Origin of the sequence: Lelliottia sp. JS-SCA-14 (assembly GCF_035593345.1) — a bacterium.
GTDB lineage: Bacteria > Pseudomonadota > Gammaproteobacteria > Enterobacterales > Enterobacteriaceae > Enterobacter > Enterobacter wanjuensis.
The window spans coordinates 861,817-977,159 of record NZ_CP141606.1; the positions used below are offsets into that span (position 1 = coordinate 861,817).

The window sequence follows — 115,343 nt, forward strand, 5'->3', positions numbered from 1 at the left end:
AGTGACTCCCGCCTTTATGATCGTTACGACAGGGCAGGGATTAACCGGCCATCTGTTTTTCGCGGATTTCAGCCAGCGTTTTGCAGTCGATGCACAGATCGGCAGTCGGACGCGCTTCCAGGCGACGAATGCCAATTTCCACACCGCAGGACTCGCAGTAACCGAAATCTTCGTCCTCGACCTTCTTCAGCGTTTTCTCAATCTTTTTGATGAGTTTACGTTCGCGGTCACGGTTACGCAGTTCGAGGCTGAACTCTTCTTCCTGAGCGGCACGGTCTACCGGATCCGGGAAGTTTGCTGCTTCGTCTTGCATATGTGTAACAGTGCGATCGACTTCATCCCTAAGTTGATTACGCCATGCTTCAAGAATACGCTTGAAGTGAGACAGCTGGGCTTCGTTCATATACTCTTCGCCCGGTTTCTCTTGGTACGGCTCCACCCCAGCGATGGCGAGAATACTCAGGGACGATGTTTTACGGTTTTGCCCTTCTTGCATGTTGCTTCTCCTTAACACGCACTATCGATCCCCGTGTGGGGGAAAAATCAGGTCGCTATAAATAGCAGATGCTTTTCCGTAAGGCAATTATCTAAACGTAACACTTGACAAGCCTGTGAGGAAAAGCGTATTTGCGCACGCGGCCAGAACACCAAATCGTCATCTTCTAACCCCTTATAACACAACGGGGAGCGTCGACTTCAGAGTCATATTATCGGCAGAAAGTTCCGCTTTATAAGCGAAAACTTCTACCCCCTGCTTTTGTGCCTCATTCAACAATTGTGCGTACTTCGGGTCAATGTGGCGGGCGGGTGAGAATCGTTCAATGGCTGAATGCAACACGGCAAACAGCAATACGGCGCGCTTGCCCGCCGCCGCAACACTCATTAGCTCTCGCAGATGCTTTTGGCCGCGTAGCGTCACCGCATCCGGAAAGTAGCCATTATCCTTGTCTGCTAACGTCACTGATTTGACTTCAATATAGCACTCAGGGCGGTCATCCGCCTGTAGCATAAAGTCAATTCTGCTGCCTTCCTCGCCATATTTCACTTCGCCTTTTATGACGCTGTATCCGGTGAGCTCCGGAATCAGCCCGGCGTCGATGGCCTCTTTCACCAGCGGGTTGGCGCGCTGGGTATTAACGCAGATAAACGCCCCTTGCTGAGTTTCTGTGATTTCCCAGGTGTGGGCATATTTGCGTTTAGGATTCAACGACGTGGAGTACCAAACCCTGTCGCCCGGCGTGGCGCAGCCGGTCATCGCGCCGGTGTTTGGGCAGTGCAGCGTCAGGTGCTCACCTTCGGGCGTCACGACGTCGGCGAGAAAACGCTTATAGCGTTGAATCAGAGTGGCGTGCTGTAGGGCAGGGGTAAACTTCATCGTGGATCCTTGATTAGTCGCTCAACGTCCAGCGTGAGAGCGGCGTATAGCGGGTGCGTCCCTGGTGGAATACCGATTCGTAAAGCGCAAACTCCGTCACCGGAAAGCTCCAGCTAAAACCGGGTGAGGGAATGGCAACGGCGTGACTGGTGTTGCGCAGCAGGGTGAGATGCGGGTGAAATGGTTGCGGGCTTTGATAGCAGCCGCTGCGCGCAGCCTGAGCGCGCAGTAAATTTGCCAGCTGCAACAAACCGCGCGGCGGCTGACGCGTGCCCAGCCATACCACGCGCGAGCGCAGCCACTGCCCGGCATCATCCAGATTGAGGGTAAAGCCCGGCTGGCAGATGCGCCCGGCCATCGCCGACAGCGCCTGCTGCTTCTCCGCGCTCACCTCACCGAGAAACGCCAGCGTCAGATGTAAATTAGCGGCCGCCACCGGGCGGCCCGCTTCTGCCGGGAAATTCGCGGCGCGCCAGCGGACGATCTGTCGCTGAATTTTTGCAGGTGGCTCAATGGCGAAAAACAGGCGTTTCGGCTCAGACATAAGGGGGGCTCGGTAATGATATGCGCCGATGCTACAATGTCTGCCGTCTAATGTTAACCCTCTGGAGCTGTTCGTGTCCTCATTGCCGGTCGCCGCCGTCCTTCCTGAGCTTCTTGCTGCCCTACGACATGCCCCGCAGATCCTGCTCAATGCCCCCACGGGCGCGGGGAAATCGACGTGGCTGCCGCTGCAGATCCTCAAAGAGGGCAACATTCCCGGAAAAATTATTCTGCTCGAGCCGCGCAGGCTGGCGGCGCGCAACGTGGCGCAACGGCTTGCCGAACTGCTGGGCGAAAAGCCGGGTGAAACGATCGGGTATCGTATGCGCGCCGAAACCTGCGTCGGCCCCGCGACGCGCCTCGAAGTGGTGACGGAGGGCATTCTCACCCGGATGCTGCAAAACGATCCGGAGCTAAGCGGAGTAGGCCTGGTGATCCTCGATGAATTCCACGAGCGCAGCCTGCAGGCCGATCTGGCGCTGGCGCTGCTGCTCGACGTGCAGCAAGGGCTGCGCGACGATCTCAAACTGTTAATCATGTCCGCGACGCTGGATAACGCACGTTTGCAGCAGAGGCTGCCGGATGCCCCGACGATCGCCTCCGAAGGGCGGGCGTTCCCCGTCGAGCGCCGCTATCAGTCTCTGTCGGCGAATCAGCGCTTTGATGAGGCGGTGGCTATCGCAACAGCGGAACTGCTGCGTCAGGAACCCGGCTCGCTGCTGCTGTTTTTACCTGGCGTCGGCGAAATTCAGCGCGTGCAGGAGAAACTCGCGTCCCGCGTCGGGAGCGATGTGCTGCTCTGTCCTCTGTACGGCGCGCTGTCCCTCAATGAACAGCGTAAAGCCATTCTTCCGCCACCCGCCGGGCAGCGCAAAGTGGTGCTGGCGACCAACATCGCCGAAACCAGTTTAACCATCGAAGGCATCCGTCTGGTGGTCGATACTGCGCAGGAGCGGGTGGCGAGTTTCGATCCGCGCACCGGCCTGACGCGCCTGCTGACCCAGCGCATCAGCCAGGCGTCGATGACCCAGCGCGCGGGCCGCGCCGGGCGTCTGGAGCCGGGTATCTGTCTGCATCTCACCAGCGCGGAGCAGGCGGAACGGGCGGCGGCCCAAAGTACGCCGGAAATCCTGCAAAGCGATCTCTCCGGGCTGCTGCTGGAGCTGCTGCAGTGGGGCTGTCCGGACCCGAGCCAACTGATCTGGCTGGATCAGCCGCCAGCGGTGAATCTGGCGGCGGCGCGTCGGCTGCTCACTCAGCTCGGCGCGCTGGAGAACGATCGCCTGTCGTCACGCGGTCAAAAGATGGCGACGCTCGGCAACGAACCGCGTCTGGCGGCGATGCTGGTGGCGGCCAAAAACGATGACGAAATCGCGACTGCCGCAAAGCTCGCGGCGATCCTCGAAGAGCCTCCGCGCGGCGGGAGCAGCGATCTGGCGTCGGCATTTTCGCGCAATCAGCCCAACTGGCAGCAGCGCGCCCAGCGGCTTTGTCAGCGCCTGAACAGTCGCGGCGGGGCGCTGGACAGCGATCTGATCGCCCGTCTGCTGGCGCAGGCTTTCCCGGATCGCATCGCACGCCGTCGCGGTCTGGACGGTCGCTATCAGCTGGCGAACGGCATGGGGGCGATGCTCGACAGCGACGATGCGCTCACCCGCCACGAATGGCTGATCGCGCCGCTGCTGTTGCAGGGGAGTTCGTCCCCGGATGCGCGGATATTGCAGGCGATTGCCGTGGATATTGAGGCGCTGACGCGTGCTTGCCCGCAGCTGTTGCAGCAGTCGGACACCATCGAATGGGACGACGCGCAGGGGACGCTGAAAGCCTTTCGTCGCAGCCAGATTGGCAAGCTCACCGTGAGCGTTAAACCGCTGGCGAAACCCTCGGAAGAGGAGCTGCATCAGGCGATGCTCAACGGCATTCGCGATAAAGGGCTGAGCGTACTGAACTGGACGCCGGAGGCGGAACAGTATCGTCTGCGGTTGCACTGCGCCGCGCGCTGGCTGCCGGAAATCGGCTGGCCTGCGGTGGACGACGAGTCGCTTTTGGCCTCGCTCGAAACCTGGCTGCTGCCCGAAATGAGCGGTGTTCACTCCCTGAAGGCCCTGAAATCGCTGGATGTGAAGGCCGCGCTTGAGAATTTACTCGACTGGTCATTACGTCAACGGCTGGTGAGTTCGCTCCCCTCGCATTACACTGTGCCCACCGGAAGTCGGATTGCCATTCGATATCATGAAGATAATCCTCCGGCGCTGGCGGTGCGGATGCAGGAGATGTTTGGCGAGGCCACCACGCCGTCGATCGCCGACGGGCGCGTGCCGCTGGTGCTGGAGCTGCTGTCGCCGGCCCATCGTCCGCTGCAAATCACCCGCGATCTGGGCGCGTTCTGGGCCGGAAGCTATCGTGAAGTGCAGAAAGAGATGAAAGGGCGCTACCCGAAACACGTCTGGCCGGACGATCCGGCGAATACCGCGCCGACGCGGCGGACGAAGAAGTATTCGTGATCCCCTCTCCCTTGAGGGAGAGGGTTAGGGTGAGGGGGAAATGTGCGCGCTGATGCCCTCACCCCAGCCCTCTCCCACAGGGAGAGGGAGTTAATGTTTTTGAGAGATTTCTTCTTTCACCGTTGGGTGGAAGAAAAGAGAATCGGGCCATTGCGCCTGAATGTTGCGGAGAAAAAGCATGGCGGGGAATGACCGCGAGCCAATAGGACGTAAAGGGAAACCTTCGCGTCCGGCGAAGGAAAAAATCAGCCGTCGTCGCCTCAGAGATGAGGATTATGACGATGACTATGAAGACGATGATGAGGATGAACCGATGCCGCGTAAAGGGAAGGGCAAAGGGGGTAAACCTCGCGGCAGACGCGGCTGGTTCTGGCTGCTGCTGAAGCTGTTTATTGTATTTGTCGCGCTGATGGCGATCTACGGCGTCTATCTGGATCAGAAGATCCGCAGCCGTATCGACGGGAAAGTCTGGCAGTTGCCTGCGGCGGTCTATGGCCGCATGGTGAACCTTGAGCCGGACATGTCCATCAGCAAGAACGAAATGGTCAAACTGCTGGAAGCCACGCAGTACCGTCAGGTGTCGAAAATGACCCGTCCTGGCGAGTTTACCGTGCAGGCGAGCAGCATCGAGATGATCCGTCGTCCGTTTGATTTCCCGGACAGCAAAGAGGGCCAGGTGCGCGCGCGTCTGACCTTTGACGGCGATCATCTGGAAACCATCGAGAACCTGGACAGTAACCGTCAGTTTGGTTTCTTCCGTCTCGACCCGCGCCTGATCACCATGCTCTCCTCGCCAAACGGCGAGCAGCGCCTGTTTGTGGCGCGTAATGGCTTCCCGGATCTGCTGGTGGATACCCTGCTGGCGACCGAAGACCGTCACTTCTACGAGCACGACGGCGTGAGCCTCTACTCCATCGGGCGTGCGGTGCTGGCGAACCTGACGGCCGGTCGTACGGTGCAGGGGGCGAGTACCCTGACCCAGCAGCTGGTGAAAAACCTGTTCCTATCCAGCGAACGCTCCTACTGGCGTAAGGCCAACGAAGCGTACATGGCCGTGCTGATGGACGCCCGCTACAGCAAAGATCGCATTCTTGAGCTGTACATGAACGAGGTGTATCTCGGTCAGAGCGGCGATAACGAGATCCGCGGCTTCCCGCTGGCGAGCCTGTACTACTTCGGTCGTCCGGTGGAAGAGCTGAGCCTCGACCAGCAGGCTCTGCTGGTCGGCATGGTGAAAGGGGCGTCAATCTACAACCCGTGGCGTAACCCGAAACTGGCGCTGGAGCGTCGTAACCTGGTTCTGCGCTTGCTGCAACAGCAGCAGGTGATCGATCAGGAGCTGTACGACATGCTGAGCGCGCGTCCTCTGGGCGTCCAGCCGCGCGGCGGTGTGATTTCGCCACAGCCTGCGTTTATGCAGATGGTGCGTCAGGAGCTGCAGACTAAGCTCGGCGACAAAGTGAAAGATCTATCCGGCGTGAAGATCTTTACCACCTTTGACTCCGTTGCCCAGGACGCCGCCGAGAAAGCCGCCGTTGACGGCATTCCGGCGCTGAAAAAGCAGCGTAAGCTGAGCGATCTGGAAACCGCGATGGTGGTGGTCGATCGCTACAGCGGCGAAGTGCGTGCGATGGTCGGTGGGGCAGAGCCGCAGTTTGCGGGCTACAACCGTGCGATGCAGGCGCGTCGTTCGATTGGTTCTCTGGCTAAACCGGCGACCTATCTCACCGCGCTGAGCCAGCCGAATCAGTACCGACTCAACACCTGGATTGCCGATGCGCCGATTGCACTGCGTCAGCCGAACGGCCAGGTGTGGTCTCCGCAGAACGACGATAAACAGTTCAGCGGCCAGGTGATGCTGGTGGATGCGTTAACGCGTTCCATGAACGTTCCGACGGTGAATCTCGGTATGGCGCTGGGTCTGCCAGCCATTACCGACACCTGGGAAAAACTGGGTGTGCCGAAAGATCAGCTCCACCCGGTTCCGGCCATGATTCTGGGGGCACTGAACCTGACGCCAATCGAAGTGGCGCAGGCGTTCCAGACCATCGCCAGCGGCGGTAACCGCGCGCAGCTCTCTGCGGTGCGCTCGGTGATTGCCGAAGACGGCACGGTGCTGTATCAGAGCTTCCCGCAGGCGGAACGCGTGGTTCCGGCACAGGCGGCCTACATGACTCTGTGGACCATGCAGCAGGTGGTGCAACGCGGTACGGGTCGCCAGCTGGGCGCGAAATATCCGGGCCTGCATCTGGCGGGTAAAACCGGGACCACCAACAACAACGTCGATACCTGGTTCGCTGGTATTGACGGGCGTGAAGTGGTGATCACCTGGGTAGGACGCGACAACAACCAGCCGACCAAGCTGTACGGCGCGAGCGGTGCGATGTCGATCTACCAGCGTTACCTGACCAACCAGTCGCCGGTGCCGCTAAACCTGACGCCGCCGGAAGATATCGTCGATATGGGCGTGGATGAGTCCGGTAACTTTGTTTGCGGCGGTGGGATGCGAACGCTTCCGGTGTGGACCGACAAGCCGGAATCCCTGTGCCAGCAAAGCCAGCCTGAACAGCCAACGGGCAACCCGTTTGAGCAGTCTCAACCTCAACAGCAGCCGCAGCAACAACAGCAGCAGCCGCAGAATGAGAAGAAAGACAGCGACGGCGTGGCGGGCTGGATTAAGGATATGTTCGGCAGTAACTAAGCTAGTGAATTCCCTCTCCTGCGGGAGAGGGAATTTATTCACGCATAAAGAACATATTCCTAACCCTTATTTAATCCTGTTTTAACTCCTCATTTTCCCTCTGGTTATTTCTTAAACCCTCAATTCTTGTAGGGCCGCATATCGCTTGCTATGCCGCCAGCGTTTCGCATATTATTCTGCGGTCATAATAATAATTCTCGTTTACGTTATCATTCACTCTTTCATCAGAGATATACCAATGGCGCTCAAAACTGCTCAGCCAATGAGTCCTTCGCTGCGTAAAATCGCAGTCGTCGTAGCCACAGCGGTAAGCGGCATGTCTGCTTTAGCACATGCGGCTGAAACCCCTAAAAAAGAAGAAACCATCACCGTTACCGCGGCGCCTGCTGCGACGGAAAGTGCATGGGGACCGGCGGCGACCATCGCGGCGCGTCAATCTGCGACCGGGACCAAAACCGATACGCCTATCCAGAAGGTGCCGCAGTCTATTTCTGTGGTGACTGCCGAAGAGATGGCGCTGCACCAGCCACGCTCGGTGAAAGAGGCGTTGAGCTACACCCCAGGCGTTGCCGTTGGCACGCGTGGCGCATCGAACACCTATGACTATCTGGTGATCCGCGGTTTTGCGGCCGATGGTCAGAGCCAGAACAACTACCTCGATGGTATGAAGATGCAGGGCAACTTCTATAACGACGCGGTAATTGACCCTTACATGCTGGAGCGCGCCGAAATCATGCGTGGTCCGGTTTCCGTCCTGTACGGAAAAAGCAGCCCAGGCGGTTTGCTGAACATGGTCAGCAAGCGCCCGATGACGGAGCCGCTGAAAGAGATCCAGTTTAAAGTCGGCACCGACAGCCTGTTCCAGACCGGGTTTGACTTCAGCGATGCTATCGACGATGACGGCGTGTACTCCTACCGTCTGACCGGCGTGGCGCGTTCCAATAACGCCCAGCAGGAGCGTGCGGAAGAGCAGCGTTATGCCATCGCGCCGTCGTTCTCCTGGCGTCCGGATGACAAAACGAACTTCACCTTCCTCTCTTACTTCCAGAACGAGCCAGAAACTGGCTACTACGGCTGGTTGCCAAAAGAGGGGACGGTTGATCCGCTGCCAAACGGTAGCCGTCTGCCAACCGACTTCAACGAAGGCGCGAAGAACAACACCTATTCCCGTAACCAGAAAATGGTGGGTTACAGCTTCGACCACGAGTTCAACGACACCTTTACCGTGCGTCAGAACCTGCGCTTTGCTGAGAACAAAACCTCGCAAAACAGCGTCTACGGTTATGGCGTCTGTTCCGATCCAGCGAACAGCTTCAATAAGCAGTGCGCGGCGTTAGCGCCAGCGGACAAAGGCCATTATCTGGCACGTAAATACGTGGTGGATGATGAGAAGCTGCAAAACTTCACCGTCGATACCCAGCTGCAGAGCAAATTTGCTACCGGCGCGTGGGACCACACCCTGCTGACCGGCGTTGACTTTATGCGTATGCGTAACGACATCAACTCCTGGTTCGGCTACGACGACTCCGTACCGCTGCTGGATCTCTACAACCCGGTGTACACCGATTTCGATTTCAATTCGAAAGATCCGGCGAACTCCGGTCCGTATCAGGTTCTGAACAAGCAGAAGCAAACGGGCCTGTACGTTCAGGATCAGGCGCAGTGGGATAAAGTGCTGGTCACCTTAGGCGGTCGTTACGACTGGGCCGATCAGGAGTCCTACAATCGCGTGGCGGGTACCACTGCCAGCCGCGATGATACTCAGTTCACCTGGCGTGGCGGCGTTAACTACCTGTTTGATAACGGCGTAACCCCGTACTTCAGCTACAGCGAATCCTTCGAACCGTCATCACAGACTGACGCGCAGGGTAAACCGTTCGCACCTTCTAAAGGTAAGCAGTACGAAGCGGGTGTGAAATATGTGCCAGGCGATCGTCCTATCGTGTTGACCGGTGCGGTCTACCAGCTGACCAAAACCAACAACCTGATGGCTGACCCAGCGGGCTCCTTCTTCTCCGTTGAAGGCGGTGAAATTCGTTCCCGCGGCGTGGAAATCGAAGCCAAAGCGGCGCTGTCTGCGAGTGTTAACGTGGTCGGGTCTTACACCTACACCGATGCGGAATACACCACCGACACCAACTACAAAGGCAACACCCCAGCGCAGGTGCCAAAACACATGGCTTCCCTGTGGGGCGACTACACCTTCTTTGATGGCGCGCTGTCTGGCCTGACACTGGGTACCGGCGGACGTCTGACCGGCTCCAGCTACGGCGACCCGGCGAACTCCTTCAAAGTGGGCAGTTACACCGTTGTCGATGCCCTGGTACGTTACGATCTGGCGCGCTTTGGTATGGCGGGCTCGAACGTCGCGGTTCACGTCAACAACCTGTTGGATCGTGAATACGTCGCGAGCTGCTTCAACACCTACGGCTGCTTCTGGGGTGCTGAACGCCAGGTTGTCGCCACGGCGACCTTCCGCTTCTAATCTCTTTTCGGGCACGGTTCGCCGTGCCCTTTAACAAGTTGGCCACTATGCAGGAAAATAAAACGCACTCCGATACCACGTTTGCGCTTGATAACACTTCCTTTCGCGTCCCTGGACGCACGCTGCTGCATCCGCTCTCTTTGACATTCCCTGTCGGTAAAGTCACGGGCCTTATCGGTCACAACGGTTCTGGTAAATCCACACTGCTCAAAATGTTGGGTCGCCATCAGCCGCCGTCCGAAGGGGAGATCCTGCTCGACGGGCAGCCGCTCGACAGCTGGAAAAGCAAAGCCTTTGCCCGCAAGGTCGCCTATCTGCCGCAGCAACTGCCGCAGGCCGAAGGGATGACCGTGCGCGAGCTGGTAGCGATTGGACGTTATCCGTGGCACGGCGCGCTCGGGCGTTTTGGGGTGGCCGACAGAGAGAAAGTGGAAGAGGCGATCGCACTGGTGGGACTAAAACCGCTGGCGCATCGTCTGGTGGATAGCCTTTCGGGCGGCGAGCGTCAGCGCGCGTGGATTGCGATGCTGGTGGCGCAGGACAGTAACTGCCTGCTGCTCGACGAACCGACCTCGGCGCTGGACATCGCCCATCAGGTGGATGTCCTGGCGCTAATCCATCGCCTCAGCCAGCAAAAAGGGCTGACGGTGATTGCCGTTCTGCATGATATCAACATGGCCGCACGCTACTGCGATTATCTGGTGGCCCTGCGCGGCGGTGAGATGATTGCTCAGGGCACGCCGTCTGAGCTGATGCGCGGCGAAACGCTGGAACTGATCTACGGTATTCCAATGGGTATCCTGCCTCATCCTGCAGGGGCTGCACCGGTGAGCTTTGTGTATTGATGCTGGATCCAACTTTGATAAGTCGTCGTCGGTTACTGACGGCGCTGGCGATTTCGCCACTGCTGCTAAAAATGAATACCGCGCGCGCGGCCGCTATCGATCCACACCGCATCGTGGCGCTGGAGTGGCTTCCGGTTGAGCTGATGCTGGCCCTGGGTATCGCGCCCTACGGCGTGGCGGATATTCCCAACTACAACATGTGGGTCAACGAGCCGAAAATCCCGGCTTCGACTATCGACATCGGCCTGCGCACCGAGCCGAATCTCGAACTGCTGACCCAGATGAAACCTTCCTATCTGGTCTGGTCTGCGGGCTACGGCCCTTCGCCGGAGACGCTGGCGCGCATCGCGCCGGGGCGGGGCTTCACCTTCAGTGACGGGAAAAAACCGCTGACCATGGCGCGTCACTCGATAAACGAAATGGCCCAGCTTCTGGACCGCGAGGCGGCGGCAAAAGAGCACCTCGACCATTTCGACCATTTTATCGACTCCCTGAAACCGCGCTTTGCCGCGCGCGGCGACCGTCCGTTGCTGATGGTCACGCTGCTGGATGCGCGTCACGTGCTGGTGTTTGGCAAAAACTGCCTGTTCCAGGAAGTGCTCGATCGTTTCAATATTCCGAATGCCTGGGAAGGGGAGATGACCTTCTGGGGCAGCACCACCGTCGGCATCGACCGTCTGGCGCAATTCCGCGATGTGGATGTGCTCTGTTTCGATCATGGCAATGACCGCGAAATGCAAAAGCTGATGGCGACGCCGCTCTGGCAGGCGATGCCGTTCGTGCGCGAGCAGCGATTCCAGCGCGTGCCTGCGGTGTGGTTCTACGGGGCGACGCTGTCGGCGATGCACTTTGCCCGCGTGCTTGACGGTGCGCTGGGAGGCAAAGTATGAAGTCACGGATCGCACTTTTCCCGGCGCTGTTACTGAGCGTCGTTTTCGTTGTCGCACTGATCTTAACCTGGTCAAATCTGTCAATTGCGCTGCCGCGCGGGCAGTGGGGCCAGGCGTTCTCCGTTCCTGATATCGATAACATCCAGCAGATGCTGTTCCACTACAGCCTGTTGCCACGCCTGGCGATTTCCCTGCTGGTGGGCGCAGGGCTGGGACTGGTCGGCGTGCTGTTCCAGCAGGTGCTGCGTAACCCGCTGGCGGAACCGACAACGCTCGGCGTCGCCACCGGCGCACAGCTCGGGATCACCATTACTACGCTCTGGGCGCTGCCCGGCGCTCTCACCAGCCAGTTCGCGGCGCTGGCGGGCGCCTGCGTGGTCGGCGCGCTGGTGTTCGGCGTGGCCTGGGGAAAACGCCTTTCTCCGGTGACGCTGATTCTGGCCGGTCTGGTGGTGAGCCTCTACTGCGGAGCGATCAATCAGCTGCTGGTGCTGTTCCATCATGATCAGCTGCAAAGCATGTTCCTGTGGAGCACCGGAACGCTGACCCAGACCGACTGGAGCATCGTGCAACGCCTGTGGCCGCAGCTGATCGGCGGCGTCTTACTGACCTTGCTGCTGCTGCGCCCGCTGACCCTGATGGGGCTGGACGACGGCGTGGCGCGCAATCTCGGGCTGGCCCTTTCCCTGGCGCGCCTCGCGGCGCTGACGCTGGCGATTGTGCTCAGTGCCGTGCTGGTGAATGCCGTCGGGATCATCGGGTTTATCGGGCTGTTTGCGCCGCTGCTGGCGAAGATGCTCGGCGCGCGCCGACTGCTGTCGCGCCTGATGCTGGCCCCGCTGATTGGAGCGCTGATCCTCTGGCTATCCGATCAAATCATTCTCTGGCTGGCGCGGGTGTGGATGGAAGTCTCCACCGGCTCCGTCACCGCCCTGATTGGTGCGCCGCTCCTGCTCTGGCTGCTGCCGCGTCTGCGCAGCATGAGCGCCCCGGCGATGGACGCCGGGGATAAAGTCTATGCGGAACGGCAGCACATTCAGTGGTTTGTTCTGACGGGCCTGATCGTGCTGTTGATCGTCGCCTGGATTGCGCTGTCGCTGGGACGTGACGCCAGCGGCTGGCACTGGGCGACCGGCCCGATGCTGGATGAACTGATGCAGTGGCGCTGGCCGCGCATCTTCTCCGCGCTCATTGCAGGCGTGATGCTGGCGGTGGCGGGGTGCATTATTCAGCGTCTGACCGGCAACCCGATGGCGAGCCCGGAAGTGTTAGGCATCAGCTCCGGCGCGGCGTTTGGTGTGGTGATGATGTTGTTCTTCGTGCCGGGCGACGCCTTTGGCTGGCTGATGCCTGCGGGGAGTATCGGTGCCGCCGCGACGCTGATGATCATTATGATCGCCGCCGGACGCGGGGGCTTTTCGCCGCACCGGATGTTGCTTGCCGGGATGGCGTTGAGTACCGCGTTTACCATGCTGCTGATGATGCTGCAGGCCAGCGGCGATCCGCGTATGGCGCAGATCCTGACCTGGATTTCCGGTTCGACCTACAAAGCGACAGGCGCGCAGGTGTTCCATTCCGGGATTGCCATGGTATTGCTGCTGGCGATCACCCCGCTGTGCCGCCGCTGGATGACCATTCTTCCGCTGGGCGCTGAAACCGCGCGGGCGGTTGGGGTTGCGCTGACGCCGTCGCGGGTGGGATTGTTGCTACTGGCCGCCTGTCTGACCGCCGTCGCGACCATGACCATCGGGCCGCTGAGCTTTGTTGGCCTGATGGCGCCGCACATCGCGCGCATGATGGGGTTCCGTCGCACGATGCCGCATATCGTGATGTCGGCGCTGGTCGGTGGGATGATGCTAGTGATTGCCGACTGGCTGGGCAGGATGGTGCTGTTCCCGTATCAGATCCCGGCAGGGCTGCTGTCGACCTTTATCGGGGCGCCGTACTTTATTTATTTGCTGAGGAAGCAGAGTCGGTAAAAAAAGCCGGGTGGCGGCTTCGCCTTACCCGGCCTACAAAATCGTGACGTTCACGTAGGCCGGGTAAGCGTTAGCGCCACCCGGCAAAGACAAACTCAAAGCTTCGCAAACACCTTGCGCGCCGCGTCGATGGTGTTGTTGATATCCTCTTCGCTGTGCGCCACCGACATAAAGCCCGCTTCAAACGCCGACGGTGCCAGATACACACCTTCTTCCAGCATCAGATGGAAGAAGCGCTTAAAGCGCTCAACGTCGCACTTCACCACGTCCTGATAGCAGGTCACGGTTTTCGCATCGGTGAAGAAGATACCGAACATACCGCCGACGTGGTTCACCACCAGCGGAATACCCTTCTCTTCTGCGGCTTCCAGCAGGCCGTTTGCCAGCTGCGTGGTCAGATCGGTCAGGGTTTCATGAATTCCCGGCTGCGCCACTTCAGTCAGACAGGCGAAACCGGCGGCCATCGCAATCGGGTTACCGGACAGCGTACCCGCCTGATAAACCGGACCGGTTGGGGCCAGGGCTTCCATTACGTCTTTACGTCCGCCGAAGGCGCCCACCGGCATACCGCCGCCGATGATTTTGCCCAGACAGGTCAGGTCCGGCACCACGTCGTAGTAAGACTGGGCACCCGCCAGCGCGACGCGGAAGCCGGTCATCACTTCGTCGATGATCAGCAGCGCGCCGAACTCGTCGCACAGGGCGCGCAGGCCCGGCAGGAATTCCGGCTGCGGTGGAATGCAGTTCATGTTACCCGCGACTGGTTCCACGATGATGCAGGCGATCTCCTGCGGATACTGCTCGAAGGCGGCGCGAACGGTGTCCAGATCGTTATAGGTGCAGGTCAGGGTGTGCTTGGCGAAATCCGCCGGGACGCCCGGAGAGTTCGGCTGGCCGAGGGTCAGCGCACCGGAACCGGCTTTCACCAGCAGGCAGTCGGCGTGGCCGTGGTAGCAGCCTTCGAATTTGATGATTTTGTCGCGGCCGGTAAAGCCACGCGCCAGACGAATCGCGCTCATGGTCGCTTCCGTACCGGAGTTCACCATGCGCACCATGTCCATGGTCGGGACCAGTTCGGTCACCAGCTCCGCCATTTTCACTTCCATCTCGGTCGGTGCGCCGAAGCTCAGACCGCGCTGTGCCGCTTCAATTACCGCGTTGCGGATGGTCGGGTGGTTATGACCCAGCACCATTGGACCCCAGGAGCCGACATAATCGATATAGGCTTTGCCATCCACATCGTACAGATACGCGCCGTCCGCACGTTCGATGAACAGCGGCGTGCCGCCGACGCCGGTAAAGGCGCGAACAGGGGAGTTCACCCCGCCTGGGATGAGTTCGCGTGCAGCACTGTAGAGGTTTTCAGACTTACTCATAGCGTCGTTCCTGGTTCGTAGAAAAGGGTTAAGCCAGCTATTCTAAGGGATTCGCCAGACGTTATAAAATTTTTGCCCGCATGATCCTAAACAATTGTTAAGGATTTTTCAGGCGACGGGCGGCGTCAGGGGCTTTAAAATCCCCTGCGTTATTTGTATGACCAATATAAGAATCCCAGATGACAGCAGAAAACTCCTCTTTTGAAGAACAGCAATTTGCGCGCCGTCGCCGTCGGGACAGCGTCCGACGCTTACTGAATCGCGATAAAACCCCGCTGATGATCCTGGTGGCGGCAGCGGTGGTCGGGACCCTCGCCGGGCTGGTGGGCGTGGCGTTTGAGAAAGCCGTGAATGGCGTTCAGAACTGGCGCATCGGCACCCTCGGTGGCGTGGCGGATAACCCGTGGCTGCTGTGGTCGCTGGCGTTTGGCCTGTCGGCTGTGCTGGCGATGGTCGGCTATTTCCTGGTGCGTAAATTCGCCCCGGAGGCGGGCGGGTCCGGCATTCCTGAAATCGAAGGGGCGCTGGAAGAGTTACGTCCGGTGCGCTGGTGGCGCGTCATTCCGGTCAAATTTATCGGCGGGATGGGCACGCTCGGGGCGGGGATGGTGCTGGGGCGCGAAGGGCCAACGGTGCAGCTCGGCGGGAATATCGGACGCATGGTGGGGGATATTTTCCGCATGCGCAGCGGCGAAGCGCGTCATACGCTGCTGGCAACCGGGGCGGCGGCAGGGCTGTCGGCGGCCTTCAACGCGCCGCTGGCCGGGATCCTGTTTATCATCGAAGAGATGCGCCCGCAGTTTCGCTACAACCTTATCTCGATCAAGGCGGTTTTCACCGGCGTGATCATGTCGAGCATCGTGTTCCGCATTTTTAACGGCGAATCGGCGGTGATTGAGGTGGGTAAACTCACCAATGCGCCGGTGAATACACTTTGGCTGTATCTGATCCTGGGGATGATTTTCGGGGTGCTGGGGCCGCTGTTTAACTTCCTGGTACTCAAAACCCAGGATATGTTCCAGCGCATTCATGGCGGGAATATTACGAAGTGGGTGCTGATCGGCGGTGTGCTCGGTGGCCTGTGCGGCGTGCTGGGTGTGATCCAGCCGGGTTCGGCGGGCGGGGGGTTTAGCCTGATCCCTATCGCCATGGCGGGGAATTTTAGCCTCGGCATGCTGCTGTTTCTGTTTATTTTCCGCGTAGTGACAACGCTACTCTGTTTCTCATCCGGCGCGCCGGGCGGCATTTTCGCCCCGATGCTGGCGCTGGGGATGTTGCTCGGCACCGCGTTTGGCATGGTCGCTGCCGCTGGATTCCCGGCGTATCAACTGCAGGCCGGAACCTTTGCGATCGCCGGAATGGGCGCGCTGCTGGCGGCCTCTTTGCGCGCGCCGCTGACCGCCATCGTGCTGGTTCTCGAGATGACGGACAATTATCAGCTCATTTTGCCAATGATCATTACCTGTCTCGGCGCGACACTATTAGCCCAATTCCTGGGCGGAAAGCCGTTATACTCCACTATTCTTGCTCGTACTCTGGCGAAGCAGGAGGCGGCACTGGCTGAGAAGCAGAATACTTGAATGAATTACCAGGGTATTAGATAATGAAAAAAAGAATTGGATGTTTTTTAATCCGATTCAGTAGCAGTATTCATGGGAGCAAAAAATGAGTGATGACGTAGCGCTGCCGTTGCAGTTTACCGAAGCAGCAGCCATTAAAGTGAAAAGCCTGATTGCGGATGAAAATAATCCGGAGCTGAAACTGCGCGTATATATTACCGGCGGCGGTTGCAGCGGCTTCCAGTATGGTTTTACCTTCGACGATCAGATCAACGACGGAGATATGACGATTGAGAAGCAGGGCGTCGCGCTGGTCGTTGACCCGATGAGCCTGCAGTATCTGGTTGGCGGCGCGGTGGATTACACCGAAGGCCTGGAAGGCTCGCGCTTTGTGGTGACTAACCCGAACGCGAAAAGCACCTGCGGGTGTGGTTCTTCGTTCAGCATTTAATGCCGGATGCGCTGCGCTTATCCGGCCTACGGGTAAGTGCAGTTTGTAGGCCCGGTAAGCAACGCGCCACCGGGCAAATCAGCCTCTCTCAACGCCCATTCTCATCAAGGGCAAACGTCGGCAATTTCAGGTGCCAGCGAATGGCCGCCAGACGAATCACCAGCGTGACCACCATGCCGATCATCGCCGCGGTTTCCAGCTCAACGCCAAAGGTGTAGAACGCTGTCGCGTGGACAATGCCGCCGATGATACAGGCGGTGGCGTAGATTTCGGTGCGCAGAATCATCGGGATTTCGCGGGCCAGAATATCGCGGATGATCCCGCCGCCGACGCCGGTCAGGACGCCCATGCAAATCGCCACCAGCGGGCCAGTACCTGCCATAAAGGCTTTATTGACGCCGATGCCGACAAACACTGCCAGGCCGACGGCATCCAGCACCGGCAGGATCCATTTCGGTAAACGGCGCGGCTGGCGCACCAGCACGATCGTCAACAGACAGGTCACCATCGCCACCACCAGATCCGTGGGATCTCTGACCCAAAACACCGGGCCATGATCGAGGGCCATGTCGCGGATCGTTCCCCCGCCGACGGCCGTCACTACGCCGAGCACTAACACGCCAAACGGATCCATGCGCAGCTTGCCCGCAAGCAGAACGCCGGAGATAGCAAAAACGGCTGTGCCAAGGATATCCAGCCAATAAACGAGCATTTTTCAATCCTCAGACGATGAGGGTTAATTACTGGCCCTGCGCGAGGGCAGAGCAGAGTTGTTTTGCGGCGAGGATAATACGCGGGCTTGCGCGTTCAAACCAGTCACTGTGCAGGGCTATAACCGGAATTTTTAGCTGGCTTTGCCAGAATTGTTCAATTTTCGGAATCTCACTCGCATTCCCAATCACCACAATGGCCTGTGGCTGACGCGCCAGCACCTGTTCGCGGCTGACCTGCGGCCAGGGAACGCGGCTGGCGGCAAAGATATTTTCACCGCCGCACACCTCCAGAACCTGGTTCTGGATCGAACCTTTTCCGGTGGTAAACAGCGGCTGGCTGCCAAACTGCAGGAACACGCGCTTTTTATTTGGGGTGTCGTACTTCGCCTTGAGGGCAGCATAGTCGTTCAGCAGCTGCTGTGCGGCCTGTTCGGCCTTTTTCGGCGTTGGGCTCCAGGGGGCTAACTCGCGTAACGCCTGCGCGACTTGCTCAATGCTGATGGCATCGACCCACAGCACTTTGATGCCCAGTGAGGAGAGTTGATTGACCTGTCGCTCGGCATTCCCGCCGCGCCAGGCCAGCACCAGATCAGGCTTGAGCGCCACGATCCGCTCAAGGTTCATCCCCTGCCAGGTCGAGACCTCTTCAATCTTTTTCGCTTCGGGTGGGTAGTCGGAAAAGCTGCTGACGCCCACAGGGGTGATCCCGGCAGCAAAAGCCAGTTCCGTATTGGCGGGGGAGAGGGTAATGACTCGCGGTGCAGCGAAAAGCCACGCCGGGGCCAGCAAAAAGAGGGCGACCAGCGCCCTTGAAAACTTAGCCACGCGCCAGTTTCTGCACCAGGGTTTCAACCATGATGGTGGACTGTTTGGCGGCAACCGCCAGGAACTCGTCGAAGCTCAGGTGGGATTGCTGATCGGCTACGTCGGAGATGGCGCGAACCACCACAAACGGCACGCTGAAGTTATGGCACACGTGTGCAATCGCGGTCGCTTCCATTTCTACGGCAATCGCCTGCGGGAAGTTGTGGCGGATTTTCGCCAGGCCCACGGAGCCGTTGATAAAGGCGTCGCCGCTGACAATCAGGCCGCGTACGGCGTTCAGGTTCAGCTCGGCGATGCAGCTTTCTGCCGCAGCAATCAGCTTATCGTCGGCTTTAAAGCCTGCCGGACAGCCAGGCAGCTGGCCATACTCGTAACCGAATGCCGTCACATCGGCATCGTGATAGCGCGCTTCATCGGAGACCACGATATCGCCCACTTTCAGCGTAGGAGCCAGACCGCCAGCGGAACCGGTGTTGATGATCACATCCGGTTTACAGCGCTCAAGCAGCAGGGTCGCGCCCAGTGCTGCCGCCACTTTACCGATGCCTGATTTCAGCAGAGCGACGTCAGTCCCGTTCAGCTGGCCGGTGTAGATTTCACACCCACCCAGAGAGAGGGTCTGACAGTTCTCAATTTTGTCACGCAGGAGCGTAACTTCTTCTTCCATTGCACCAATAATGCCGATTTTCATAGATTTACTCGCGATGTGCCTTGTTAAGATGCATAGTCTATCATGCGCATCAGGGGAAACGCATTCTCAGGCGGGGGAGCTCATGGCACCAATCGATTTTCGCAATAAAATTAACTGGCATCGTCGTTTCCGTTCTCCGCAGGGAGAAAAGAGCGAGCACGAGATCCTGCGTATCTTCGAAAGCGATCGCGGGCGCATTGTGAACTCGCCGGCGATCCGCCGCCTGCAGCAAAAAACCCAGGTCTTCCCGCTGGAGCGCAATGCCGCCGTCCGCACGCGTCTGACCCATTCCATGGAAGTACAGCAGGTCGGGCGCTACATTGCCAAAGAGATTTTAAGCCGTCTGAAAGAGCAGCGTTTGCTGGAAACCTACGGTCTGGATGAACTCACCGGGCCGTTCGAAAGCATCGTCGAGATGGCCTGCCTGATGCACGACATCGGCAACCCGCCGTTCGGCCATTTCGGCGAGGCGGCGATCAACGACTGGTTCAAACAGAAACTTTTCCCGTCCGATGCGGCAAGTCAGCCCCTGAGCGAAGACCGCTGCATCTTCAGAGCCCTAAAACTGCGCGAAGGCGAAGAGGCCTTAAACGACCTGCGGCGCAAGGTGCGTCAGGATCTCTGCCAGTTCGAAGGCAATGCCCAGGGGATTCGTCTGGTGCACTCCCTGATGCGCATGAACCTGACGTGGGCGCAGGTGGGCTGCATTCTCAAATATACCCGCCCGGCGTGGTGGATGGGTGAACCGCCCGCGTCGCACAGCTATTTGATGAAAAAGCCCGGCTATTATTTGTCGGAAGAACGCTATATTGAAAGGCTGCGTAAAGAACTTTCACTGACCCCGCACGGGCGCTTTCCATTGACGTGGATTATGGAAGCCGCTGACGATATTTCCTATTGCGTGGCCGATCTGGAAGACGCCGTTGAGAAAAGAATATTTAGCGTCGAGGAGCTTTATCAGCATCTTTACGACGCCTGGGGCAAACATGAAAAAGGCTCGCTCTTTTCTCAGGTGGTCGAAAACGCGTGGGAAAAATCCCGTTCCAATTCATTGAGTCGCAGTACGGAAGATCAGTTCTTTATGTATTTGCGGGTCAATACCTTAAATAAACTGGTGCCCTACGCGGCGTCGCGTTTTATCGACAATTTACCGGCGATTTTTAGCGGTGAGTTTAATCATGCGCTGCTGGAAGATGACAGCGGGTTTAGCCAACTTCTTGAGTTGTATAAAGATGTCGCCATGCGCCACGTCTTCAGTCATCCGGATGTTGAACAGCTGGAATTACAGGGCTATCGGGTGATCAGCGGCCTGCTGGAAATCTATCGACCGCTGCTGCAATTATCTGTCGACGACTTTACCGAGCTGGTGGAAAAAGATCGCATCAAACGTTTGCCGATTGAAACGCGGTTGCTGCATAAACTCTCGACTCGTCATCGACTTGCCTACGTTGAAACGGTCAGTAAAATCGATCGCGAATCCGTGCAGTGGCCGGTTCTGGAATATTATTATCGCTGCCGTCTTATTCAGGACTATATCAGCGGCATGACCGATTTGTATGCCTGGGATGAATACCGCCGCCTGATGGCAGTGGAATAATGAATGAGTTTTGTAAAGACAAACAATAAATTTTTACTTTTTCCAAAAACTTAATCCCGGAACTTCGGGCTATAAAACGAATCTGACGTACACAGCAATTTTGCGTTATCTGTAAATCGAGATTGAGAACATGAAAAAAACCACATTAGCAATGAGTGCACTGGCTCTGAGTTTAGGTTTAGCGTTATCCCCTCTGACTGCAACCGCAGCGGAGACCGCATCGTCGGCCGCTACGGCGCAGCCGATGCCAAGCCTTGCCCCGATGCTCGAAAAAGTGATGCCATCGGTGGTGAGTATTAACGTTGAGGGGAGCACGACCGTTAATACACCGCGCATGCCGCGCAACTTCCAGCAGTTCTTCGGTGATAACTCACCGTTCTGCCAGGACGGTTCTCCGTTCCAGAGCTCCCCATTCTGTCAGGGTGGCGGCGCTGGTGATGACGCCCCAGGCGGCGGTAACGGCGGCGGCCAGCAGCAGAAATTCATGGCCCTGGGTTCAGGCGTGATCATTGATGCGGCGAAAGGCTATGTCGTGACTAACAACCACGTGGTCGACAACGCCAGCACCATCAAAGTGCAGCTGAGCGATGGCCGTAAATTTGATGCCAAAGTGGTGGGTAAAGATCCGCGCTCTGACATCGCCCTGATCCAGATTCAGGATCCGAAAAACCTGACGGCGATTAAACTGGCTGACTCCGATGCCCTGCGCGTTGGTGATTACACCGTCGCTATCGGTAACCCGTTTGGTCTGGGTGAAACCGTGACCTCCGGTATCGTTTCTGCGCTGGGTCGTAGCGGCCTGAACGCGGAAAACTACGAGAACTTTATCCAGACCGATGCGGCGATTAACCGCGGTAACTCCGGCGGCGCGCTGGTGAACCTGAACGGTGAACTGATCGGGATTAACACCGCGATCCTGGCACCGGACGGCGGCAACATCGGTATCGGCTTTGCGATCCCGAGTAACATGGTGAAAAACCTGACCGGTCAGATGGTTGAATTTGGCCAGGTGAAACGCGGCGAGCTGGGCATTCTGGGTACCGAACTGAACTCCGAGCTGGCAAAAGCGATGAAAGTGGACGCTCAGCGTGGCGCATTCGTCAGCCAGGTGATGCCGAACTCCTCTGCGGCGAAAGCCGGTATCAAGGCGGGTGACGTGATCACCACCCTGAACGGCAAGCCAATCAGCAGCTTTGCGGCGCTGCGTGCTGAAGTCGGCTCTATGCCGGTCGGCAGCAAAGTGTCCCTCGGCCTGCTGCGTGACGGCAAACCGGTGAACGTGAGCCTGGAGCTGCAGCAGAGCAGCCAGAATCAGGTCGACTCCAGCACCATCTTTAGCGGCATCGAAGGTGCGGATATGAGCAACAAAGGCGCAGATAAAGGCGTGGTGGTGAATGATGTTAAAGCCAGCTCCCCGGCAGCGCGTATCGGCCTGAAAAAAGGCGATGTGATTATCGGCGCGAACCAGCAGCCGGTGAAAAACATTGCTGAACTGCGCAAAATTCTCGACAGCAAACCAACGGTGCTGGCGCTGAATATCCAGCGTGGTGACACCAGCCTGTACCTGTTAATGCAGTAATCTCTCCAACCCCTGCCTGAGTGCAGGCAGGGGTTTCTTCGTTTCTGTGACCCTTTCCACAAGTCCATACTTCTCTCCCTGACTTTGTGCATCCGCACAATGCCACACCCTTTGAACTCCCCTATGCTTGAGCTCTGCTCACAGGAGGGGTACATGGCTGGCTGGCATCTCGATACCAAAATGGCGCAGGAAATCGTGGCACGAACCATGCGCATCATTGATACCAATATCAACGTGATGGATGCCCGTGGGCGAATCATCGGCAGCGGCGATCGTGAGCGCATTGGGGAATTGCACGAAGGCGCGCTTCTGGTGCTCTCCCAGGGGCGGGTGGTGGATATCGACGACGCAGTGGCACGGCACCTGCACGGCGTGCGTCAGGGGATCAACCTGCCGCTGCGCCTCGAAGGGGAGATCGTCGGCGTCATCGGTTTGACCGGTGAACCGGAATCCCTGCGCAAATACGGTGAACTGGTCTGTATGACCGCCGAGATGATGCTCGAGCAGTCGCGTCTGATGCACCTCCTGGCGCAGGACAGCCGTCTGCGCGAAGAGCTGGTGATGAACCTGATCCAGGCCGAAGAGCATACGCCTGCGCTGACGGAGTGGGCGCAGCGTCTGGGCATCGATCTCAATCAGCCGCGCGTGGTGGCGGTGATTGAAGTGGACAGCGGCCAGCTCGGCGTGGACAGCGCGATGGCGGAGCTGCAGCAGCTGCAAAATGCGCTGGCGACGCCGGAGCGCAATAACCTGGTGGCGATTGTGTCCCTGACCGAGATGGTGGTCCTGAAACCGGCGCTGAATCAGTTTGGCCGCTGGGATGCGGAAGATCATCGTCGTCGCGTTGAGCAGCTTATCGCGCGGATGAAAGAGAACGGCCAACTGCGTTTTCGCGTCGCCCTCGGCAACTATTTCACCGGGCCGGGCAGCATCGCCCGTTCCTGGCGCACGGCGCGCACCACCATGATGGTGGGGAAACAGCGGATGCCCGAAAGTAGGGGTTATTTCTATCAGGATCTAATGCTGCCCGTGCTGCTCGACAGTCTTCGCGGCGGCTGGCAGGCAAATGAGCTGGCGCGGCCATTGGTGCGTCTCAAGGCGATGGATAACAACGGGCTGCTGCGCCGGACGCTGCAGGCCTGGTTTCGCCATAACGTGCAGCCGCTGGCGACCTCGAAAGCGCTGTTTATTCATCGCAATACGCTGGAGTACCGGTTGAACCGGATTTCGGAGCTGACGGGGTTAGATCTGGGCAATTTCGATGACAGGCTGTTGCTGTATGTGGCGTTGCAGCTGGATGAGCAAAGGTGAGTCATTCATGCCTGGTGGCGTTGCGCTTACCGGGCCAACAAGGTCACCGCACCAGTGGCGGGATCGTAGGCCCGGTAAGCGCAGCGCCACCGGGCGTTTAACTGTACGAACCTCACCTTTGTGCCGGGTGGCGGCTTCGCCTTACCCGGCCTACAGGGAGGTCGCACCAGAGCATTTACTTTCCGCGCGTTAACTTCTCAAGATCCGATTCGATTTCGCTGATCTTGTTGGTCACAACACTTTCCAGATGACGCAGGTCATCCAGGATCTTACGTTTAAGATCGACTTCAGTGCGATCGCGCTGGCAGATCTGATCGAGTTCATCAATGACATAGCGGAGATTCGGGCTGATTTCCTGAACCTCTTTATACCCCTGGCCGACGCCATCGGCGACGACGGTTTTACGTTGACGCGGGTATTTGAACTTCACGCTCTTCGCGAAAAACTCTCCTTTGTCCTTGTGAAAATAGATTTTCAGAATATCGTTGTTCGCTTCCTGGCGGAGGCTGTAACGATCAATTTCATCAGGATTGGTAATGCCCAGACTTTTCAGATTATCGTACATAGCGGTACCCTTGAGCTCAACATAACCTATGAATAATTAACGAAAAAATCTATCTTCGCCACCATCAGATGTAAAAAAAGCGGGGTGGCCCCCGCTTTTTGTTATACCCGATTAATCGATGGTACGCAGCAGTTCGTTGATGCCGACTTTGCCGCGCGTTTTCGCATCGACTTTTTTCACGATAACCGCACAGTACAGGCTGTATTTGCCATCTTTCGACGGCAGGTTGCCGGAGACAACAACAGAACCCGCCGGTACGCGGCCATAATGCACTTCACCCGTTTCACGATCGTAAATGCGGGTGCTCTGACCGATGTAAACGCCCATGGAGATCACCGAGCCTTCTTCTACGATCACGCCTTCAACTACTTCTGAACGCGCACCGATGAAGCAGTTATCTTCGATGATGGTTGGGTTGGCCTGCAGTGGCTCAAGCACGCCACCGATGCCGACGCCGCCGGACAGGTGAACGTTTTTACCGATCTGCGCGCAAGAACCGACGGTTGCCCAGGTATCCACCATGGTGCCTTCGTCAACGTAGGCACCGATGTTCACGTATGAAGGCATCAGTACAGTGTTGCGTGCGATGTATGCACCCTGGCGAACGGCCGCAGGTGGAACCACGCGGAAACCTTCTTTCTGGAAACGCGCTTCGTCGTAATCAGCGAATTTCATCGGCACTTTATCGAAGTAGCGGCTTTCAGCTCCGTCGATAACCTGGTTATCGTTAATGCGGAAAGAGAGCAGCACGGCTTTCTTAAGCCACTGATGAGTTACCCACTGGCCGTCAATTTTTTCCGCGACACGCAGCGCGCCGGAATCAAGCAGAGAAATCACCTGATTCACCGCTTCGCGGGTGACGGTATCCACATTTGCCGGGGTAATTTCGGCGCGACGCTCAAAGGCGGACTCAATAACGTTCTGTAACTGCTGCATTGTTTTTACTCTTTCCATTTCACTAAAAAACACGTCACCCTTTATCGTTTGGATTGAGGGCTGCTGTCAACCGTTGTTGCACTTCAAGTTGCAGCTCATTATTAAGGGCACGCCGGTCGGCGGTGGCGATTATGAATAAATCTTCTACTCGCTCGCCAATGGTTGTAATTCTGGCCCCGTGCAGCGAAATTCCCAGATCCGCAAAAACCTGGCCGACCCGCGCCAGCAGGCCCGGCTGGTCCAAAGCAATCAGCTCGAGGAACGATTTGCGGTCCGTGTGCGTCGGCAGGAAATTGACCTCCGTATCGACGGTAAAGTGGCGCAATTTCGCCGGCTGGCGACGCGGCTGCGGCGGCTGCCAGCTGTGCTGGGTAATCGCCTGTTCCAGACCAAAACGAATGCCTTCGTGACGATCGGACGAGAGCGGGCTGCCGTCCGGCTCAAGCACGATAAAGGTATCCATCGCCATGCCGTCGCGGGTGGTAAAGATCTGCGCGTCGTGAACGCTCAGGTTGCGCCGGTCGAGTTCGGCGCAGACGGCGGCAAACAGATAGGCCCGATCCGGGCTCCAGATAAAGATTTCCGTGCCGCCGCGCGTGGCCTGCGGGCTCAGCAGGATCAGCGGTTTTTTCAGATCGTGCTTCAGCAGGTGCCGTGCGTGCCAGGCGAGCTGATTTGGGCTGTGACGCACGAAATAGTTGGCCCGACAGCGCGTCCAGATCTGGTGCAGCGCTTCCTCATCAATGTTATCCATCCGCAGCAGCGCCAGCGCCTGAAGCTGGTGGTGGCGCACGCGCTCGCGCATATCCGGCGTGTTTTGCATCCCGCGGCGCAGCTGTTTTTCGGTGGCGAAATAGAGCTCGCGCAACAGGCTCTGCTTCCAGCTGTTCCACAGGGTTTCGTTGGTGGCGCAGATATCCGCCACCGTCAGGCAGACCAGAAAACGCAGACGGTTTTCGGTTTGTACGATTTCGGCGAATTGCTTGATCACTTCCGGGTCCTGAATATCGCGACGCTGTGCGGTGACGGACATCAGCAGATGATGGCGCACCAGCCAGGCGACGAGTTGGGTTTCGCGGGAGTTCAGGCCGTGGAGTTCGGCGAATTTCAGCACGTCCTGGGCACCGAGCACCGAATGGTCGCCCCCGCGCCCTTTTGCGATATCGTGGAACAGCGCGGCGATCAGAATCAGTTCCGGGTGGCTCAGGCGCGGCCAGAGCTCAACGCACAGCGGGTGCTTTGAACGCGTCTCTTCTTTGGCAAAACTTTCCAGCTTCAGCATCACGCGAATGGTGTGTTCATCCACCGTGTAGGCGTGGAACAGGTCAAACTGCATCTGGCCGACGATGTGCGACCACTGGGGCATGTAGGCCCAGAGCACGCTGTGACGGTGCATCGGCAGCAGACCGCGGCTGACCGCGCCGGGGTGGCGCAACATGCTCAGGAATAGCGAGCGCGCTTCCGGTATATAGCACAGGGGCTGCGTCAGATGGCGACGCGCGTGGCGCAGATGGCGCAACGTGGTGGAGTAGATCCCGGTGATCGTGCTGTTGCGCACCATGGTGTAGAACATCCGCAGGATCGCTTCCGGCTCGCGGATAAACAGCGTTTCGTCGCGCAGATCGATCAGGGTGCCGCGCAGCTGGAATTCGTCATCGATCGGGCGCGGTTTTTCATCAGTGGTCAGCGCCAGGATCGCTTCGTCGAACAGCTGCAACAACATCTGGTTAAGCTCTGAGACACGGCGGGTGACGCGGAAGAAATCCTTCATCATCTGCTCGACCGGCTCGTTGCCTTCGCCGCTGTAGTTCAGGCGCTGGGCGACGCTGAGCTGACGGTCGAACAGCAGGCGGTTGTCGTAGCGGGTCACTTCCAGATGCAGGGCGAAGCGGATGCGCCACAGCAGATGCAGGCATTCGTTGAGCTCGTTGCGCTCGGCCTCGGTCAAAAAGCCAAAACCGACCATCTCATCCAGCGAGGTGGCGCCAAAATGGCGGCGCGCGACCCACTGCAACGTGTGAATATCCCGCAGGCCGCCGGGGCTGCTTTTGATATCGGGTTCGAGGTTGTAGCTGGTGCCGTGATAGCGCTGGTGGCGGATGTTTTGCTCTTCAACCTTGGCGGCGAAGAAACGCTCCGAAGGCCAGAAGCCGTCGCTGAAAATGTGTTTTTGCAGCTCGAGGAACAGGGCGACGTCGCCGATCAGCAGGCGTGTTTCGATCAGGTTGGTGGCGACGGTGAGATCCGACAGCCCTTCCAGCAGGCACTCTTCGAGAGTGCGCACGCTGTGGCCGACTTCAAGCTTCACATCCCACAGAAGCGTCAGCAGCTCACCAATTTTTTGTGCGTGCTCGTCGGGCAGTTTTTTGCGGCTCAGTACCAGCAGATCGATATCGGAGAGCGGGTGCAGTTCGCCGCGTCCGTATCCGCCGACGGCGACCAGCGCGACGTCGCTGATCTGGCCGAAACCGTAATCGATCCACAGACGTTGCAGCAGCTGATCGATAAATTCGGTGCGCGCTTCGATGAGCTCTTCCGCCGAAATGCCTTCGTCAAAGGCTTTCCCCAGCCAGCGCTGAAAAACGTCGATATGCGCTTTGATATCCGCCACCGTGAGATCGCGCTGCGGCCAGACGCCGGGGTTGTCCGGCTGGTCGGGCAGGGTGGGCAGAGCTGTGTTCGGATACTGTTCAGGTAAAAGGTTACTCATCTCGTGCGCCACCCATAAGTAAAAGCTATAGCCATTAAAAAAGCCGGCATTTGCCGGCTTCTTATTATTCGTTGTGCGAGAGTATCGCCGGGATGGTGTCATCCTTTCGCAACGTCATAATTTCGCAGCCGTTGTCTGTTACCACAATAGTATGCTCGTACTGCGCAGACAAGCTTCTGTCTTTGGTTTTTACCGTCCAGCCATCTTTCATGGTGCGGATGCGGTAGTCGCCGGAGTTCACCATCGGTTCGATGGTGAAGGTCATACCTTTCTGCAGCACCACGCCGCCGTCATCCGCATCGTAGTGCAGAACCTGCGGCTCTTCGTGGAAGACGCGACCAATGCCGTGCCCACAGTATTCGCGCACCACGGAGAAACCTTCCGCTTCGACGAATTTCTGGATCGCGGCACCAATGGTACGCAGACGGATGCCCGGCTTCACCATTTTCAGCGCCAGGTAGAGGCTCTCCTGGGTGATGCGGCACAGGCGCTCGCCGAGGATGGTCGGTTTGCCGACGATAAACATTTTGGAGGTATCGCCGTGATACTCGTCTTTGATGACGGTCACGTCGATGTTGACGATATCGCCATCTTTCAGCAGTTTCTCGTCGTCCGGAATACCGTGACACACCACTTCATTAATAGAGATGCAGACGGATTTCGGGAAACCGTGGTAGCCGAGGCAGGCGGAGACCGCGTGCTGCTCGTTGACAATATAGTCGTTACAAATGCGATCCAGCTCGCCGGTGCTGACGCCCGGTTTGATGTACGGCTCGATCATTTCCAGCACTTCAGCGGCCAGACGACCGGCGACGCGCATCTTTTCAATTTCTTCAGGGGTCTTAATAGAGATAGCCATGTAATCTGTCCATCGGTGTCGATTTTTTCGACAATACTAGTCTAAGTGTTGTCAATGGTACCAGTCTGGAGCGTTGCCTGCCAAATTGAGAATCATTAACAGCACACACCGCCAACAACTGTTGGTTTATGGTGGCGTTTTGTGGTATAAAGCGCGCCGGACTTCCGATCCATTTGTCATACACAAGATGGACCAGAAGCGACAACTCTCACATTGTGTAAATAACACACACGTATCGGCACATATTCCGGGGTGCCCTTCGGGGTCGGTAATATGGGATACGTGGAGGCATAACCCCAACATTTAAATAGAGGTTTTAAACATGGCAACTGTTTCCATGCGCGACATGCTCAAGGCTGGTGTTCACTTCGGTCACCAGACCCGTTACTGGAACCCGAAAATGAAGCCTTTCATCTTCGGCGCGCGTAACAAAGTTCACATCATCAACCTTGAGAAAACTGTACCAATGTTCAACGAAGCCCTGGCTGAGCTGAGCAAGATCTCTTCCCGTAAAGGTAAGATTCTGTTTGTTGGTACTAAACGCGCTGCAAGCGAAGCTGTGAAAGAAGCTGCAAACAGCTGCGATCAGTTCTTCGTGAACCATCGCTGGTTGGGCGGCATGCTGACCAACTGGAAAACTGTTCGTCAGTCCATCAAGCGCCTGAAAGATCTGGAAACCCAGTCTCAGGACGGTACTTTCGATAAGCTGACCAAGAAAGAAGCGCTGATGCGTACTCGTGAGCTGGACAAGCTGGAAAACAGCCTGGGCGGCATCAAAGACATGGGCGGTCTGCCAGACGCTCTGTTCGTTATCGACGCTGATCACGAGCACATCGCTATCAAAGAAGCGAACAACCTGGGTATCCCGGTATTCTCTATCGTTGATACCAACTCCGATCCGGACGGTGTTGACTTCGTTATCCCGGGTAACGACGATGCAATCCGTGCAGTTACACTGTACCTGAGCGCTGTTGCAGCTACCGTTCGTGAAGGCCGTTCCCAGGATCTGGCTTCTCAGGCGGAAGAAAGCTTCGTAGAAGCTGAATAATAAGGTCCTCCCTTATTTAGTACCGTGTATAAATAGGGGCCTCTATCTGGCCCCTTTTTCACTTTTAAGACTGTCTGGTTTCTTAAGCCGGGCAGGACATCTCTCCCGAGGATTAAAGAATGGCTGAAATTACCGCATCCCTGGTAAAAGAGCTGCGCGAGCGTACTGGCGCAGGCATGATGGATTGCAAAAAAGCGCTGACTGAAGCGAACGGCGACATCGAGCTGGCAATCGAAAACATGCGTAAATCCGGCGCAATCAAAGCGGCGAAAAAAGCAGGTAACGTTGCAGCTGACGGCGTGATCATCACCAAAATCGACGGCACCTACGGCATCATTCTGGAAGTTAACTGCCAGACTGACTTCGTGGCTAAAGACGGCGGTTTCCAGGCTTTCGCTAACAAAGTACTGGACGCAGCTGTTGCTGGCAAAATCACTGACGTTGACGTTCTGAAAGCACAGTTCGAAGAAGAACGTGTTGCTCTGGTTGCTAAAATCGGTGAGAACATCAACATCCGTCGTGTTGCTGCACTGGAAGGCGAAGTTCTGGGTTCATACCAGCACGGCGCTCGTATCGGTGTACTGGTTGCTGCTAAAGGCGCTGACGAAGAGCTGGTTAAACAGCTGGCTATGCACATCGCTGCAAGCAAACCAGAATTCGTTAAACCAGAAGACGTGTCTGCTGAAGTGGTAGAAAAAGAGTACCAGGTTCAGCTGGACATCGCTATGCAGTCTGGCAAGCCGAAAGAAATCGCAGAGAAAATGGTTGAAGGCCGCATGAAGAAATTCACCGGCGAAGTTTCTCTGACTGGCCAGCCTTTCGTTATGGATCCAAGCAAGTCTGTTGCTCAGCTGCTGAAAGAGCACAACGCTGACGTGACTGGCTTCATCCGCTTCGAAGTGGGCGAAGGCATCGAGAAAGTTGAAACTGACTTCGCAGCAGAAGTTGCTGCAATGTCCAAGCAGTCTTAATGATTGCGAAGGAGCCGCCTGAGGGCGGCTTCTTTTTGCCCCTCGTGTGTAAATCAGACAGACTCCGCTAGTTTCTGTGCTGATATGCGACATACAATGTCGCCAGAATTAACCCCCATCTTAATCGTTGACAGTCTCAGGAAAGAAACATGGCTACCAATGCAAAACCCGTGTACAAACGCATTCTGCTTAAGCTGAGTGGCGAAGCACTGCAGGGAACGGAAGGCTTCGGTATTGACGCAAGCATTCTCGACCGCATGGCACAGGAAATCAAAGAACTGGTTGAACTGGGTATCCAGGTTGGCGTAGTTATTGGCGGCGGCAACCTTTTCCGTGGCGCTGGTCTGGCGAAAGCGGGTATGAACCGCGTTGTGGGCGACCACATGGGTATGCTGGCAACCGTGATGAATGGCCTGGCGATGCGTGATGCGCTTCACCGTGCCTATGTGAACGCCCGCCTGATGTCCGCTATTCCCCTGAATGGCGTGTGTGATAACTACAGCTGGGCAGAGGCGATCAGCCTGCTGCGCAATAACCGCGTGGTGATCCTCTCCGCCGGTACCGGTAACCCGTTCTTTACCACCGACTCCGCTGCCTGCCTGCGCGGGATCGAAATCGAAGCTGACGTGGTGCTGAAAGCGACCAAAGTTGACGGCGTGTTTACTGCCGATCCGGCATCCGATCCTACCGCCACGATGTACGATCAGCTGAGCTACAACGAAGTGCTGGATAAAGAGCTGAAAGTGATGGATCTTGCCGCCTTCACGCTGGCTCGTGACCACAAATTACCGATTCGTGTTTTCAACATGAATAAGCCTGGTGCACTGCGTCGCGTAGTGATGGGCGAAAAAGAAGGCACTTTAATCACGGAATAATTTCCGTTGACGACAAATACAGGTAAGATTCCGCATTACTTTTGTAGTGGGTTTGTTACCTGGACGCGCCTTTGGCGTTGTCATGAATTAAACGCGACTATACTTAGCACACCCATAGCGGCTGTGCTGGCGGATAGTCTGCCTGAGACTAGTGTTCAAGGATTCGTAACGTGATTAACGACATCAGAAAAGATGCTGAAACACGCATGGAAAAATGCGTAGAAGCGTTCAAAAACCAAATCAGCAAAGTGCGTACTGGTCGTGCTTCCCCAAGCCTGCTGGATGGCATTGTAGTGGAATACTACGGTACGCCAACTCCGCTGCGTCAGCTGGCGAGCGTAACGGTAGAAGACACCCGTACCCTGAAAATCAACGTTTTCGATCGTTCATTGGGCCCGGCTGTAGAAAAAGCGATCATGGCTTCTGACCTGGGTCTGAACCCAAGCTCTGCGGGCACTGACATCCGCGTTCCACTGCCTCCGCTGACGGAAGAGCGTCGTAAAGAGCTGATCAAAGTGGTGCGTGGTGAAGCTGAAGGCGCTCGCGTTGCTGTGCGTAACGTGCGTCGTGATGCGAACGACAAAGTGAAAGCGCTGCTGAAAGAGAAAGAAATCAGCGAAGACGACGATCGTCGCTCCCAGGACGACGTGCAGAAAATGACTGACGCAGCGATCAAGAAAGTTGACGCGGCGCTGGCAGATAAAGAAGCGGAACTGATGCAGTTCTGATTTCTGACGTCATCTGATAAAACGCCGTTCAGAAAGTCCTGTGACTTTGCTGGCGGCGTTTTGCTTTTATATGGTCTAACTTTCTTCCGGGCATCTCATGAAGCATTTAACTCTCCTCGGCTCGACCGGCTCTATCGGTTGCAGCACTCTCGACGTTGTTCGTCATAACCCTGAACAGTACACGGTTACTGCCCTTGTGGCCGGAAAGAACGTGCAGCGCATGGTTGAGCAATGTCTCGAGTTTACTCCCCGCTATGCGGTGATGGATGACGAGGAAAGTGCTCGCCAGGTCAAAACATTGCTGGCAGAGAATGGCAGCCGTACGAAAGTTCTGAGCGGACAGCAGGCCGCCTGTGACATGGCCGCGTTAAGCGAAGTGGACCTGGTGATGGCGGCTATCGTTGGTGCTGCCGGTCTACTGCCAACCCTTGCGGCCATTGATGCCGGTAAGACCGTACTGCTGGCCAACAAAGAGTCGCTGGTGACCTGCGGACGTCTGTTTATGGACGCGGTGAAAGCGCGAGGTGCGCGCCTTTTGCCGGTAGATAGCGAACATAACGCGATTTTTCAGAGTTTACCGCAACCTTTTCAACAGGACCTGGGGTACGCTTCCCTTGAGCAGAATGGCGTAGTATCGATTCTGCTTACGGGGTCTGGTGGCCCATTCCGTGAAACGCCGCTGTCTGAACTGGCCTCGATGACGCCCGATCAGGCCTGTCGGCATCCGAACTGGTCGATGGGACGTAAAATCTCCGTCGATTCCGCCACTATGATGAACAAAGGTCTGGAATACATTGAAGCTCGCTGGTTATTTAATGCGTCAGCGAAACAGATGGAAGTGCTGATCCACCCGCAGTCGGTGATTCATTCCATGGTGCGATATCAGGACGGCAGCGTGCTGGCGCAACTGGGCGAACCGGATATGCGCACGCCAATCGCCCATTCGATGGCGTGGCCTAACCGTGTGATCTCCGGGGCAAAGCCGCTCGATTTTTGCAAAATCAGCTCACTGACTTTCAGCGAACCTGACTATGATCGTTACCCTTGTCTGAAACTGGCGATGAACGCCTTCGATCAGGGGCAAGCCGCAACGACGGCGCTCAATGCCGCAAACGAAATTACCGTTGAGGCATTTTTGAATCAGCACATCCGCTTTACGGATATCGCGGCACTTAATCTGTCGGTACTTGAAGCGATGGATCTGCGTGAACCGCAGAGCGTGGAAGAAGTGCTGGCAGTTGATGCTGCAGCGCGCATCGTTGCACGCGAACAAGTGACGCGCCTCGCAAGCAGGTGATAATCCACCTGCTACAGGTCGTGCTATTTGTTAGCGTTGGGCTTCAGTGATATAGTCTGCGCCACCTGATTGCGGGTATTAGACGTTGAGCGGTCAGGTAAGCCGTGGTTTACACGGCTTTTTTGTGGAAAGGCTTCAGTATTCCTGAGTACCGTTAAATCCTTTCAGGGACTAAAAACGCGTTATGTTGTCTGCGAATCAACCAATAAGCGAAAACTTGCCAGCTCATGGCTGTCGCCATGTAGCAATCATCATGGATGGCAACGGCCGCTGGGCGAAAAGACAAGGGAAGATACGAGCCTTTGGGCATAAAGCTGGGGCGAAGTCTGTTCGCCGCGCCGTTTCTTTTGCCGCCAATAACGGCATTGATGCGTTAACGCTCTATGCTTTCAGCAGTGAAAACTGGAATCGGCCGCCGCAGGAAGTGACGGCGTTGATGGAATTGTTTGTGTGGGCGCTCGACAGCGAAGTAAAAAGCCTGCACCGCCACAACGTTCGCCTGCGCATTATCGGCGATACCAGTCGTTTCAACTCACGTCTGCAGGAACGCATTCGTAAAGCGGAAGCGGTGACCGAAAATAATACCGGTCTGACGCTCAATATCGCGGCGAATTACGGCGGACGTTGGGACATTATACAGGGTGTTCGGCATTTGGCCGAACAGGTTCAGGAAGGGCTGTTAACACCCGACCAAATTGATGAAGAGGCGCTGGGTCAGCAAATCTGCATGAACGAACTGGCACCTGTGGATTTGGTTATTAGGACAGGGGGAGAACATCGAATCAGTAACTTTTTGCTTTGGCAAATTGCCTATGCCGAACTTTACTTTACGGATGTTCTTTGGCCCGATTTTGATGAACAAGACTTTGAAGGTGCGCTGAATGCCTTTGCCAATCGTGAGCGTCGCTTCGGCGGCACGGAGCCGGGCACCGAAAAAGTCTGATGGGGGTAGCTTTTGCTGAAGTATCGCCTGATTTCCGCTTTTGTATTAATACCCATCGTTATCGCGGCGCTGTTTTTACTGCCGCCGGTGGGATTTGCCATTGTCACGCTGGTGGTGTGTATGCTCGCCGCGTGGGAGTGGGGGCAGCTTAGCGGCTTTACTTCGCGCACTCAGCGGGTATGGCTGGCGGTACTCTGTGGCCTGTTACTGGCGCTGATGCTGTTTATGTTGCCTGAATATCATCACGATATTCATCAACCGCTGATCGAGGGTTCCCTGTGGGCTTCCCTGGGCTGGTGGGTTGCCGCGCTGCTGCTGGTGCTTTTCTATCCCGGTTCGGCAGCGTTCTGGCGCAACTCTAAAACGTGGCGTCTGATTTTCGGCCTGCTCACAATTGTTCCTTTTTTCTGGGGTATGATCGTGCTGCGCGTCTGGCACTACGACGACAACCACTACAGCGGCTCTCTGTGGCTGCTGTATGTGATGATTCTCGTCTGGGGTGCTGACTCCGGGGCCTATATGTTTGGTAAACTGTTTGGCAAACATAAACTGGCGCCGAAAGTGTCGCCTGGCAAAACCTGGCAGGGGTTCATCGGCGGTCTGTTTACAGCTGCAATTATCTCCTGGGGATATGGCGTATGGGCGAATCTTGACGTCGCACCGTCTACGCTGCTGATCTGCTCTATCTTTGCTGCGCTGGCGTCGGTTCTTGGCGATTTGACCGAGAGTATGTTCAAGCGTGAAGCAGGGATCAAAGACAGCGGCCACCTTATCCCAGGACATGGTGGAATACTGGATCGCATCGATAGCCTGACGGCTGCGGTACCGGTCTTTGCATGCCTGCTGCTGCTGGTATTTGGCACGATTTAACGGAAGGTTTTATGCTGAGCATCCTATGGAATCTGGCGGCGTTCATTGTTGCACTTGGTGTGCTTATCACTGTGCACGAATTTGGCCATTTCTGGGTTGCCCGGCGCTGCGGAGTGCGGGTCGAACGTTTCTCGATTGGCTTCGGTAAATCCCTTTGGCGTCGCACTGACCGCCACGGTACCGAGTTTGTCATTGCGCTGATCCCGCTCGGCGGCTACGTCAAAATGCTCGATGAGCGCGTAGAGCCTGTCGCACCCGAAATGCGACACTACGCGTTCAACAACAAAACTGTCGGCCAGCGTGCCGCCATCATAGCTGCCGGTCCGGTGGCGAATTTCATCTTTGCCGTTTTCGCTTACTGGCTGGTGTTTATCATCGGTGTCCCTGGTGTTCGTCCGGTTGTTGGTGAAATAACCGCCAACTCCGTCGCCGCATCTGCGCAAATTGCGCCGGGCATGGAACTTAAAGCGATCGATGGTATCGAAACCCCTGATTGGGATGCCGTTAGGCTGCAACTGGTGTCGAAAATTGGCGATGACCAGACCACCATCACGGTTTCTCCGTTTGGTGCCAGTCAGAGTCAACGTCAGGACAAAGTGCTCGATTTGCGTCACTGGACCTTTGAACCTGACAAAGAAGATCCGGTTGCGGCATTAGGCATTCGCCCACGCGGTGCGCAGATTGAACCGGTGTTAGCGGAAGTCCAGGCAGATTCGGCAGCCAGTAAAGCAGGTTTGCAAGCGGGCGACAGGATCGTTAAAGTCGATGGTCAGCCGTTAACACAATGGATGACCTTTGTTATTCTGGTGCGCGATAATCCGGGCACACCGCTGGCAGTAGAAATCGAACGACAGGGGAGTCCGCTCTCTCTGACGCTCATCCCGGATACTAAACCGGGTGGTGGTAAGGCAGAAGGATTTGCGGGCGTCGTGCCAAAAGTGATCCCGCTGCCAGATGAGTACAAGACAATACGCCAGTATGGGCCGTTCAGCGCCATCCTTGAAGCCACGGATAAAACATGGCAACTGATGAAGCTGACGGTCAACATGTTGGGGAAATTGATAACCGGTGACGTAAAACTGAACAACCTCAGTGGGCCGATTTCTATCGCTCAAGGGGCTGGGATGTCAGCGGAATTCGGGGTGATTTACTATCTCATGTTTCTCGCGCTCATTAGCGTGAACCTCGGGATAATCAACCTGTTCCCGCTTCCCGTTTTAGACGGGGGGCATCTGCTGTTTTTAGCGATTGAAAAGCTAAAAGGTGGACCGGTATCCGAGCGAGTTCAAGACTTTAGTTATCGCATTGGCTCGATACTGCTAGTGCTGTTAATGGGGCTTGCGCTTTTCAATGATTTCTCTCGGTTGTAAGAGAGATAGTTAGGAAGAATGCATAATAACGATGGCGATGAAAAAGTTGCTCATAGCGTCGCTGCTGTTTAGCAGCGCAACCGTATACGGTGCTGAAGGTTTCGTAGTGAAGGATATTCATTTCGAAGGTCTTCAGCGTGTCGCCGTCGGTGCGGCCCTCCTCAGTATGCCAGTTCGCCAGGGCGACACGGTTAATGATGAAGATATCAGTAATACCATTCGTGCACTGTTTGCCACTGGCAACTTTGAGGACGTTCGCGTCCTGCGCGATGGTGATACGCTGCTGGTTCAGGTGAAAGAACGCCCGACGATCGCCAGTATCACTTTCTCCGGAAACAAATCGGTGAAAGACGATATGCTCAAGCAAAACCTTGAAGCATCTGGTGTTCGTGTCGGTGAATCTCTGGACCGCACCACCCTGTCCGACATCGAAAAAGGACTGGAAGATTTCTACTACAGCGTCGGTAAATACAGCGCGAGCGTCAAAGCCGTTGTCACCCCGCTGCCGCGTAACCGCGTCGACCTGAAGCTCGTCTTCCAGGAAGGCGTCTCTGCGAAGATCCAGCAGATCAACATCGTGGGCAACCACGCGTTCAGTACGGACGAGCTGATCTCTACCTTCCAGCTGCGCGATGAAGTGCCATGGTGGAACGTGGTCGGCGATCGTAAATACCAGAAACAGAAACTGGCGGGCGATCTCGAAACCCTGCGTAGCTACTACCTGGATCGCGGTTACGCCCGTTTCAACATTGATTCGACTCAGGTCAGTCTGACTCCGGACAAGAAAGGGATCTACATTACGGTTAACATCACTGAAGGCGATCAGTACAAGCTTTCTGGTGTTGAAGTCAGTGGAAACCTGGCGGGTCACTCCGCTGAGATCGAGAGCCTGACTAAGCTCCAGCCGGGCGAACTGTATAGCGGCGCGAAAGTGACCAAAATGGAAGACGGCATTAAAAAGCTGCTCGGCCGTTATGGTTATGCTTACCCGCGCGTACAGACTCAGCCTGAAATCAATGACACGGATAAAACCGTGAAACTCCACGTGAACGTCGATGCGGGCAACCGTTTCTACGTGCGTAAGATTCGCTTTGAAGGTAACGATACCTCCAAAGATTCCGTACTGCGTCGCGAAATGCGCCAGATGGAAGGCGCATGGCTGGGCAGCGATCTCGTTGACCAGGGTAAAGAGCGTCTGAACCGTCTGGGTTACTTCGAAACGGTTGATACGGATACACAGCGTGTATCAGGCAGTCCGGACCAGGTAGACGTCGTTTACAAGGTGAAAGAACGTAACACCGGTAGCTTTAACTTCGGTGTGGGCTACGGCACAGAAAGTGGCGTGAGCTTCCAGGTCGGCGTTCAGCAGGATAACTGGTTGGGTACGGGTTATTCTGTGGGTATCAACGGTACCAAGAACGACTACCAGACCTATTCCGAGTTCTCTGTTACCAACCCATACTTCACCGTTGACGGTGTGAGTCTGGGCGGTCGTATTTTCTATAACGACTTTAAAGCAGACGATGCGGACCTGTCCTCATACACCAACAAAAGTTATGGTGTTGATGGCACGCTGGGCTTCCCGATTAACGAATACAACACCCTGCGTGCTGGCTTAGGTTACGTGCATAACGACCTGTCCAATATGCAACCGCAGGTGGCGATGTGGCGTTATCTGGACTCCATCGGGCAGAAGGCAAGCACCTCCAGCGATAACAACGGTTTCGCTGCAGATGACTTCACCTTTAACTATGGCTGGACGTATAACCGTCTTGACCGTGGTTTCTTCCCGACAGAAGGTTCTCGCGTCAACCTGAACGGTAAAGTGACCGTTCCGGGTTCTGATAACGAGTTCTATAAGCTGACGCTGGATACCGCGTCTTACTTCCCAATTGATGACGATCACAAGTGGGTCGTTCTGGGTCGTACACGTTGGGGTTACGGCGATGGCTTAGGTGGCAAAGAGCTGCCATTCTATGAGAACTTCTATGCCGGTGGTTCCAGCACCGTCCGTGGCTTCCAGTCCAATAACATTGGTCCGAAAGCGGTGTACTACGGCGGTAACGATACAGATAACTGTGATAAAAAATCCTCGTCAGAAGTGTGTAGTTCTAATGACGCGGTAGGTGGTAACGCCATGGGTGTCGCCAGCCTGGAATTCATCACGCCTACGCCATTCATCAGCGACAAGTATGCGAACTCCGTGCGTACTTCGTTCTTCTGGGATGCGGGTACCGTGTGGGATACCAACTGGGAGAACACCGCTCAGATGAAAGCCGCTGGTGTGCCGGATTATAGCGATCCGAGCAACATTCGCATGTCTGCGGGTATCGCATTACAATGGATGTCACCGTTGGGGCCGTTGGTCTTCTCCTACGCCCAGCCGTTTAAGAAATACGATGGAGACAAAGCGGAGCAGTTCCAGTTTAACATTGGTAAAACCTGGTAATAATCCGCTGCAATGGAATGCGTTGGCAGTGTAGCGCTGACAACCGGCGATCGCACAGACGATCGCCTTGCCACGCAAAGAACGGTACCTTCGGGTACCAATGGGATGGTAAGGAGTTTATTGTGAAAAAGTGGTTATTAGCTGCAGGTCTGGGTTTGGCAATGGTGACTTCTGCTCAGGCAGCGGACAAAATTGCAATCGTCAACATGGGTAATCTTTTCCAGCAGGTAGCCCAGAAAACGGGTGTTTCCGCGACTCTGGAAAACGAATTCAAAGGCCGTGCTGGCGAACTGCAGGGTATGGAAAACGACCTTCAGTCCAAAATGCAGCGTCTGCAGCGTGATGGTTCTACCATGAAAGCTGCCGATCGTAGCAAGCTGGAAAAAGACGTAATGGCACAGCGTCAGACTTTCTCTCAGAAAGCACAGGCTTTCGAGCAGGATCGTCAGCGTCGTTCTAACGAAGAACGTGGCAAACTGGTTACCCGTATCCAGTCTGCTGTGAAAGCAGTTGCAGCCGATCAGAACATCGATCTGGTTGTTGATGCAAATGCCGTTGCTTTCAACAGTGGCGATGTGAAAGACATCACTGCTGATGTACTGAAACAGGTTAAATAAGTAATGCCTTCAATTCGACTGGCTGATCTCGCTCAGCAGTTGGATGCAGAATTACACGGTGATGGCGATATCGTCATCACCGCTGTTGCGTCCATGCAATCTGCTAAAGCAGGCACAATTACGTTCATGGTAAGCCCGAAGTACCGTGAGCACCTGGCTCAATGCCAGGCGTCTGCTGTCGTTCTGACGCAGGACGACCTTCCGTTTGCCACCTCTAGCGCGCTGGTAGTGAAAAATCCCTACCTGACTTACGCGCGTATGGCTCAAATTCTTGATACCACGCCGCAGCCGGCGCAGAACATTGCTGCCAGTGCAGTGATTGATCCTTCGGCTAAGCTGGGTAACAACGTTTCAATCGGCGCGAATGCCGTTATCGAATCCGATGTGGTTCTCGGTGATAACGTGGTGATTGGCGCGGGCTGTTTCGTTGGTAAACACACGAAAATTGGTGCTGGCTCCCGTTTGTGGGCCAATGTCACCGTTTACCATGAGATCGAAATTGGCGAAAACTGCCTGATTCAGTCCAGTACCGTGATCGGTTCGGACGGGTTCGGCTATGCTAACGATCGGGGTAACTGGATTAAGATCCCTCAGCTCGGCCGCGTGATTATCGGCGATCGCGTTGAGATCGGTGCATGCACAACCATTGACCGCGGTGCGCTCGACGACACCATTATTGGCAATGGTGTTATCATTGATAACCAATGTCAGATTGCGCATAACGTTGTGATTGGCGACAATACGGCAGTTGCAGGTGGCGTAATCATGGCAGGCAGCCTGAAAATTGGTCGTTACTGCATGATCGGTGGTGCCAGCGTAATCAACGGGCATATGGAAATATGCGACAAGGTTACGGTGACAGGCATGGGTATGGTGATGCGTCCTATCACTGAACCGGGTGTCTACTCCTCCGGCATTCCGCTGCAACCGAATAAGATGTGGCGTAAAACCGCAGCTCTGGTGATGAATATTGATGATATGAGCAAGCGCCTCAAAGCTATTGAGCGCAAAATCGATCAACAAGACTAAAGGTTCATCCCTATAACGCTAAATTTCCCGGCCTGTCGGCTTTCTTCTAAACCGGCAGGCCGTGTTATTATTGCTATTCAGTAAATTTTGACAGGAAGAGTATTTTGACTACCGACACTCATACTCTGCATATTGAAGAGATTTTAGAGCTTCTGCCGCACCGCTACCCGTTTTTGCTGGTAGATCGTGTGCTGGATTTTGAAGAAGGTCGTTTTCTGCGCGCAGTGAAAAATGTCTCTGTAAATGAGCCATTCTTCCAGGGACACTTCCCTGGCAAACCTATCTTCCCGGGTGTGTTGATCCTGGAAGCGATGGCTCAGGCTACCGGTATTCTGGCGTTTAAAAGCGTCGGTAAACTGGAGCCAGGTGAGCTGTATTACTTCGCAGGTATCGACGAAGCGCGCTTTAAGCGTCCCGTCGTGCCTGGTGATCAGATGATCATGGAAGTGACTTTTGAGAAAACGCGCCGTGGCCTGACGCGCTTCAAAGGCGTTGCGCTGGTTGACGGCAAAGTTGTTTGCGAAGCGACCATGATGTGTGCGCGTAGCCGGGAGGCCTGATACGTGATTGATAAATCCGCCTTTATTCATCCATCTGCCATTGTGGAAGAGGGTGCCGTTATCGGTGCTAACGCCCACATTGGTCCTTTTTGTATTGTTGGCCCCCACGTCACTATTGGCGAGGGTACCGTACTGAAGTCTCACGTCGTCGTGAATGGTCATACGACCATTGGCCGCGACAACGAGATCTATCAGTTTGCCTCCATTGGCGAAGTGAACCAGGATCTGAAATATGCTGGCGAACCAACCCGTGTGGAAATCGGCGATCGTAATCGCATTCGCGAAAGCGTCACCATTCATCGTGGCACAGTACAGGGTGGTGGATTGACGAAGGTGGGCAGCGACAACCTCTTTATGGTGAATGCGCACATCGCGCACGACTGTACCGTAGGCAGCCGCTGTATCCTCGCTAACAACGCAACGCTGGCGGGACACGTATCGGTTGATGATTTCGCGATCATTGGCGGCATGACCGCAGTCCATCAGTTCTGCATCATTGGTGCACACGTGATGGTCGGCGGCTGCTCCGGTGTGGCACAGGATGTCCCACCGTATGTGATTGCGCAGGGCAACCATGCGACGCCGTTTGGCGTCAACATTGAAGGTCTCAAGCGTCGTGGCTTTAGCCGCGAAGCGATCACCGCGATCCGCAACGCGTACAAACTTCTTTACCGTAGCGGCAAAACGCTGGAAGAGGCCAAGCCAGAAGTTGCAGAGCTGGCAGAACAGCACCCTGAAGTGAAAGCGTTCACCGAGTTCTTTGAACGCTCAACTCGCGGTCTGATTCGTTAATGGTCGACAATCGTCCATTAACGATAGCCCTGGTCGCCGGAGAAACCTCCGGCGATATTCTTGGTGCAGGTCTTATCCGCGCACTCAAGGCTCGCGTACCTAACGCCCGCTTTGTCGGCGTCGCCGGTCCGCTGATGCAGGCCGAAGGCTGCGAAGCCTGGTACGAAATGGAAGAGCTGGCGGTGATGGGCATTGTGGAAGTGCTGGGCCGTTTGCGCCGTCTGCTGCACATTCGCGCCGATCTCACCCGTCGTTTTACCGATCTCAAACCCGATGTCTTTGTCGGTATCGATGCTCCTGATTTCAATATTACCCTCGAAGGGAACCTGAAAAAGCAGGGTATCAAAACGATCCACTACGTCAGTCCGTCCGTCTGGGCGTGGCGACAGAAACGTGTTTTCAAAATAGGCAGATCGACCGATCTGGTGCTTGCTTTTCTGCCTTTCGAAAAAGCGTTTTACGATAGATTCAACGTTCCGTGCCGCTTTATCGGTCATACCATGGCAGACGCCATGCCGCTTGATCCGGATAAAAACGCGGCGCGCGATATTCTCGGCATCCCTCACGACGCCCACTGTCTGGCCCTATTGCCAGGTAGTCGCGGTGCGGAAGTGGAAATGCTCAGCGCCGATTTCCTGAAAACGGCGCAAATCCTGCGTCAGACCTACCCGGATCTGGAAGTGGTCGTCCCGCTGGTGAATGCGAAACGCCGCGAGCAGTTCGAGCGCATCAAGGCCGAAGTGGCCCCGGACCTGCACATCCACTTGCTGGATGGTAAAGGTCGTGAGGCGATGGTCGCCAGCGATGCTGCGCTGCTTGCTTCGGGCACGGCGGCGCTGGAGTGCATGCTCGCCAAGTGTCCGATGGTGGTGGGCTATCGCATGAAGCCGTTCACCTTCTGGCTGGCGAAACGCCTGGTGAAAACGGATTATGTGTCGCTGCCGAACCTGCTGGCCGGTCGTGAACTGGTGAAAGAGTTATTGCAGGAAGAGTGTCAGCCGCAGGCGTTAGCCGATGCGTTGCTGCCGCTGCTGGCCGACGGTAAAACCAGCCACCAGATGCATGACACATTCCGGGAGTTGCATCAGCAGATCCGCTGTAATGCCGATGAGCAGGCGGCGGATGCGGTGCTGGAGTTAGCAAAATGATGGAATTTGTTTACCCTCACACGCACCTTGTTGCGGGTGTGGACGAAGTCGGACGCGGTCCGCTGGTCGGTGCGGTGGTGACTGCCGCCGTCATCCTCGACCCTAATCGCCCGATTGTTGGGCTGAACGACTCAAAAAAGCTTTCCGAAAAGCGCCGTCTGGCGTTGTTCGATGAGATCAAAGAAAAAGCGCTGGCGTGGAGCTTAGGCCGCGCCGAGCCTGAAGAGATCGACCGGCTTAATATTCTGCATGCCACCATGCTGGCGATGCAGCGCGCCGTTGCCGGGCTGAACATCGTCCCGGAATATGTGCTGATCGACGGCAACCGCTGCCCGGCACTGCCGATGCCGTCGCTGGCAGTAGTGAAGGGCGACAGCCGCGTGCCTGAAATCAGCGCGGCATCCATTATTGCTAAAGTCACACGCGATGCTGAAATGGCCGCGCTGGACGTCACTTTTCCCCAGTATGGCTTTGCCCAGCACAAGGGGTATCCGACCGCTTTCCATCTGGAAAGACTGGCTGAACACGGCGCAACTGAACATCATCGACGCAGTTTTGGTCCGGTGAAACGCGCACTGGGACTGGTGTCCTGAATCAATACGCAAGCAATTAAGTAACGCGGAATCTGAAGATGGCTGAACCACGTTTCGTACACCTGCGGGTGCATAGCGACTACTCCATGATTGATGGGCTGGCGAAGACCGGGCCGCTGGTAAAAAAGGCGGCCTCTCTTGGTATGCCTGCGCTGGCGATCACCGATTTCACTAACCTTTGCGGTCTGGTGAAGTTCTACGGAACGGCGCATGGCTCGGGGCTTAAGCCCATTGTCGGCGCAGATTTTCACGTCCAGAGCGATCTGATCGGCGATGAGCTGACGCAAATTTCCGTGCTCGCGATGAATAACACGGGCTACCAAAACCTGACGCTGCTGATCTCCCGCGCCTACCAGCGCGGCTACGGCGCGGCAGGCCCATGGATCGACCGCGAGTGGCTGGCAGAGCTGAATGAGGGTTTACTGCTCATCTCTGGCGGCCGCATGGGTGATGTCGGTAAAAGCCTGATCCGTGGCAACAGCGTGCTCGTCGACCAGTGCGTCGCATTTTATGAAGAACACTTCCCGGATCGCTTCTATCTGGAGTTGATCCGTACCGGTCGTCCTGATGAGGAGAGCTATCTGCATGCGGCGGTAGCCCTTGCGGAAGAGCGCGGTCTGCCTGTCGTGGCTACCAATGACGTCCGTTTCCTTGAACCGGGTGATTTTGATGCGCACGAGATCCGTGTCGCCATCCACGATGGTTTTACCCTCGACGATCCGAAACGACCGCGTAACTACTCTTCGCAGCAGTACATGCGTAACGAAGACGAGATGTGCGAGCTGTTCGCCGACATCCCGGAAGCGCTGGAAAACAGCGTCGAAATCGCCCGTCGCTGCAACGTCACCGTTCGCCTGGGCGAATACTTCCTGCCGCAGTTCCCGACCGGCGATATGACCACCGAAGATTTCCTCGTGGTGAAATCGAAAGAGGGTCTGGAAGAGCGTCTGGAATTCCTGTTCCCGGATCCGGCCGTACGCGCCGAAAAACGCCCACCGTATGATGAACGTCTGGATATCGAACTCCAGGTGATCAACCAGATGGGGTTCCCGGGTTACTTCCTGATCGTAATGGAATTTATCCAGTGGTCGAAGGACAACGGCGTGCCGGTAGGGCCTGGCCGTGGTTCCGGTGCGGGTTCGCTTGTGGCCTATGCGCTAAAAATTACCGACCTCGATCCGCTGGAGTTCGACCTGCTGTTCGAACGTTTCCTTAACCCGGAACGTGTCTCGATGCCCGACTTCGACGTTGACTTCTGCATGGAGAAACGCGACCAGGTAATTGAGCACGTCGCGGACATGTACGGTCGTGACGCGGTATCGCAGATTATTACCTTCGGTACGATGGCGGCGAAAGCGGTTATCCGCGACGTGGGCCGCGTGCTGGGCCACCCGTACGGTTTTGTCGATCGCATCTCCAAACTGGTGCCGCCCGATCCGGGCATGACCCTGGCGAAAGCCTTCGAAGCCGAGCCGCAGCTGCCGGAAATCTACGAAGCGGACGAAGAGGTCAAAGCGCTGATCGACATGGCGCGCAAGCTGGAAGGTGTGACGCGTAACGCCGGTAAACACGCCGGTGGTGTGGTGATCGCCCCGACCAAAATTACCGATTTTGCGCCGCTGTATTGCGACGAATCGGGCCAGCATCCGGTCACACAGTTCGACAAGAACGACGTGGAGTACGCGGGCCTGGTGAAGTTCGACTTCCTCGGTTTGCGAACGCTCACTATCATCGACTGGGCGCTGAAGATGATCAACCCGCGCCGGGCCAAACAGGGCCTGGAGCCGATTGATATCGCCGCCATTCCGCTCGATGACAAGAAAAGCTTCGACATGCTGCAGCGCTCGGAAACCACGGCGGTGTTCCAGCTTGAATCCCGCGGCATGAAAGACCTGATTAAGCGTCTGCAGCCCGACTGCTTCGAAGATATGATCGCGCTGGTGGCCCTGTTCCGTCCGGGCCCGTTGCAGTCCGGGATGGTAGATAACTTTATTGACCGTAAGCACGGTCGCGAAGAGATTTCCTACCCTGACGTTCAGTGGCAGCATGAGTGTCTGAAGCCGGTTCTGGAGCCGACCTACGGCATTATCCTGTACCAGGAACAGGTGATGCAGATTGCGCAGGAGCTTTCCGGCTATACCCTGGGCGGCGCGGATATGCTGCGTCGTGCGATGGGTAAGAAAAAGCCGGAAGAGATGGCGAAGCAGCGCGGCACCTTTGAAGAGGGCGCGAAAAGCCGGGGCGTAGACGGCGAGCTGGCGATGAAAATCTTCGACCTGGTGGAGAAATTCGCCGGTTACGGGTTTAACAAATCGCACTCCGCAGCCTACGCGCTGGTCTCGTATCAAACCCTGTGGCTGAAAGCGCACTATCCGGCAGAATTTATGGCGGCCGTGATGACCGCCGATATGGATAACACCGAAAAAGTGGTTGGCCTGGTGGATGAGTGCTGGCGCATGGGGCTGAAAATCCTGCCGCCGGACATCAACGCCGGGATGTACCATTTCCACGTCAATGACGACGGTGAAATTGTTTACGGGATCGGCGCCATCAAAGGCGTGGGCGAAGGCCCGATCGAAGCGATTATCGAAGCGCGTAACAACGGCGGTTACTTCCGCGAGCTGTTCGATCTTTGCGCTCGTACCGACACCAAAAAGCTGAACCGTCGGGTGCTGGAAAAACTGATTATGTCCGGGGCGTTTGACCGCCTCGGCCCGCACCGCGCGGCGCTGATGAATTCCCTCGGCGACGCGCTGAAAGCGGCTGACCAGCACGCGAAAGCGGAAGCGATTGGTCAGGCAGATATGTTTGGCGTGCTGGCGGAAGAGCCTGAGCAGATTGAGCAGTCTTATGCCAACTGCCAGCCGTGGCCAGAACATACGGTACTGGAAGGGGAGCGTGAAACGTTGGGGTTGTACCTGACGGGTCACCCGATCAACCAGTATCTGAAAGAAATTGAGCGCTATGTCGGAGGCTACAGGCTAAAAGACATGCATCCGACTGAACGTGGTAAAATGACCACGGCGGCGGGGCTCGTCATTGCTGCGCGGGTTATGGTCACCAAGCGCGGTAATCGCATCGGCATCTGTACGCTGGATGACCGCTCCGGGCGGCTGGAGGTGATGTTATTCACCGAAGCGCTGGAAAAATACCAGCATTTGCTGGAAAACGACCGCATACTTATCGTCAGCGGACAGGTCAGCTTTGATGACTTCAGCGGCGGGCTTAAAATGATGGCCCGTGAAGTGATGGATATTGACGAAGCCCGGGAAAAATATGCTCGCGGGCTTGCTATCTCGCTGACGGACAGGCAAATTGATGACCAGCTTTTAAACCGACTCCGTCAGTCTCTGGAACCCCATCGTTCGGGGACCATTCCAGTACATCTCTACTATCAGAGGGCGGATGCACGTGCGCGATTGCGCTTTGGTGCAACGTGGCGTGTCTCTCCGAGCGATCGTTTACTCAACGATCTCCGTGGCCTCATTGGTTCGGAGCAGGTGGAACTGGAGTTTGACTAATACAGGAATACTATGAGTCTGAATTTCCTTGATTTCGAACAGCCGATTGCAGAGCTGGAAGCGAAAATCGATTCTTTGACAGCGGTAAGCCGTCAGGATGAAAAACTGGATATTAACATCGACGAAGAAGTGCATCGTCTGCGTGAAAAAAGCGTAGAACTGACGCGCAAAATCTTTGCCGATCTCGGCGCATGGCAGATTGCCCAGCTGGCTCGTCATCCACAGCGCCCGTACACCCTGGATTATGTCCGCCTGGCGTTTGATGAATTTGACGAACTGGCAGGCGATCGCGCTTATGCTGACGACAAAGCCATTGTCGGCGGTATCGCACGTCTGGATGGTCGCCCGGTGATGATCATTGGTCATCAGAAAGGCCGTGAAACCAAAGAGAAGATCCGTCGTAACTTTGGTATGCCAGCGCCGGAAGGTTACCGCAAGGCCCTGCGCCTGATGGAAATGGCCGAGCGCTTTAACATGCCGATCGTGACCTTTATCGACACCCCAGGTGCCTACCCGGGCGTCGGTGCTGAAGAGCGCGGTCAGTCTGAAGCTATCGCACGCAACCTGCGCGAAATGTCTCGTCTGTCCGTTCCGGTGATTTGTACCGTGATCGGTGAAGGCGGTTCCGGTGGCGCACTGGCTATCGGCGTGGGCGATAAAGTGAATATGCTGCAGTACAGCACCTATTCCGTTATCTCTCCGGAAGGCTGTGCGTCCATTCTGTGGAAGAGCGCAGACAAAGCGCCGCTGGCGGCGGAAGCGATGGGTATCATCGCGCCACGTCTGAAAGAGCTGAAGCTGATCGATACCGTGATCCCAGAACCACTGGGTGGCGCGCATCGTAAGCCGGAAGTGATGGCCGCTTCTCTCAAGGCACAGCTGCTGGCTGACCTGGCCGATCTCGATGTGTTGAGCAAAGAAGACCTGCTCAATCGTCGCTATCAGCGCCTGATGAACTACGGTTACGCCTAAGCGACACACATAAATCTTAAAAGCCGCACACAGTTGCGGCTTTTTTTATACCTGCCGTTTACCTCGGCTATGCTTATCTAATGTTTTTCAAGGAGGTAGACCATGAACATCATTGCCATCATGGGTCCACATGGCGTCTTTTATAAAGACGAGCCCATCAAGGAGCTGGAACAATCACTAAAGGATCGCGGATTTCAGCTGATCTGGCCGCACAACAGCGCTGACCTGCTGAAGGTTATCGAGCACAACCCGCGCATTTGCGGCGTCGTTTTTGACTGGGATGAGTACGACCTGGAATTGTGCAGCGATATCAATCAGCTCAACGAATATCTGCCGCTGTATGCATTTATCAACACCCATTCGACGATGGACGTCAGCGCCCACGACATGCGTATGGCGCTCTGGTTCTTTGAATATGCGCTCGGGGCCGCCGATGATATTGCGACGCGCATCGGGCAATACACCAATGAATATCTCGACAACATCACGCCGCCCTTTACCCGCGCGCTGTTCAACTATGTAAAAGAGGGCAAATACACCTTCTGTACGCCGGGGCACATGGCGGGCACGGCGTACCAGAAAAGCCCGGTCGGCTGCCTGTTCTACGATTTCTTCGGGGGCAACACGCTGAAAGCGGATGTCTCGATCTCGGTGACGGAACTCGGCTCGCTGCTGGATCACACCGGTCCGCATCTGGAGGCGGAAGAGTATATCGCCCGCACCTTTGGGGCCGAGCAGAGCTATATGGTGACCAACGGCACCTCTACCTCCAATAAGATTGTCGGGATGTATGCCGCGCCTGCCGGAAGCACGCTGCTGATCGACCGTAACTGCCACAAATCATTGGCGCACTTATTAATGATGAGCGACGTCGTCCCGCTCTGGCTGTCGCCGACACGTAATGCGCTGGGGATTCTGGGCGGCATTCCGCGCCGTGAATTCTCCCATGCGGCAATCGAACAGAAAGTCGCAACGGTTGCGGGCGCGAGCTGGCCGATTCATGCGGTGATCACCAACTCGACCTACGACGGCCTGCTCTACAACACCAACTGGATCAAGCAAACGCTGGACGTGCCGTCGATTCACTTTGATTCCGCCTGGGTGCCCTACACCAACTTCCACCCGATTTATGCGGGCAAAAGTGGCATGAGCGGCGAGCGGGTGCCGGGCAAAGTGTTCTTCGAAACTCAGTCGACGCACAAAATGCTGGCGGCGTTCTCCCAGGCCTCGCTGATCCACATTAAGGGCGAATACGACGAAGAGACCTTCAACGAAGCCTTTATGATGCACACCACGACATCGCCGAGCTATCCGCTGGTGGCCTCGATTGAAACGGCAGCGGCGATGCTCCGCGGGAATCCGGGCAAACGCCTGATCAATCGTTCGGTTGAGCGCGCGCTGCATTTCCGGAAAGAGGTCCAGCGGCTTAAAGATGAGGCCGACGGCTGGTTCTTTGATATCTGGCAGCCGGAAGAGATTGATGAAGCCGAGTGCTGGTCCGTCGCGCCGGGCGAGAGCTGGCACGGGTTTCGCGACGCTGATGCGGATCATATGTTCCTCGATCCGGTGAAAGTCACCATTCTGACGCCGGGGATGGACGAACAGGGAACGATGAGCGACGAAGGGATCCCCGCTGCGCTGGTGGCGAAATTCCTCGATGAACGCGGCGTGGTGGTGGAGAAAACCGGACCGTACAATCTGCTCTTCCTGTTCAGTATCGGGATCGATAAAACCCGTGCGATGGGGCTGCTGCGGGGACTGATGGAGTTCAAACGCGCCTACGATCTCAATCTGCGAGTAAAAAACATGCTGCCGGATCTGTACGCCGAAGATCCCGATTTCTATCGCAACATGCGGATCCAGGATCTGGCTCAGGGGATCCACAAGCTGATCCGTCAGCACGATCTGCCGCGGCTGATGCTGCAGGCATTCGACGTTTTGCCGGAGATGAAACTGACGCCGCACAAGGCCTGGCAACGTCAGGTGAAAGGCGAGGTGGAAACCATCGAACTCGAAAATCTGGTGGGACGCATCTCGGCGAACATGATCCTGCCATATCCGCCGGGCGTGCCGCTGTTGATGCCGGGAGAGATGATCACCGAACAAAGCCGGGCGGTGCTCGACTTCCTGCTGATGCTCTGTTCGATAGGGCGTCACTATCCCGGTTTTGAAACCGATATCCACGGCGCGAAGCGTGATGAGAACGGCGGTTACTGGGTGCGAGTCTTAAAAAAGGGGTGAGCGCTTGCGTGCTCAGGGTTTTCGGTTGTAACGTTGACTCCTCATAAAAAGGAGAGGCTATGCTGGGTTTAAAACAGGTTCACCATATTGCGATCATTGCGACTGATTACGCCAAAAGTAAGGCGTTTTATTGCGACATTCTCGGGTTCACGCTGATGAGCGAAGCTTATCGCGCCGAGAGAGATTCGTGGAAAGGTGACCTGGCGTTGAACGGGCAATATGTGATTGAGCTGTTCTCCTTTCCTTTCCCGCCAGCGCGCCCGTCGCGACCGGAAGCCTGCGGGCTTCGCCATCTCGCTTTCAGCGTGGACGATATCGAACAGGCGGTGAAGCATCTCGAAGGGCATGGCGTGAAGTGCGAAGCGATTCGCATCGATCCGTTTACCGACAAGCGCTTTACCTTCTTCAACGATCCCGATGGTTTACCGCTGGAGCTTTATCAGCAGTAAAGCTTGCCATCCATGACAATGCTCGGTAATTTTCCGGGCATTGTCTTTCTGTGAAATCCCCTATGACGCAACCTGCGATCGCTCAGTCTGTTTACCCGTACCGCCAGCTGCTGGTGGGCTTTAGCGGTGGCCTGGATTCCACCGTCCTGCTGCACCGGCTGATGCTGTGGCGCGAACACCAGCCTGAGGTGCAGATCCGCGCCATTCATATTCACCACGGGCTTAGCGCGCACGCCGACGAGTGGGTCGCCCACTGCGAAGCGCTTTGCCTGGCATGGAAAATCCCTTTAATCGTTGAACGAGTAACGCTTAAAGATGAAGGCCTCGGGACGGAAGCTCAGGCGCGGAAAGCGCGCTACGGCGCATTTGAAAAAACGCTTCTGCCCGGTGAAGCGATGGTGACGGCGCAGCATCTCGACGATCAGTGTGAAACCTTTTTATTAGCACTTAAGCGCGGCAGCGGCCCGGCGGGTCTATCCGCAATGGCTGAGCGCAGTGAGTTTGCCGGAACACACCTGCTGCGTCCTTTACTGAGTGAAACCCGCGCGTCGCTGGAACACTGGGCGCAGGAACACAACTTGCGCTGGATAGAAGACGAAAGTAATCAGGACGACGGCTACGATCGTAACTTCCTGCGCCTGCGTATTTTGCCTGCGCTCTCGCAGCGCTGGCCGCACTTTGCCGAGGCGACGGCAAGAAGTGCGAGACTCTGCGCAGAGCAGGAGAGCCTGCTGGATGAATTGCTGAGTGAAGAGCTGACAAGCCTCGTCACGGAAGAGGGGGCTCTGAGGATGGCGCCGCTGCAAGCGATGAGCCCGATGCGTCGCGGTGCGCTGTTCCGGCGCTGGCTGGCGGGTCATCACGCGCAAATGCCCTCGCGCGATATGCTCAACCGAATCTGGGATGAAGTGGTTCAGGCGCGCGAAGATGCCAATCCGTGTCTGCATCTCAATGGCTTTGAGATTCGACGCTTCAAAGAGCAGCTCTGGTGGGTGAAGCATCAGCCGTCGCTGGCAGATAACATCATCCCCTGGCCTGATGTCCACGAGCCGCTGAATCTCCCGCAAGGGGCGGGTTGGGTTTCTCTTGCGGCACCCGGAAATGTGCGTCTGCCAGAATTGGGTGAAGAGGTGACGATCCGCTTTAAGGCCAGCGGGAATTTACACATTGTGGGCCGAAACGGAGGACGTAAGCTGAAAAAAATCTGGCAGGAGTGCAACGTTCCGCCGTGGCGGCGCGATACCACGCCTCTGCTTTTTTATGGTGAAAACTTGATGGCGGCGGCGGGGATCTTTGTCACGCAGGAAGGCTGGGCGGAAGAGGGGGTAAGCTTTGAATGGAAGGCGTAACGGGCAGCGCACTGCCCGTTACAGAGAATTACTCTTCGCTCACCACGACGGTGCCGATATCCGGATGACTGAAGCTGGCAATTTTATCGAGGCGAAGTTCACGCGTTGCTCCAGCGTCTTCGACGACCAGATATTCAACGTTCTTGCGTGAGACCAGATCGCTCGCTTTGGCCTTCAATTCCTCGCCGTCTTTTAACGCCAGCGACAGAACCAGGTGGTTCTGACAGGCGAGCTCGAGGTTGTCGTAGTCATCGCAGTTGATGGGTTGATAGGTATCATTCATTGACATAATCGCTCACCAGTAAATTCGCAGCAGCATACGCCGCTTTTTCCCTGACCGATTCTGAAAGGCTGGCGTCCAACGCCACTTCATTCAGCACTTTCAATACACAGCCCAACGCATCGGGGATATACCCCAGATCTCCGCTGGCAATTTCCGCATACCTTTTGCGAATTAACTCACAATAATTTTCCACATCCCCTCCTGCCAGCGCACTGACGTTACTGTGAGATACACTTAAGCCTACGAAGATAAACTCGGTTTAGCAAGGTGACTATACCATACTCATTCAAGCAATATCAGCGCCTTGATATTGCTGCCATTCACCGCGTGGTAACAGCCTTTTGGCCGGAATTTCGCTACAATGAGCGCCTGATTCGATTGGAGTTCTCTCATGGCGCTGAAAGCGACAATTTATAAAGCGGTAGTCAACGTAGCTGACCTTGACCGCAACCAGTTTCTCGATGCGTCGTTAACGCTGGCCCGTCACCCGTCCGAAACGCAGGAACGTATGATGCTGCGCCTGCTGGCGTGGATCAAATACGCCAATGAACGCCTGCAATTTACCCGCGGATTAAGCGCGGAAGAGGAGCCGGAAGCCTGGCTGCGCAACGATCATATGGGTATCGATCTGTGGATCGAACTCGGCTTGCCGGATGAACGTCGTATCAAAAAGGCCTGCACCCAGTCCGCAGAAGTCGCGATTTTTGCCTATAATCAACGTGCTGCGGAAATCTGGTGGCAGCAAAATCAGCGCAAATGCGCGCAGTATTCGCATCTTTCAGTGTGGTATCTGGATGACGAACAGCTGGCGCAGTTGACCGAGTTTGCCACGCGGACCATGGCGCTGCAGGCGACGATTCAGGACGGTGCGATCTGGCTGTCTGATGCTCAGAATAATCTGGAAATTCATCTTACTGCGTGGCAGTCACCGTCATGATTGTGGTGTCCCGAACCGTTACGATTCCCGACAATGAGTTTGAGATCACCGCGATCCGGGCTCAGGGCGCGGGTGGGCAGCATGTGAATAAAGCCTCAACGGCGATTCATTTGCGCTTTGACATTCGGGCCTCCAGCCTGCCAGAGTCCTATAAAGAAGCCCTGTTGGCGGCCAGTCATCACCTCATCACCAGCGACGGGGTGATCATTATTAAAGCGCAAGAGTACCGCAGCCAGGATTTGAATCGCGAAGCCGCACTTTCCCGGCTGGTGGCGGTCATACAGGAGCTTACTGCGGTGCAAAAAAGCCGCCGGGCCACGCGACCGACGCGGGCCTCGAAAGAGCGCCGGTTGTCATCAAAAGCGCAGAAATCCACCGTAAAATCACTGCGTGGAAAAGTACGTCGGCCGCAGGAATAACGTACCAGGATTACATTGTTATAAGGAATTCATCGTGAATAAAACGATATTGTCAGTGCTGGCGGCGTCCACACTGTTCGCATTAATAGGGTGTAACAACCGCGCCGAGATGCAGACGCTGCAGCCGACGCACGCCGCAGAGTTAAAGCCGATGCAGCAGAGCTGGCGCGGTGTGCTGCCGTGCGCTGACTGCGAAGGCATTGAAACCACGCTGTTCCTGGAAAAGGACGGTACATGGGTGATGAACCAGCGCTATCAGGGCGCGAAAGAGCCTTCCTCCTTTGCGACCTACGGCAAATGGGCGCGTACGGCTGAGAAGCTGGTGCTGACGGACGCCGAAGGCGAGAAAACCTATTTCCGTGCCAAAGGTGAAGGCATGGAGATGCTGGATCGGGAAGGTAATCCGATCGAATCCCAGTTCAACTACACCTTAGCGCCGGTCAAAGCGGCTCTGCCATCTACGCCAATGGCGATGCGCGGCATGTATTTCTACATGGCCGATGCGGCAGTTTTCACCGACTGTGCAACGGGCAAGAAAGTAAGCGTGGCGAACAACGCACAGCTGGAACGTGATTATGCCGTGGCGCGCGGAAATGACAGCAAGCCGGTACTGCTGACGGTAGACGGTCACTTTACGCTGGAGCCGAACCCGGACAGCGGTGAGATGGTCAAAACGCTGGTGGCGGATAAGAGCGCGAAGTTTGTGGCGGGTAAAGACTGCGACAGCAAGTAAGACGGAATCAGATGTGAAAAGAAAAACCCCGCCGAAGCGGGGTTTTTTATGTCTTAACCTTTGATGGCTTTCACCAGGTAATCAAGGATGTCGCCCGTCTTGATCATCTGCTTCTCGCCGCTGCGACGGTATTTGTACTCAATCTCGTCGCTGTCGAGGTTACGGTCGCCGATGACGACAGTGTGCGGGATACCGATCAGTTCCATATCCGCAAACATCACGCCTGGACGCTCTTTACGGTCGTCCATCAGCACTTCAATGCCCTGCGCGCGCAGTTCGCTGTACAGCTTCTCAGCCAGCTCCTGAACACGGTAGGACTTGTGCATGTTCATCGGCAGAATCGCAACCTGGAATGGAGCGATATTGTCTGGCCAGACGATGCCGCGCTCGTCATGATTCTGCTCAATGGCAGCAGCCACCACGCGAGTCACGCCGATACCGTAGCAACCCATGGTCAGGATCTGGTTACGACCGTCTTCACCCTGAACGGCTGCGTTCAGCGCCTGGGAGTACTTGGTCCCGAGCTGGAAGATATGGCCCACTTCGATACCGCGTTTAATCATCAGCGTACCCTGGCCGTCCGGGCTTGGATCACCCGCCACCACGTTACGGATATCGGCCACTTCTGGCGTCGCGGTGTCGCGATCCCAGTTGATGCCGAAGTAGTGCTTACCGTCGATGTTCGCGCCAGCAGAGAAATCGCTCATGGCGGCAACGGTGCGGTCAATCACAACCGGAATTGGCAGATTAACCGGACCCAGAGAGCCTGGGCCTGCATTGATGACGGCACGGATTTCCGCTTCGGTAGCGAAAGTCAGCGGGCTTGCGACCTGCGGCAGTTTTTCTGCTTTAACTTCGTTCAGCTCGTGATCGCCACGCACCAGCAGGGCAACCAGCGGATACGCGCTCCCTTCAACGGATTTCACCAGCAGGGTTTTCACCGTTTTCTCGACCGGCAGATTGAACTGCTCAACCAGCTCGGCGATGGTTTTGGCGTTCGGGGTGTCGACCAGCTTCATCTCTTCCGTCGCCGCCGCGCGTGGGGTGGCAGGGGCCAGCGCTTCTGCGAATTCAATATTCGCCGCGTAGTCAGAGGTGTCGGAGAAGATCACGTCGTCTTCGCCGCTCTGCGCCAGCACCTGGAATTCGTGGGAGGCGCTGCCGCCGATAGAACCGGTGTCAGCCTGTACCGCGCGGAAATCCAGACCCATACGGGAGAAGATCTTGCTGTAGGCGCCGTACATCACGTCGTAAGTTTCCTGCAGGGATTCCTGAGAAGTATGGAAGGAGTAGGCATCTTTCATCAGGAATTCGCGGGAACGCATCACGCCGAAACGTGGGCGAACTTCGTCGCGGAATTTGGTCTGGATCTGGAAGAAGTTCAGCGGCAGCTGTTTGTACGAGTTCAGCTCGTTGCGGATCAGGTCGGTGATCACTTCTTCATGCGTTGGGCCGAGCACAAACGGGCGCTCGCCACGATCAACAAAGCGCAGCAGCTCCGGGCCGTACTGCTCCCAGCGACCACTTTCCATCCACAGGTCAGCAGGCTGAACCACAGGCATGGACACCTCGATAGCACCGGCGTTGTTCATCTCTTCACGCACGATGTTTTCGACTTTTTTCAGGACGCGCAGGCCGGTCGGCAACCAGGTGTACAACCCGGAGGCCAGCTTGCGGATCATCCCGGCGCGGAGCATCAGCTGATGGCTGATGACTTCGGCGTCGGCAGGTGTCTCCTTCAGTGTGGAGAGCAGATATTGGCTAGTACGCATGTTGTTACGGTTCCATTTCGACGATTGGACCAGGCTGAAACGTCAGACTGACACAAAAAAAGTGGTTTAGTTTACCAGTGTGGCAAAGATGCCAAAAGAGAGGAAAATAAAATTAGCGCACTTCCAGCGCAAAGACTTCAAAACCTGCCGGGGTGACGCGCCAGCGAACGTTAAAATCAAGCAACAGAACGGCGTAGGTTTTGCCTGCCTCTTCCTCTTTTCGGTATGCGGGTCGAGGGTCTTGCGCCAGGACTTCGACGATAAAATCCTTCATGCGAGGATAGCGCTTTTCCAGGTGCAGAAGCTGCGCGTCGACATCAGACGTAAAACCGACGGTCATATCAGCGACAGGCGCCTGCTGGGCATAGCTCGCGCGAGCGTCAGGCAGCGCTTCGGCAAAGGGCAGGTAAGGTTTGATATCCACCACCGGCGTGCCGTCGACCAGGTCCAGGCTACCTAGCTGCAGAATCACCTGATCTTTCTGGCAGCGAATGTCTTTGAGCTCAACAAGCGACATCCCGACAGGATTAGGACGGAAGGTCGAGCGGGTGGCAAACACTCCCATTCTGGCATTTCCGCCGAGACGCGGAGGGCGCACCGTCGGACGCCAGCCACCTTCCATCGTTTGATGAAAGATAAACAGCACCCACAGATGGCTGAATGCCTCAAGCCCACGCACGGCGTCGGCCTGATTATAAGGAGGAATTAAGTGAAGTTCGCCGCCACAGCTTTTGACCAGACCAGGCTGGCGCGGTACGGCAAACTTCTCTTTATAAGGCGAGCGGATAACACCTATCTGCTCAAACTGAAATGCACTCATTTCGCCGTGACGTTAAGGGCGTTGCCCATACACACAGCCTGGCGATAGCAGCCTGGCGTGCCGCTGGTCACTTCGCAGCTGTGCAGCAGGACAGCGTTAGCTTTCATTTTGGCGGCGTTGATCTGCAGACGTTTACGCGCGGTTGGGATGTTTGGCGGAGAGTCCTGGTTGCTGGCCTGGCAGGATTCGCCGGTGACTTCACCCAGATCGCGGAACGGTTTGCCAATCAGATCTTCAGCTTTGGTATAGATTCTTACCGGCGCAGGGCGAGGTGCTTTCGGTTTGGCTGGCTCCACCTTCGGTGGGGTTGCAGTGCTTTTAACAGGTTCAACAGGAGATCTGCTTAGCATTGAACAGCCGCTCAGCATGAGTGCTAAAAGACAGATCGGTAAAGCACGCATAATATTTCCTCAATGAATAATCAAATCGTCAGTTATTGAATCAGTTGCCCGCATAAATGACAAGACGGGCTTTCGCCCGTCATGAATGATATTACAGAAAGGTCAGATTACCAGCCTTTAACAGCGCCGCCGTTAAACACTTTGTTGGCTTCCTGGTAAACTTCGTCAGACTGGTATGCCTGTACGAATTTTTTCACGTTTTCCGCGTCTTTGTTGTCTTCGCGGCTCACGATCAGGTTCACGTACGGGGAGTCTTTGTCTTCAACGAAGATGCCATCTTTCGCTGGCGTCAGGCCAATCTGGCTGGCGTAAGTGGTGTTGATCACGGCCAGTGCAATCTGCGCATCGTCAAGAGAACGTGGCAGCTGCGGTGCTTCCAGCTCAACCAGCTTCAGGTTTTTCGGATTTTCAGTCACGTCCAGTACGGTTGGCAGCAAGCCCACGCCGTCTTTCAGTTTGATCAGACCCACTTTCTGCAGCAGCAGCAGGGAGCGGCCCAGGTTGGTTGGATCGTTAGGAATAGCGACCTGAGAACCCGGCTGCAGCTCTTCCAGGGATTTGATTTTTTTGGAGTAGCCCGCGATTGGGTAAACGAAGGTATTCGCCACGGCAACCAGCTTGTAGCCACGATCTTTGATCTGCTGATCCAGATACGGTTTGTGCTGGAAGGCGTTAGCGTCGATGTCGCCTTTGCTCAGCGCTTCGTTCGGCAGAACGTAGTCGTTAAAGGTGACCAGCTCAACGTCCAGGCCATATTTCTCTTTTGCCACTTTCTGGGCAACTTCAGCAACCTGCTGCTCAGCGCCAACAATGACGCCCACTTTGATGTGGTTAGGATCTTTTTCGTCCTGACCGCAACCCACCAGAGCCAGAGAGCCAATCAGCGCGCCTACCGCGGCAAAGGTCTTCAATTTAAACGTCATGTCATATCCTTAATTCGTCGAGTTTGCGTTGTGTAATGTTATTTGTGAGTAACAGCCCGGACGATGCGATCGCCAGAGAATTGAATGAGATAAACCAGCACAACCAGCAATACCAGAACCGTGTTCATTACGGTAGCGTTATAACCAATATAACCGTATTGATAGCCGATCTGGCCCAGACCGCCAGCCCCAACAGCACCGCCCATCGCGGAATAACCTACCAGGGTGATCAGCGTAATGGTGGCCGCATTGACCAGGCCCGGCAGCGCTTCAGGTAACAGGACTTTGCGCACGATCTGCATCGGCGTCGCGCCCATGGCACGAGAGGCTTCAATCAGACCGGTTGGAATTTCCAGCAGGGCGTTTTCAACCATACGCGCGATAAACGGTGCGGCACCCACGGTCAGCGGCACGATAGCTGCCTGCAGACCAATCGAGGTTCCCACGATGATGCGAGTAAACGGAATCATCCACACCAGCAGGATAATAAAAGGAATCGAACGGAAGATGTTTACCAGCGCAGAGAGCGTGCGGTAAAGCTTCGCGTTTTCGATAATCTGCCCTGGGCGCGTGACGTACAGCAGCACGCCAACCGGCAGGCCAATCACAAAACCAAAGAATCCTGATACGAAGGTCATTGCCAGCGTTTCCCAAACGCCGCGAACCAGCAGCCACATCATCGGCTCAGACATAACCCAGTACCTCTACTTTGACATGGTGTTCCTGCAGCCAGGCGATCGCGGCTTGCGTCTCTTCTTGTGTTCCGTGCATTTCCGTCAGCATGATGCCGAACTTCACGCCACCGGCGTAATCCATCTGCGCACTAATAATGTTGTTGTTCACATTGAAGCGGCGAGCGGTTTCGGAAAGCAGTGGGGCATCAACGGACTGGCCGGTGAATTCCATGCGCAGCATTGGCACGCTGTCGACGCCAGACTCCGCTTTTAAACGCGCCAGATAATCTTCCGGAATATCCAGGTGCAGCGTGGACTGAATGAACTGCTGGGCCAGAGGCGTTTTCGGATGCGAGAACACTTCGCTCACAGTGTCCTGCTCAATCAGTTCACCGTTGCTGATCACCGCCACGCAGTCGCAGATGCGCTTCACGACATCCATCTCATGGGTAATAAGAAGAATGGTCAGCCCGAGGCGGCGGTTAATGTCTTTCAATAATTCCAGGATGGAGCGGGTGGTCGCAGGATCCAGTGCGCTGGTGGCTTCGTCGCAGAGCAGCACTTTCGGATTGCTTGCCAGCGCACGGGCGATCGCCACGCGCTGTTTCTGTCCACCGGAAAGGTTGGCAGGATAGCTGTCGTGCTTATCAGAAAGCCCAACCAGATCCAGCAGCTCGGTTACCCGGCGTTTCACTTCTTCTTTTGGGGTGTTGTCCAGCTCAAGCGGCAGCGCGACGTTACCAAAAACGGTGCGCGAGGCCAGCAGGTTAAAGTGCTGGAAGATCATGCCAATCTGACGACGGGCCTGAGTTAATTCTTTTTCGGAAAGTTTAGTTAGCTCCTGGCCGCCGACCTGGACGCTGCCTTCGGTCGGACGTTCGAGCAGGTTAACGCAGCGGATGAGCGTACTTTTACCGGCACCCGATGCGCCAATGACGCCATAAATCTGTCCAGCCGGAACGTGCAGGCTGACATTGTTCAGCGCCTGAATGGTTCGGGTCCCTTGCTGGAACACTTTGGTGATATTGGAAAGTTTAATCATTAGATTATTTTTATCGTATGTAAGTTAGCCGTGGCATTTTGTTCTGCCAGATACGGGGTTCAGCCGTAAACAAAATGGATGTTAAGGCATCCAGACGTCTAAATCAATGTCGCTCTGCGCGATGAGCACTTTCTTGCGCGGTGAAACGTGAGATAATAGCGGGACATGCCTTTTTCAGGAGCAAACCCGTGGCAAAATCAGTACCCGCAATTTTTCTCGATCGTGACGGCACCATTAATGTCGATCACGGTTACGTTCACGAGATTGATGAGTTCGAATTCATCGACGGCGTTATTGATGCCATGCGCGAACTTAAAGCGATGGGCTATGCGCTGGTGGTGGTCACCAATCAGTCGGGTATCGCCCGGGGCAAATTCACCGAAGCGCAATTCGAAACGTTGACCGAGTGGATGGACTGGTCGCTGGCCGATCGCGACGTCGAGCTGGACGGTATCTACTATTGTCCTCATCACCCACAAGGGACGGTCGAAGAGTATCGCCAGACCTGTGATTGCCGTAAACCGCATCCGGGGATGTTTATCTCTGCGCAGGAGTTCCTGCACATTGATATGGCTTCTTCTTATATGGTGGGCGACAAACTGGAAGATATGCAGGCGGCAACGGCAGCGGGCGTAGGGACTAAAGTATTGGTTCGCACCGGTAAGCCTGTGACCCCTGAAGCCGAAAGCGCTGCGGATTTGGTACTGAATAGCCTCGCAGAGCTGCCAAAAGCGATCAAAAAGCAGCAAAAATAGGCGTTGTGTTGAAAATATGAGCGGTTGAAATAAAATTGTATTTTTCCGCTTGTCATTCCTCGGAAGCCCCCTATAATGCGCCTCCATCGACACGGCAGATGTGAATCACTTCACACTAACCACCGGGTCGGTTGAAGAGAAAAAATCCTGAGATTCAGGGTTGACTCTGAAAGAGGAAAGCGTAATATACGCCACCTCGCAACGGTGAGCGAAAGCCGCGTTGCACTGCTCTTTAACAATTTATCAGACAATCTGTGTGGGCACTCAAAGTGACATGGATTCTAACGTCGCAAGACGCTAAATGAATACCAAAGTCTCTGAGTGAACATACGTAATTCATTACGAAGTTTAATTCACGAGCATCAAACTTAAATTGAAGAGTTTGATCATGGCTCAGATTGAACGCTGGCGGCAGGCCTAACACATGCAAGTCGAGCGGTAGCACAGAGAGCTTGCTCTCGGGTGACGAGCGGCGGACGGGTGAGTAATGTCTGGGAAACTGCCTGATGGAGGGGGATAACTACTGGAAACGGTAGCTAATACCGCATAACGTCGCAAGACCAAAGAGGGGGACCTTCGGGCCTCTTGCCATCAGATGTGCCCAGATGGGATTAGCTAGTAGGTGGGGTAATGGCTCACCTAGGCGACGATCCCTAGCTGGTCTGAGAGGATGACCAGCCACACTGGAACTGAGACACGGTCCAGACTCCTACGGGAGGCAGCAGTGGGGAATATTGCACAATGGGCGCAAGCCTGATGCAGCCATGCCGCGTGTATGAAGAAGGCCTTCGGGTTGTAAAGTACTTTCAGCGAGGAGGAAGGCATTGTGGTTAATAACCGCAGTGATTGACGTTACTCGCAGAAGAAGCACCGGCTAACTCCGTGCCAGCAGCCGCGGTAATACGGAGGGTGCAAGCGTTAATCGGAATTACTGGGCGTAAAGCGCACGCAGGCGGTCTGTCAAGTCGGATGTGAAATCCCCGGGCTCAACCTGGGAACTGCATTCGAAACTGGCAGGCTAGAGTCTTGTAGAGGGGGGTAGAATTCCAGGTGTAGCGGTGAAATGCGTAGAGATCTGGAGGAATACCGGTGGCGAAGGCGGCCCCCTGGACAAAGACTGACGCTCAGGTGCGAAAGCGTGGGGAGCAAACAGGATTAGATACCCTGGTAGTCCACGCCGTAAACGATGTCGACTTGGAGGTTGTTCCCTTGAGGAGTGGCTTCCGGAGCTAACGCGTTAAGTCGACCGCCTGGGGAGTACGGCCGCAAGGTTAAAACTCAAATGAATTGACGGGGGCCCGCACAAGCGGTGGAGCATGTGGTTTAATTCGATGCAACGCGAAGAACCTTACCTACTCTTGACATCCACGGAATTTAGCAGAGATGCTTTAGTGCCTTCGGGAACCGTGAGACAGGTGCTGCATGGCTGTCGTCAGCTCGTGTTGTGAAATGTTGGGTTAAGTCCCGCAACGAGCGCAACCCTTATCCTTTGTTGCCAGCGGTTCGGCCGGGAACTCAAAGGAGACTGCCAGTGATAAACTGGAGGAAGGTGGGGATGACGTCAAGTCATCATGGCCCTTACGAGTAGGGCTACACACGTGCTACAATGGCGCATACAAAGAGAAGCGACCTCGCGAGAGCAAGCGGACCTCATAAAGTGCGTCGTAGTCCGGATTGGAGTCTGCAACTCGACTCCATGAAGTCGGAATCGCTAGTAATCGTAGATCAGAATGCTACGGTGAATACGTTCCCGGGCCTTGTACACACCGCCCGTCACACCATGGGAGTGGGTTGCAAAAGAAGTAGGTAGCTTAACCTTCGGGAGGGCGCTTACCACTTTGTGATTCATGACTGGGGTGAAGTCGTAACAAGGTAACCGTAGGGGAACCTGCGGTTGGATCACCTCCTTACCTGAAAGAACCTGCCTTTGTAGTGTCCACACAGATTGTCTGATGAAAAATAAGCAGTAAAAAATCTCTGCAGGCTTGTAGCTCAGGTGGTTAGAGCGCACCCCTGATAAGGGTGAGGTCGGTGGTTCAAGTCCACTCAGGCCTACCAAATTCGCCTCCGTGCTGCGTTATGGCGATGCTCACATACATAAGTATGCTTCGCATCACCACGCCTTGCCCGGAAACGAATTAGGGTAACAGAGATTCAGTTTTTGCGATGGGGTTATAGCTCAGCTGGGAGAGCGCCTGCCTTGCACGCAGGAGGTCTGCGGTTCGATCCCGCATAGCTCCACCATCCTTTTTACTGCGAAAACACAAGAAAACTTCAGAGTGTACCTGAAAAGGTTCACTGCGAAGTTTTGCTCTTTAAAAATCTGGATCAAGCTGAAAATTGAAACGACACGCTGCGTCTGTTCTCCGTAATAAGAACAGAATGACGGTGTGTTCGAGTCTCTCAAATTTTCGCAACACGAGATGTTTTACGAAACATCTTCGGGTTGTGAGGTTAAGCGACTAAGCGTACACGGTGGATGCCCTGGCAGTCAGAGGCGATGAAGGGCGTGCTAATCTGCGATAAGCGTCGGCGAGGTGATATGAACCTTTGACCCGGCGATACCCGAATGGGGAAACCCAGTGTGTTTCGACACACTATCATGTCATGAATACATAGTGGCATGAGGCGAACCGGGGGAACTGAAACATCTAAGTACCCCGAGGAAAAGAAATCAACCGAGATTCCCCCAGTAGCGGCGAGCGAACGGGGAGGAGCCCAGAGTCTGAATCAGCGCGTGTGTTAGTGGAACGGTCTGGAAAGTCCGACGGTACAGGGTGATAGTCCCGTACACAAAAATGCACACGTTGTGAACTCGAAGAGTAGGGCGGGACACGTGGTATCCTGTCTGAATATGGGGGGACCATCCTCCAAGGCTAAATACTCCTGACTGACCGATAGTGAACCAGTACCGTGAGGGAAAGGCGAAAAGAACCCCGGCGAGGGGAGTGAAAAAGAACCTGAAACCGTGTACGTACAAGCAGTGGGAGCCTCTTTATGGGGTGACTGCGTACCTTTTGTATAATGGGTCAGCGACTTATATTCTGTAGCAAGGTTAACCGTATAGGGGAGCCGAAGGGAAACCGAGTCTTAACTGGGCGTTAAGTTGCAGGGTATAGACCCGAAACCCGGTGATCTAGCCATGGGCAGGTTGAAGGTTGGGTAACACTAACTGGAGGACCGAACCGACTAATGTTGAAAAATTAGCGGATGACTTGTGGCTGGGGGTGAAAGGCCAATCAAACCGGGAGATAGCTGGTTCTCCCCGAAAGCTATTTAGGTAGCGCCTCGTGAACTCATCTTCGGGGGTAGAGCACTGTTTCGGCTAGGGGGCCATCCCGGCTTACCAACCCGATGCAAACTACGAATACCGAAGAATGTTATCACGGGAGACACACGGCGGGTGCTAACGTCCGTCGTGAAGAGGGAAACAACCCAGACCGCCAGCTAAGGTCCCAAAGTCATGGTTAAGTGGGAAACGATGTGGGAAGGCACAGACAGCCAGGATGTTGGCTTAGAAGCAGCCATCATTTAAAGAAAGCGTAATAGCTCACTGGTCGAGTCGGCCTGCGCGGAAGATGTAACGGGGCTAAACCATGCACCGAAGCTGCGGCAGCGACACTATGTGTTGTTGGGTAGGGGAGCGTTCTGTAAGCCGTTGAAGGTGTCCTGTGAGGGGTGCTGGAGGTATCAGAAGTGCGAATGCTGACATAAGTAACGATAAAGCGGGTGAAAAGCCCGCTCGCCGGAAGACCAAGGGTTCCTGTCCAACGTTAATCGGGGCAGGGTGAGTCGACCCCTAAGGCGAGGCCGAAAGGCGTAGTCGATGGGAAACAGGTTAATATTCCTGTACTCGGTGTTACTGCGAAGGGGGGACGGAGAAGGCTATGTTAGCCGGGCGACGGTTGTCCCGGTTTAAGCATGTAGGCGGAGCGTTTAGGTAAATCCGGACGCTTGTTAACGCTGAGGTGTGATGACGAGGCACTACGGTGCTGAAGTAACAAATGCCCTGCTTCCAGGAAAAGCCTCTAAGCATCAGGTAACATCAAATCGTACCCCAAACCGACACAGGTGGTCAGGTAGAGAATACCAAGGCGCTTGAGAGAACTCGGGTGAAGGAACTAGGCAAAATGGTGCCGTAACTTCGGGAGAAGGCACGCTGGTGTGTAGGTGAAGTCCCTGCGGACGGAGCTGAAACCAGTCGAAGATACCAGCTGGCTGCAACTGTTTATTAAAAACACAGCACTGTGCAAACACGAAAGTGGACGTATACGGTGTGACGCCTGCCCGGTGCCGGAAGGTTAATTGATGGGGTTAGCGGCAACGCGAAGCTCTTGATCGAAGCCCCGGTAAACGGCGGCCGTAACTATAACGGTCCTAAGGTAGCGAAATTCCTTGTCGGGTAAGTTCCGACCTGCACGAATGGCGTAATGATGGCCAGGCTGTCTCCACCCGAGACTCAGTGAAATTGAACTCGCTGTGAAGATGCAGTGTACCCGCGGCAAGACGGAAAGACCCCGTGAACCTTTACTATAGCTTGACACTGAACACTGGTCCTTGATGTGTAGGATAGGTGGGAGGCTTTGAAGCGTGGACGCCAGTCTGCGTGGAGCCAACCTTGAAATACCACCCTTTAATGGCTGGTGTTCTAACGTAGACCCGTAATCCGGGTTGCGGACAGTGTCTGGTGGGTAGTTTGACTGGGGCGGTCTCCTCCTAAAGAGTAACGGAGGAGCACGAAGGTTAGCTAATCCTGGTCGGACATCAGGAGGTTAGTGCAATGGCATAAGCTAGCTTGACTGCGAGAGTGACGGCTCGAGCAGGTGCGAAAGCAGGTCATAGTGATCCGGTGGTTCTGAATGGAAGGGCCATCGCTCAACGGATAAAAGGTACTCCGGGGATAACAGGCTGATACCGCCCAAGAGTTCATATCGACGGCGGTGTTTGGCACCTCGATGTCGGCTCATCACATCCTGGGGCTGAAGTAGGTCCCAAGGGTACGGCTGTTCGCCGTTTAAAGTGGTACGCGAGCTGGGTTTAGAACGTCGTGAGACAGTTCGGTCCCTATCTGCCGTGGGCGCTGGAGAATTGAGGGGGGCTGCTCCTAGTACGAGAGGACCGGAGTGGACGCATCACTGGTGTTCGGGTTGTCATGCCAATGGCATTGCCCGGTAGCTAAATGCGGAAAAGATAAGTGCTGAAAGCATCTAAGCACGAAACTTGCCCCGAGATGAGTTCTCCCTGACTCCTTGAGAGTCCTGAAGGAACGTTGAAGACTACGACGTTGATAGGCTGGGTGTGTAAGTGCAGCGATGTATTGAGCTAACCAGTACTAATGAACCGTGAGGCTTAACCTTACAACGCCGAAGATGTTTTGGCGAAAGCAGAGACGAAGATTTTCAGCCTGATAACAGATTAATTGGCATGCAGAGATGCGTGTTGATAACAGAATTTGCCTGGCGGCTTTAGCGCGGTGGTCCCACCTGACCCCATGCCGAACTCAGAAGTGAAACGCCGTAGCGCCGATGGTAGTGTGGGGTCTCCCCATGTGAGAGTAGGGAACTGCCAGGCATCAAATTAAGTAGTAAACCGGTGCATGAATCCGGTGGTTACAGAAGTCTTCGGTGGAGCGGTAGTTCAGTCGGTTAGAATACCTGCCTGTCACGCAGGGGGTCGCGGGTTCGAGTCCCGTCCGTTCCGCCACTTTTATATCTCAGGGTGTTTTTATACATCTTGATTATTAAGAAAACCGTATCGCTATTATAGTGATACGGTTTTTTTTTCGTCTGAAGTTGTCTCCCAGAATGCCGGGGTATCCGGTGCAAAATGGCCCATGAAATGGCCTACGCAGCTGGAGGATAAATACCGTAGGCCATTAATGAGTTTATGGTTGAAAAAGTGATTCTGGAACAGCATATTACATCATTCCCGTCGCTCACTATTGACGACAACTGAGGAGTGAACCATAACCATTAGTCGCCGCCTGCGTACTGCCATTGCAGTACAAAAAGCAAAATCCACCGATAAAGATTATGACCTGCCCGACGGGCAAGGTCTGACGCTTTCTGTCCGTACTTCCGGTAAAAAAATCTGGCGTTTTCGCTATCAACGTCCCAAATCCACCGCCCGTATTAATATTACTTTAGGATATTATCCGGCCATGACGCTGGCGGGCCGCCCGTCTTCTTCAGGATGAATATCTTAATTTGCTGGCTCGGGGCATTGACCCGAAAATGCTGAAGCAGGAAGCAAAAGAACAGAAGCAGTGAGGTGATGGTGTATGCAGTACACTCAGGTCTGATGGATTCGAATCCTGCTTCAAAGATGGGTAAAGTTTTTGAGAAGCCGATAAAGCTGCACATGGCAACCATCCGCCCCGAGGGATAGCTGGAACTGATGCATCGTGTATAAAACACGAAGCTGGTCATGATAGCTCGTTACCTGCTGAAATGGCAGTTGCTGACGTCCCGGTGAGGCCGTGTTAGCCCACGCTGCCTATAACCTTTCCCTGTATCTGGCACAACGGGTTGAGGTGATGGACTAGTGTTCAGCAGAGCCGCGCAGAGTGCAATACTGTAACGGCATCATTTATGATTTGAAAGGCAGGTGGTGAGCGAAGCCGCCTGCTTTTTATTTGTATTATTTCAGACTTAAGCTGACAGTGACTGGTTATTGTCACAGGTGTCATGCAGATTATTTTTGCCATGCAATGATATTTCCCCTTCCTCCATATATTGTTGACACCTATTAATCTTTTAGCCCAACAATCCTCTGGGTGTTCTTTATTTCCAGCGATAGCATAGCTCTACGCCTACTCAACCACATTCGTCCGAAAACTCTCCACTTACATTATCTTTCAATGCCGACACCGACTTCACCGAATTGGCCGATTACGGCGAACGCTTAGCCGATGCGCTAATAAAAAGCCATCATTGAGGAGAAAGGCGGGTGCTTTATTACCGCCTTGCCGATTGGCTGAATCTGTTACATTCCACATGACCTGCCCCCAGTATTAGATACAACCGTCAGTTAGTAATGTCGGTTTGTTTACCTTCACATTTTCCATTCCTCCACCGTACTGCAAACTCTAATGGCGTCTGATAATTCAGTGCTGAATGTGGACGACACTCGTTATAATCCTGCCGCTAATCATTAACGATTTTCCTGGCGTGAACGATACCGCTGAACCAGTGCTTATTCAGATATTCATCGCGAAATCGTCCGTTAAAACGCTCAATAAATCCGTTCTATGTTGACTTGCCCGGCTGGATTAGGCGCAAGAAACGGCTTCCTGCTTCTGGTCTGTCATCAGTACTTTCGCCCAAAGCCACCTGAAGCGCCCCCTTATCCAGCATGGCTTTGGCAAGCAGGGCGTTCTCTTCCTCAAGCAACTTTAGGCGCTTAACTTCTGGCACCTCCATACCGCCATACTTCTTAAGCCAGGTGTAAAAGGTGGCGTCGGAAATGGCGTGCTTACGGCAAAACTCCCTGGCAGAAACCCCTGCTTCAGCCTCGCGGAGGATACTGGATGATTTGTTCGTCGGAAAAACGCTTCTTCATGGGAATGTCCTCATGTGGCTTATGAATACATTACTAACATCGCGGTGCTTTAATCAATGGGGAGCAGGTCAATATGATAAAAGAACAAAGAAAGTTAAAGGTTATCAATATATTCCCTCGGGTGTTTTTTATTTTATAATATTTGCATCGTGAATGATTTTGGTTTTTAAATTTAATCAGAAAGGAATGCGTGATCAATTAAAGTATTGGGGTGTGGTGCTTATGACATCAAAGTGAAATGACATGCTGAGAGTGATGAATGGTTTGTAGAATTCACCAAACTAATAAATAATGTGAGTACTTTTTATAAATTAGTAACGGTGTTAATTGTTAACATTTAACTGTAAATTCTATAGATACATTTTTATAATCAATTCGTATCAATGATATATCAATTGAAAGTATTGCTTAGGCTGTAATGGGTTGTTAAGCGATTGAGTATGGATAATAATCAATAGGTAATACTGTATGTTATGTTGATGGGTGATAAGTTAAATGAGATATTTAAATAAATTTATTTCTTATTGTATCTTAATGTCTTTGTTTTGTTGTGACTGATCTGTCTAAACATGAGGTACATATGCCTATGCGAGTTATGGAATAATTTTAATTGATGGTGTAATTAAGGGGGTTATGGCTTATGAACTGAATTGGAGATTCGATATCTAAAGTGTGATCAAGGTCATTATATTTTGGAGCTTGCTGATTACTAATATACTGAGTTGGTTTCAACTTATTTGTTTTGTGAATTTTATATTTCAAACTATTGATGCTTGTTATTGGTCCGAAAACCTACACCAAAACAGTCGGTGTTTTATGAACAATGAAAAGTATTATAGTGAGCAATTTATAACGATGAGCAAGGAGTTCTCTGATGTCAGATTCATTCCAGAATGAAGTGCCCAAAGCACGCGTTAATTTAACGCTTGATCTTCATACCGGCGGGGCCAGGAAGAAAGTAGAACTCCCCCTAAAACTGGTTGTTATGGGGGACTACAGTAATGGCAAGGAACAATGCCCGCTGTCTGAACGTGAAAAAATTAATATCAATAACAATAATTTCAACAGTGTACTGGCTGATATCAATCCTGTTGTTAATCTCTGTGTCGAAAATACGGTGGCAGGAAAGGGAAATAAGGACGATCTTACCCTCTCTTTCGGCAGCATGGCTGATTTTGAACCCGAGCAGGTTGCCCGTCAGATACCTCAGCTTCGTGCAATGCTGGCAATGCGTAATTTATTACGCGATCTCAAATCTAATCTTCTGGATAACGCCACCTTCCGCAAAGAACTCGAAATTATCCTTAAAGACCCTTCCCTGAGCGAAGCCCTGCGCGGCGAATTGTCTGCACTGGCCCCTCAGGCCTGAAAACTTACTGATGATTAACGAGAGATTATGCTGATGACAGTTAAAACTGAACAGACCCACGGCAGCCAGACGACCGTGCTGGAACGCCCTGAAACAGGCGGTATCTATTCTTCCCTGTTTGAAAAAATTAACCTGACACCCGTCTCAGAATTCGGTGATATCACTGCTTTTCAAGACAGCCAGGTATTATCCGATGTCTCGACCGGTGAGCGCCTGACAGCTGCTATGCAGGTATTTCTGGAGCGCCTTAAACATTCCGGTCAGCCAGTTGATAAGCTCGATAAAGTCCTGCTCGATGGTCACATCGCCGAACTTGACCACCAGATTAGCCGCCAGCTTGATGTGGTAATGCATCATCCAGATTTTCAGAAAGTAGAGTCACTCTGGCGGGGTCTGGATTTCCTGGTTAAACGTACTGATTTTCGCCGGAATACAAAAATTGAGCTACTGGATATCTCCAAGGATGATTTGAGACAGGATTTTGAAGATTGTCCGGAAATCATTCAAAGCGGCCTGTATCGGCACACGTATATTGAAGAATATGACACCCCCGGTGGCGAACCCATTGCTTCAATGATTTCCAACTATGAATTTGATGCTACTGCGCAAGATATCACCCTGCTGCGTAATATCTCGAAAGTGGCGGCTTCAGCCCATATGCCTTTTATTGGCTCAGTAGGCCCCGAGTTCTTTCTCAAAGACTCTATGGAAGAAGTGGCTGCCATTAAAGATATCGGCAACTACTTTGAACGTGCGGAATACATTAAGTGGAAAGCCTTCCGCGAGTCTGATGATTCCCGTTATATCGGTCTGACAATGCCGCGTGTTCTGGCTCGCCTGCCGTATGGGCCGGATACTTTGCCCGTGCGTAGCTTCAATTATGTCGAAGAAGTGAAGGGCGACGACCATGACAAATATCTCTGGACGAATGCCTCCTTTGCCTTCGCTGCCAACATGGTGAAAAGTTTCGTTAAGAATGGTTGGTGCGTCCAGATCCGTGGTCCGCAGGCAGGTGGAGCCGTCCCTGATTTGCCGATCCATTTGTACGATCTCGGCACCGGCAATCAGGTGAAAATTCCTTCAGAGATAATGATCCCGGAAACACGAGAATTTGAATTCTCTAATCTGGGCTTTATTCCCCTGTCCTACTACAAAAACCGTGATTATGCCTGTTTCTTCTCGGCGAACTCCACCCAGCGTCCTGCGCAGTTTGATACACCGGATGCCACCGCGAACAGCCGCATTAATACCCGTTTACCTTATGTGTTCCTGCTGTCCCGTATTGCGCATTATCTGAAGATTCTGCAGCGTGAAAATATCGGCACGACGAAAGATCGCCGCCTGCTGGAACTGGAGTTGAATAACTGGGTGCGTAGTCTGGTGACGGAAATGACCGATCCGGGTGATGACTTACAGGCTTCTCATCCGCTGCGTGATGCCCGGGTGGCGGTGGAAGATATTGAGGACAATCCAGGCTTCTTCCGGGTGCGTCTTTATGCCATTCCGCACTTCCAGGTTGAAGGGATGGACGTCAATCTGTCGCTGGTTTCGCAAATGCCGAAAGGCAAATCGTAACCGGAGCCTGTGATGATCATTGAACGTCCACTGTGGGCGCGGGGGATGATGATGTCCCCGCAGCAGTTTCAGCAGCAGGCTTCTTTTGAAGCCTGGAGCCGCGAATGTATTGCTGGTATGGGCGTGATGCATCCCTGGGGGGTATTGCGGACCGATATGGATCCCGATGCCCTTCGCCAGGGGCGTGTGAAAGCGCGTCATCTGAGTGTCCGTTTTCAGGATGGGACGCTTATCGATACGGATTGCGCCGATCCGTTGCCGTTGACACTGGAGCTGGCGGATCTCATTCCCGCGAATGTTAACAGTGTGGTGGTGATGCTGGCACTGCCTCAGCTCTACCCGAATGGGGGGAACTGCCTGCAGCCCGAAGAGATCGCTGAACGCCCGGTACGTTATAGACAGCGCTGGCGTGATATCTGTAATGCCTTCGGGGACGATACCCGGCAGGTTGCCGTGATGCATCACGAACTTACGTTGCGCCTCAATACTCAACAGAACAGCGACTATCAGGTCTGTCCTCTGGTGAGATTAGTGCGGGACACGCAGGGTAACTGGGCCCAGGATGGAGAGTTTATCGCGCCATTGCTGAGTCTGCACGCCAGCCCCGGATTGTGTGAACAGCTGGAGCTGATGATGGCGCAGTTGCGTGCGCGGATCAGTCGCCTTATGGGGATGCGCCGCGAGAGTAACGAGCGCATGGCTGATTTTGCTGTTGCGGATGTATCCCTGTTCTGGCTGCTGAATGCCCTGAACGGGGCTGAACCGGTGCTGGGGAATTTTCAGCGTTACCGGCAGGTACATCCTGAAAGGCTGTATCAGGAACTGGCTCGGCTCGCAGGTCATCTCCTGACGTTTTCGCTGGCTCATGAAATTACCGCCATTCCCGTCTACCAGCATGGCGATCTGTCAGGTGTTTTTCCACCGTTATTTACCCTGCTCAATGAGCTGCTAGAGGCCAGTTTACCGTCGAGGGTGGTGGCGATTGCTCTGGAGCACGATCCTCGCCTTAACCGTTGGCTGGCGCACTTGCACGATCCACGGTTGCGGGATAGTGAAGGCATGGATCTCTATCTGTCGGTACGCTCGCCGCTGCCAGCAGCACAGCTTCAGACGCAGTTTCCGCAGTTGTGCAAAATCGGCAGCCCGGATGATGTGAATAATGTGGTGAATGTGGCGATGTATGGTGTGCCGCTGCGCCCGTTGAGCCACGTTCCTGCGGCGATTCCCCTTCGGCTGGAAAATCAGTATTTCTCACTCGATCTTACCCATACGGCGGCTATTCCGATGCTGGCGGCGGGCAGTTGCGTCTTTTACGTTCCCGGGACATTCGGAGAGCTTCAGCTTGAACTGTTTGCGGTACTGAGAACATGAGTGAAATAAAGGTCTTCCCACTCCAGCCCTGTGATATCGATCAACTCTTACAGAACACCTGGTTACAGGTAGTCAGCCTGCGCCATGGGGTGAGTTTTCAGCAAGGAGAGGGGCGAAAATACTGGCAGCGTTGTGTCGCGGATATTGAAACCATTCAGCGCGTGCTAAAAGCGGCGGATCACAGTGAGCAAAGCTGTCAGCACATTCTGTATACCCAGTGCGCGGTGCTGGATGAAACCGTTAAAGGGCGGGATCAGGAAGATGATGCCTATGTTCAGTGGTGTAATTCACCACTACAGACGCATTTTTTCGGCACGCTGGAGGCCGGTAATCAGCTTTACGAGCGGATGCGTCAGGTATTGCGTGAGCCAGCGCCAGACATCTCAGTGCTGATCTGCTTTCATCGTGCATTGATGCTGGGTTTTCTCGGGGGTTATGCGTCATCGTCGGTGCCGGAGCGCGAACAGCTGGTTGCGCAACTCAGCGAGCGGGTGCCAGCGTTTGATTTCAATCAGACGCGACCCATACTGGCACCGGCACCGGGTCGCCATATTGTCCGTCGGTGGCTCAGCCACTGGCCGGTACGACTGTGGCTCTCAACTGTGGTCGTCGCGCTACTGTGGTGGGGGCTGGACCGTTGGCTTGAAGGTCTGTTACCCATCGCCTCGCCAGCGGGGTTTTATGACGACATGCCGCTGTGGCTGGACGGGCGAACGGTTCTGGGGGATGAAGCGCTGGACGTGAACAGCCAACTGCTGATCACGTTATTTACCGAAAATCAGTCCGAGGCGCAGGGCTGGCTACCTGAAGGGCAGTGTTATCGCGATTTTTTGGTGCTGCTGCGGGTCTACCTCGGCTGGCGCTACAAAGCCCGGACAGAATTGACGCTACCAACCCGGCTACTGCCAACTCCACTACTGGGGAATGACACGCTCCTGCTGGGATTCAACGCTGTTCTGGGTTTATCCGGGGACGATGTTCCCGCATCGATGCCGTCATACTATACCGTTGAACTGGGCCATTACTGCGGCCTGTCACCCGCAAAGTCAACACAAGGAAACCGTCGTGTTAACTATTACCATCATCCGTCTCTGTAAATCTCTGCTTCCGGTGCTGGTTTTCTGTCTGGTAGGTTGCGGACTGACGCAGAGTGTATCGGATAGCGTCTCATCCACCACCAAATCGCTATTTTTCAAACAGATTAAGACCCTGCATCTGGATATTACGGCCCGCGCCGTGCTCAATACAGACAGCCAGGAAGCTGATCCTTCGCCGGAGGCGGTGATGGTCCGGGTTTATCAGCTCAAAGACCGGAGCAATTTTGATAAAGCCAGCTATGAGCAACTGGTTCATGAGGGTGAAACGTTACTGGCTGCCGATCTGCTGGCCAGTAACAGTCTGGTGGTGACACCGGGAAGCGCCAAACCGCTCGATGTTCCGATGAACAAAGACGCTAATTATGTGGCGGTTGTCGGCCTCTTCCGTGCCCCGGATATCGAGCAAAATAGCTGGCGTCTGGTTCTGAAACGAGACGAACTGGATGCCGATAAACCCTGCACCATTGAACTGAGCACTCATACCCTGAAATTGCTGTCTGAGGAGAAATAATGCCAGGTTCTTTTTCGCCTTCGCTTTACGAACAGTTGCTCGGCAGTTTTTCCGGTGGATTGGCGCTACAACAGGTCAGTGAAAAAAATCAGCTGATATTGTCGGTGCTCGACAATATGCAACGCATCCTGAACTGCCGGGCGGGTACGCTGGCGCATCTCCCGGATTATGGTCTGCCGGATATGAGTATCATCCTGCACGGGATGCCTGGCACCGCACATGAATTGATCACACAACTCTCGGCGGTATTACTGAAGTACGAACCGCGTCTGAAAGCCATTAACGTAGTGTTGCTGACTCAGGTCGAACCGGGAAAACTGGCTTATGGCATTGATGCGGAACTGAAGGGCGTCGGCCTGGTGCGCTACGGTACGGAGTTTATGCCGGAGGGCAAAATCCTGGTACGCCATCTGAAGCAGCAGCACTACCTCGATATGGAAATGATCTGACAGAAGGAGTCGCAATATGAATACGCTACCCAGGCAAAACCTGAAAACAGGGTCAGATCCCCGCTCGCTGGCGGACTTTATTGCTTTACGCGATGAAATCAGCAAGCTGACCCACCCGGCACGCCCGGATGTTGACTGGCACAGAGCTGAACAGCTTTCGCTGGCGCTGTTCCGGCAGAATGGTGTTGAGCTACAAACCTGTGCCTGGTACACCCTGGCTCGCACCCGTACCAGTGGGTTGCAGGGGCTCAATGAAGGGCTGTCTATACTAGCGGCACTGGTTCGCCATCAGTGGGGGGCAGTCTGGCCGCCGCAGGCCCATGCGCGGATGGATATCCTGAGTAACCTGGTTTCCAGGTTACAGCAGGTGCTGCGCGGTTTGCATTTTCAGTACGCTGACCTTGGTCTGCTGTATCAGATTGAGCAGCGATTGGGGCAGTTATGTGACACATTGCAACAGCTTGAGTTAAAGCACCTGAGCCAGTTTGACACGCTGCGCACGCTTATTCATGCCGCTGCGGCACGCCTGGAAAGCATGGACAGCCATGGCGATGCGGGAGGATTATCGTCACTTTCGCCCGCAATGAGCAATCCTCCCGTGCTGGAGACCACGCTGACCCCGTCCACACAGTTTGTCTATGTGGTCGATGGCAGCGATCATTCGTTACCTCCTGTACCTCATGGTCGTCGGAGATGGGGGGCTTTTATCACGGGTGCGCTGACAATGGCGCTGATCGGCGGCGGGGGACAGTGGGGTGTGAAGCAATGGCAGCAACGCTCACTCGATACTCGTCTGATGGCAACGGTGCAGGCGCTTCCTGTCGTATTGAGTGATGCAGAACAGAAGCAGCTTATCGCGCAACAACCCGACAAACTGACCTCGCTGGCAACGCCTGTGTTGACTGCCACCCGTCAGCAACTTGATCAGGTCTCACCTCTATGGGGTATCTATTACCGCCAGCAACTGGTGCAACAGGCGTTGACGCTATGGCCTGAATCAAAACAAACCAAAGCCCTGACTCAGGCGTGGCAACAGCAACTGACCAGTGAAGCGGCAAGCGAGGCGTCGCTCAATGACTGGCATCAGGCGCAAGAACGATTACAGCAACTGACGGCCCAGCTTAACGCCCTGGATGGTGTAAAAGGGCGCTATATCACCGGTTCGGAGCTGAAAACGCAGGTCTTTGCCATTCGTCAGTCGCTGGAGCGCACGCCACCTCTTGAGGAGTTGCTCCGTCAGTTAGAAGCACAACAGAAGGCCGGGGAGGTGCCCGCCGCACAGATGAAAGAAATTGAAAGGCGGCTGGAGCAGTTGGTCCAGCGCTATACGCTTATTCGGGGTGCTGGGGGGCAATAACTTCAGGAAGGGCGAAAAAAAGCGAAATGTCTCTGGATAGTGCTTTGAAAGGATGACGATTTGTAAGCTACGTTGTCAGGTTCGATTGTTAGCTTTGCTAATTGCTAAGCGTTTCCAAAATGGACTATGGTATGGCCCAGTGCGATAAGGGGGGATCTTGAATTCGATTAATTATCAGTTTGTTACAGATATGAAATAGAATTCCGTCCGTTCCGCCACTTATTAAGAGAGCCCTGAGCTAACGCTCAGGGCTTTTTCTTGTCTGCAGTTTAATTATTGCTGTAAACGCAAAAATCCTCTGCATTTTTCGCCCTTTTTCAACATACCGATAACACGCGATAATCATCCTCAGTTAACGAACACTATGATTAAAGAGGAATTATGACTATCCCTGCATTCGGTCTCGGCACCTTCCGCCTGAAAGACGACGTTGTCATCGCATCTGTCAAAACCGCGCTTGAGTTAGGCTATCGCGCCGTGGATACGGCTCAAATCTATGGCAACGAAGGTGCTGTAGGTCAGGCGATTGAGGAAAGCGGTGTGCCGCGCAAAGAATTATTCATCACGACAAAGATCTGGACTGAAAACCTCAGCAAAGACAAATTGATCCCAAGTCTGAAAGAGAGTCTGGAAAAGCTGCGTACTGACTATGTCGATCTGACGCTGATCCACTGGCCTTCTCCAGGTGATGCCGTGTCTGTTGAAGAGTTCATGCAGGCGCTGCTGGAAGCCAAAGAGCAAGGTTTGACGCGCGAAATCGGGATCTCCAACTTCACTATCCCATTGATGGAGAAGGCGATTGCCGCCGTTGGTGCAGAAAACATTGCGACCAATCAGATTGAGCTTTCCCCTTATCTGCAAAACCGCAAAGTGGTTGACTGGGCAAAAGATCACGGCATTCACATCACGTCTTACATGACGCTGGCTTACGGCAAGGCGCTGCAAGATGAGGTGATTGCGGGTATTGCTGACAAGCACAATGCAACGGCTGCGCAGGTCATCCTGGCGTGGGCAATGGGCGAAGGTTATGCCGTGATCCCATCTTCAACGAAACGTGAAAACCTGGCGAGTAATCTGCTGGCGCGGGATCTCCAGCTGGACGATGAAGATAAAAAAGCGATCGCCGCGCTGGATTGCAACGATCGCCTGGTGAGCCCGGAAGGCTTAGCGCCAGACTGGGATTAATTCAATCCACCCTCTGTAGCCTCAAAACCCTCTCACAGCTCCTTCGGGAGCTGTTTTATATGGTCGCTCAGAAAGTCGATAAACGCCCGAATCCGGGTACTGACGGCACGATCGCTGTAATACACCGCACTGAACGGCATCTCTACCGGCAGCCGTTTATCCTCCATCAACTCGACCAGTTCACCCCGCGCTATTTCTTTATTAATCATATAGTCAGACAGGCAGGCGATCCCATTCCCGCTGAGGCAAAGCTGTTTCAGTGTCTCTCCACTGTTAGAAGACAACCCACTGGTAACCTCATGAAGCTGACCGTCGCTGCAGGCAATCGGCCAGGTATTCAGCGATAACGGTTCGGTGAAGCCCAGGCAAAGATGGTTTTTCAGATCTTCTACCGTTTCCGGCTTTCCATACTGCGCAATGTAATCGGGAGAGGCGATGATTTTACGGTAGCTGGTAAAAAGCGGACGGGCACGCAGGCTGGAATCAGTCAGCGTTCCGGCGCGGATCGCCACGTCCACTTTACGCTCAATCAGATTGATGAAGGTTTCAGAAGAGACAAGCGACAGCGTCATCTCGGGATAGCGTTCCCGAAAGGGTTTCACCAGCGGCATCAGGAAATGCAATACGACGGGCGTCGCCGCATCGATACGCAAAAGTCCACGCGGTGTACTCCGCGTTTCCATGATCTCGGTTTCTGCTGCGGCCATCTCCTGCAAAATCGACTGCACGCGACGGAAATAGCGCTCTCCTTCCTCCGTCAGGCTGAGCTGGCGCGTTGTCCGGTTCAGCAAACTCACCCCGAGCTTCATTTCCAGCTTTTTGACGGAGCGGCTTATTGCCGAATTGGCCTGTCCCAGTTGCTCCGCAGCCCGGCTAAAACTCCCGCTTTCCACTACGGCCACGAAGATTGCCAGCTCTTCTGAGGTTGCTTTCATTGTTGCACCACCTGCAAAATTCTATTGAGATTTTGACCATTTTTGTTATTTAAACACTGGCGCATACTTCGTGTCATCTTAATCCTGATGACACGGAGTATTTTATGCCACTGGCGCTTCTGGCCCTGACGATCAGTGCCTTCGCAATCGGCACGACCGAATTTGTCATCGTAGGTCTGGTTCCTACGATTGCCGATCAACTTTCCATCTCTTTACCTTCTGCCGGTTTGCTGGTCTCTATTTATGCGCTGGGTGTTGCGATTGGCGCACCGGTTTTGACCGCGCTGACCGGACGTTTTCCGCGTAAACAGCTGTTGATGGGGCTGATGGTGCTGTTCACTGCAGGTAATATGCTGGCCTGGCAGGCCCCGGACTACACCACGCTGGTGATTGCCCGTCTGCTGACCGGCCTCGCGCACGGCGTGTTCTTCTCGATTGGTTCAACCATCGCAACCAGTCTGGTACCTAAAGAGAAAGCGGCATCTGCCATCGCCATTATGTTCGGCGGTTTAACGGTTGCACTGGTGACCGGCGTTCCGCTGGGGACCTTTATCGGCCAGCATTTCGGCTGGCGTGAAACCTTCCTGGCCGTTTCGCTGTTGGGTGTGATCGCCCTGATTGCCAGCGCGATCCTTGTGCCGTCGAATATTCCGGGCCGTGCGAGTGCCAGTCTTCGCGATCAGGTGAAAGTCCTGACCCATCCTCGCCTGCTGATCATCTATGCCATCACAGCTCTGGGTTACGGCGGTGTGTTCACAGCGTTCACCTTCCTGGCCCCGATGATGCAGGACCTGGCAGGCTTCTCGCCGAGCGCGGTGAGCTGGATCTTGCTGGGATACGGCGTCTCAGTGGCGATCGGTAACATCTGGGGTGGGAAACTCGCCGATAAACACGGTGCTGTACCCGCGTTGAAATTCATTTTTGCGGCTCTGGTAGTGTTGCTGATGGTGTTCCAGTTTACCGCCTCCATGCAGTACGCGGCCCTGGGAACCATCCTGGTGATGGGTATCTTTGCCTTCGGTAACGTACCGGGTCTGCAGGTCTATGTCGTGCAGAAGGCCGAGCTGTACACGCCTAACGCCGTAGACGTCGCCTCTGGTCTCAACATCGCGGCGTTTAATGTGGGCATCGCGCTGGGTTCCATTATCGGCGGGCAAACGGTTGAGCACTTTGGTTTAGCGCAGACGCCGTGGATTGGTGCGGTGATCGTTCTGGCTGCTTTCCTGCTGATTGGCCTGAGCGGTCGTCTGGATAAACCGGCCCGCGTTGCCCTGGGATAAGCATGAGTTAGCGCTTGCTTACAAAACCAGACAGAGGTTTATGAGTAATTGCGTTGAAAGTGTGACCTAAAATCCCTATAACAGTAGAACCAGTCCGTTTTCCGGGCTGGTTCAATGCTATAGAGGTCGTTTCCAAAAGTGCGAAAAAATACCTATGCCATGCGCTATATTGCCGGACAGCCTGCGGAGAGAATTTTGCCTCCGGGTTCGTTTGCGAGTCTTGGCCAGGCATTGCCCGCTGGCGCACCCTTAAGCAGCGATGACAAAATTCGCGTGCTGGTGTGGAACATCTTCAAGCAGCAGCGCGCAGAATGGTTATCCGTCCTGAAGAATTTTGGTAAGGATGCGCATCTGGTGTTGTTGCAGGAGGCGCAAACCACGCCTGAACTGGTCCGGTTTGCGACCACTAACTATCTGGCCGCCGACCAGGTTCCCGCTTTCGTTTTACCCCAACACCCCTCTGGCGTCATGACGCTCTCCGCTGCGCATCCGGTTTATTGCTGCCCGCTGCGTGAACGCGAACCTATTTTGCGACTGGCAAAATCGGCTTTGGTGACCGTCTATCCGTTGCCGGATACTCGCCTGCTGATGGTGGTGAACATTCACGCCGTGAATTTCAGTCTGGGTGTAGATGTCTATAGTAAGCAGTTACTTCCCATTGGCGATCAGATCGCGCATCACAGTGGGCCGATTATTATGGCGGGGGATTTCAATGCCTGGAGTCGTCCGCGTATGAATGCCCTGTATCGCTTTGCGCGTGAGATGTCCCTGCGCGAAGTGCGTTTTACCGACGACCAGCGGCGTAAAGCCTTTGGTCGCCCGCTCGATTTTGTCTTCTACCGTGGTCTGAACGTGCACGAAGCTTCTGTGCTGGTCACGCGCGCCTCCGATCACAACCCACTACTAGTCGAATTCAGTCCCGGCAAACCTGATAAGTAATGGTGCGTCAGGTCTGCCGTCGGGCAGGCCTGCGCAGGTACTGCCCTTTATTTTTCTCACAACCAAAGGACAGTACGATGACAACACAATCCCATCATGACAACGTAGAAAAACAGTTCGGCTCTCAGGCAAACGCCTATCTGACCAGCGCGGTACACGCTTCTGGCCGCGATCTGGTGCGTCTTGGCGAGCGACTGGCCGCCTTCCCGCACGCGCAGGTTCTCGATTTAGGCTGTGGAGCAGGGCATGCCAGCTTTGTCGCCGCGCAGCATGTCGCGCAGGTCACGGCCTACGATCTGTCTGGTCAGATGCTGGAGGTTGTCACCCAGGCCGCGAAAGAGAAAGGGCTGAATAATATTTCGACCCGACAGGGCTACGCCGAATCACTGCCGTTTGACGATGAATCCTTTGAGATTGTGATCAGCCGCTACTCGGCGCATCACTGGCACGACGTGGGACGGGCATTACGCGAAATTAAGCGTGTGCTGAAGCCGGGCGGGATTTTTATCATCATGGATATCATGTCGCCGGGAAACCCGGTGCGCGATATCTGGCTGCAAACGGTCGAAGCCCTGCGCGATACGTCACACGTTCGCAATTATTCCAGTGGTGAATGGTTCGCGATGATCACCGAGGCCGGCTTAATCTCTCGCTCGCTGGTAACCGACCGCCTGCCACTCGAATTCTCCTCGTGGATTGCGCGGATGCGCACACCGGATGTTTTAAGCCAGGCGATTCGTTTGTATCAGGAGAGTGCCTCGGCGGAAGTGAAGGCGTACTTTGAATTGCAGGAAGAGGGATCTTTTACCAGCGATACGATTCTGGCCGAAGCGCAAAAAGCGGGATAAACAGAAACAAAAAAGGCACCGGGGGAATCGGTGCCTTTTTTTATCGGACTGGCTGTCAGGAATCTGGCGTGATGCTGTTTTTCACAAACAGTGTCAGCTGATCGCCTGGCTGCAGATTGGCCGTATCGTCGTTCCAGCGCATCACATCTTTGATGTTCACGCCGTGCGTTTTCGCGATACTGGACAGCGAATCACCTTTGCGTACGCGATAGGTAATGCTATCGCTGTTGCGGGCGAGACGCTGTGCGCTGCTACCTGCGCCAACCGTCAGGTTCTGGCCCACTTTCAGGTTTGAACCGCGCAGATTATTCCACTGCTGCAGATCTTTCGTGCTCACGCCGAGACGTGATGCAATGCCTGAAATGGTGTCGCCTGAGCGAACCTTATAGCTACGGCTGCTGACGGATGAAGCGTCTGCGATCAGCGTTGACTGAACGGCAGCGATTTCACCGGATGCCAGCGACTCACGTAGCTGCGCAGCATGCTTCTGCGGCACCAGTACGTACTGAGGCCCATTGGCGCCCAGCGTTGAGCCTTTCACGCCTGCATTGAAGGTCTTCAGCTTCTGCACCGACATACCCGTCATATCAGCAACCTGTTTCATATCAACCGGGCTGCTGAGGCTCACTCTGGCCAGCGCGCGACTCTCGTCGGACGTTGGCAGCTTGACGCCATAACGTTTGCTGTTCTTGAGAATATCGCTCAAAGCCAGCATCTTCGGTACGTAAAGCTTGGTTTCCTGTGGCAATGAGAGGGACCAAAAATCGGTGGGTTTACCCCGCGCCTTGTTCGCTTTCATTGCCTTCAGTACACGACCTTCACCGCTGTTATACGCTGCGACCGTTAATAACCAGTCACCGTCAAACATCTTATTCAGACGTTGCATCATATCGAGAGCCGCAGTCGTTGAAGCGACCACATCCCGACGCGCATCGTAGCCGCGAGTCTGTTTCAATCCATAATTGCGCCCTGTGCTCGGTATGATCTGCCAAATGCCTGCGGCATTGGCGCCAGACGTCGCGTGCGGGTCAAAAGCGCTCTCCACTATGGGTAGTAGTACCAGTTCCATGGGCATGTTACGTTTCTTAACTTGCCCTGCTATCCAGTACATATACGGCTCTGCCCGTAAAGTTACATCGTGGAGATAGCTCTTATTACTTAAATACTTCTGTTTCTGATCGCGAATCCGGTTGTTTTCCGGAATTCCCATCTTCAGCTCGTCGCTAATGGAGGCCCACAAGTCCTGTTCCTGCGCGAATGATGTCCCATCGTCCATCCAGCGCGCCTGACTTGTAAACTTCCCTGCTTCCCCTTGACCAGCTGCAGAAAGGCTCTGTGCGTGCTGCTGAACGTTACCAGTATTCTGGCACCCCGCGAGCAGGACAGAGGCGAGTAATATCGCTTTTGCCTTCATGTGTGTGTCAATAGTTGCTTAAAAGACGAGCGATGATAACGGCGAATTTTTTAAAAGGCAACCCGCAATTGTCAGAAGTTATCTTTCTTTGACCGTAACCATGCAAAACGTTCTTCAGGTTGTTGCAAATTTGTTTCTTGGTTAATTTTATTAATTAAATCAACGCCATCGGTTCTTAAAAATAAATTTATTTTGCGCTCATTTTTCAGAATTACGGGCAGTGTATTTTGTTTTTTTACCCGTAACTCATTCACTTTGTAGTAATAATCCTGAATCGCAGGATCCTCTGGCAGGATACTCAAAGCAAACTTCATATTTGCTAATGTATACTCATGCGCGCAACAAATAAGCGTCTCGTCAGGAAGGGCATTAATTTTCTTGAAGGATTGATACATCTGGGTTGGCGTGCCTTCGAACAGTCTCCCGCAGCCGCCGGAGAACATTGTGTCTCCGCAGAAAAGATAAGGGAAACTGAAGAAAGAAATGTGTCCGGAAGTGTGACCTGGTGTGGCAAATACAGAAAAATCGCATCCCAGTATGAGGATTTTTTCGCCATCTTCGACTACCCGCGTGGTTCCTTTATCTTGTGTCTCCTCGGGACCATATACCACTAAATGAGGAAATTTAGCCCGCAGAGCCGGAACGCCGCCAACGTGATCGTGATGATGGTGAGTCAGCAAAATGGCCTCAGGCTGCCAGCCGTTTTCCTCGATCGCCGTTAAAACCGGCGCAGCTTCACCTGGGTCGACAATAATGCAGCGCCGATCCTCGTCCACTAAAACCCAGATGTAGTTGTCCTGAAACGCGGGAATGCTGATAAGATTCATAAATTACCTCTCATAACGTAACGGGTGTGTTGATGAAGCCGGCAAGGATACCTCAGATTGTCTCAGCACCAGAACACTGGTCCCAGTTGCGATGGGGTGAATACTATCGCGAGGCGCTCGAGCGCCAGCTCAATCCCTGGTTTGCCAAAATGTATGGTTTTCATCTGCTTAAGATTGGCAACCTCAGCGCGGAAATCAACTCGGAAAGCTGCGCCATCTCTCATCAGGTGAATGTGTCGCTTAACGGCCATCCTCTTCAGGTTAAAGCCGATCCGCTCCATTTACCATTCGCTGAGAAATCTGTCGATGCCTGTCTGATGGCCCACACCTTGCCCTGGTGCACCGATCCGCACCGTTTGCTGCGCGAAGCGGATCGCGTGTTGATCGATGACGGCTGGCTGGTGCTCAGCGGTTTCAACCCGATAAGCCTGATGGGGCTGCGCAAGCTGGTGCCGGTTTTACGTCGCACGCCACCTTATAATAGCCGCATGTTTACCTTCACCCGTCAACTCGACTGGCTGTCATTGCTCAATTTTGAAGTGATGTATTACAGCGGCTTCCAGGTTTTACCCTGGGCGGGGAAAGGCGGGAAAATGCTGACAACCCATCTGCCAGCACTCGGATGCATGCAGCTCATCGTGGCGCGTAAGCGAACGGTTCCTCTTACGCTGAACCCGATGAAGCAGAGCAAATCAAAAGCACACATTCGTCAGACCGTCGGCGCGACGCGACAGTACCGCAAACCCTGATCAGGATTCCGGCTGATAACCCACGTCGTCGTGGATCGGACTCATCGCCGCTTCGCGTGCCAGAACGTCACAACGTTCGTTTTCCGGATGTCCCGCGTGGCCTTTCACCCACTCCCACTTAATAGTGTGATGGCTCAGCGCCGCGTCCAGACGTTTCCAGAGATCGACATTCTTGACCGGTTTCTTATCGGCCGTTTTCCAGCCACGCTTTTTCCAGTTGTGGATCCACTGGGTGATGCCCTGACGCACATACTGGCTGTCGGTGCTGATCACGATATCGCAATCTTCTTTTAATGCTTCCAGCGCAACGATGGCAGCCATCAGCTCCATGCGGTTGTTAGTGGTCAGACGAAAGCCTTCATTAAAGGTCTTCTCATGCTCACGGTAACGCAAAATGGCGCCGTAGCCGCCCGGCCCTGGATTCCCGAGGCAAGATCCATCGGTGAAAATTTCTACCTGCTTAGTCATCTCTGGTAGACTTCCTGTATTTGAAAATGATCAGTAAAACGACGAGTCTGACATAAATGACCGATATGAGCACTGCAATTACACGACAGATCGTCCTCGATACCGAAACCACCGGTATGAACCAGATTGGCGCGCACTACGAAGGACACAAGATCATTGAGATCGGTGCCGTTGAAGTGATCAACCGCCGTCTCACCGGCAATAACTTCCACGTTTACCTGAAGCCCGATCGGCTGGTGGACCCGGAAGCGTTCGGCGTTCACGGAATTGCCGATGAGTTTTTGCTGGATAAACCGACCTTCGCCGAGGTTGCTGATGAATTCATGGACTACATTCGCGGGGCAGAGCTCGTCATCCATAACGCGTCGTTCGATATCGGCTTTATGGACTATGAGTTCAGCAAGCTCAACCGCGATATCCCGAAAACCAACACCTTCTGTAAAGTCACCGATAGCCTGGCGCTGGCGAGGAAAATGTTCCCCGGCAAGCGTAACAGCCTCGATGCCTTATGCTCGCGGTACGAAATAGATAACACCAAGCGTACGCTGCACGGCGCACTGCTCGATGCCCAGATTCTGGCGGATGTGTATCTGACCATGACGGGCGGTCAGACGTCGATGGCCTTTAGCAACGAAAACGATACCCGCCAGGCGGGTGATACGAGTATTCAGCGCGTGGTGCGTCAGGCGAGCCGCCTGCGGGTCATTTTAGCCAGCGATGAAGAGGTTGCCGCGCACGAATCGCGTCTGGATATCGTGCAGAAGAAAGGCGGCAGCTGCCTCTGGCGCGCGTAATGCGCCCTGTTATGCTGCTAAAATCACCGTGTGGGCGAATTTTGCAGCAACTGATTCAAAAGTTGAGAAAAAGCGTTGACGGGATCGGAACCAAACCGTAATATTCGCCTCGTTCCCAAGGGAACAATGCGGAGCGGTAGTTCAGTCGGTTAGAATACCTGCCTGTCACGCAGGGGGTCGCGGGTTCGAGTCCCGTCCGTTCCGCCACATTAGAAAGCCTGAATCAGCAATGATTCAGGCTTTCGTCATTTCAGCCTCCTGCAATTCTTATCACGCCCTCATCCTTAGTTAACAAAAAGTTAATATTAGTAGTGCAATTAATTAACAATTGTTCAGTTTTGGTGCGTTTGTTGCACTTATATTGTGCAAATTTAGTCTCTCCCTCCTTTTAAAGCATTTCTGCTTGTAACAATCTTGTAAAAAGAATCTCTCAAGAATCATTAGCTTACTTATCGTTTTCCAGAAAGTTCCTGAACCAATGATTTATTGGTTCAGGAATTGCTTAACTCTATGTGCAATAAGACGTTATCTATATCAATAACTTATTGTTAATAAAAATAAAGCAATGATGAGAGCAGGCGAACCAATATGGAAAAACCGTCACGGTTTCTGGCTAATTCCAGCACCGCGCTTGAGCAGCTGCGCGGTCTAATTAATCAGCACGAGTCAACACCAGGCATTCCGCTGCCCACGGAACGTGAGCTGTCGGAAACACTCGGCGTAGGGCGACGTGAAGTCCGCCGTGCGCTGGACGTGCTGGAAGAAGAGGGACGCATCTGGCGTAAGCAGGGGAAAGGCACTTTTATTGGCCCCGCTGCACCGGTTGAACCTCTGGCGCTTCAGGGGCTGGTGCAACAGACCAACCTGCTGGAAGTGATGGAAGCCCGCCTGCAGCTCGAACCCGGCTTAGCCCGTCTTGCGGCACTGCGTGCCACCAGGGAAAACCTCGCGCTGATGCAGCGCATGCTGGAACGCATCGATAAGGTCAGCCCGGATGACCGCGATCTTAATGAACTGTGGGACAGCGCCTTTCACCGCGCCATTGCCGAAGCCGCGGGCAACCGACTGATGCTGGGCTTGTTCGACGCCATTGATGCCGTCCGGCGCGAACCCGGCTGGCAGCATCTGCGTGAGCTGGCGCGAACGCCGGAGCGCGTCGACAGCTACAACGACCACCACCACAAAATCATGACGGCGATTATCCATCGTCAGCCCAATGAAGCAGCCGCCGCCATGCGCGAACACCTGCTCACCCTGCAAACTGCCCTGATTCAGGCCATCAACCTTGAGGATGATTCCCTGTTATGACGACGATCCCTTTTAAGGAGGCAGCGCCGGTCCTTCGCCTGCACAATCTGAATGTGAAATTCGCCGGGTCGCCGGTGAGCGTGCTCGACGGCATCTCCCTGACCGTCAAATCCGGTGAAACGCTGGCGCTGGTGGGCGAATCCGGCTGCGGAAAAAGTATCACCTCGCTGGCGCTGATGGGGCTGCTGCCCTCCAGCGCGCAAATCGTCAGCGGGGAAATGCAGTTTCGCCGTCACGACCTGCGCAAGCTCTCTCCGCGGGAATACGCCGATCTGCGCGGCAGCGAGCTGGCGATGATTTTTCAGGAGCCGATGACGTCTCTTAATCCGGCGTTCACCCTGGGCGATCAGCTTAGCGAAGCGGTGATTCGCCACCAGAAAATGTCGAAAGCCGAGGCCATGAAGGTGGCGCTGCAGATCCTGGAAAAAGTGCAGATCCCGGCCCCGGAGATGCGTCTCAAATCTTACCCGCATCAGCTCTCCGGCGGGATGCGCCAGCGCGTGATGATTGCGATGGCGCTCATCAACCACCCGCGTCTGCTGATTGCCGACGAACCGACCACGGCGCTGGACGTCACCATTCAGGCGCAAATCCTGACGTTGCTGAATACCTTAAAAGCCGAAACCGGCACCGCCGTGCTGATGATCACCCACGATCTGGGCGTGGTGGCGGAAGTCGCCCAGCAGGTGGCGGTGATGTACGCCGGACAGGTGGTGGAGCAGGGTAGCGTCGAGAGTATTTTTGCCGATCCGCAGCATCCTTACACCATCGGCCTGATGGGATCTATCCCGTCCCTCGGCGCGCGTAAAGGCCAGCTGTCGACGATCCCCGGCAGCGTCCCGTTGCCAGAATCCATGCCGCAGGGTTGCCGTTTCGCCACCCGCTGTCCGTTCGCCCAGACGCGCTGCCACGATGAAAAGCCGCAGCTTCACACCATGAGTGCGGGCCACCAGGTGGCCTGTTTCCGCGTACCGCTTGAGCAACACATTGCGCTGGGAGAAATCGCATGACCACCCCGATCCTTGAAGCTCGCGACCTGAGCAAACTCTTCCCCGGCCCGAAAAAGCTCTTTGCTCCCGCCCGTTTTGTTACGGCGGTCGACCGGGTGTCACTTGCCGTCATGCCCGGAGAAACCCTGGCGATCGTCGGCGAGTCTGGTTCCGGGAAATCCACCCTCGGGCGGTTGCTGCTCCGCCTGCTGGCGGCCAGCGAAGGGCGCGTATTTTATCAGGGCGAGGAGATCACCCACGCGTCCGGTTCGCGCCTGAACCAGCTCCGTCGTGAGCTGCAGATTATCTTCCAGGACCCCTTTGCCTCGCTCAACCCGCGCATGACCGTGGAGCAGATCGTCGGTGAACCCCTTTGGCTGCACCAGAATATGAAAAAAGCCGACCGCCAGTATCGCGTGGCGGAACTGCTGAAAACTGTCGGTCTGCCAGCCGCCTGGGCCGGGCGCTATCCGCACGAATTTTCCGGCGGGCAGCGTCAGCGTATTGGCATCGCGCGCGCCTTAGCGTCCGGGCCAAAGCTTTTGCTGGGCGATGAACCGGTTTCGGCGCTGGACGTTTCCGTTCAGGCGCAGGTGGTGAACCTGCTGGAAAGCCTGAAGCATCAGTTGGGGCTGACGATGGTCATCGTCGCTCACGGCCTGGCGGTGATCCGCCACATGAGCGACCGCGTGGCGGTGATGTATCTCGGCCAGATTGTCGAGCTGGCGACCGTAGATGAAATCTTTGACGCACCGCTGCACCCGTACACCCAGGCGCTGATTGCCTCTGCGCCGCAAATGCAGCCGGGCATGCAGCGTGAAACTCCGCTGTTGCAGGGCGACTTACCGAATCCGGCGAATCCGCCCTCCGGATGCCGGTTCCACACCCGCTGCCCGTACGTCACAGATGAATGCCGCCAGGTCGAGCCCATTGCTCAGGTTCTGGACGGCGGACGTCAGGTCTCATGCCATCGCTGGCAGGAGATCAACCGCGATCGCAGTGTTATCCAGATAGCACCGCCATCCGCCGCCTTTTTGCGCCGCCGCGCGCTGTTTGAACATGCGGCATCACTCTCGTCTCTTCCAGCAAGGAACTCATGATAATGACAATGCGTAATTCTCTTTTGACCGTACTGGGAAGTGTTATGTTGTTGGGCGCGGCCTTACCCGCGCACTCGGAAAGCGTTCTGCGAATCGGCCTCGGCGCGGATCCGGACATGCTCGATCCCCATCTGGCGCGTACCTATTACGGGCGTTTCGTCTTTGCCTCCCTGTGCGACAGGCTGGTGGACGTGGATGAAAATCTGAAAGTCGTGCCGGGCCTGGCAAAAGACTGGTCCTGGAGCGACGACAACAAAACCCTGACCATGAATTTGCGTGAAGGGGTGACTTTCCACGACGGCGAAAAATTCGATGCCGAAGCGGCAAAATACAACCTCGAACGCGCTCTGACGCTGAAAGGCTCGCTGCGTAAAAGTGAAATCTCCTCCGTCGAGTCGGTGGAAGTGAAAAGCCCGACGCAAATCGACATCCACCTGAAAACCCCGGATGCGGCGCTGCTGATGCAGCTCACCGACCGCGCGGGCGCGATGATGGCCCCGGAAGCGGCTAAAAAGCCGGATTTCGCCGCCCATCCGGTCTGCTCCGGTCCGTACAAATTTGACAGCCGCGTCTCTCAGGACCGCATCGTTCTGAGTCGTTTCGACAACTACTGGAACAAAGACGCCTACCATTTCGACAAAATCATCTATCTGCCGATCCCGGACGCCTCCGTGCGCCTGGCTAACCTGCGCGCGGGCGATCTGGATCTGACAGAAGGCATCGCTGCCAGCGACGTGAAAACCGTTGAAGCGGACAGCAAGCTGGCGCTGGCGAAAGTCACCGGCCTTGGCTATCAGGGCATCACCTTCAACATCAATAACGGCAAAGTCCCGGCAAACGATCCGTTCAAAGACGCACGCGTGCGCGAAGCCTTCTCCCTTGCGATCGACCGCGAGGCGTTGAACCAGGTGGTGTTCGAAGGTCTGTACACCCCGGCAAACCAGGCGTTCTCTCCGGTCAGCCCGTATCACGTTAACGTCCCGGTTCCGGCGCGCGATGTAGAAAAAGCCAAAGCGTTATTGAAAGAAGCGGGCATCAACGGGCCGCTGAACGTCAATCTGCTGGTGCCGAACAACCCAACCTCACAGCAGGTTGGCCAGGTGCTGCAGGCGATGACGGCGGAAGCGGGCATTAACCTCAATCTGCAGATGACTGAATTCGCCACGCTGCTCGACCGTCAGCAGAGCGGCGACTATCAGCTGAGCTTCTCCGGCTGGTCCGGACGTCCGGATCCGGATGGCAGCATCTTTGGTTTCATCAACAGCAAAGGCAACCTCAACGACGGTCGCTACAGCAATGCGCAGGTCGACGAATGGCTGACCCAGGCGCGTCTGAGCACCGATCCCGCCGCCCGCCAGCCGCTGTACGACAAGGTCGTGAAGCAGCTGCAAACCGATATGCCGATTGCTTATCTCTACTTTGAGCCGCGCATTTTTGGTCTGAACAAGAGCGTGCAGGGCTTCAAACCGTATCCGGACGGCATCGTGCGTCTGGCGGGCTTGTCGCTTGCTAAGTAACTGAGGGCGTGAGGAGAAACCATGCTGGAACTGATTTGCAAACGCCTGCTGCTGGCGATCCCGACCTTACTGCTGGTGAGCATGATGGTCTTCGGGCTGCAAAAATTGCTGCCCGGCGACCCGCTGATTGCGATGGCGGGTGAAGAGCGCGATCCGGCGGTGATTGCTCAGCTGCGCGCGGAACTGAATCTCGATGCGCCCCTGCCGGTGCAATATTTTGACTGGCTGACGCGCGCGCTGCAGGGCGATCTCGGTGTCTCTTTACGCACTCACGAGCCCGTCACGTCGCTGATTGCCAGCAAACTGCCGGTGACGATGGAGCTGTCGCTGCTGGCGATGATCATCGCGCTGGTGTTTGGCATCAGCATGGGGATCCTCGCAGCGGTGAACAAAAACAGCTGGGTGGATCACAGCGCTAACTTTGTGGCGATCTCCGGGATCTCGATACCGCACTTCTGGCTGGGGATCCTGCTGATTCTGGTCTTCTCGGTGAACTTACAGTGGCTGCCCGCCTCGGGCTACGTGCCGTTCAGCGAAGATCCGCTGCAAAACCTGCGCACGCTGCTGCTGCCTGCATCGGTGCTTGGCACCGGGCTGGCGGCCACGCTGATGCGCCACACGCGCGCCTCGATGATCGCGGTGCTGAAAGCCGATTACATCCGCACCGCGCGGGCAAAAGGGCTGCTGCCGAAAGCGGTGATCCTCAAGCATGCGTTTCGCAACGCGCTGGTGCCGGTGATCACACTCACGACGTTGCTGTTTGGCGAACTGCTGGGCGGCGCGGTGCTGACCGAACAGGTCTTCACCATTCCGGGCTTTGGCAAAATGATCGTCGATTCCGTGTTTAACCGTGACTACGCGGTGGTGCAGGGCGTGGTGCTGATCGTCGCGATTGGCTTCCTGATGCTGAATCTGCTGGCGGACGTGCTCTACGTTCTCATCAACCCGAAAATGCGAGGCTAATCATGGCAGAACTGACGACCCAAACCGTGGTACCCGCGCTGCCGCGCGCGCAAAACCGGGTGCTGAAGAAATTTCTCGCCAACAAAAGCGCGGTCATCGGCGCGGTGATTGTCGGCATCTTTGTATTGATAGCCCTGATCGCCCCCTGGCTGGCACCCTTTGATCCGGTGAAAGCCAACTTCCTGGCGGTGCGAAAGCCGCCGTCAGAGCTCTACTGGTTTGGCACCGACGAGCTGGGGCGCGACATTCTCTCGCGAATCGTCTGGGGAGCACGAACCTCCCTGATGGCCGGGTGTATGTCGGTGGTGATCGCCGTGGTGATTGGCGTCCCGCTCGGGCTGGTGGCCGGTTACTTTCAGGGGATTTGGGACGGGGTGATCTCGCGCTTTATCGAAGCGCTGCTGGCCTGCCCGTTCCTGATCATGGCGATCGCGCTGGGGGCGTTTTTAGGCCCAAGTCTCACCAACGCGATGATCGCCATCGGGCTGTCGGCGATGCCGATCTTCGCACGTCTGACGCGCGGCCAGGTGATTGCCATTCGCAACGAAGAGTACATCGACGGGGCGAAGGCGATTGGCCTGCCGGACCGCTGGATCATCGTGAAGTACGTTCTGCCTAACGTGATGTCACCGATTCTGGTACAAGCCACGCTGGCGATTGCCTCCGCCATTATCGCCGAGGCCAGCCTGTCGTTTCTCGGTCTTGGCCAGCAGCCGCCGAACCCTTCCTGGGGCTCGATGCTCAATACGGCAAAAGGTTTTCTGGAACAGGCGCCATGGATGTCTGTTTTCCCCGGTATCGCCATTTTCCTCGCGGTACAGGGCTTTAATTTACTCGGTGACGGGCTGCGCGATGCGCTCGATCCGCGCCACGACTAAGGAGTCATGATGACCAAAGCGCTTGATTTTACGACCGGTTACGATTCACGACGCCCGCCAATGATGGGGCATAACGCGGTGGCCACCTCGCAGCCGCTGGCGGCGCAGGCCGGGATGAGGATGTTACAGCTGGGCGGCAATGCCGTTGACGCCGCGATCGCCACGGCGATGGCACTCACGGTAGTGGAGCCGACGGGCTGCGGCATCGGCAGCGACGCCTTTGCGATTATCTGGGACGGAGAAAAGCTGCACGGTCTGAACGCGTCAGGCCGTTCGCCTGCCAGCTGGCATGCGGATCTGTATGCGGGTCAAACCGCCGTGCCCGAGCTGGGCTGGGACGCGGTCACCGTACCGGGCGCCGTCTCCGGCTGGGTGGCGCTGGCCGAGCGTTTTGGCTCGCTACCCCTGACGACCCTCGCGCAGCCAGCCATTGAATACGCGCGCAACGGTTTCCCGGTATCGCCGCTGATCGGTCATCTGTGGCAGCGCGGGTTTACCAAACTGAAAGATCAGCCGGGCTTCAGCGCCTGCTTTGCGCCAGAAGGGCGCGCGCCGCGCATCGGGGAGATCTTCCGTAACCCGGCGCAGGCCAACTCCCTGGAGCTGATTGCCAAAACCAACGGCGAAGCCTTCTATCGCGGCGAGCTGGCGCAGAAAATTGCCGCCTTTGCTAAAGAGCATGGCGCGCATCTGACGGCAGAAGATCTGGCGAACCATCGCGTAGACTGGGTGGAATTGCTATCGCGTGATTTCGCCGGCGGTTCGGTGCAGGAGCTGCCACCAAACGGGCAGGGGATCGCCACGCTGATCGCGCTCGGCATTCTCGAGCAGTGCGGGATCGAAAAACATCATCCGGATTCTGTGCAGTCCCTGCATCTGTCGATCGAAGCGATGAAACTGGCGCTGGCGGATCTCGACCGCTACGTCGCCGACGAAGAGCATATGGAGTTTGCGGCGAAAGAGCTGCTGAGCGATCGCTATCTGAAGTCGCGCGCGGCGCTGATCGACCAGGATAAGGCGTCTGATTTCACCTACGGCGCGCCAACGCAGAGCGGGACGGTGTATCTCTCTGCTGCCGATTCCAGCGGAATGATGATCTCCTTTATTCAGTCCAACTTTATGGGCTTTGGTTCAGGCGTGGTGGTCCCGGATACGGGGATCAGCCTGCAAAACCGCGGCTGCGGCTTCGTGCTGGATCCAAAACACCCGAATGCGCTGGCGGGCAGTAAGCGTCCGTTCCACACGATCATTCCAGGCTTTGCGATGGACGGGCAGGGCAAACCGCTGATGTCGTTTGGCGTGATGGGCGGGCCGATGCAGGCGCAGGGGCACATGCAAATGGCGCTGCGCATTATGCTGCATGGGCAAAACCCGCAGGCGGCGATCGACGCCCCGCGCTGGCGCGTGGTGCAGGGCCGGGAAGTGATCGTCGAATCGACGTTTGATCGCAACACCATTGCAGCGCTGCGCGAACGCGGGCATCAGATAGTGGTGGAAGATCCGTTGCAGGATTACAACTTCGGCGGTGCGCAGGTGATCTATCGTATGCCGGAAGGGCATTACGTTGCCGCGACCGAAAGCCGCAAAGACGGGCAGGCGTTAGTGAGTTAATCAGCCGTGCATGAACCGTAGGCCGGGTAAGGCGTAGCCGCCACCCGGCTTTTTTCATCCAATGCTAAACGGATCCGCATCCTGCCACGCCGGAAACTTCTCGCGGTACTCTTTCAACGCCGTCAACGACAGCTCCGCGTCAATTCGCGTCGCCTGATGTGGCTCGGCGGTCGCAATAATTTCCCCCTGCGGATTTACCACCCGGCTGTCGCCGCGATAGTGATGCCCGTTGCCATCCGTTCCCACGCGGTTACACCCCACCACGTACGCCTGATTCTCGATGGCGCGCGCCACCAGCAGCGCCTGCCAGTGCAGCGAGCGCGGGGCAGGCCAGTTGGCGACGTACAGCGCCAGATCGTAATCGTTGCGGTTGCGGGACCAGACCGGGAAGCGCAGGTCGTAGCAGACCAGCGGCAGAATGCGCCAGCCGCGCCACTCAAACACCACGCGCTCGTTCCCGGCTTCGTAGTGATGATGCTCATCGGCCATGCGGAACAGGTGGCGTTTGTCGTAGAAGTGCAGCGTGCCGTCCGGCTCGACCAGCAGGAAACGGTTCACCGGGCCGCGTTCGGTCTGCAGCGCGGCGCTTCCGGCGACGAGCGCGTTGGTTTGCTGCGCCTTGCTGTGCATCCAGGCGACCACTTCCTCCTGCGGCAGGGACTGCTTTGCCGCCTCCATGGCGAATCCGGTAGTGAACATTTCCGGCAGGACAATCACGTCGCGTCCGGCGATCTCTTCGAGCTGGCGATCAAAATGGCGCAGGTTGGCGGGACCGTCCATCCACACCAGGGGTTGCTGTAAAAGGGTAATCTTCAGACCAGGCACAATCAGGACTCCTCGAAAGACGGCTTTTTGACACTGTAGCACGGGAAAAAGAGAAAATGTGGCAATAAAAAACCCCGCACGCGGCGGGGTTTGTGGAAGCGTTTCGTTTACGCCGCTTCAGGTTTGCGGACTTTCTCCGGCAGCTTTACCGGCTTAGTCGCCAGCTCGTCGTGCTCGAAATCATCCACGTTGATGCTGCGCAGACGGCTCTCTTCTGCTTTCACCAGCACGGCGGCTTCATTCTGGTCGATGATGCCACCTGCCAGCGCCTGTTTCGCCAGTTCATCCAGGCGGGTAAACGGCAGGTTTTTGCCCAGCTGTTTACAGATTTTCTGGTGAATCGGATCGGCGGCCATCACGTCCAGCAGCGCCTCTTCCAGCAGACCGACCGGGTTATGCGGCGTCGGTTTCAGGTACTGACCACGACCGATACGGGAGCGGGTCGCGCTTGGCACCTGCAGGATCTTCGCCACTTTGTGATCCAGGATATCGGACGGTGCCAGGTGGTGACGACCGGTCGGGAAGATGACCGCACGCAGAGCGCCTGCCACAAAGCGGTTCGGGAAGTTCGCCAGCAGATCGTCAATCGCCTGCTCTGCCTGGTACAGGGCATCCTGCACGCCCCAGTGGACCAGCGGCAGATCCGCTTCGTGACGGCCTTCATCGTCGTAACGCTTAAGTACCGCAGAGGCGAGGAACACCTGGCTCAGGACATCGCCCAGACGCGCAGAGATACGCTCGCGACGCTTCAGGCTGCCGCCCAGGACGGCCATCGACACATCTGACAACAGCGCCAGGTTCGCACTCAGGCGGTTCAGATGCTGGTAGTAACGTTTGGTCGCATCGCCCGTTGGCGTCGAGCTGGTGAGACCGCGCGTCAGGCCCAGCCAGAAGCTGCGCATTTTGTTGCTGCCTACGTGGCCGATGTGTTTGAACAGCAGTTTATCGAACGCATCGACGTCGTTGTTTTGCGCCGCCGCCATCTCTTCCAGCACGTATGGATGGCAGCGAATCGCGCCCTGACCGAAGATCATCATGCTACGGGTCAGAATGTTTGCGCCTTCCACGGTAATGGCAATCGGTGCGCCCTGATAGCCGCGCGCCAGGAAGTTGCCTTCGCCGAGCATAATGCCTTTACCGCCGGCAATATCCATCGCATCAATAATTGACTGCTGTGCGCGGTGGGTACAGTGATACTTCACGATAGCCGACAGCACGGCCGGTTTTTCACCGAGCATGATGCCGTAAGTGATCAGCGAGGCCGCCGCGTCCATCACGTAGGCGTTGCCTGCGATACGCGCCAGTGGCTCTTCGATCCCTTCCATCTTACCGATGGAGATTTTGAACTGACGGCGGATATGGGCGTAAGCGCCAATCCCCATCGCGACGGATTTCAGGCCGCCGGTAGAGTTCGACGGCAGGGTAATGCCACGACCGACCGACAGACATTCCACCAGCATACGCCAGCCCTGACCGGCCATTTTCGGGCCGCCGATGATGTAATCAATCGGCACAAAGATATCCTGGCCGCGGGTCGGGCCGTTCTGGAACGGTACGTTCAGCGGGAAGTGACGACGACCAATTTCAACGCCAGGGGTAGAAGTTGGGATCAGCGCACAGGTGATGCCCAGATCTTCCTCGTCGCCCAGCAGTCTGTCCGGGTCAGAGAGTTTGAACGCCAGGCCCAGGACGGTGGCGATAGGTGCCAGCGTAATGTAGCGCTTGTTCCAGGTGAGGCGCATGCCCAGCACCTGCTGGCCCTGCCACTCGCCCATACAGACGACGCCGGTATCCGGGATCGCACCGGCATCAGAACCTGCTTCCGGGCTTGTCAGCGCGAAGCACGGGATTTCCTGACCACGCGCCAGGCGCGGCAGATAGTGATCTTTTTGCTCTTCGGTGCCGTAGTGTTGCAGCAGTTCGCCCGGGCCTAACGAGTTAGGTACGCCGACGGTGATCGCCAGAATTCCTGACACGCCAGCCAGTTTTTGCAGCACGCGAGCCTGAGCGTAAGCGGAGAACTCCAGGCCGCCGTACTCTTTCTTGATGATCATCGCGAAGAAGCGATGCTCTTTCAGGTACGCCCACAGTTCCGGAGGCAGATCGGCCATTTCATGGGTGATTTCGAAGTCGTTGGCCATGCGGCACGCTTCTTCTACCGGCCCATCAATAAAGGCTTGCTCTTCGGCGGTGAGGCGCGGCTGCGGGTAGTTATGCAGCTTTTTCCAGTCCGGGTTTCCCTGGAACAGATCGCCTTCCCACCAGGTGGTGCCCGCGTCGATCGCTTCTTTTTCCGTGCGTGACATCGGCGGCATCACTTTACGGAAACCGCGGAACACCGGGGCAGAAATCATTGACTTACGCATCGCCGGGACGTTAAACGGCAGCAGGATGATGGCCAGCGGCAGGACAAGCCAGATATTCCACAGACCCGCGAGGCCAAGCGCGGCAGTCCACGCCAGCAGAATCAGGCTACTCAGAACTAAACTTACGCGGTGATAGAACAACACACCGAGCAGTACAACGGTTGCGATAATGCTCAAAATCATCATAAAGAAAAGCTCCCTTGCTTGTAGGAGGTCTGACCACTTGTGATGATATGGTTGTAGTGGATGTTATTTCTTTTAGCAATGCATTCACAAAATAATTACAACCTGGTTCACATTGTTCGGGTTTTCGCAGGCACGAATCATCAAAACGCCGGAGGATTTGCATGGCTTTAGCTTCTCGGTTTTACTGCTATCCGGTACACTCCGTTTGTTATTCATCAATACTGAAGGATTATCCTCATGTACCAGGATCTTATTCGTAACGAACTGAACGAAGCTGCGGAAACGCTGGCTAACTTTCTGAAAGATGAAGCCAATATTCACGCGATTCAGCGTGCGGCGGTTCTGCTGGCAGACAGCTTCAAAGCTGGCGGCAAAGTGCTTTCCTGCGGTAACGGCGGCTCCCACTGCGACGCCATGCACTTCGCGGAAGAGCTGACCGGTCGCTACCGCGAAAACCGTCCGGGCTACCCGGCGATTGCGATTTCTGACGTGAGCCACATCTCCTGCGTGGGTAACGACTTCGGTTACGATCATATTTTCTCGCGCTACGTTGAAGCGGTAGGCCGTGAAGGCGATGTTCTGCTGGGCATCTCGACCTCCGGTAACTCTGGCAACGTGATCAAAGCGATTGAAGCCGCGCGTGAGAAGGGGATGAAAGTCATCACCCTGACCGGCAAAGATGGCGGCAAAATGGCGGGAACCTCGGATATCGAAATCCGTGTGCCGCATTTTGGTTATGCTGACCGTATTCAGGAAATTCACATCAAAGTGATCCATATCCTGATCCAGCTGATCGAAAAAGAGATGGTTAAGTAAGTCTTCGCTGGGGGCATTTTGCCCCCGCTGTTGTGGAGGTGAAGTATGTGCGAATTGCTCGGGATGAGCGCCAATGTGCCAACCGATATCTGCTTTAGTTTCACCGGGCTGGTGCAGCGCGGTGGAGGAACCGGGCCGCATAAAGACGGCTGGGGCATTACCTTCTACGAAGGCAAAGGCTGTCGCACGTTCAAAGATCCGCAACCCAGCTTCAACTCTCCTATTGCCCGCCTGGTGCAGGATTACCCGATAAAATCTCGTTCGGTGATCGCCCATATACGTCAGGCAAACCGCGGCGAAGTGGCGCTGGAAAATACCCATCCGTTTACCCGTGAGCTGTGGGGCCGCAACTGGACCTACGCCCATAACGGGCAGCTGACCGGGTATAAATCGCTTGAGACGGGGAATTTCCGTCCGGTGGGCGAAACCGACAGCGAGAAAGCCTTTTGCTGGTTACTGCACAAGCTGACGGAGCGTTATCCGCGCACGCCAGGCAACATGGAGGCGGTATTTAAATACATCGGCACGCTGGCCCGCGAGCTGCGTGAGAAGGGCGTGTTTAATATGCTGCTGTCGGACGGGCGCTACGTGATGGCGTTCTGCTCGACCAATCTGTTCTGGATCACGCGACGCGCGCCCTTTGGTGTGGCCAAGCTGCTGGATCAGGATGTGGAAATTGATTTTCAAACCGAAACCACACCTGACGATGTGGTCACGGTTATCGCCACTCAGCCCCTGACGGGGAATGAAACCTGGCAAAAGATTATGCCAGGCGAGTGGGCGTTATTTTGTCTCGGGAACCGCGTAGTTTGACGCCAGCTGCGGGTGGACGACTTCATGACTCAGCGGTTTGCTGACGATGTAGCGACCATCCGCGACCGAGACGGTCGGCGGTTTGTGCGTCTGCTGGAAGTAGTCGTAACCCGGTTTCAGCTGTTTCCAGAAATCCGCATAGGTTGAGTACTTATGACGCTCCATGTTGGCATCGGTCATGCGGAACGGATAGATGCTGACCTGAACACCCGACTGGCCGAAGACTAACGCGCCGGTCACAAACTGGAAAATCTCATCAATACCGCTGTCCGTCATGGCGTAGCAGCCAATGGACACGCAGGCACCGTGAATCATCAGGTATTTACCTTCGTAACCATGCGCCCGATCGTAAGCGTTCGGGAAGCCGATGTTGATGGCTTTATAGAAGCGGCTGTCGGGTTTGAGCTGATTGCGCTGAACGGTGTAGAAACCTTCAGGACTTTTAAAATCACCCTGACGTTGTTTCGGGCCGAGGCCACCGGAATAGTTACAGATTTTGTAGCTATCAAGCAGTTGATATGTCTCGCCCATTTTGACAAATAGATCGAGCGTGCGTTCTTCCTTGAAGATCTGAATATAAACCGGTGATCCCATTAATTGCTGTTTATATTCTTTGCTGACCGGTGTGGTTGAGCTGTTGCTGCCAAGCAGCCCTGCAAACGAGACACACGGGATCAGAAGCATCGCAATGAACAATGCGATTTTACGCATACTACAAGTTCCTTGATAAAGCCAAACCAACTTGCCAGGACGGCAAAAGAGACCCGAAATCAGAATACTCTGGATTAGGAGCGCTCACATTAGCATCGCTGCATTTTTTCGCAAGAGTGAACTAATGAGTTTACAAATTAGTTGGCATTTATAACTTATCCGGCGGCGTTTGAATCCAGGAACTTTGCGAAATTGTATGTGATGTGAACAGGGTGATACTTTTCAATTCTGATTCTTTAACTGTATACTTATCCAGTGAAAGGTGAGGGTTGAGTATGCGCAAAATAATCCATGTCGATATGGACTGCTTTTTTGCCGCAGTGGAGATGCGTGATAATCCGGCGCTGCGGGATGTCCCCATCGCTATTGGCGGCAGCCGCGTTAAGCGTGGCGTGATCAGCACCGCCAACTATCCGGCGCGCAAATTTGGCGTGCGCAGCGCCATGCCGACGGCGATGGCCCTCAAACTCTGCCCGCATCTGATTCTTTTGCCCGGTCGCTTCGATGCCTATAAAGAAGCCTCGGTCCACATTCGCGAAATCTTCTCCCGCTATACGTCGCTCATCGAACCGCTCTCTCTCGACGAAGCCTATCTCGATGTCACGGACAGCGTGCACTGCCACGGCTCGGCCACGCTGATGGCGCAGGAGATCCGCCAGACCATTTTCAACGAGCTGAACTTGACGGCCTCTGCGGGCATCGCCCCGGTCAAATTCCTCGCCAAAATCGCCTCAGATCTCAACAAGCCGGACGGGCAGTACGTCATCACCCCCGATGATGTTCCGGCGTTTTTGAAAACGCTGCCGCTGGGCAAAATCCCCGGCGTCGGTAAAGTCTCGGCCGCCAAACTGGAGACGCTCGGCCTGCGCACCTGCGAAGACGTGCAGAACAGCGATCTGGCGATGCTCCTCAAACGCTTTGGCAAGTTTGGCCGGGTGCTGTGGGAGCGCAGTCAGGGGATCGATGAGCGCAGTATTAATAGCGAGCGCCTGCGTAAATCCGTGGGAGTGGAGCGCACCCTGGCGGAAGATATTCATGAGTGGAACGACTGCGAAACCATTATTGTCGAGCAACTCTATCCCGAGCTGGAACGACGGCTGGCGAAGGTCAAACCCGACCTGCTAATTGCCCGTCAGGGGGTGAAACTCAAGTTTAACGACTTCCAGCAGACAACCCAGGAGCACGTCTGGCCGCGCCTGAATAAAGACGATCTGATTGCAACGGCCAAGAAAGCCTGGCAGGAGCGTCGAGGGGGAAGGGGAGTGAGGCTGGTGGGGTTGCACGTCACGCTGTTGGATCCGCAGCTGGAGCGGCAGCTGGTGCTGGGGCTATAAAAAAAGCCCGGTGGCGCTAACGCTTACCGGGCCTACGTTTAGCTCCCTCTCCCGTGGGAGAGGGTTGGGGTGAGGGCATCAGACCGCACCCATCCCCACTAGCAACTTACTTAGCCGGAATAGATTTCAGCAGTTCGGTCAGCAGCGTCCAGTAGTGGCCCACGCTTTCGATATGCACCTGCTCGTCCGGAGAGTGCGGACCAGTAATGGTCGGCCCAATGGAGACCATGTCCATATCCGGGTACGGTTTCTTGAACAGACCGCACTCCAGACCCGCGTGGATCACCTGAATGTTCGGCGTGCTGTTGAACAGACGCTGATAGGTTTCACGCACCAGCGCCATGACCGGAGAGGTCGCGTCTGGCTGCCAGCCCGGGTAGCTGCCCTTGGCGGAGGTTTTCGCGCCAGACAGTTTGCCCAGAGATTCCAGCATGCTCACCACATACTCTTTACCGCTGTCGATAAGCGAACGGATCAGGCAGATGATTTCTGCGCTGTCGTCAGTCATGGTCACAACGCCGACGTTCAGGGAGGTTTCCACCACGCCTTTCGCCACGTCAGAGTTGCGGATCACGCCGTTAGGCGTGGCGTTCAGCAGCTGGACAAAGCTGTCGCGAGACTGAGTGGTCAGCGCGGCTTTATCGCTGGTGACGGATTCCAGAACCACGGTCAGGTTTTTCTCTTTGATCGACAGTTCGTTTTTCAGGATATCCAGGTAAACGTTCGCCAGGTTTTTCAGCTCGTCGGCTTTATTCGCCGGAACCGCGATGGTGGCGAAGGCTTCACGTGGGATCGCGTTACGCAGCGTACCGCCGTTGAAGTCGACCAGACGCAGATCCAGCTCGGCCGCGTGACCGGCCAGGAAGCGCGCCAGCAGTTTGTTGGCGTTGCCCAGACCCAAATGGATATCACCACCGGAGTGGCCGCCTTTCAGCCCTTTCAGCGTCAGCTTAAAGGTCTGGAAACCAGCAGGAATGGCTTCACGAGTCAGCGGCAGGGTAGAGATGAAATCAATACCACCGGCGCAACCCATATAGATCTCACCCTCTTCTTCAGAGTCGGTGTTGATCAGGATATCAGCCTGCAGCCAGTTGGCCTGCAGACCAAACGCGCCGTCCATCCCGGCTTCTTCGGTCATGGTCAGCAGCACTTCCAGCGGGCCGTGCTCAACGCTATCGTCAGCCAGCACCGCCAGCGCGGAGGCCATACCGATACCGTTATCCGCACCCAGCGTCGTGCCGCGTGCTTTCACCCATTCGCCATCGATGTACGGCTGAATCGGATCTTTAGTGAAGTCGTGGTCGGTGTCGTTGTTTTTCTGCGGAACCATATCCAGGTGCGCCTGAAGCACAACCGGTTTGCGGTTTTCCATACCTGCGGTAGCCGCTTTACGAATCAGAATATTGCCTACCTGGTCACGCTCCGCGTGCAGGCCTTTTTCCTTCGCCCAGCCCATAATATGTTCGGCAAGCTGTTCTTCGTGATAGGAAGGGTGAGGAATGGAACAGATTTTGGCAAAAATATCCCACAGCGGCTGTGGAGATAATTGAGACAGTTCAGACACGATAAGTCTCCTTGTCGTGGCGCTGCAAACAAGCTTGCAGGTCACAGGGTTAGCAGGGTGATAGTCAGCACAAGTCGGGCTTGCGAGATGAGGTTGAGAATACCACTTTCTCCGTCCGCTGCTAGCATAAAGCAAGTAAAAACTCCCCGCTGGGCCGCTTAACACTGGTTTTTAGTGCGTCAGATCTCTATAATCTCGCGCAACCTATTTCCCCTTCGAACACTTTTTAAGCCGTATATAAACAGGCTGGGACATCACATGAGCGAAAAATACGTCGTCACCTGGGACATGTTGCAGATTCACGCGCGCAAACTGGCTGCACGCCTGATGCCTTCTGAACAGTGGAAAGGCATTATTGCCGTAAGCCGTGGCGGTCTGGTACCGGGCGCACTGCTGGCGCGTGAACTGGGTATTCGCCATGTCGATACCGTCTGCATCTCCAGCTATGACCACGATAACCAGCGCGAGCTGACCGTGCTGAAACGCGCTGAAGGCGACGGCGAAGGCTTCATCGTCATCGACGATCTGGTGGACACTGGCGGTACTGCGGTTGCGATCCGCGATATGTATCCAAAAGCGCATTTCGTCACCATCTTCGCCAAACCGGCTGGTAAGCCGCTGGTTGACGACTACGTGATCGACATCCCGCAGGACACCTGGATTGAACAGCCGTGGGATATGGGCGTGGTCTTCGTGCCGCCGATTTCTGGCCGTTAATGACAGAGCGAAATTATTTTTAACGCCCGGTGATGCCGGGCGTTGTTTTTTTTAGCCCCCAGCGCGTTACAATGGACTCTATGTGACGTAATCATGGAGGCAGCGCGCAATGACCCAGGCGAATCTTAGCGAAACCCTGTTCAAACCTCGTTTCAAACACCCGGAAACGTCGACGCTTGTTCGTCGCTTCAACCCTGGCACTCAGCCTGCTGTGCAGTCCGCCCTGGACGGCAAAAACGTGCCGCACTGGTATCGCATGATTAACCGTCTGATGTGGATTTGGCGCGGCATTGATGCCCGTGAAATTCTCGACGTGCAGGCGCGCATCGTCATGAGCGAGGCCGATCGCACCGACAGCGATCTCTACGATACGGTGGTTGGTTATCGCGGCGGCAACTGGATCTACGAGTGGGCCTCTCAGGCGATGATCTGGCAGCAAAAAGCCTCCCAGGAGCAGGACCAGACCCTCAGCGGAAAACACTGGCTCCACGCCGCCAACCTCTACAGCATCGCTGCCTATCCGCATCTGAAGGGCGACGATCTCGCGGAACAGGCGCAGGCGCTGGCGAACCGCGCGTATGAAGAAGCCGCCCTGCGTTTGCCGTGCAACGTCCGCGAAATTGAGTTCACCATTCCCGGCGGCGCGCCGGTCACCGGATTCCTGCACATGCCGCCAGGCGAAGGCCCGTTCCCGACGGTGATGATGTGCGGCGGTCTGGACTCCCTGCAAATTGATTATTTCAGCCTGTTTGAGCGCTACTTCGCACCAAAAGGGGTCGCGATGCTGACGCTGGATATGCCGTCGATCGGTTTTTCCTCGAAGTGGAAGCTGACGCAGGACTCCAGTTTATTGCACCAGCATGCGTTAAAAGCGCTGGAGAATATTCCCTGGGTGGATCACACCCGCGTGGCGGCATTTGGCTTCCGGTTTGGTGCTAACGTCGCGGTGCGTCTGGCGTATCTCGAATCGTCGCGCCTGAAAGCGGTGGCCTGTCTGGGGCCGGTTGTCCATGCGCTGCTGAGCGATCCGACGCGTCAGGGAAGCGTCCCGGAGATGTATCTCGACGTGCTGGCGAGCCGCCTTGGCATGCATGATGCATCAGACGAAGCGCTGCGCGTGGAGCTGAATCGCTATTCCCTCAAAACGCAGGGGCTGCTCGGGCGCCGTTGCCCAACGCCGATGCTGTCCGGCTTCTGGAAGAACGATCCCTTCAGCCCGGAAGAGGAGTCGCGTTTAATCACCTCGTCATCTTCGGATGGCAAGCTGCTAGAGATACCCTTCAGCCCGGTGTATCAGAATTTTGACAAAGCACTGAACGAGATTACACGCTGGATCACCCAGAGATTGTGTTAATAGATTGCTAAATTTTGATGGTTTGGTAAAACAGTGGCTTCACAAAAGGAGATCGCAATGACGTTACCGAGTGGACACCCGAAAAGTAGACTGATTAAGAAGTTCATGGCTCTTGGCCCGTATATTCGAGAAGAGCAGTGTGAAGAGAATCGCTTTTTTTTCGACTGCCTGGCTGTTTGCGTCAACGTGAAGCCTGCACCCGAAAAACGGGAGTTCTGGGGCTGGTGGATGGAGATGAACGCGGAAGAGAAGCGTTTTACTTATAGCTATCACTTTGGTTTGTTCAACAAAGATGGCCACTGGGAAGCGACAACTATCAAAGATCAGGAAGTGATCGATCGTCTGGAATTGACCCTGCGTGGTTTCCACGACAGAGCGCGCGAACTGCTGGCGACGCTGGATTTAAAGCTCGAACCCGCTGATGACTTCACTAACCAGCAGGTTAAGCTCTCCGCTTAACGCTTTACCCGCCTAAGCGACAGACAATAAAAAACCCGGCCACTTTCGCGCCGGGTTCTTTTTTATCCAATATCAGAACTGGTAGGTCATACCGACGGCAACGATATCATCGCTGCTCACGCCCAGTTTATTATCGTCGTCCAGCTGGTTGATTTTATAATCAACAAACGCGGACATATTTTTGTTGAAATAATAGGTCGCGCCGACGTCGATGTATTTCACGATGTCTTCATCGCCGATACCTTCAATATCCTTACCTTTAGACTGGACATAGCCCAGGGAAGGACGCAGACCGAAATCGAACTGATATTGTGCGACCACTTCGAAGTTCTGCGCTTTATTGGCGAAGCCACCAGAAATTGGGGTCATATTACGGGTTTCAGAATACATCGCCGCCAGGTAAATATCGTTGGCGTCATATTTCAGACCGGTCGCCCAGGCTTCCGCTTTATCGCCTTCGCCGCGTGCCAGCAGATTCTGCGCGTTGGTACGGTCAGAGTTGGTGTACGCGCCGCTGACGGCGAAATCGCTGCCGCCGAAATCGTAAGTCAGAGAGGTACCGAAGCCGTCACCGTTCTGTTTCTTAGGATCGCGACCTTCGTTTTTGCCCTGATACTGGAGGGTCATGTCCAGGCCATCGATCGCGCCGAAGAAGTCGGTGTTGCGATAGGTCGCAAGGCCAGTGGCACGTTTAGTCATGAAGTTATCGGTCTGCGCGGAAGAGTCGCCGCCGAATTCCGGGAACATATCGGTCCAGGCTTCCACGTCATACAGTGCGCCGAGGTTACGACCGTAGTCGAAGGAGCCGAAGTCTTTCAGCTTCACACCCGCGAAGGCCAGACGGGTTTTCTGCGTGGAATCGCTCTCGGCTTTGTTGCCGGAGAATTCAGCTTCCCAACGGCCATAACCGGTCAGCTGATCGTTAATTTGGGTTTCGCCTTTAAAACCAAAACGGACGTAAGTCTGATCGCCGTCTTTAGTATCGTCATCACTCAGGTAATGCATTGCTTTTACTTTGCCGTACACGTCCAGTTTATTACCGTTTTTATTATAAACTTCAGCTGCGTGTACAGATGCGGAAGCAACTACGCCCATTACCACTAATGCCAGAGTGCTCTTTTTCATTTTCAATCCTGATGTTTTATAAAACGCGCTAATATTCGCTGAGCAATAAGATTCGGCTTATTACCCCGTGAAAAACAGGAAGGGTTTTATCGTCTGCGGGTGAAGGTTTTATGACAAAGTAAGAATATGTCTAAAAAAGTATGTTTTATTTTTTCAGTCATAAATCTGTCAAAATCTGCCGCTACGCTTCCTGATCCCGCGCAACAAAGTGGCGTGCTCAGTGCGCCAGCAGTTGGCAACGGCGCTGAGTCCTGTTAAAACGTCTGATTGACATCATTTTCCCTTATTGTTGAATGGCAGAGAATCATGAGTGACAGCCAGACGCTGGTCGTAAAACTCGGTACCAGTGTTTTAACAGGCGGATCGCGCCGCCTTAATCGCGCCCACATTGTTGAACTTGTCCGCCAGTGCGCACAGCTTCATGCCGCAGGTCATCGTATTGTGATTGTGACGTCAGGGGCGATTGCCGCCGGGCGTGAACATCTGGGCTACCCCGAACTCCCCGCTACCATCGCCTCTAAACAGCTGCTGGCCGCGGTCGGACAAAGCCGTCTGATTCAACTGTGGGAACAGCTGTTCTCTATCTATGGTATTCACATCGGGCAGATGCTGCTGACTCGCGCCGACATGGAAGACAGGGAGCGCTTCCTGAACGCGCGCGACACCCTGCGTGCGCTGCTGGATAACAACATCGTTCCGGTGATTAACGAGAACGACGCGGTGGCGACGGCTGAAATCAAAGTCGGCGATAACGATAACCTCTCGGCACTGGCGGCGATTCTGGCCGGTGCGGATAAACTGCTGCTGCTCACGGATCAGCAGGGTCTGTTCACTGCCGACCCGCGTAACAATCCGGAAGCACAGCTGATTAAAGATGTGCACGGCATCGACGACGCCCTGCGCGCCATCGCCGGAGACAGCGTCTCCGGGCTGGGCACCGGCGGAATGGGTACCAAGCTGCAGGCCGCCGACGTGGCGTGCCGTGCGGGTATCGACACCATCATCGCAGCGGGCAGCCGTCCGGGCGTGATTGGCGACGTGATGGAAGGTCTCTCCGTCGGCACTCGTTTCCACGCTCAGGCTTCTCCGCTGGAAAACCGCAAACGCTGGATCTTTGGCGCACCGCCAGCCGGTGAAATCGCCGTGGATGAAGGGGCGACCTCGGCGATTCTGGAAAGAGGGAGTTCATTACTTCCGAAAGGAATTAAAAGCGTGACAGGTAACTTCTCCCGTGGTGAAGTGATTCGTATCTGCAATCTTGAAGGTCGCGATATTGCCCACGGCGTCAGCCGCTACAACAGCGACGCGCTGAGACGCATTGCAGGGCATCATTCACAGCAAATCGACGCAATTCTGGGCTACGAATATGGCCCGGTTGCTGTGCATCGTGACGATATGATCATTCGCTAAGGAGCCAATCATGCTGGAACAAATGGGCGCAGCTGCCAAAGCCGCCTCTTATAAACTGGCGCTCCTTTCCAGCCGCGAGAAAAACCGCGTTCTGGAAAAAATCGCTGACTATCTGGAAGCTCAGTCGCCGCAAATTTTACTCGCCAACGAGCAGGATTTAGCCGACGCGCGCAACAACGGCCTGAGCGAGGCGATGCTCGATCGTCTGGCGCTGAACCCGGCGCGCCTGAAAAGCATCGCCGACGACGTTCGTCAGGTCTGTAATCTGGCCGACCCGGTCGGGCAGGTTATTGACGGCGGGCTGCTCGACAGCGGCCTGCGCATCGAACGCCGCCGCGTGCCGCTCGGCGTCATCGGCGTGATTTATGAAGCGCGCCCGAACGTGACCGTCGACGTCGCCTCCCTGTGTCTGAAAACGGGTAACGCGGCCATTCTGCGCGGCGGGAAAGAGACGTGGCGCACCAACGCGGCGACCGTGAAAGTCATCCAGCAGGCGCTGGAAGAGTGCGGCCTGCCAGCGGGTGCGGTTCAGGCCATCGAGAGTCCGGATCGCGCGCTGGTCAATGAAATGCTGCGCATGGACAAATACATCGACATGCTGATCCCACGCGGCGGCGCAGGTCTGCACAAGCTGTGCCGCGAACAGTCGACTATTCCGGTGATCACCGGTGGGATTGGCGTGTGTCATATCCTGGTGGATGAGAGCGCCGAAATCGCGCCAGCGCTGAAGATTATCGTCAACGCCAAAACCCAGCGTCCGAGCACCTGTAACACCGTTGAAACGCTGCTGGTGCATCAGGGTATTGCAAAGACGTTCTTGCCTGCGCTAAGTCAGCAAATGGCCGAGAGCGGCGTGACGCTGCATGCGGATGACAACGCGCTGGCACTGCTGAAAGATGGCCCCGCCAAAGTGGAAGCGGTCAAAGCGGAACAGTATGATGACGAGTATCTGTCGCTGGATCTGAACGTGAAAGTGGTCGCCGATCTGGACGATGCCATCGCCCACATTCGCGCCCACGGCACGCAGCACTCCGATGCGATTCTGACCCGCACCCTGCGCAACGCCGATCGCTTTATCAATGAAGTGGACTCTTCGGCGGTCTACGTCAACGCCTCAACGCGCTTCACCGACGGCGGTCAGTTTGGGCTGGGTGCCGAAGTGGCGGTCAGCACGCAAAAACTACACGCCCGAGGCCCGATGGGTCTGGAAGCGCTGACCACCTACAAGTGGATCGGCTTCGGCGATGATACGATTCGTGCGTAAATAAACGAGGGTGATGCAAAAATAGGCATTTGATTCGCAAGGCCATTGACGCATCACCCCGTTAGTTTTAACCTTTTGCCCCGTGGTTACGCTCGTAACCGGCCTCTCAGGGCCGATATAGCTCAGTTGGTAGAGCAGCGCATTCGTAATGCGAAGGTCGTAGGTTCGACTCCTATTATCGGCACCATTCAAGCATTTCTCAAAGTCTACACAAGTTCACTGAAACCCCATGTAATCTGCATCTTCCAGCTCTCGAGTGTATTCTAATGTCTACTGGCATACCCCAAAATCCACGTGCACTTGGGGGTACATTTGGGGGTATATGCTGTTCGGTCTTATGGAGATAGCCGCAGTAGAAAAAGAATTTGTAGCTAAGGTTAAGAAGTTCTCGCAGCGTTACGCCAACTTTGAGCTGTATCTACAAGGCAATAGGCATTTAGGCTGGATGTTCCCTGTTAATGCTGGGACAGAATAGATGGAGATATTTGTTCAGGCAAATAGGCTCCAATCTGGCCTTAAGCAGTCTCAAGTCTCTCGCATCATGAAATCAGCCAGAGATTTCAGATCGAGGGCGGCGAACGTCAAGGCCACCGCTGTCGATATTACAGGTGATGCCCTCGTTGCTGAATCAGCCTACCGAGAATTTATGCAGAGAAATCCGACGCTGCTAACCAATCAGAGACAAAAGGAACAGGAGGAAATCCGCGCTCAAGAAGTTGAACGTCACCAGAGTAGGAATTTTATACAGAAACTTGCTGTGTGGTTTGTTCGTGTCACTGGAGCATGAAATGCACTCTGCACGGTTCGCCGTCGGTGAGCTCATTTCCCGTTAGCAGAGTCAGTTCTGATAGCAAATTGATAAGAATAATTGCCGCCAGTTCCGCATCTATGTAACAGCTACTCGTGTGTTTATGCAGAACCAATTCAACTCCATTCTGATGCGAATGACCCATAAGCATTCGCATGCCTCCAAAAATTTCTGCTTGAAAAGCATGCTTAATCAATAATTATTTCCTTTAAATCAATAAATTAATTTTGATTGCATTTTGGTTTGAACCCTTGCGATTTAGACGTATTATTTTGAGATTAATCCACTTGCTCAACCTTCATTGCTGCTTGTGAGCGTGCGTGAAGAATGATTTTAAGGTTATATATCATGGAGTTATTGAAGTTTCTGGCAGCGATTTTAGTCATTTACTTGTTGTTTTTTAGAAAGAAAAAACGTAAATCTCCAAAGTCTTATGCTTCAAGCCCCATGAAAGCACCGCCAAAAGAATGGCTCGCTGACATCAAGAAAAAAGAGGCGGTTGTGCGAAACGATGATAGTGAAGACGATAACCTTGCAACTTTTACATTGAGCGGTGGCCGGGGTATTGAACTTCGGGTGACAACCAATCATTACCGGAACACCTCAAAGTCAGCAGGTGCACTAGCTCGATGGGTACTTCCGGGTGAGATGGTAACTGTAGCTGGTGTAGCAATTAGCGGTGGCCACATTTACGTGGGGCAACTTATGAAGCCCTCCGGTCAGGAATCAGGCGGCAATTATGACGATGGAAGTGAGGCATCATTAATTGATGACACATGTAAGATAAAACCTACTTCTTATTTTTACGAGGACAGTTCATTAGGATACTGGCCCAGTTTTTCCTCTCTTTCCCCAGAAGCACGCGGTGCGTATGTCAGTTGGCTTGCCAGCGAAAGGTCTGATCCATCGTGTCCTATCGGCTATGTTTTTATCTACCTCTACGGCCTGGAAAGAAAAGCGCTCGTAGATTCCACTGACCCAAAATTCCCTGATGCTGAGTTCCGCAATCTGTTCAATGAAGTCGCTCGGTTAAGATCGGTATTCATTGAGAACCGCTCCTTCCGTGGATATTCGACCCAATTACTCGAAGCAATGTCTATTCTGCGCCCGAACATGGGCTTAGCCATTGAGCCCGATAGCGATTCAGGTTTCAGCAACAGCATGCAATTTAAGCTGGCTCTGGCAAAAACTGTACATGAAGGAGTTCCTGTATCAGCTGAACTGGCGTTGAACTGGGTAATAAACCACACCGAGTATTCGCTGCGTACCCCGGCTCGCCGCTGTGCTAAAGAGTTTGCTGCGCTTTTCAAACGGCGTTACACCCTCAAATATGGTGAAGGGATGGTCGTTAAGGCGAATAAAACGCGCTTACGTTTAGATTACACACCAGCAAGTCCTAGTTTGCGAGGTGTTCGACTTCCTGTTCCCGACCTGCCTGATCCAAGTGCGTTGAAGAGCCCTGTCCAGAAAATTATGGCTCTTGCCGACATATGTACAGATGAACTTGATGCTTATAGTCGCTACCTTGGTAGGAAAGGTACGTCAGTCAATGATACGGCTGCAATTATGTTGCTCCCTTCAGAGATCGTTAATGAAAGCGCAGAAAAAATATTAAGCTCATTCAAACGCTGGGCTGATGAGGCGATCCTCGTCAATGAGGGGTTAGTCTCAGTTGCTGACTTTTGGGCACATATGAATGCCAGTTGCCCCAATAAGATCAATAAAAAAGAGGCCGATTTGATGCAGGCCTTTGCTCTGAAGATGGGTTACGGTCTGGCACCTGACCCGTATTATCACCATGTGAAGGCAGATGTTGATGGGACACTTGTTCTATTCCCTGCCGCCGAAAGTGGACGCTTCTCACCTTCTCCTGAATTTATTTCAGCAGTAATGACGCTTAGATTAGGGGCGATGGTCGCCTTGATTGACGATTCTCTTGATCAAGCTGAACAGAAAGTGCTTGAGAATGCTATCAACAGCAACACTGGTTTCACCGATGATGAAAAGCGTTCTCTACACGCGTATTTAACGTGGCAGCTTCATACCCCAGCCAATATGACAGGAATGAAAAGCAGGATTGAGTTGATGGGGGCTGCGGAAAAAGCGGCTGTGGGCAAAGTTATCGTTAGTGTTGCCTGCTCGGATGGAACAATAGCGCCTGCCGAAATCAAACAGCTTGAGAAGATTTATTCCAGTTTGGGTCTGGATCCCTCATCTGTATCGAGCAATATCCATCAGCATTCCGCAACTGAACATGATCTCGTCTCGTCTGTACCAACTGCTCAGCCAGCAGCAGGGTTCACACTGGATGCTAATGTACTTGCCCGCCACGAATCTGCCACGGATGATGTTCGTAAATTGCTGAACACAATTTTCACCGAAGAAGAACCGGAAGAGCCAGAAAGCGCTTCAGCCTTATTAACGGAGGCGGGGGGCCTTGATTCCGCACATAGCCAGCTTTATCGCAGTTTGCTGGAGAAAGAACAGTGGTCCCGAAAAGAGGCGACAGAATTGTGCGGAAATTTGAATTTGATGCTCGGCGGTGCGCTTGAGGTGATCAATGACTGGTCCTATGCGGTGGTTGATGCTCCGGTACTGGACGATGCCGATGATGATATCTGGGTTGACCTGGAAATTGCCAAAGAATTAGAGGGATAGTGAATGTATGTAACACGTATAAGAGTGAAAGAACGTGACGCTATTATTCAGTCACTTAAGTCAGGCGTAACGCCAAGGATAGGCATTCAGCATATCCAGGTTGGCCGCGTGAATGAGATCACCGCTCTCCACCAAGATATTGAGAGGATTGCTGACGGTGGTGCAAGCTTCAGACTTATCATCGGTGAATATGGTTCTGGTAAAACGTTCTTTCTGAGTGTTGTGCGCTCTATTGCGCTAGAGAAGAAGCTGGTGTCAGTCAGTGCAGACCTTTCTCCTGACAGACGCATTCACTCATCGGGAGGTCAGGCTCGTAATCTCTATTCTGAGCTTATGAAAAACATGTCCACCAGAAACAAGCCGGATGGTAATGCGTTACTTAGCGTTGTTGAAAGATTCGTTACGGAGGCAAGAAAGGAAGCGGACACGGACGGCTCCGAGGTTTCATCAGTTATTCATAAACGCCTGGCAGCTCTGTCAGATATGGTGGGTGGATATGACTTTGCGAAGGTCATTGATGCATTCTGGCGCGGGCATGAGCAGGATAACGAAACGCTAAAATCCAATGCTATTCGCTGGTTGCGGGGAGAGTACACCACCAAAACTGATGCCCGTAACGATCTCGACGTTCGGACTATTATCTCAGACACTTCATTCTATGATTCTTTGAAGCTGATGAGCCTTTTTGTCCGCCAGGCAGGCTATGCCGGTCTTTTGGTCAGCCTCGACGAAATGGTGAACCTCTTTAAGCTGAATAATACGCAAGCAAGAACAGCGAACTACGAACAGATTTTGCGGATCCTGAATGACTGCCTGCAAGGCTCAGCCGAGAACATTGGTTTTATCCTCGGGGGTACGCCAGAGTTTCTGTTCGATCCGCGTAAAGGTCTTTACAGCTATGAGGCGCTCCAGTCGCGTCTGGCGGAAAACCGGTTCGCGCAAAAAGCAGGAGTGATTGACTACTCATCCCCCACTTTGCATCTTGCCAGCCTCACCCCTGAGGAACTGTATATTTTGCTGAGAAATCTTCGTCATGTTTATGCAGGTGGAGATCCAGAGAATTATCTGGTACCAGATGAGGCACTGACTGGATTCCTGCATCACTGTAGTAAAACCATTGGAGACGCTTACTTCCGTACCCCCCGTAATACGATAAAAGGTTTCCTGGACATGCTGGCCGTGCTGGAACAAAACAGAACGATGAACTGGCAAACACTAATCGAGGGTGTGGCGATTGAAGAGGACAGGCCCAGCGATATGGATGACGCCACTACGGAGGAAAGCGATGACGACGACGGATTGGCGAACTTCAAACTATGAGCAGTGCCTACGATAGCCTCGATCCCCGCGTCCGTAAGTGGGTTTACAAGCAGGGGTGGTCGACATTAAGGCCCTTGCAGGAGAGTTCTATCCCGGCAATTTTAGCCCGTGATCGAGACGTGCTAATCAGTGCAGGTACAGCAGCGGGTAAAACAGAGGCTTTCTTTCTTCCTGCCTGTTCGGCAGTTGCAGATCTCACGAATGGATTTGGCATCGTCTATATCAGTCCGTTGAAGGCATTGATTAACGATCAGCACCGTCGTCTTGAGAGCCTTGGAGATGCATTGGCAATGCCAGTGACTCCCTGGCATGGAGATGTACCACAAAGTAAAAAGAAGAAAGCTCGGACGAACCCTGCTGGCATTTTACTGATTACACCTGAGTCACTTGAGTCTTTGCTCATAAACTCGATGGGCTGGCTCAAGCAGGCGTTTTCTTCAGTCGCATACATCGTTATTGATGAGTTTCATGCTTTTATTGGCTCAGAGCGTGGTGTACAGCTGCTTTCTCTGCTCAATAGAATTGACCATGTGCTAGGACGCCAGGTAAATCCAATTCCTCGCGTTGCGTTGAGTGCCACGCTGGGGGAACTGGAGAAAGTGCCAGAACTGTTGCGCCCGGACAAACGACTCCCCTGTGTAACTGTTACAGATAGTAATAGCACGACCACTCTTCAGGTACAGGTCAAAGGGTACCTGGAGCGAGTGATCCAAAAAGAGGAAGAACTTCAGAGTTCAGCTGAACATGACGTTTGCTCTGACATTTTCAGACTTTGCCGTGGCGATTCTCATTTGGTCTTTGCAAACAGCCGAAAGCGCACTGAAAGCATTGCGGCAACGCTGAGCGACATGTGTGAGGAACAAATTGTTCCGAATGAATTTTTCCCGCACCATGGTTCCCTTGCCAAGGAATTACGTGAGGCGCTTGAATCTCGTCTTCAGAAAGGAAATTTGCCCACAACAGCTGTTTGTACAATGACGCTTGAGTTGGGAATTGATATCGGTAAGGTTAAGTCGGTTATCCAAGTTACGCCTCCGCATTCTGTTTCCAGTTTGCGCCAGCGTATGGGGCGTTCTGGGCGACGCGATTCCCCATCAATACTCAGAATGCTAATTACAGAAAATGAGCTTACTGTGAGTAGCAGTATCGTTGATCACCTACGACTCCAGTTGGTGCAGTCGATGGCAATGATCAAGTTGATGATCTCTAAACAATGGTTTGAGCCTGCCGATTCCCGGCAGATGCATTACTCCACGCTGCTACACCAGATTCTTGCAATTACCGCACAATGGGGTGGAGTTCGTGCCGACCAGCTCTGGACACAACTATGCCAGACAGGGCCATTCAGAAATGTAGATTTAAACGATTTCAAAAGCCTGCTTAAACATTTGGGAGCATGTGGCCTACTCACTCAACTTGCTAGCGGCGAAATGGTTGTTGGGGC

At 54.8% G+C, this 115,343-nt stretch carries 94 protein-coding genes, 5 tRNA genes, 3 rRNA genes and 4 pseudogenes (1 of these 106 running past the window's edge); 76 read left to right on the forward strand and 30 right to left on the reverse strand.

Annotated elements, in window-relative coordinates; all coding sequences use genetic code 11:
• Positions 1-40: 40 nt before the first annotated feature.
• From dksA to thpR, 3 genes are all read right to left on the reverse strand, one after another.
• Positions 41-496 carry an RNA polymerase-binding protein DksA gene (gene dksA / locus U9O48_RS04060; protein ID WP_001155232.1) on the reverse strand — a complete coding sequence of 152 codons (456 nt, stop codon included), beginning with the start codon at positions 494-496 and terminating at the stop codon, positions 41-43.
• Between the two features lie 174 nt (positions 497-670).
• Positions 671-1,375, reverse strand: coding sequence for a DNA/RNA nuclease SfsA (gene sfsA / locus U9O48_RS04065; protein ID WP_282491689.1), 705 nt, complete (start codon positions 1,373-1,375; stop codon positions 671-673).
• A 13-nt stretch (positions 1,376-1,388) separates the two neighbouring features.
• Positions 1,389-1,919, reverse strand: a complete 531-nt coding sequence (gene thpR / locus U9O48_RS04070; protein ID WP_285153786.1) for an RNA 2',3'-cyclic phosphodiesterase — start codon at positions 1,917-1,919, stop codon at positions 1,389-1,391.
• A gap of 73 nt (positions 1,920-1,992) precedes the next feature.
• Between thpR and hrpB the strand changes: the two genes are divergently transcribed.
• The 6 genes from hrpB to fhuB all read left to right on the forward strand — a co-directional run bounded on the left by hrpB (position 1,993) and on the right by fhuB (position 13,322).
• Entirely contained in the window at positions 1,993-4,422 is a 2,430-nt protein-coding gene (hrpB, locus tag U9O48_RS04075) for an ATP-dependent helicase HrpB (protein ID WP_324723573.1), read from the forward strand.
• 178 nt (positions 4,423-4,600) lie between these two features.
• Positions 4,601-7,123: a bifunctional glycosyl transferase/transpeptidase gene (gene mrcB, locus U9O48_RS04080; RefSeq protein ID WP_324723575.1), complete on the forward strand. Its 2,523-nt coding sequence runs from the start codon at positions 4,601-4,603 to the stop codon at positions 7,121-7,123.
• A gap of 238 nt (positions 7,124-7,361) precedes the next feature.
• Entirely contained in the window at positions 7,362-9,608 is a 2,247-nt protein-coding gene (gene fhuA, locus U9O48_RS04085; RefSeq protein WP_285150681.1) for a ferrichrome porin FhuA, read from the forward strand.
• 47 nt (positions 9,609-9,655) lie between these two features.
• Positions 9,656-10,453, forward strand: a complete 798-nt coding sequence (gene fhuC / locus U9O48_RS04090; protein ID WP_282491694.1) for a Fe3+-hydroxamate ABC transporter ATP-binding protein FhuC — start codon at positions 9,656-9,658, stop codon at positions 10,451-10,453.
• The gene (gene fhuD, locus U9O48_RS04095) at positions 10,453-11,343 is read left to right on the forward strand and encodes a Fe(3+)-hydroxamate ABC transporter substrate-binding protein FhuD (protein WP_324723579.1); all 891 of its coding nucleotides are present in this window, start codon (positions 10,453-10,455) and stop codon (positions 11,341-11,343) included. The genes fhuC and fhuD overlap by 1 nt, the downstream gene beginning before the upstream one ends.
• Positions 11,340-13,322: a Fe(3+)-hydroxamate ABC transporter permease FhuB gene (fhuB, locus tag U9O48_RS04100; protein WP_285145971.1), complete on the forward strand. Its 1,983-nt coding sequence runs from the start codon at positions 11,340-11,342 to the stop codon at positions 13,320-13,322. Before fhuD ends, fhuB begins: the two co-directional genes overlap by 4 nt.
• Positions 13,323-13,417: 95 nt before the next feature.
• Here fhuB and hemL read toward each other — a convergent pair whose 3' ends face one another.
• Positions 13,418-14,698 (reverse strand): glutamate-1-semialdehyde 2,1-aminomutase, encoded by a 1,281-nt coding sequence (hemL, locus tag U9O48_RS04105; protein WP_282491697.1) that lies wholly within the window; start codon positions 14,696-14,698, stop codon positions 13,418-13,420.
• Positions 14,699-14,877: 179 nt separating this feature from the next.
• Here hemL and clcA point away from each other — a divergent pair, with 179 nt between their 5' ends.
• Together clcA and erpA are read left to right on the forward strand one after the other, a co-directional pair.
• Positions 14,878-16,278, forward strand: coding sequence for a H(+)/Cl(-) exchange transporter ClcA (gene clcA / locus U9O48_RS04110; protein WP_324723581.1), 1,401 nt, complete (start codon positions 14,878-14,880; stop codon positions 16,276-16,278).
• 85 nt (positions 16,279-16,363) lie between these two features.
• Complete coding sequence (erpA, locus tag U9O48_RS04115; RefSeq protein WP_100777570.1) at positions 16,364-16,708, forward strand: iron-sulfur cluster insertion protein ErpA; 345 nt, start codon at positions 16,364-16,366, stop codon at positions 16,706-16,708.
• Positions 16,709-16,796: 88 nt separating this feature from the next.
• Here the strand turns inward: erpA and U9O48_RS04120 are convergent, their stop codons facing one another.
• Genes U9O48_RS04120 through mtnN form a run of 3 tightly spaced genes read right to left on the reverse strand, consistent with a single transcriptional unit; the run spans position 16,797 to position 18,937 of the window.
• Entirely contained in the window at positions 16,797-17,420 is a 624-nt protein-coding gene (locus U9O48_RS04120; RefSeq protein ID WP_282491699.1) for a TRIC cation channel family protein, read from the reverse strand.
• 28 nt (positions 17,421-17,448) lie between these two features.
• On the reverse strand, positions 17,449-18,246 hold the full coding sequence (gene btuF / locus U9O48_RS04125) for a vitamin B12 ABC transporter substrate-binding protein BtuF (RefSeq protein ID WP_282491700.1): 798 nt from the start codon (positions 18,244-18,246) through the stop codon (positions 17,449-17,451).
• Positions 18,239-18,937 (reverse strand): 5'-methylthioadenosine/S-adenosylhomocysteine nucleosidase, encoded by a 699-nt coding sequence (mtnN, locus tag U9O48_RS04130; protein ID WP_100777567.1) that lies wholly within the window; start codon positions 18,935-18,937, stop codon positions 18,239-18,241. Before mtnN ends, btuF begins: the two co-directional genes overlap by 8 nt.
• 82 nt (positions 18,938-19,019) lie before the next feature.
• On the opposite strand from mtnN, the gene dgt reads away from it, so the two are divergent.
• The 3 genes from dgt to cdaR all read left to right on the forward strand — a co-directional run bounded on the left by dgt (position 19,020) and on the right by cdaR (position 23,424).
• Complete coding sequence (dgt, locus tag U9O48_RS04135) at positions 19,020-20,534, forward strand: dGTPase (protein ID WP_285150685.1); 1,515 nt, start codon at positions 19,020-19,022, stop codon at positions 20,532-20,534.
• A 130-nt stretch (positions 20,535-20,664) separates the two neighbouring features.
• Entirely contained in the window at positions 20,665-22,113 is a 1,449-nt protein-coding gene (degP, locus tag U9O48_RS04140; protein ID WP_285145963.1) for a serine endoprotease DegP, read from the forward strand.
• Between the two features lie 153 nt (positions 22,114-22,266).
• A complete protein-coding gene (gene cdaR / locus U9O48_RS04145) occupies positions 22,267-23,424 on the forward strand; it encodes a DNA-binding transcriptional regulator CdaR (RefSeq protein WP_012016110.1) in 1,158 nt (385 codons plus the stop codon).
• A gap of 175 nt (positions 23,425-23,599) precedes the next feature.
• Here the strand turns inward: cdaR and U9O48_RS04150 are convergent, their stop codons facing one another.
• From U9O48_RS04150 to map, 4 genes are all read right to left on the reverse strand, one after another.
• On the reverse strand, positions 23,600-23,989 hold the full coding sequence (locus U9O48_RS04150; RefSeq protein WP_100777563.1) for a DUF3461 family protein: 390 nt from the start codon (positions 23,987-23,989) through the stop codon (positions 23,600-23,602).
• Positions 23,990-24,100: 111 nt separating this feature from the next.
• Positions 24,101-24,925, reverse strand: coding sequence for a 2,3,4,5-tetrahydropyridine-2,6-dicarboxylate N-succinyltransferase (gene dapD / locus U9O48_RS04155; RefSeq protein ID WP_282491704.1), 825 nt, complete (start codon positions 24,923-24,925; stop codon positions 24,101-24,103).
• 34 nt (positions 24,926-24,959) lie between these two features.
• The gene (glnD, locus tag U9O48_RS04160) at positions 24,960-27,635 is read right to left on the reverse strand and encodes a bifunctional uridylyltransferase/uridylyl-removing protein GlnD (RefSeq protein WP_282491705.1); all 2,676 of its coding nucleotides are present in this window, start codon (positions 27,633-27,635) and stop codon (positions 24,960-24,962) included.
• Between the two features lie 64 nt (positions 27,636-27,699).
• Entirely contained in the window at positions 27,700-28,494 is a 795-nt protein-coding gene (gene map, locus U9O48_RS04165; RefSeq protein WP_102104629.1) for a type I methionyl aminopeptidase, read from the reverse strand.
• A gap of 322 nt (positions 28,495-28,816) precedes the next feature.
• Between map and rpsB the strand changes: the two genes are divergently transcribed.
• The 20 genes from rpsB (at position 28,817) to tilS (ending at position 52,316) form a co-directional block, all read left to right on the forward strand.
• Positions 28,817-29,542 carry a 30S ribosomal protein S2 gene (rpsB, locus tag U9O48_RS04170; RefSeq protein ID WP_282491706.1) on the forward strand — a complete coding sequence of 242 codons (726 nt, stop codon included), beginning with the start codon at positions 28,817-28,819 and terminating at the stop codon, positions 29,540-29,542.
• Positions 29,543-29,661: 119 nt separating this feature from the next.
• The gene (gene tsf, locus U9O48_RS04175) at positions 29,662-30,513 is read left to right on the forward strand and encodes a translation elongation factor Ts (protein ID WP_282491707.1); all 852 of its coding nucleotides are present in this window, start codon (positions 29,662-29,664) and stop codon (positions 30,511-30,513) included.
• Positions 30,514-30,662: 149 nt separating this feature from the next.
• A complete protein-coding gene (gene pyrH, locus U9O48_RS04180) occupies positions 30,663-31,388 on the forward strand; it encodes a UMP kinase (RefSeq protein WP_324723588.1) in 726 nt (241 codons plus the stop codon).
• 170 nt (positions 31,389-31,558) lie between these two features.
• Complete coding sequence (gene frr, locus U9O48_RS04185) at positions 31,559-32,116, forward strand: ribosome recycling factor (protein ID WP_095280841.1); 558 nt, start codon at positions 31,559-31,561, stop codon at positions 32,114-32,116.
• Positions 32,117-32,213: 97 nt separating this feature from the next.
• The gene (gene ispC, locus U9O48_RS04190) at positions 32,214-33,413 is read left to right on the forward strand and encodes a 1-deoxy-D-xylulose-5-phosphate reductoisomerase (RefSeq protein WP_285150686.1); all 1,200 of its coding nucleotides are present in this window, start codon (positions 32,214-32,216) and stop codon (positions 33,411-33,413) included.
• 184 nt (positions 33,414-33,597) lie between these two features.
• On the forward strand, positions 33,598-34,356 hold the full coding sequence (gene ispU, locus U9O48_RS04195; protein ID WP_282491709.1) for a (2E,6E)-farnesyl-diphosphate-specific ditrans,polycis-undecaprenyl-diphosphate synthase: 759 nt from the start codon (positions 33,598-33,600) through the stop codon (positions 34,354-34,356).
• A 12-nt stretch (positions 34,357-34,368) separates the two neighbouring features.
• Positions 34,369-35,226, forward strand: coding sequence for a phosphatidate cytidylyltransferase (gene cdsA, locus U9O48_RS04200; protein WP_282491710.1), 858 nt, complete (start codon positions 34,369-34,371; stop codon positions 35,224-35,226).
• An 11-nt stretch (positions 35,227-35,237) separates the two neighbouring features.
• On the forward strand, positions 35,238-36,596 hold the full coding sequence (rseP, locus tag U9O48_RS04205) for a sigma E protease regulator RseP (protein ID WP_282491711.1): 1,359 nt from the start codon (positions 35,238-35,240) through the stop codon (positions 36,594-36,596).
• A gap of 31 nt (positions 36,597-36,627) precedes the next feature.
• Positions 36,628-39,045, forward strand: coding sequence for an outer membrane protein assembly factor BamA (bamA, locus tag U9O48_RS04210; RefSeq protein ID WP_282491712.1), 2,418 nt, complete (start codon positions 36,628-36,630; stop codon positions 39,043-39,045).
• Positions 39,046-39,167: 122 nt separating this feature from the next.
• Positions 39,168-39,662, forward strand: coding sequence for a molecular chaperone Skp (skp, locus tag U9O48_RS04215; protein WP_282491713.1), 495 nt, complete (start codon positions 39,168-39,170; stop codon positions 39,660-39,662).
• A gap of 3 nt (positions 39,663-39,665) precedes the next feature.
• Positions 39,666-40,691 carry a UDP-3-O-(3-hydroxymyristoyl)glucosamine N-acyltransferase gene (gene lpxD / locus U9O48_RS04220; protein WP_282491714.1) on the forward strand — a complete coding sequence of 342 codons (1,026 nt, stop codon included), beginning with the start codon at positions 39,666-39,668 and terminating at the stop codon, positions 40,689-40,691.
• A gap of 104 nt (positions 40,692-40,795) precedes the next feature.
• On the forward strand, positions 40,796-41,251 hold the full coding sequence (gene fabZ, locus U9O48_RS04225) for a 3-hydroxyacyl-ACP dehydratase FabZ (protein ID WP_007373234.1): 456 nt from the start codon (positions 40,796-40,798) through the stop codon (positions 41,249-41,251).
• A gap of 3 nt (positions 41,252-41,254) precedes the next feature.
• Positions 41,255-42,043 carry an acyl-ACP--UDP-N-acetylglucosamine O-acyltransferase gene (gene lpxA, locus U9O48_RS04230; RefSeq protein ID WP_282491715.1) on the forward strand — a complete coding sequence of 263 codons (789 nt, stop codon included), beginning with the start codon at positions 41,255-41,257 and terminating at the stop codon, positions 42,041-42,043.
• Positions 42,043-43,191, forward strand: coding sequence for a lipid-A-disaccharide synthase (gene lpxB / locus U9O48_RS04235; RefSeq protein WP_324723594.1), 1,149 nt, complete (start codon positions 42,043-42,045; stop codon positions 43,189-43,191). Before lpxA ends, lpxB begins: the two co-directional genes overlap by 1 nt.
• A complete protein-coding gene (rnhB, locus tag U9O48_RS04240) occupies positions 43,188-43,784 on the forward strand; it encodes a ribonuclease HII (RefSeq protein ID WP_285145959.1) in 597 nt (198 codons plus the stop codon). Before lpxB ends, rnhB begins: the two co-directional genes overlap by 4 nt.
• A 38-nt stretch (positions 43,785-43,822) precedes the next feature.
• Entirely contained in the window at positions 43,823-47,305 is a 3,483-nt protein-coding gene (dnaE, locus tag U9O48_RS04245; protein WP_285145958.1) for a DNA polymerase III subunit alpha, read from the forward strand.
• A gap of 12 nt (positions 47,306-47,317) precedes the next feature.
• A complete protein-coding gene (gene accA, locus U9O48_RS04250; RefSeq protein WP_095280853.1) occupies positions 47,318-48,277 on the forward strand; it encodes an acetyl-CoA carboxylase carboxyl transferase subunit alpha in 960 nt (319 codons plus the stop codon).
• A 102-nt stretch (positions 48,278-48,379) separates the two neighbouring features.
• Complete coding sequence (locus U9O48_RS04255) at positions 48,380-50,518, forward strand: lysine decarboxylase LdcC (protein WP_324723599.1); 2,139 nt, start codon at positions 48,380-48,382, stop codon at positions 50,516-50,518.
• A gap of 59 nt (positions 50,519-50,577) precedes the next feature.
• Positions 50,578-50,967, forward strand: a complete 390-nt coding sequence (locus U9O48_RS04260; RefSeq protein WP_324723600.1) for a VOC family protein — start codon at positions 50,578-50,580, stop codon at positions 50,965-50,967.
• Between the two features lie 62 nt (positions 50,968-51,029).
• Positions 51,030-52,316 (forward strand): tRNA lysidine(34) synthetase TilS, encoded by a 1,287-nt coding sequence (tilS, locus tag U9O48_RS04265; RefSeq protein WP_324723601.1) that lies wholly within the window; start codon positions 51,030-51,032, stop codon positions 52,314-52,316.
• Positions 52,317-52,344: 28 nt separating this feature from the next.
• Here the strand turns inward: tilS and rof are convergent, their stop codons facing one another.
• On the reverse strand, positions 52,345-52,605 hold the full coding sequence (rof, locus tag U9O48_RS04270; protein WP_282491723.1) for a Rho-binding antiterminator: 261 nt from the start codon (positions 52,603-52,605) through the stop codon (positions 52,345-52,347).
• Entirely contained in the window at positions 52,592-52,792 is a 201-nt protein-coding gene (locus tag U9O48_RS04275; RefSeq protein ID WP_282491724.1) for a YaeP family protein, read from the reverse strand. Before U9O48_RS04275 ends, rof begins: the two co-directional genes overlap by 14 nt.
• A gap of 198 nt (positions 52,793-52,990) precedes the next feature.
• On the opposite strand from U9O48_RS04275, the gene U9O48_RS04280 reads away from it, so the two are divergent.
• From U9O48_RS04280 to nlpE, 3 genes are read left to right on the forward strand one after another with little or no spacing between them, the layout of a single operon-like run.
• Complete coding sequence (locus U9O48_RS04280; RefSeq protein ID WP_324723602.1) at positions 52,991-53,536, forward strand: YaeQ family protein; 546 nt, start codon at positions 52,991-52,993, stop codon at positions 53,534-53,536.
• Positions 53,533-53,955, forward strand: coding sequence for an alternative ribosome rescue aminoacyl-tRNA hydrolase ArfB (arfB, locus tag U9O48_RS04285; RefSeq protein WP_282491735.1), 423 nt, complete (start codon positions 53,533-53,535; stop codon positions 53,953-53,955). Before U9O48_RS04280 ends, arfB begins: the two co-directional genes overlap by 4 nt.
• Before the next feature lie 34 nt (positions 53,956-53,989).
• Positions 53,990-54,688: an envelope stress response activation lipoprotein NlpE gene (nlpE, locus tag U9O48_RS04290; protein WP_285157936.1), complete on the forward strand. Its 699-nt coding sequence runs from the start codon at positions 53,990-53,992 to the stop codon at positions 54,686-54,688.
• A 53-nt stretch (positions 54,689-54,741) separates the two neighbouring features.
• Here the strand turns inward: nlpE and proS are convergent, their stop codons facing one another.
• The 6 genes from proS to metN all read right to left on the reverse strand — a co-directional run bounded on the left by proS (position 54,742) and on the right by metN (position 60,320).
• Positions 54,742-56,460: a proline--tRNA ligase gene (gene proS, locus U9O48_RS04295; protein WP_324723603.1), complete on the reverse strand. Its 1,719-nt coding sequence runs from the start codon at positions 56,458-56,460 to the stop codon at positions 54,742-54,744.
• Positions 56,461-56,572: 112 nt separating this feature from the next.
• Complete coding sequence (gene tsaA, locus U9O48_RS04300; protein WP_324723604.1) at positions 56,573-57,280, reverse strand: tRNA (N6-threonylcarbamoyladenosine(37)-N6)-methyltransferase TrmO; 708 nt, start codon at positions 57,278-57,280, stop codon at positions 56,573-56,575.
• Complete coding sequence (gene rcsF, locus U9O48_RS04305; RefSeq protein ID WP_095280864.1) at positions 57,277-57,681, reverse strand: Rcs stress response system protein RcsF; 405 nt, start codon at positions 57,679-57,681, stop codon at positions 57,277-57,279. The genes tsaA and rcsF overlap by 4 nt, the downstream gene beginning before the upstream one ends.
• Positions 57,682-57,788: 107 nt before the next feature.
• A complete protein-coding gene (gene metQ / locus U9O48_RS04310; protein WP_095280865.1) occupies positions 57,789-58,604 on the reverse strand; it encodes a methionine ABC transporter substrate-binding lipoprotein MetQ in 816 nt (271 codons plus the stop codon).
• A gap of 38 nt (positions 58,605-58,642) precedes the next feature.
• Entirely contained in the window at positions 58,643-59,296 is a 654-nt protein-coding gene (locus U9O48_RS04315; protein WP_012016144.1) for a methionine ABC transporter permease MetI, read from the reverse strand.
• Entirely contained in the window at positions 59,289-60,320 is a 1,032-nt protein-coding gene (gene metN / locus U9O48_RS04320) for a methionine ABC transporter ATP-binding protein MetN (protein WP_282491729.1), read from the reverse strand. The genes U9O48_RS04315 and metN overlap by 8 nt, the downstream gene beginning before the upstream one ends.
• Before the next feature lie 188 nt (positions 60,321-60,508).
• On the opposite strand from metN, the gene gmhB reads away from it, so the two are divergent.
• The 8 genes from gmhB to U9O48_RS04360 all read left to right on the forward strand — a co-directional run bounded on the left by gmhB (position 60,509) and on the right by U9O48_RS04360 (position 67,271).
• Positions 60,509-61,075 carry a D-glycero-beta-D-manno-heptose 1,7-bisphosphate 7-phosphatase gene (gmhB, locus tag U9O48_RS04325; RefSeq protein WP_324723610.1) on the forward strand — a complete coding sequence of 189 codons (567 nt, stop codon included), beginning with the start codon at positions 60,509-60,511 and terminating at the stop codon, positions 61,073-61,075.
• A gap of 370 nt (positions 61,076-61,445) precedes the next feature.
• Positions 61,446-62,985 (forward strand): 16S ribosomal RNA (locus tag U9O48_RS04330).
• A 71-nt stretch (positions 62,986-63,056) separates the two neighbouring features.
• Positions 63,057-63,133: transfer RNA gene (locus tag U9O48_RS04335), tRNA-Ile, on the forward strand.
• A 110-nt stretch (positions 63,134-63,243) separates the two neighbouring features.
• Positions 63,244-63,319 (forward strand) — tRNA-Ala (locus U9O48_RS04340).
• A 208-nt stretch (positions 63,320-63,527) separates the two neighbouring features.
• A 23S ribosomal RNA gene (locus tag U9O48_RS04345) occupies positions 63,528-66,432 on the forward strand.
• A gap of 98 nt (positions 66,433-66,530) precedes the next feature.
• Positions 66,531-66,646, forward strand: a 5S ribosomal RNA gene (gene rrf, locus U9O48_RS04350).
• The 16S, 23S and 5S rRNA genes sit together here with 3 tRNA genes alongside, the layout of an rRNA operon.
• 55 nt (positions 66,647-66,701) lie before the next feature.
• Positions 66,702-66,778 (forward strand) — tRNA-Asp (locus tag U9O48_RS04355).
• A gap of 334 nt (positions 66,779-67,112) precedes the next feature.
• Positions 67,113-67,271: an integrase arm-type DNA-binding domain-containing protein gene (locus U9O48_RS04360; RefSeq protein WP_285143702.1), complete on the forward strand. Its 159-nt coding sequence runs from the start codon at positions 67,113-67,115 to the stop codon at positions 67,269-67,271.
• Here the strand turns inward: U9O48_RS04360 and U9O48_RS04365 are convergent.
• Together U9O48_RS04365 and U9O48_RS04370 are read right to left on the reverse strand one after the other, a co-directional pair.
• Positions 67,213-67,503 (reverse strand): hypothetical protein, encoded by a 291-nt coding sequence (locus U9O48_RS04365; RefSeq protein ID WP_285143693.1) that lies wholly within the window; start codon positions 67,501-67,503, stop codon positions 67,213-67,215. The genes U9O48_RS04360 and U9O48_RS04365 overlap by 59 nt on opposite strands.
• 597 nt (positions 67,504-68,100) lie before the next feature.
• Positions 68,101-68,635, reverse strand: a pseudogene (locus U9O48_RS04370) (integrase core domain-containing protein).
• An 874-nt stretch (positions 68,636-69,509) separates the two neighbouring features.
• Between U9O48_RS04370 and tssB the strand changes: the two are divergent.
• From tssB to dkgB, 9 genes and pseudogenes are all read left to right on the forward strand, one after another.
• Positions 69,510-70,004: a type VI secretion system contractile sheath small subunit gene (gene tssB, locus U9O48_RS04375; RefSeq protein ID WP_285143694.1), complete on the forward strand. Its 495-nt coding sequence runs from the start codon at positions 69,510-69,512 to the stop codon at positions 70,002-70,004.
• A gap of 27 nt (positions 70,005-70,031) precedes the next feature.
• The gene (tssC, locus tag U9O48_RS04380) at positions 70,032-71,579 is read left to right on the forward strand and encodes a type VI secretion system contractile sheath large subunit (RefSeq protein WP_285143695.1); all 1,548 of its coding nucleotides are present in this window, start codon (positions 70,032-70,034) and stop codon (positions 71,577-71,579) included.
• Positions 71,580-71,591: 12 nt separating this feature from the next.
• Positions 71,592-72,950: a type VI secretion system baseplate subunit TssK gene (tssK, locus tag U9O48_RS04385; protein WP_324723613.1), complete on the forward strand. Its 1,359-nt coding sequence runs from the start codon at positions 71,592-71,594 to the stop codon at positions 72,948-72,950.
• Positions 72,947-73,621: pseudogene (gene tssL / locus U9O48_RS04390) on the forward strand (type VI secretion system protein TssL, short form); the annotation flags it as partial. The gene tssK and the pseudogene tssL, both read left to right, overlap by 4 nt.
• 18 nt (positions 73,622-73,639) lie before the next feature.
• Entirely contained in the window at positions 73,640-74,047 is a 408-nt protein-coding gene (locus U9O48_RS04395) for a type VI secretion system baseplate subunit TssG (RefSeq protein ID WP_324724376.1), read from the forward strand.
• Positions 74,016-74,558, forward strand: coding sequence for a type VI secretion system lipoprotein TssJ (gene tssJ / locus U9O48_RS04400; RefSeq protein ID WP_285145347.1), 543 nt, complete (start codon positions 74,016-74,018; stop codon positions 74,556-74,558). Before U9O48_RS04395 ends, tssJ begins: the two co-directional genes overlap by 32 nt.
• Positions 74,558-75,007, forward strand: a complete 450-nt coding sequence (gene tssE / locus U9O48_RS04405; RefSeq protein ID WP_285149837.1) for a type VI secretion system baseplate subunit TssE — start codon at positions 74,558-74,560, stop codon at positions 75,005-75,007. Before tssJ ends, tssE begins: the two co-directional genes overlap by 1 nt.
• A gap of 16 nt (positions 75,008-75,023) precedes the next feature.
• Entirely contained in the window at positions 75,024-76,364 is a 1,341-nt protein-coding gene (locus tag U9O48_RS04410) for a VasL domain-containing protein (RefSeq protein ID WP_285149838.1), read from the forward strand.
• 381 nt (positions 76,365-76,745) lie between these two features.
• Positions 76,746-77,549 (forward strand): 2,5-didehydrogluconate reductase DkgB, encoded by an 804-nt coding sequence (gene dkgB, locus U9O48_RS04415; RefSeq protein WP_285149840.1) that lies wholly within the window; start codon positions 76,746-76,748, stop codon positions 77,547-77,549.
• Between the two features lie 21 nt (positions 77,550-77,570).
• Here dkgB and yafC read toward each other — a convergent pair.
• A pseudogene (yafC, locus tag U9O48_RS04420) lies at positions 77,571-78,484 on the reverse strand (DNA-binding transcriptional regulator YafC).
• Positions 78,485-78,588: 104 nt separating this feature from the next.
• On the opposite strand from yafC, the gene U9O48_RS04425 reads away from it, so the two are divergent.
• From U9O48_RS04425 to U9O48_RS04435, 3 genes are all read left to right on the forward strand, one after another.
• Positions 78,589-79,764 carry an MFS transporter gene (locus tag U9O48_RS04425; RefSeq protein ID WP_285149842.1) on the forward strand — a complete coding sequence of 392 codons (1,176 nt, stop codon included), beginning with the start codon at positions 78,589-78,591 and terminating at the stop codon, positions 79,762-79,764.
• A gap of 138 nt (positions 79,765-79,902) precedes the next feature.
• Complete coding sequence (locus U9O48_RS04430) at positions 79,903-80,703, forward strand: endonuclease/exonuclease/phosphatase family protein (protein ID WP_282492767.1); 801 nt, start codon at positions 79,903-79,905, stop codon at positions 80,701-80,703.
• A 77-nt stretch (positions 80,704-80,780) separates the two neighbouring features.
• Entirely contained in the window at positions 80,781-81,551 is a 771-nt protein-coding gene (locus U9O48_RS04435; RefSeq protein ID WP_285149843.1) for a class I SAM-dependent methyltransferase, read from the forward strand.
• 55 nt (positions 81,552-81,606) lie between these two features.
• On the opposite strand, the gene mltD is transcribed toward U9O48_RS04435, so the two are convergent.
• Positions 81,607-82,965 carry a murein transglycosylase D gene (gene mltD / locus U9O48_RS04440; protein ID WP_282492765.1) on the reverse strand — a complete coding sequence of 453 codons (1,359 nt, stop codon included), beginning with the start codon at positions 82,963-82,965 and terminating at the stop codon, positions 81,607-81,609.
• A 71-nt stretch (positions 82,966-83,036) separates the two neighbouring features.
• On the reverse strand, positions 83,037-83,792 hold the full coding sequence (gene gloB, locus U9O48_RS04445) for a hydroxyacylglutathione hydrolase (protein WP_285149844.1): 756 nt from the start codon (positions 83,790-83,792) through the stop codon (positions 83,037-83,039).
• A gap of 32 nt (positions 83,793-83,824) precedes the next feature.
• Here gloB and U9O48_RS04450 point away from each other — a divergent pair, with 32 nt between their 5' ends.
• Positions 83,825-84,541 carry a class I SAM-dependent methyltransferase gene (locus tag U9O48_RS04450; protein ID WP_282492763.1) on the forward strand — a complete coding sequence of 239 codons (717 nt, stop codon included), beginning with the start codon at positions 83,825-83,827 and terminating at the stop codon, positions 84,539-84,541.
• Here U9O48_RS04450 and rnhA read toward each other — a convergent pair.
• Positions 84,542-85,121: pseudogene (gene rnhA, locus U9O48_RS04455) on the reverse strand (ribonuclease HI).
• On the opposite strand from rnhA, the gene dnaQ reads away from it, so the two are divergent.
• The 9 genes from dnaQ to U9O48_RS04500 all read left to right on the forward strand — a co-directional run bounded on the left by dnaQ (position 85,075) and on the right by U9O48_RS04500 (position 94,169).
• Positions 85,075-85,803 (forward strand): DNA polymerase III subunit epsilon, encoded by a 729-nt coding sequence (dnaQ, locus tag U9O48_RS04460; RefSeq protein ID WP_282492762.1) that lies wholly within the window; start codon positions 85,075-85,077, stop codon positions 85,801-85,803. The pseudogene rnhA and the gene dnaQ sit on opposite strands and share 47 nt — an antisense overlap.
• A gap of 130 nt (positions 85,804-85,933) precedes the next feature.
• Positions 85,934-86,010, forward strand: a tRNA-Asp gene (locus U9O48_RS04465).
• Between the two features lie 381 nt (positions 86,011-86,391).
• On the forward strand, positions 86,392-87,111 hold the full coding sequence (locus tag U9O48_RS04470; RefSeq protein WP_282492761.1) for a FadR/GntR family transcriptional regulator: 720 nt from the start codon (positions 86,392-86,394) through the stop codon (positions 87,109-87,111).
• Positions 87,108-88,121, forward strand: a complete 1,014-nt coding sequence (locus tag U9O48_RS04475; protein ID WP_285154679.1) for an ABC transporter ATP-binding protein — start codon at positions 87,108-87,110, stop codon at positions 88,119-88,121. The genes U9O48_RS04470 and U9O48_RS04475 overlap by 4 nt, the downstream gene beginning before the upstream one ends.
• Complete coding sequence (locus tag U9O48_RS04480) at positions 88,118-89,200, forward strand: oligopeptide/dipeptide ABC transporter ATP-binding protein (RefSeq protein ID WP_324723624.1); 1,083 nt, start codon at positions 88,118-88,120, stop codon at positions 89,198-89,200. The genes U9O48_RS04475 and U9O48_RS04480 overlap by 4 nt, the downstream gene beginning before the upstream one ends.
• A 2-nt stretch (positions 89,201-89,202) precedes the next feature.
• Positions 89,203-90,717: an ABC transporter substrate-binding protein gene (locus U9O48_RS04485; RefSeq protein WP_324723626.1), complete on the forward strand. Its 1,515-nt coding sequence runs from the start codon at positions 89,203-89,205 to the stop codon at positions 90,715-90,717.
• 21 nt (positions 90,718-90,738) lie between these two features.
• Positions 90,739-91,680: an ABC transporter permease gene (locus U9O48_RS04490; protein WP_095280881.1), complete on the forward strand. Its 942-nt coding sequence runs from the start codon at positions 90,739-90,741 to the stop codon at positions 91,678-91,680.
• Positions 91,681-91,682: 2 nt separating this feature from the next.
• Positions 91,683-92,558 (forward strand): ABC transporter permease, encoded by an 876-nt coding sequence (locus U9O48_RS04495; RefSeq protein WP_100777517.1) that lies wholly within the window; start codon positions 91,683-91,685, stop codon positions 92,556-92,558.
• 9 nt (positions 92,559-92,567) lie between these two features.
• Complete coding sequence (locus U9O48_RS04500) at positions 92,568-94,169, forward strand: gamma-glutamyltransferase family protein (protein WP_324724377.1); 1,602 nt, start codon at positions 92,568-92,570, stop codon at positions 94,167-94,169.
• A gap of 54 nt (positions 94,170-94,223) precedes the next feature.
• Here U9O48_RS04500 and U9O48_RS04505 read toward each other — a convergent pair whose 3' ends face one another.
• A complete protein-coding gene (locus tag U9O48_RS04505; RefSeq protein ID WP_282492756.1) occupies positions 94,224-94,994 on the reverse strand; it encodes an amidohydrolase in 771 nt (256 codons plus the stop codon).
• A 107-nt stretch (positions 94,995-95,101) separates the two neighbouring features.
• Positions 95,102-97,546 carry an acyl-CoA dehydrogenase FadE gene (fadE, locus tag U9O48_RS04510; protein ID WP_285145332.1) on the reverse strand — a complete coding sequence of 815 codons (2,445 nt, stop codon included), beginning with the start codon at positions 97,544-97,546 and terminating at the stop codon, positions 95,102-95,104.
• A gap of 237 nt (positions 97,547-97,783) precedes the next feature.
• On the opposite strand from fadE, the gene lpcA reads away from it, so the two are divergent.
• Complete coding sequence (gene lpcA / locus U9O48_RS04515) at positions 97,784-98,362, forward strand: D-sedoheptulose 7-phosphate isomerase (RefSeq protein WP_282492754.1); 579 nt, start codon at positions 97,784-97,786, stop codon at positions 98,360-98,362.
• 45 nt (positions 98,363-98,407) lie between these two features.
• On the forward strand, positions 98,408-99,175 hold the full coding sequence (locus U9O48_RS04520) for a class II glutamine amidotransferase (protein ID WP_285154680.1): 768 nt from the start codon (positions 98,408-98,410) through the stop codon (positions 99,173-99,175).
• Here the strand turns inward: U9O48_RS04520 and dpaA are convergent.
• A complete protein-coding gene (dpaA, locus tag U9O48_RS04525) occupies positions 99,146-99,886 on the reverse strand; it encodes a peptidoglycan meso-diaminopimelic acid protein amidase (protein ID WP_282492752.1) in 741 nt (246 codons plus the stop codon). The two genes, U9O48_RS04520 and dpaA, sit on opposite strands and share 30 nt — an antisense overlap.
• 275 nt (positions 99,887-100,161) lie before the next feature.
• Here dpaA and dinB point away from each other — a divergent pair, with 275 nt between their 5' ends.
• Positions 100,162-101,220: a DNA polymerase IV gene (dinB, locus tag U9O48_RS04530; RefSeq protein ID WP_324723633.1), complete on the forward strand. Its 1,059-nt coding sequence runs from the start codon at positions 100,162-100,164 to the stop codon at positions 101,218-101,220.
• A gap of 106 nt (positions 101,221-101,326) precedes the next feature.
• On the opposite strand, the gene pepD is transcribed toward dinB, so the two are convergent.
• Positions 101,327-102,784 (reverse strand): cytosol nonspecific dipeptidase, encoded by a 1,458-nt coding sequence (gene pepD / locus U9O48_RS04535; RefSeq protein WP_285145326.1) that lies wholly within the window; start codon positions 102,782-102,784, stop codon positions 101,327-101,329.
• Between the two features lie 258 nt (positions 102,785-103,042).
• On the opposite strand from pepD, the gene gpt reads away from it, so the two are divergent.
• From gpt to crl, 3 genes are all read left to right on the forward strand, one after another.
• Positions 103,043-103,501, forward strand: a complete 459-nt coding sequence (gene gpt, locus U9O48_RS04540; RefSeq protein ID WP_282492749.1) for a xanthine phosphoribosyltransferase — start codon at positions 103,043-103,045, stop codon at positions 103,499-103,501.
• Positions 103,502-103,610: 109 nt separating this feature from the next.
• Entirely contained in the window at positions 103,611-104,855 is a 1,245-nt protein-coding gene (gene frsA, locus U9O48_RS04545; protein ID WP_324723634.1) for an esterase FrsA, read from the forward strand.
• Between the two features lie 57 nt (positions 104,856-104,912).
• Positions 104,913-105,314: a sigma factor-binding protein Crl gene (gene crl / locus U9O48_RS04550; RefSeq protein WP_282492747.1), complete on the forward strand. Its 402-nt coding sequence runs from the start codon at positions 104,913-104,915 to the stop codon at positions 105,312-105,314.
• A gap of 72 nt (positions 105,315-105,386) precedes the next feature.
• Here crl and phoE read toward each other — a convergent pair whose 3' ends face one another.
• Positions 105,387-106,439, reverse strand: a complete 1,053-nt coding sequence (phoE, locus tag U9O48_RS04555; protein WP_282492746.1) for a phosphoporin PhoE — start codon at positions 106,437-106,439, stop codon at positions 105,387-105,389.
• 306 nt (positions 106,440-106,745) lie between these two features.
• On the opposite strand from phoE, the gene proB reads away from it, so the two are divergent.
• From proB to U9O48_RS04585, 6 genes are all read left to right on the forward strand, one after another.
• Entirely contained in the window at positions 106,746-107,849 is a 1,104-nt protein-coding gene (proB, locus tag U9O48_RS04560) for a glutamate 5-kinase (protein WP_324723635.1), read from the forward strand.
• Positions 107,850-107,859: 10 nt separating this feature from the next.
• Entirely contained in the window at positions 107,860-109,113 is a 1,254-nt protein-coding gene (gene proA / locus U9O48_RS04565) for a glutamate-5-semialdehyde dehydrogenase (RefSeq protein ID WP_285145322.1), read from the forward strand.
• A 111-nt stretch (positions 109,114-109,224) separates the two neighbouring features.
• Positions 109,225-109,300 (forward strand) — tRNA-Thr (locus U9O48_RS04570).
• 969 nt (positions 109,301-110,269) lie between these two features.
• On the forward strand, positions 110,270-112,579 hold the full coding sequence (locus U9O48_RS04575) for a TerB N-terminal domain-containing protein (protein WP_324723636.1): 2,310 nt from the start codon (positions 110,270-110,272) through the stop codon (positions 112,577-112,579).
• A 3-nt stretch (positions 112,580-112,582) separates the two neighbouring features.
• Positions 112,583-113,899, forward strand: coding sequence for an ATP-binding protein (locus tag U9O48_RS04580; RefSeq protein WP_324723637.1), 1,317 nt, complete (start codon positions 112,583-112,585; stop codon positions 113,897-113,899).
• Positions 113,896-115,343 carry the 5' portion of a DEAD/DEAH box helicase gene (locus U9O48_RS04585; RefSeq protein WP_324723638.1) on the forward strand. It continues 748 nt past the right edge of the window, so only the first 1,448 of its 2,196 coding nucleotides appear in the window; its start codon is at positions 113,896-113,898; its stop codon lies off the right edge, out of view. Before U9O48_RS04580 ends, U9O48_RS04585 begins: the two co-directional genes overlap by 4 nt.

Coding starts and splice junctions, on each gene's coding strand:
- fhuD (WP_324723579.1), top strand. CDS start 10,453: ATGCTGGATCCAACTTTGATAAGTCGTCGTCGGTTACTGACGGCGCTG.
- phoE (WP_282492746.1), bottom strand. CDS start 106,439: ATGAAAAAGAGCACTCTGGCATTAGTGGTAATGGGCGTAGTTGCTTCC.
- U9O48_RS04470 (WP_282492761.1), top strand. CDS start 86,392: ATGGAAAAACCGTCACGGTTTCTGGCTAATTCCAGCACCGCGCTTGAG.
- tssB (WP_285143694.1), top strand. CDS start 69,510: ATGTCAGATTCATTCCAGAATGAAGTGCCCAAAGCACGCGTTAATTTA.
- U9O48_RS04490 (WP_095280881.1), top strand. CDS start 90,739: ATGCTGGAACTGATTTGCAAACGCCTGCTGCTGGCGATCCCGACCTTA.
- dpaA (WP_282492752.1), bottom strand. CDS start 99,886: ATGCGTAAAATCGCATTGTTCATTGCGATGCTTCTGATCCCGTGTGTC.
- pyrH (WP_324723588.1), top strand. CDS start 30,663: ATGGCTACCAATGCAAAACCCGTGTACAAACGCATTCTGCTTAAGCTG.
- hemL (WP_282491697.1), bottom strand. CDS start 14,698: ATGAGTAAGTCTGAAAACCTCTACAGTGCTGCACGCGAACTCATCCCA.
- tsf (WP_282491707.1), top strand. CDS start 29,662: ATGGCTGAAATTACCGCATCCCTGGTAAAAGAGCTGCGCGAGCGTACT.
- U9O48_RS04150 (WP_100777563.1), bottom strand. CDS start 23,989: ATGTACGATAATCTGAAAAGTCTGGGCATTACCAATCCTGATGAAATT.
- U9O48_RS04500 (WP_324724377.1), top strand. CDS start 92,568: ATGACCAAAGCGCTTGATTTTACGACCGGTTACGATTCACGACGCCCG.
- metQ (WP_095280865.1), bottom strand. CDS start 58,604: ATGACGTTTAAATTGAAGACCTTTGCCGCGGTAGGCGCGCTGATTGGC.
- lpxB (WP_324723594.1), top strand. CDS start 42,043: ATGGTCGACAATCGTCCATTAACGATAGCCCTGGTCGCCGGAGAAACC.
- ispC (WP_285150686.1), top strand. CDS start 32,214: ATGAAGCATTTAACTCTCCTCGGCTCGACCGGCTCTATCGGTTGCAGC.
- U9O48_RS04485 (WP_324723626.1), top strand. CDS start 89,203: ATGACAATGCGTAATTCTCTTTTGACCGTACTGGGAAGTGTTATGTTG.
- dinB (WP_324723633.1), top strand. CDS start 100,162: ATGCGCAAAATAATCCATGTCGATATGGACTGCTTTTTTGCCGCAGTG.
- U9O48_RS04435 (WP_285149843.1), top strand. CDS start 80,781: ATGACAACACAATCCCATCATGACAACGTAGAAAAACAGTTCGGCTCT.
- fhuC (WP_282491694.1), top strand. CDS start 9,656: ATGCAGGAAAATAAAACGCACTCCGATACCACGTTTGCGCTTGATAAC.
- bamA (WP_282491712.1), top strand. CDS start 36,628: ATGGCGATGAAAAAGTTGCTCATAGCGTCGCTGCTGTTTAGCAGCGCA.
- dksA (WP_001155232.1), bottom strand. CDS start 496: ATGCAAGAAGGGCAAAACCGTAAAACATCGTCCCTGAGTATTCTCGCC.
- U9O48_RS04365 (WP_285143693.1), bottom strand. CDS start 67,503: ATGACCAGCTTCGTGTTTTATACACGATGCATCAGTTCCAGCTATCCC.
- rof (WP_282491723.1), bottom strand. CDS start 52,605: ATGTCAATGAATGATACCTATCAACCCATCAACTGCGATGACTACGAC.
- U9O48_RS04280 (WP_324723602.1), top strand. CDS start 52,991: ATGGCGCTGAAAGCGACAATTTATAAAGCGGTAGTCAACGTAGCTGAC.
- rnhB (WP_285145959.1), top strand. CDS start 43,188: ATGATGGAATTTGTTTACCCTCACACGCACCTTGTTGCGGGTGTGGAC.
- gpt (WP_282492749.1), top strand. CDS start 103,043: ATGAGCGAAAAATACGTCGTCACCTGGGACATGTTGCAGATTCACGCG.
- U9O48_RS04410 (WP_285149838.1), top strand. CDS start 75,024: ATGAATACGCTACCCAGGCAAAACCTGAAAACAGGGTCAGATCCCCGC.
- mrcB (WP_324723575.1), top strand. CDS start 4,601: ATGGCGGGGAATGACCGCGAGCCAATAGGACGTAAAGGGAAACCTTCG.
- clcA (WP_324723581.1), top strand. CDS start 14,878: ATGACAGCAGAAAACTCCTCTTTTGAAGAACAGCAATTTGCGCGCCGT.
- U9O48_RS04450 (WP_282492763.1), top strand. CDS start 83,825: ATGAAGCCGGCAAGGATACCTCAGATTGTCTCAGCACCAGAACACTGG.
- map (WP_102104629.1), bottom strand. CDS start 28,494: ATGGCTATCTCTATTAAGACCCCTGAAGAAATTGAAAAGATGCGCGTC.
- tssK (WP_324723613.1), top strand. CDS start 71,592: ATGATCATTGAACGTCCACTGTGGGCGCGGGGGATGATGATGTCCCCG.
- fhuB (WP_285145971.1), top strand. CDS start 11,340: ATGAAGTCACGGATCGCACTTTTCCCGGCGCTGTTACTGAGCGTCGTT.
- ispU (WP_282491709.1), top strand. CDS start 33,598: ATGTTGTCTGCGAATCAACCAATAAGCGAAAACTTGCCAGCTCATGGC.
- metN (WP_282491729.1), bottom strand. CDS start 60,320: ATGATTAAACTTTCCAATATCACCAAAGTGTTCCAGCAAGGGACCCGA.
- U9O48_RS04520 (WP_285154680.1), top strand. CDS start 98,408: ATGTGCGAATTGCTCGGGATGAGCGCCAATGTGCCAACCGATATCTGC.
- mtnN (WP_100777567.1), bottom strand. CDS start 18,937: ATGAAAATCGGCATTATTGGTGCAATGGAAGAAGAAGTTACGCTCCTG.
- rseP (WP_282491711.1), top strand. CDS start 35,238: ATGCTGAGCATCCTATGGAATCTGGCGGCGTTCATTGTTGCACTTGGT.
- U9O48_RS04475 (WP_285154679.1), top strand. CDS start 87,108: ATGACGACGATCCCTTTTAAGGAGGCAGCGCCGGTCCTTCGCCTGCAC.
- accA (WP_095280853.1), top strand. CDS start 47,318: ATGAGTCTGAATTTCCTTGATTTCGAACAGCCGATTGCAGAGCTGGAA.
- fadE (WP_285145332.1), bottom strand. CDS start 97,546: ATGATGATTTTGAGCATTATCGCAACCGTTGTACTGCTCGGTGTGTTG.
- cdaR (WP_012016110.1), top strand. CDS start 22,267: ATGGCTGGCTGGCATCTCGATACCAAAATGGCGCAGGAAATCGTGGCA.
- U9O48_RS04575 (WP_324723636.1), top strand. CDS start 110,270: ATGGAGTTATTGAAGTTTCTGGCAGCGATTTTAGTCATTTACTTGTTG.
- frsA (WP_324723634.1), top strand. CDS start 103,611: ATGACCCAGGCGAATCTTAGCGAAACCCTGTTCAAACCTCGTTTCAAA.
- fhuA (WP_285150681.1), top strand. CDS start 7,362: ATGGCGCTCAAAACTGCTCAGCCAATGAGTCCTTCGCTGCGTAAAATC.
- glnD (WP_282491705.1), bottom strand. CDS start 27,635: ATGAGTAACCTTTTACCTGAACAGTATCCGAACACAGCTCTGCCCACC.
- crl (WP_282492747.1), top strand. CDS start 104,913: ATGACGTTACCGAGTGGACACCCGAAAAGTAGACTGATTAAGAAGTTC.
- U9O48_RS04495 (WP_100777517.1), top strand. CDS start 91,683: ATGGCAGAACTGACGACCCAAACCGTGGTACCCGCGCTGCCGCGCGCG.
- rpsB (WP_282491706.1), top strand. CDS start 28,817: ATGGCAACTGTTTCCATGCGCGACATGCTCAAGGCTGGTGTTCACTTC.
- U9O48_RS04580 (WP_324723637.1), top strand. CDS start 112,583: ATGTATGTAACACGTATAAGAGTGAAAGAACGTGACGCTATTATTCAG.
- proA (WP_285145322.1), top strand. CDS start 107,860: ATGCTGGAACAAATGGGCGCAGCTGCCAAAGCCGCCTCTTATAAACTG.
- gloB (WP_285149844.1), bottom strand. CDS start 83,792: ATGAATCTTATCAGCATTCCCGCGTTTCAGGACAACTACATCTGGGTT.
- thpR (WP_285153786.1), bottom strand. CDS start 1,919: ATGTCTGAGCCGAAACGCCTGTTTTTCGCCATTGAGCCACCTGCAAAA.
- lpxD (WP_282491714.1), top strand. CDS start 39,666: ATGCCTTCAATTCGACTGGCTGATCTCGCTCAGCAGTTGGATGCAGAA.
- arfB (WP_282491735.1), top strand. CDS start 53,533: ATGATTGTGGTGTCCCGAACCGTTACGATTCCCGACAATGAGTTTGAG.
- U9O48_RS04315 (WP_012016144.1), bottom strand. CDS start 59,296: ATGTCTGAGCCGATGATGTGGCTGCTGGTTCGCGGCGTTTGGGAAACG.
- U9O48_RS04395 (WP_324724376.1), top strand. CDS start 73,640: ATGCCGCTGTGGCTGGACGGGCGAACGGTTCTGGGGGATGAAGCGCTG.
- degP (WP_285145963.1), top strand. CDS start 20,665: ATGAAAAAAACCACATTAGCAATGAGTGCACTGGCTCTGAGTTTAGGT.
- sfsA (WP_282491689.1), bottom strand. CDS start 1,375: ATGAAGTTTACCCCTGCCCTACAGCACGCCACTCTGATTCAACGCTAT.
- lpcA (WP_282492754.1), top strand. CDS start 97,784: ATGTACCAGGATCTTATTCGTAACGAACTGAACGAAGCTGCGGAAACG.
- dgt (WP_285150685.1), top strand. CDS start 19,020: ATGGCACCAATCGATTTTCGCAATAAAATTAACTGGCATCGTCGTTTC.
- tssE (WP_285149837.1), top strand. CDS start 74,558: ATGCCAGGTTCTTTTTCGCCTTCGCTTTACGAACAGTTGCTCGGCAGT.
- rcsF (WP_095280864.1), bottom strand. CDS start 57,681: ATGCGTGCTTTACCGATCTGTCTTTTAGCACTCATGCTGAGCGGCTGT.
- U9O48_RS04255 (WP_324723599.1), top strand. CDS start 48,380: ATGAACATCATTGCCATCATGGGTCCACATGGCGTCTTTTATAAAGAC.
- dapD (WP_282491704.1), bottom strand. CDS start 24,925: ATGCAGCAGTTACAGAACGTTATTGAGTCCGCCTTTGAGCGTCGCGCC.
- dnaQ (WP_282492762.1), top strand. CDS start 85,075: ATGAGCACTGCAATTACACGACAGATCGTCCTCGATACCGAAACCACC.
- U9O48_RS04425 (WP_285149842.1), top strand. CDS start 78,589: ATGCCACTGGCGCTTCTGGCCCTGACGATCAGTGCCTTCGCAATCGGC.
- U9O48_RS04480 (WP_324723624.1), top strand. CDS start 88,118: ATGACCACCCCGATCCTTGAAGCTCGCGACCTGAGCAAACTCTTCCCC.
- mltD (WP_282492765.1), bottom strand. CDS start 82,965: ATGAAGGCAAAAGCGATATTACTCGCCTCTGTCCTGCTCGCGGGGTGC.
- tilS (WP_324723601.1), top strand. CDS start 51,030: ATGACGCAACCTGCGATCGCTCAGTCTGTTTACCCGTACCGCCAGCTG.
- U9O48_RS04120 (WP_282491699.1), bottom strand. CDS start 17,420: ATGCTCGTTTATTGGCTGGATATCCTTGGCACAGCCGTTTTTGCTATC.
- tssC (WP_285143695.1), top strand. CDS start 70,032: ATGCTGATGACAGTTAAAACTGAACAGACCCACGGCAGCCAGACGACC.
- tsaA (WP_324723604.1), bottom strand. CDS start 57,280: ATGAGTGCATTTCAGTTTGAGCAGATAGGTGTTATCCGCTCGCCTTAT.
- proS (WP_324723603.1), bottom strand. CDS start 56,460: ATGCGTACTAGCCAATATCTGCTCTCCACACTGAAGGAGACACCTGCC.
- dkgB (WP_285149840.1), top strand. CDS start 76,746: ATGACTATCCCTGCATTCGGTCTCGGCACCTTCCGCCTGAAAGACGAC.
- proB (WP_324723635.1), top strand. CDS start 106,746: ATGAGTGACAGCCAGACGCTGGTCGTAAAACTCGGTACCAGTGTTTTA.
- dnaE (WP_285145958.1), top strand. CDS start 43,823: ATGGCTGAACCACGTTTCGTACACCTGCGGGTGCATAGCGACTACTCC.
- U9O48_RS04260 (WP_324723600.1), top strand. CDS start 50,578: ATGCTGGGTTTAAAACAGGTTCACCATATTGCGATCATTGCGACTGAT.
- erpA (WP_100777570.1), top strand. CDS start 16,364: ATGAGTGATGACGTAGCGCTGCCGTTGCAGTTTACCGAAGCAGCAGCC.